General features: G+C 50.7%; 120 protein-coding genes and 1 tRNA gene (2 of these 121 only partly in view). 79 read left to right on the top strand and 42 right to left on the bottom strand.

The genetic code is table 11. The features are described from left to right. The 22 genes from rpsC to rplQ form a co-directional block, all read left to right on the top strand. Positions 1-271, top strand: partial view of a 30S ribosomal protein S3 gene (gene rpsC / locus ACIDF8_RS01110; RefSeq protein ID WP_412008795.1) — the 3' end only. 446 nt of this gene lie to the left of the window's left edge; only the last 271 of its 717 coding nucleotides appear in the window; its start codon lies beyond the left edge, outside the window; it ends in the stop codon at positions 269-271. Further along, positions 255-671 carry a 50S ribosomal protein L16 gene (rplP, locus tag ACIDF8_RS01115; protein ID WP_018986272.1) on the top strand — a complete coding sequence of 139 codons (417 nt, stop codon included), beginning with the start codon at positions 255-257 and terminating at the stop codon, positions 669-671. The genes rpsC and rplP overlap by 17 nt, the downstream gene beginning before the upstream one ends. Before the next feature lie 10 nt (positions 672-681). After that, complete coding sequence (gene rpmC / locus ACIDF8_RS01120) at positions 682-876, top strand: 50S ribosomal protein L29 (RefSeq protein ID WP_412008796.1); 195 nt, start codon at positions 682-684, stop codon at positions 874-876. Then, complete coding sequence (rpsQ, locus tag ACIDF8_RS01125) at positions 873-1130, top strand: 30S ribosomal protein S17 (RefSeq protein ID WP_412008797.1); 258 nt, start codon at positions 873-875, stop codon at positions 1128-1130. Before rpmC ends, rpsQ begins: the two co-directional genes overlap by 4 nt. A 210-nt stretch (positions 1131-1340) precedes the next feature. Further along, a complete protein-coding gene (rplN, locus tag ACIDF8_RS01130) occupies positions 1341-1709 on the top strand; it encodes a 50S ribosomal protein L14 (protein ID WP_018986269.1) in 369 nt (122 codons plus the stop codon). A gap of 17 nt (positions 1710-1726) precedes the next feature. Continuing rightward, complete coding sequence (rplX, locus tag ACIDF8_RS01135; protein ID WP_194748728.1) at positions 1727-2044, top strand: 50S ribosomal protein L24; 318 nt, start codon at positions 1727-1729, stop codon at positions 2042-2044. An 8-nt stretch (positions 2045-2052) separates the two neighbouring features. Next, entirely contained in the window at positions 2053-2592 is a 540-nt protein-coding gene (gene rplE, locus ACIDF8_RS01140) for a 50S ribosomal protein L5 (RefSeq protein ID WP_412008798.1), read from the top strand. A gap of 3 nt (positions 2593-2595) precedes the next feature. Then, positions 2596-2901: a 30S ribosomal protein S14 gene (gene rpsN, locus ACIDF8_RS01145; RefSeq protein ID WP_412008799.1), complete on the top strand. Its 306-nt coding sequence runs from the start codon at positions 2596-2598 to the stop codon at positions 2899-2901. A 14-nt stretch (positions 2902-2915) separates the two neighbouring features. Further along, entirely contained in the window at positions 2916-3311 is a 396-nt protein-coding gene (gene rpsH, locus ACIDF8_RS01150; RefSeq protein ID WP_412008800.1) for a 30S ribosomal protein S8, read from the top strand. 11 nt (positions 3312-3322) lie between these two features. Continuing rightward, positions 3323-3856 (top strand): 50S ribosomal protein L6, encoded by a 534-nt coding sequence (gene rplF, locus ACIDF8_RS01155; protein ID WP_412008801.1) that lies wholly within the window; start codon positions 3323-3325, stop codon positions 3854-3856. A gap of 58 nt (positions 3857-3914) precedes the next feature. Then, positions 3915-4268 (top strand): 50S ribosomal protein L18, encoded by a 354-nt coding sequence (gene rplR / locus ACIDF8_RS01160; RefSeq protein ID WP_194748723.1) that lies wholly within the window; start codon positions 3915-3917, stop codon positions 4266-4268. Between the two features lie 14 nt (positions 4269-4282). Next, a complete protein-coding gene (gene rpsE / locus ACIDF8_RS01165) occupies positions 4283-4792 on the top strand; it encodes a 30S ribosomal protein S5 (protein WP_018986262.1) in 510 nt (169 codons plus the stop codon). A 2-nt stretch (positions 4793-4794) separates the two neighbouring features. Continuing rightward, positions 4795-4989 (top strand): 50S ribosomal protein L30, encoded by a 195-nt coding sequence (rpmD, locus tag ACIDF8_RS01170; protein ID WP_019881237.1) that lies wholly within the window; start codon positions 4795-4797, stop codon positions 4987-4989. A 2-nt stretch (positions 4990-4991) separates the two neighbouring features. Further along, positions 4992-5429: a 50S ribosomal protein L15 gene (rplO, locus tag ACIDF8_RS01175; protein ID WP_412008802.1), complete on the top strand. Its 438-nt coding sequence runs from the start codon at positions 4992-4994 to the stop codon at positions 5427-5429. A 24-nt stretch (positions 5430-5453) separates the two neighbouring features. Next, positions 5454-6767, top strand: a complete 1314-nt coding sequence (gene secY / locus ACIDF8_RS01180) for a preprotein translocase subunit SecY (RefSeq protein WP_018986259.1) — start codon at positions 5454-5456, stop codon at positions 6765-6767. A gap of 3 nt (positions 6768-6770) precedes the next feature. After that, positions 6771-6989, top strand: a complete 219-nt coding sequence (gene infA, locus ACIDF8_RS01185; RefSeq protein ID WP_018986258.1) for a translation initiation factor IF-1 — start codon at positions 6771-6773, stop codon at positions 6987-6989. 24 nt (positions 6990-7013) lie between these two features. Beyond that, entirely contained in the window at positions 7014-7127 is a 114-nt protein-coding gene (gene rpmJ / locus ACIDF8_RS01190) for a 50S ribosomal protein L36 (RefSeq protein ID WP_412008803.1), read from the top strand. 108 nt (positions 7128-7235) lie between these two features. Next, on the top strand, positions 7236-7598 hold the full coding sequence (gene rpsM / locus ACIDF8_RS01195) for a 30S ribosomal protein S13 (RefSeq protein WP_018986257.1): 363 nt from the start codon (positions 7236-7238) through the stop codon (positions 7596-7598). Positions 7599-7637: 39 nt separating this feature from the next. Then, a complete protein-coding gene (gene rpsK, locus ACIDF8_RS01200) occupies positions 7638-8027 on the top strand; it encodes a 30S ribosomal protein S11 (protein ID WP_018986256.1) in 390 nt (129 codons plus the stop codon). A 47-nt stretch (positions 8028-8074) separates the two neighbouring features. Next, the gene (rpsD, locus tag ACIDF8_RS01205) at positions 8075-8704 is read left to right on the top strand and encodes a 30S ribosomal protein S4 (RefSeq protein ID WP_412008804.1); all 630 of its coding nucleotides are present in this window, start codon (positions 8075-8077) and stop codon (positions 8702-8704) included. Positions 8705-8760: 56 nt separating this feature from the next. Further along, positions 8761-9747 (top strand): DNA-directed RNA polymerase subunit alpha, encoded by a 987-nt coding sequence (locus ACIDF8_RS01210; RefSeq protein WP_412008805.1) that lies wholly within the window; start codon positions 8761-8763, stop codon positions 9745-9747. A 33-nt stretch (positions 9748-9780) separates the two neighbouring features. Then, positions 9781-10167, top strand: a complete 387-nt coding sequence (rplQ, locus tag ACIDF8_RS01215) for a 50S ribosomal protein L17 (protein WP_412008806.1) — start codon at positions 9781-9783, stop codon at positions 10165-10167. Positions 10168-10212: 45 nt separating this feature from the next. On the opposite strand, the gene ACIDF8_RS01220 is transcribed toward rplQ, so the two are convergent. After that, complete coding sequence (locus ACIDF8_RS01220) at positions 10213-10395, bottom strand: hypothetical protein (protein WP_412008807.1); 183 nt, start codon at positions 10393-10395, stop codon at positions 10213-10215. Between the two features lie 144 nt (positions 10396-10539). Here ACIDF8_RS01220 and mgtE point away from each other — a divergent pair, with 144 nt between their 5' ends. Beyond that, a complete protein-coding gene (mgtE, locus tag ACIDF8_RS01225; RefSeq protein ID WP_412008808.1) occupies positions 10540-11997 on the top strand; it encodes a magnesium transporter in 1458 nt (485 codons plus the stop codon). Between the two features lie 10 nt (positions 11998-12007). Next, the gene (locus ACIDF8_RS01230; RefSeq protein WP_412008809.1) at positions 12008-13300 is read left to right on the top strand and encodes a mechanosensitive ion channel family protein; all 1293 of its coding nucleotides are present in this window, start codon (positions 12008-12010) and stop codon (positions 13298-13300) included. Between the two features lie 64 nt (positions 13301-13364). On the opposite strand, the gene rpmG is transcribed toward ACIDF8_RS01230, so the two are convergent. The 5 genes from rpmG to coaBC all read right to left on the bottom strand — a co-directional run bounded on the left by rpmG (position 13365) and on the right by coaBC (position 17829). Next, positions 13365-13520: a 50S ribosomal protein L33 gene (gene rpmG / locus ACIDF8_RS01235; RefSeq protein WP_013441158.1), complete on the bottom strand. Its 156-nt coding sequence runs from the start codon at positions 13518-13520 to the stop codon at positions 13365-13367. A 31-nt stretch (positions 13521-13551) separates the two neighbouring features. Then, positions 13552-13788: a 50S ribosomal protein L28 gene (gene rpmB, locus ACIDF8_RS01240; RefSeq protein ID WP_018986249.1), complete on the bottom strand. Its 237-nt coding sequence runs from the start codon at positions 13786-13788 to the stop codon at positions 13552-13554. A 95-nt stretch (positions 13789-13883) separates the two neighbouring features. Continuing rightward, entirely contained in the window at positions 13884-14336 is a 453-nt protein-coding gene (gene dut / locus ACIDF8_RS01245) for a dUTP diphosphatase (RefSeq protein WP_412008810.1), read from the bottom strand. A 123-nt stretch (positions 14337-14459) separates the two neighbouring features. After that, positions 14460-16532: a TonB-dependent receptor family protein gene (locus ACIDF8_RS01250; RefSeq protein WP_412008811.1), complete on the bottom strand. Its 2073-nt coding sequence runs from the start codon at positions 16530-16532 to the stop codon at positions 14460-14462. Between the two features lie 100 nt (positions 16533-16632). After that, a complete protein-coding gene (gene coaBC / locus ACIDF8_RS01255; RefSeq protein ID WP_412009629.1) occupies positions 16633-17829 on the bottom strand; it encodes a bifunctional phosphopantothenoylcysteine decarboxylase/phosphopantothenate--cysteine ligase CoaBC in 1197 nt (398 codons plus the stop codon). 100 nt (positions 17830-17929) lie between these two features. Between coaBC and ACIDF8_RS01260 the strand changes: the two genes are divergently transcribed. Both ACIDF8_RS01260 and radC read left to right on the top strand, forming a co-directional pair. After that, positions 17930-18697 (top strand): hypothetical protein, encoded by a 768-nt coding sequence (locus ACIDF8_RS01260; RefSeq protein WP_412008812.1) that lies wholly within the window; start codon positions 17930-17932, stop codon positions 18695-18697. A gap of 40 nt (positions 18698-18737) precedes the next feature. Continuing rightward, positions 18738-19412: a RadC family protein gene (gene radC / locus ACIDF8_RS01265; RefSeq protein ID WP_412008813.1), complete on the top strand. Its 675-nt coding sequence runs from the start codon at positions 18738-18740 to the stop codon at positions 19410-19412. Between the two features lie 20 nt (positions 19413-19432). Here radC and ACIDF8_RS01270 read toward each other — a convergent pair. Continuing rightward, positions 19433-19508: transfer RNA gene (locus ACIDF8_RS01270), tRNA-Val, on the bottom strand. A 147-nt stretch (positions 19509-19655) separates the two neighbouring features. Then, positions 19656-19856: an ANTAR domain-containing protein gene (locus tag ACIDF8_RS01275; RefSeq protein ID WP_412008814.1), complete on the bottom strand. Its 201-nt coding sequence runs from the start codon at positions 19854-19856 to the stop codon at positions 19656-19658. A 285-nt stretch (positions 19857-20141) separates the two neighbouring features. Between ACIDF8_RS01275 and ACIDF8_RS01280 the strand changes: the two genes are divergently transcribed. From ACIDF8_RS01280 to ACIDF8_RS01305, 6 genes are all read left to right on the top strand, one after another. Then, positions 20142-22196, top strand: coding sequence for a carbon starvation CstA family protein (locus ACIDF8_RS01280; RefSeq protein WP_412008815.1), 2055 nt, complete (start codon positions 20142-20144; stop codon positions 22194-22196). Positions 22197-22223: 27 nt separating this feature from the next. Next, on the top strand, positions 22224-22412 hold the full coding sequence (locus ACIDF8_RS01285; protein ID WP_412008816.1) for a YbdD/YjiX family protein: 189 nt from the start codon (positions 22224-22226) through the stop codon (positions 22410-22412). Continuing rightward, complete coding sequence (locus tag ACIDF8_RS01290) at positions 22403-22669, top strand: TIGR03643 family protein (RefSeq protein WP_412008817.1); 267 nt, start codon at positions 22403-22405, stop codon at positions 22667-22669. The genes ACIDF8_RS01285 and ACIDF8_RS01290 overlap by 10 nt, the downstream gene beginning before the upstream one ends. A 103-nt stretch (positions 22670-22772) precedes the next feature. Then, positions 22773-24629 (top strand): dihydroxy-acid dehydratase, encoded by a 1857-nt coding sequence (ilvD, locus tag ACIDF8_RS01295; protein ID WP_412008818.1) that lies wholly within the window; start codon positions 22773-22775, stop codon positions 24627-24629. Continuing rightward, the gene (locus ACIDF8_RS01300) at positions 24629-25564 is read left to right on the top strand and encodes a D-hexose-6-phosphate mutarotase (protein WP_412008819.1); all 936 of its coding nucleotides are present in this window, start codon (positions 24629-24631) and stop codon (positions 25562-25564) included. The genes ilvD and ACIDF8_RS01300 overlap by 1 nt, the downstream gene beginning before the upstream one ends. A 204-nt stretch (positions 25565-25768) precedes the next feature. Next, the gene (locus tag ACIDF8_RS01305) at positions 25769-26092 is read left to right on the top strand and encodes a c-type cytochrome (protein ID WP_194748704.1); all 324 of its coding nucleotides are present in this window, start codon (positions 25769-25771) and stop codon (positions 26090-26092) included. Positions 26093-26173: 81 nt separating this feature from the next. Here the strand turns inward: ACIDF8_RS01305 and ACIDF8_RS01310 are convergent, their stop codons facing one another. The 8 genes from ACIDF8_RS01310 to ACIDF8_RS01345 form a co-directional block, all read right to left on the bottom strand. Continuing rightward, positions 26174-27568: an amino acid permease gene (locus ACIDF8_RS01310; protein WP_412008820.1), complete on the bottom strand. Its 1395-nt coding sequence runs from the start codon at positions 27566-27568 to the stop codon at positions 26174-26176. Positions 27569-27636: 68 nt separating this feature from the next. After that, positions 27637-28941, bottom strand: coding sequence for a M18 family aminopeptidase (locus ACIDF8_RS01315; protein WP_412008821.1), 1305 nt, complete (start codon positions 28939-28941; stop codon positions 27637-27639). A gap of 1 nt (position 28942) precedes the next feature. Continuing rightward, positions 28943-29857 (bottom strand): oxygen-dependent coproporphyrinogen oxidase, encoded by a 915-nt coding sequence (hemF, locus tag ACIDF8_RS01320; RefSeq protein ID WP_412008822.1) that lies wholly within the window; start codon positions 29855-29857, stop codon positions 28943-28945. Positions 29858-29863: 6 nt separating this feature from the next. Beyond that, positions 29864-31132 carry a phosphoribosylamine--glycine ligase gene (gene purD / locus ACIDF8_RS01325; protein WP_412008823.1) on the bottom strand — a complete coding sequence of 423 codons (1269 nt, stop codon included), beginning with the start codon at positions 31130-31132 and terminating at the stop codon, positions 29864-29866. 98 nt (positions 31133-31230) lie between these two features. Continuing rightward, positions 31231-32835: a bifunctional phosphoribosylaminoimidazolecarboxamide formyltransferase/IMP cyclohydrolase gene (purH, locus tag ACIDF8_RS01330; protein WP_412008824.1), complete on the bottom strand. Its 1605-nt coding sequence runs from the start codon at positions 32833-32835 to the stop codon at positions 31231-31233. Between the two features lie 90 nt (positions 32836-32925). Then, positions 32926-33162, bottom strand: a complete 237-nt coding sequence (locus ACIDF8_RS01335) for a helix-turn-helix domain-containing protein (protein WP_412008825.1) — start codon at positions 33160-33162, stop codon at positions 32926-32928. Next, positions 33162-34202, bottom strand: coding sequence for a tRNA dihydrouridine synthase DusB (gene dusB, locus ACIDF8_RS01340; protein ID WP_412008826.1), 1041 nt, complete (start codon positions 34200-34202; stop codon positions 33162-33164). Before dusB ends, ACIDF8_RS01335 begins: the two co-directional genes overlap by 1 nt. 78 nt (positions 34203-34280) lie before the next feature. Continuing rightward, complete coding sequence (locus ACIDF8_RS01345; RefSeq protein WP_412008827.1) at positions 34281-34907, bottom strand: TetR family transcriptional regulator; 627 nt, start codon at positions 34905-34907, stop codon at positions 34281-34283. A gap of 199 nt (positions 34908-35106) precedes the next feature. On the opposite strand from ACIDF8_RS01345, the gene ACIDF8_RS01350 reads away from it, so the two are divergent. The 5 genes from ACIDF8_RS01350 (at position 35107) to lgt (ending at position 43212) form a co-directional block, all read left to right on the top strand. Continuing rightward, positions 35107-36285, top strand: coding sequence for an efflux RND transporter periplasmic adaptor subunit (locus ACIDF8_RS01350; protein WP_412008828.1), 1179 nt, complete (start codon positions 35107-35109; stop codon positions 36283-36285). Positions 36286-36366: 81 nt separating this feature from the next. Continuing rightward, entirely contained in the window at positions 36367-39504 is a 3138-nt protein-coding gene (locus tag ACIDF8_RS01355) for an efflux RND transporter permease subunit (RefSeq protein WP_412008829.1), read from the top strand. Beyond that, positions 39501-40958 carry an efflux transporter outer membrane subunit gene (locus tag ACIDF8_RS01360; RefSeq protein WP_412008830.1) on the top strand — a complete coding sequence of 486 codons (1458 nt, stop codon included), beginning with the start codon at positions 39501-39503 and terminating at the stop codon, positions 40956-40958. The genes ACIDF8_RS01355 and ACIDF8_RS01360 overlap by 4 nt, the downstream gene beginning before the upstream one ends. 109 nt (positions 40959-41067) lie before the next feature. Then, positions 41068-42312, top strand: coding sequence for an MFS transporter (locus ACIDF8_RS01365; RefSeq protein WP_412008831.1), 1245 nt, complete (start codon positions 41068-41070; stop codon positions 42310-42312). Positions 42313-42420: 108 nt separating this feature from the next. After that, a complete protein-coding gene (gene lgt / locus ACIDF8_RS01370) occupies positions 42421-43212 on the top strand; it encodes a prolipoprotein diacylglyceryl transferase (protein WP_412008832.1) in 792 nt (263 codons plus the stop codon). Here the strand turns inward: lgt and ACIDF8_RS01375 are convergent. Both ACIDF8_RS01375 and ACIDF8_RS01380 read right to left on the bottom strand, forming a co-directional pair. Further along, a complete protein-coding gene (locus ACIDF8_RS01375) occupies positions 43184-43498 on the bottom strand; it encodes a YkgJ family cysteine cluster protein (RefSeq protein ID WP_412008833.1) in 315 nt (104 codons plus the stop codon). The genes lgt and ACIDF8_RS01375 overlap by 29 nt on opposite strands. A gap of 6 nt (positions 43499-43504) precedes the next feature. Next, positions 43505-44245, bottom strand: a complete 741-nt coding sequence (locus ACIDF8_RS01380; RefSeq protein WP_412008834.1) for a competence/damage-inducible protein A — start codon at positions 44243-44245, stop codon at positions 43505-43507. Positions 44246-44441: 196 nt separating this feature from the next. Here ACIDF8_RS01380 and ACIDF8_RS01385 point away from each other — a divergent pair, with 196 nt between their 5' ends. Beyond that, entirely contained in the window at positions 44442-46115 is a 1674-nt protein-coding gene (locus ACIDF8_RS01385) for a diguanylate cyclase domain-containing protein (RefSeq protein ID WP_412008835.1), read from the top strand. A gap of 48 nt (positions 46116-46163) precedes the next feature. On the opposite strand, the gene ACIDF8_RS01390 is transcribed toward ACIDF8_RS01385, so the two are convergent. From ACIDF8_RS01390 to polA, 5 genes are all read right to left on the bottom strand, one after another. Next, a complete protein-coding gene (locus tag ACIDF8_RS01390) occupies positions 46164-46403 on the bottom strand; it encodes a GlsB/YeaQ/YmgE family stress response membrane protein (protein WP_412008836.1) in 240 nt (79 codons plus the stop codon). Between the two features lie 151 nt (positions 46404-46554). After that, on the bottom strand, positions 46555-46773 hold the full coding sequence (locus ACIDF8_RS01395; protein WP_412008837.1) for a hypothetical protein: 219 nt from the start codon (positions 46771-46773) through the stop codon (positions 46555-46557). 257 nt (positions 46774-47030) lie between these two features. After that, the gene (locus ACIDF8_RS01400) at positions 47031-47318 is read right to left on the bottom strand and encodes a GIY-YIG nuclease family protein (protein WP_412008838.1); all 288 of its coding nucleotides are present in this window, start codon (positions 47316-47318) and stop codon (positions 47031-47033) included. Positions 47319-47558: 240 nt separating this feature from the next. After that, entirely contained in the window at positions 47559-48479 is a 921-nt protein-coding gene (locus ACIDF8_RS01405; RefSeq protein WP_412008839.1) for a hypothetical protein, read from the bottom strand. Further along, positions 48461-51226 (bottom strand): DNA polymerase I, encoded by a 2766-nt coding sequence (gene polA, locus ACIDF8_RS01410; RefSeq protein WP_412008840.1) that lies wholly within the window; start codon positions 51224-51226, stop codon positions 48461-48463. Before polA ends, ACIDF8_RS01405 begins: the two co-directional genes overlap by 19 nt. A gap of 96 nt (positions 51227-51322) precedes the next feature. Between polA and ACIDF8_RS01415 the strand changes: the two genes are divergently transcribed. The 4 genes from ACIDF8_RS01415 (at position 51323) to ACIDF8_RS01430 (ending at position 54315) form a co-directional block, all read left to right on the top strand. After that, positions 51323-52048, top strand: coding sequence for a TIGR00730 family Rossman fold protein (locus ACIDF8_RS01415; RefSeq protein WP_412009630.1), 726 nt, complete (start codon positions 51323-51325; stop codon positions 52046-52048). Between the two features lie 123 nt (positions 52049-52171). Then, positions 52172-52516, top strand: a complete 345-nt coding sequence (locus tag ACIDF8_RS01420) for a DUF2782 domain-containing protein (RefSeq protein ID WP_412008841.1) — start codon at positions 52172-52174, stop codon at positions 52514-52516. Between the two features lie 40 nt (positions 52517-52556). Continuing rightward, positions 52557-53483: a homoserine kinase gene (locus ACIDF8_RS01425; RefSeq protein ID WP_412008842.1), complete on the top strand. Its 927-nt coding sequence runs from the start codon at positions 52557-52559 to the stop codon at positions 53481-53483. 34 nt (positions 53484-53517) lie between these two features. Further along, complete coding sequence (locus ACIDF8_RS01430; RefSeq protein WP_412008843.1) at positions 53518-54315, top strand: BPSS1780 family membrane protein; 798 nt, start codon at positions 53518-53520, stop codon at positions 54313-54315. 57 nt (positions 54316-54372) lie between these two features. Here the strand turns inward: ACIDF8_RS01430 and ACIDF8_RS01435 are convergent, their stop codons facing one another. The 3 genes from ACIDF8_RS01435 to trmL all read right to left on the bottom strand — a co-directional run bounded on the left by ACIDF8_RS01435 (position 54373) and on the right by trmL (position 59260). Continuing rightward, complete coding sequence (locus ACIDF8_RS01435) at positions 54373-56172, bottom strand: GGDEF domain-containing protein (RefSeq protein WP_412008844.1); 1800 nt, start codon at positions 56170-56172, stop codon at positions 54373-54375. Positions 56173-56372: 200 nt separating this feature from the next. After that, on the bottom strand, positions 56373-58553 hold the full coding sequence (uvrD, locus tag ACIDF8_RS01440; RefSeq protein WP_412008845.1) for a DNA helicase II: 2181 nt from the start codon (positions 58551-58553) through the stop codon (positions 56373-56375). A 242-nt stretch (positions 58554-58795) separates the two neighbouring features. Then, a complete protein-coding gene (gene trmL / locus ACIDF8_RS01445) occupies positions 58796-59260 on the bottom strand; it encodes a tRNA (uridine(34)/cytosine(34)/5-carboxymethylaminomethyluridine(34)-2'-O)-methyltransferase TrmL (RefSeq protein WP_412008846.1) in 465 nt (154 codons plus the stop codon). A gap of 141 nt (positions 59261-59401) precedes the next feature. Here trmL and ACIDF8_RS01450 point away from each other — a divergent pair, with 141 nt between their 5' ends. The 15 genes from ACIDF8_RS01450 (at position 59402) to ACIDF8_RS01520 (ending at position 75428) form a co-directional block, all read left to right on the top strand. Then, a complete protein-coding gene (locus ACIDF8_RS01450; protein ID WP_412008847.1) occupies positions 59402-61054 on the top strand; it encodes a GspE/PulE family protein in 1653 nt (550 codons plus the stop codon). A 5-nt stretch (positions 61055-61059) separates the two neighbouring features. After that, on the top strand, positions 61060-62274 hold the full coding sequence (locus ACIDF8_RS01455) for a type II secretion system F family protein (protein WP_412008848.1): 1215 nt from the start codon (positions 61060-61062) through the stop codon (positions 62272-62274). A gap of 134 nt (positions 62275-62408) precedes the next feature. Continuing rightward, positions 62409-62825 carry a type II secretion system protein gene (locus tag ACIDF8_RS01460; protein ID WP_412008849.1) on the top strand — a complete coding sequence of 139 codons (417 nt, stop codon included), beginning with the start codon at positions 62409-62411 and terminating at the stop codon, positions 62823-62825. Then, a complete protein-coding gene (locus ACIDF8_RS01465; RefSeq protein WP_412008850.1) occupies positions 62819-63295 on the top strand; it encodes a pilus assembly FimT family protein in 477 nt (158 codons plus the stop codon). Before ACIDF8_RS01460 ends, ACIDF8_RS01465 begins: the two co-directional genes overlap by 7 nt. Before the next feature lie 35 nt (positions 63296-63330). Next, positions 63331-63954 (top strand): type IV pilus modification PilV family protein, encoded by a 624-nt coding sequence (locus tag ACIDF8_RS01470; RefSeq protein ID WP_412008851.1) that lies wholly within the window; start codon positions 63331-63333, stop codon positions 63952-63954. Next, positions 63938-64729: a prepilin-type N-terminal cleavage/methylation domain-containing protein gene (locus ACIDF8_RS01475; protein WP_412008852.1), complete on the top strand. Its 792-nt coding sequence runs from the start codon at positions 63938-63940 to the stop codon at positions 64727-64729. The genes ACIDF8_RS01470 and ACIDF8_RS01475 overlap by 17 nt, the downstream gene beginning before the upstream one ends. A gap of 29 nt (positions 64730-64758) precedes the next feature. Continuing rightward, positions 64759-65175 carry a hypothetical protein gene (locus ACIDF8_RS01480; protein WP_412008853.1) on the top strand — a complete coding sequence of 139 codons (417 nt, stop codon included), beginning with the start codon at positions 64759-64761 and terminating at the stop codon, positions 65173-65175. A gap of 6 nt (positions 65176-65181) precedes the next feature. After that, entirely contained in the window at positions 65182-68232 is a 3051-nt protein-coding gene (locus tag ACIDF8_RS01485; protein ID WP_412008854.1) for a DUF6701 domain-containing protein, read from the top strand. A 295-nt stretch (positions 68233-68527) separates the two neighbouring features. Next, positions 68528-69466 (top strand): hypothetical protein, encoded by a 939-nt coding sequence (locus tag ACIDF8_RS01490; RefSeq protein ID WP_412008855.1) that lies wholly within the window; start codon positions 68528-68530, stop codon positions 69464-69466. Next, entirely contained in the window at positions 69463-70344 is an 882-nt protein-coding gene (locus ACIDF8_RS01495; protein WP_412008856.1) for a PilN domain-containing protein, read from the top strand. Before ACIDF8_RS01490 ends, ACIDF8_RS01495 begins: the two co-directional genes overlap by 4 nt. Positions 70345-70347: 3 nt before the next feature. Then, positions 70348-71061, top strand: a complete 714-nt coding sequence (gspM, locus tag ACIDF8_RS01500) for a type II secretion system protein GspM (protein ID WP_412008857.1) — start codon at positions 70348-70350, stop codon at positions 71059-71061. Between the two features lies 1 nt (position 71062). Continuing rightward, on the top strand, positions 71063-71449 hold the full coding sequence (locus ACIDF8_RS01505; protein ID WP_412008858.1) for a hypothetical protein: 387 nt from the start codon (positions 71063-71065) through the stop codon (positions 71447-71449). A 60-nt stretch (positions 71450-71509) separates the two neighbouring features. Continuing rightward, on the top strand, positions 71510-73282 hold the full coding sequence (gene mshL, locus ACIDF8_RS01510) for a pilus (MSHA type) biogenesis protein MshL (RefSeq protein ID WP_412008859.1): 1773 nt from the start codon (positions 71510-71512) through the stop codon (positions 73280-73282). An 8-nt stretch (positions 73283-73290) separates the two neighbouring features. Beyond that, a complete protein-coding gene (locus tag ACIDF8_RS01515; RefSeq protein ID WP_412008860.1) occupies positions 73291-74181 on the top strand; it encodes an ExeA family protein in 891 nt (296 codons plus the stop codon). A gap of 20 nt (positions 74182-74201) precedes the next feature. Next, entirely contained in the window at positions 74202-75428 is a 1227-nt protein-coding gene (locus tag ACIDF8_RS01520; RefSeq protein WP_412008861.1) for a tetratricopeptide repeat protein, read from the top strand. Here the strand turns inward: ACIDF8_RS01520 and ACIDF8_RS01525 are convergent. Then, complete coding sequence (locus tag ACIDF8_RS01525) at positions 75425-75946, bottom strand: ComF family protein (protein ID WP_412008862.1); 522 nt, start codon at positions 75944-75946, stop codon at positions 75425-75427. The two genes, ACIDF8_RS01520 and ACIDF8_RS01525, sit on opposite strands and share 4 nt — an antisense overlap. A gap of 307 nt (positions 75947-76253) precedes the next feature. On the opposite strand from ACIDF8_RS01525, the gene bioB reads away from it, so the two are divergent. From bioB to ACIDF8_RS01555, 6 genes are read left to right on the top strand one after another with little or no spacing between them, the layout of a single operon-like run. Then, on the top strand, positions 76254-77282 hold the full coding sequence (gene bioB, locus ACIDF8_RS01530; protein ID WP_412008863.1) for a biotin synthase BioB: 1029 nt from the start codon (positions 76254-76256) through the stop codon (positions 77280-77282). Next, a complete protein-coding gene (bioF, locus tag ACIDF8_RS01535) occupies positions 77283-78467 on the top strand; it encodes an 8-amino-7-oxononanoate synthase (RefSeq protein WP_412008864.1) in 1185 nt (394 codons plus the stop codon). Continuing rightward, entirely contained in the window at positions 78464-79255 is a 792-nt protein-coding gene (bioH, locus tag ACIDF8_RS01540; protein ID WP_412008865.1) for a pimeloyl-ACP methyl ester esterase BioH, read from the top strand. The genes bioF and bioH overlap by 4 nt, the downstream gene beginning before the upstream one ends. After that, positions 79255-80133 (top strand): malonyl-ACP O-methyltransferase BioC, encoded by an 879-nt coding sequence (gene bioC, locus ACIDF8_RS01545; RefSeq protein WP_412008866.1) that lies wholly within the window; start codon positions 79255-79257, stop codon positions 80131-80133. Before bioH ends, bioC begins: the two co-directional genes overlap by 1 nt. Continuing rightward, positions 80133-80777, top strand: coding sequence for a dethiobiotin synthase (bioD, locus tag ACIDF8_RS01550; protein WP_412009631.1), 645 nt, complete (start codon positions 80133-80135; stop codon positions 80775-80777). The genes bioC and bioD overlap by 1 nt, the downstream gene beginning before the upstream one ends. Beyond that, positions 80778-81830, top strand: a complete 1053-nt coding sequence (locus ACIDF8_RS01555) for a rhomboid family intramembrane serine protease (protein WP_412008867.1) — start codon at positions 80778-80780, stop codon at positions 81828-81830. 32 nt (positions 81831-81862) lie between these two features. Here ACIDF8_RS01555 and ACIDF8_RS01560 read toward each other — a convergent pair whose 3' ends face one another. Then, a complete protein-coding gene (locus tag ACIDF8_RS01560; RefSeq protein WP_412008868.1) occupies positions 81863-82990 on the bottom strand; it encodes a glycosyltransferase family 4 protein in 1128 nt (375 codons plus the stop codon). Between the two features lie 30 nt (positions 82991-83020). On the opposite strand from ACIDF8_RS01560, the gene waaC reads away from it, so the two are divergent. From waaC to ACIDF8_RS01585, 5 genes are all read left to right on the top strand, one after another. Continuing rightward, positions 83021-83989 (top strand): lipopolysaccharide heptosyltransferase I, encoded by a 969-nt coding sequence (waaC, locus tag ACIDF8_RS01565; RefSeq protein WP_412008869.1) that lies wholly within the window; start codon positions 83021-83023, stop codon positions 83987-83989. A 146-nt stretch (positions 83990-84135) separates the two neighbouring features. Further along, a complete protein-coding gene (grpE, locus tag ACIDF8_RS01570) occupies positions 84136-84672 on the top strand; it encodes a nucleotide exchange factor GrpE (protein ID WP_412008870.1) in 537 nt (178 codons plus the stop codon). A 100-nt stretch (positions 84673-84772) separates the two neighbouring features. After that, the gene (gene dnaK / locus ACIDF8_RS01575; protein ID WP_412008871.1) at positions 84773-86689 is read left to right on the top strand and encodes a molecular chaperone DnaK; all 1917 of its coding nucleotides are present in this window, start codon (positions 84773-84775) and stop codon (positions 86687-86689) included. 93 nt (positions 86690-86782) lie between these two features. Continuing rightward, entirely contained in the window at positions 86783-87913 is a 1131-nt protein-coding gene (gene dnaJ / locus ACIDF8_RS01580) for a molecular chaperone DnaJ (RefSeq protein ID WP_412008872.1), read from the top strand. 515 nt (positions 87914-88428) lie between these two features. After that, positions 88429-89223 carry a ParA family protein gene (locus ACIDF8_RS01585; RefSeq protein WP_412008873.1) on the top strand — a complete coding sequence of 265 codons (795 nt, stop codon included), beginning with the start codon at positions 88429-88431 and terminating at the stop codon, positions 89221-89223. Between the two features lie 5 nt (positions 89224-89228). Here ACIDF8_RS01585 and corA read toward each other — a convergent pair whose 3' ends face one another. Beyond that, on the bottom strand, positions 89229-90320 hold the full coding sequence (gene corA, locus ACIDF8_RS01590; protein ID WP_412008874.1) for a magnesium/cobalt transporter CorA: 1092 nt from the start codon (positions 90318-90320) through the stop codon (positions 89229-89231). A 119-nt stretch (positions 90321-90439) separates the two neighbouring features. Here corA and aroC point away from each other — a divergent pair, with 119 nt between their 5' ends. Together aroC and ACIDF8_RS01600 are read left to right on the top strand one after the other, a co-directional pair. After that, positions 90440-91531 carry a chorismate synthase gene (aroC, locus tag ACIDF8_RS01595; protein ID WP_412008875.1) on the top strand — a complete coding sequence of 364 codons (1092 nt, stop codon included), beginning with the start codon at positions 90440-90442 and terminating at the stop codon, positions 91529-91531. 54 nt (positions 91532-91585) lie between these two features. Further along, a complete protein-coding gene (locus ACIDF8_RS01600) occupies positions 91586-92758 on the top strand; it encodes an MFS transporter (RefSeq protein ID WP_412008876.1) in 1173 nt (390 codons plus the stop codon). A gap of 169 nt (positions 92759-92927) precedes the next feature. Here ACIDF8_RS01600 and folE2 read toward each other — a convergent pair whose 3' ends face one another. The 9 genes from folE2 to ACIDF8_RS01645 form a co-directional block, all read right to left on the bottom strand. Continuing rightward, the gene (gene folE2 / locus ACIDF8_RS01605; protein WP_412008877.1) at positions 92928-93734 is read right to left on the bottom strand and encodes a GTP cyclohydrolase FolE2; all 807 of its coding nucleotides are present in this window, start codon (positions 93732-93734) and stop codon (positions 92928-92930) included. Between the two features lie 49 nt (positions 93735-93783). Beyond that, entirely contained in the window at positions 93784-95628 is a 1845-nt protein-coding gene (gene dxs / locus ACIDF8_RS01610; RefSeq protein WP_412008878.1) for a 1-deoxy-D-xylulose-5-phosphate synthase, read from the bottom strand. 2 nt (positions 95629-95630) lie between these two features. Then, the gene (locus ACIDF8_RS01615) at positions 95631-96521 is read right to left on the bottom strand and encodes a polyprenyl synthetase family protein (RefSeq protein ID WP_412008879.1); all 891 of its coding nucleotides are present in this window, start codon (positions 96519-96521) and stop codon (positions 95631-95633) included. A 26-nt stretch (positions 96522-96547) separates the two neighbouring features. Next, positions 96548-96793, bottom strand: a complete 246-nt coding sequence (gene xseB, locus ACIDF8_RS01620; RefSeq protein ID WP_412008880.1) for an exodeoxyribonuclease VII small subunit — start codon at positions 96791-96793, stop codon at positions 96548-96550. 73 nt (positions 96794-96866) lie between these two features. Continuing rightward, positions 96867-97526, bottom strand: a complete 660-nt coding sequence (locus tag ACIDF8_RS01625; protein WP_412008881.1) for an alpha/beta hydrolase — start codon at positions 97524-97526, stop codon at positions 96867-96869. Between the two features lie 243 nt (positions 97527-97769). Next, the gene (locus ACIDF8_RS01630; protein WP_412008882.1) at positions 97770-98123 is read right to left on the bottom strand and encodes a pilin; all 354 of its coding nucleotides are present in this window, start codon (positions 98121-98123) and stop codon (positions 97770-97772) included. 41 nt (positions 98124-98164) lie between these two features. After that, positions 98165-98401 carry a hypothetical protein gene (locus ACIDF8_RS01635; RefSeq protein WP_412008883.1) on the bottom strand — a complete coding sequence of 79 codons (237 nt, stop codon included), beginning with the start codon at positions 98399-98401 and terminating at the stop codon, positions 98165-98167. Positions 98402-98569: 168 nt separating this feature from the next. After that, on the bottom strand, positions 98570-99115 hold the full coding sequence (locus tag ACIDF8_RS01640; protein ID WP_412008884.1) for an SRPBCC family protein: 546 nt from the start codon (positions 99113-99115) through the stop codon (positions 98570-98572). 212 nt (positions 99116-99327) lie between these two features. Continuing rightward, positions 99328-100278: a beta-propeller fold lactonase family protein gene (locus ACIDF8_RS01645; RefSeq protein WP_412009632.1), complete on the bottom strand. Its 951-nt coding sequence runs from the start codon at positions 100276-100278 to the stop codon at positions 99328-99330. 259 nt (positions 100279-100537) lie between these two features. Here ACIDF8_RS01645 and ACIDF8_RS01650 point away from each other — a divergent pair, with 259 nt between their 5' ends. Both ACIDF8_RS01650 and ACIDF8_RS01655 read left to right on the top strand, forming a co-directional pair. Next, entirely contained in the window at positions 100538-101266 is a 729-nt protein-coding gene (locus ACIDF8_RS01650; RefSeq protein ID WP_412008885.1) for a hypothetical protein, read from the top strand. 168 nt (positions 101267-101434) lie between these two features. After that, positions 101435-101983, top strand: a complete 549-nt coding sequence (locus tag ACIDF8_RS01655; protein ID WP_412008886.1) for an RNA pyrophosphohydrolase — start codon at positions 101435-101437, stop codon at positions 101981-101983. A gap of 14 nt (positions 101984-101997) precedes the next feature. Here the strand turns inward: ACIDF8_RS01655 and msrA are convergent, their stop codons facing one another. Then, a complete protein-coding gene (gene msrA / locus ACIDF8_RS01660) occupies positions 101998-102513 on the bottom strand; it encodes a peptide-methionine (S)-S-oxide reductase MsrA (protein ID WP_412009633.1) in 516 nt (171 codons plus the stop codon). Between the two features lie 162 nt (positions 102514-102675). Between msrA and gap (ACIDF8_RS01665) the strand changes: the two genes are divergently transcribed. Together gap (ACIDF8_RS01665) and ACIDF8_RS01670 are read left to right on the top strand one after the other, a co-directional pair. Continuing rightward, a complete protein-coding gene (gene gap, locus ACIDF8_RS01665; protein WP_412008887.1) occupies positions 102676-103677 on the top strand; it encodes a type I glyceraldehyde-3-phosphate dehydrogenase in 1002 nt (333 codons plus the stop codon). Positions 103678-103776: 99 nt separating this feature from the next. Then, positions 103777-104970, top strand: a complete 1194-nt coding sequence (locus ACIDF8_RS01670; RefSeq protein WP_412008888.1) for a phosphoglycerate kinase — start codon at positions 103777-103779, stop codon at positions 104968-104970. A gap of 46 nt (positions 104971-105016) precedes the next feature. Here ACIDF8_RS01670 and ACIDF8_RS01675 read toward each other — a convergent pair whose 3' ends face one another. After that, positions 105017-106009 carry a GGDEF domain-containing protein gene (locus ACIDF8_RS01675; RefSeq protein ID WP_412008889.1) on the bottom strand — a complete coding sequence of 331 codons (993 nt, stop codon included), beginning with the start codon at positions 106007-106009 and terminating at the stop codon, positions 105017-105019. Positions 106010-106155: 146 nt separating this feature from the next. Between ACIDF8_RS01675 and gap (ACIDF8_RS01680) the strand changes: the two genes are divergently transcribed. The 4 genes from gap (ACIDF8_RS01680) (at position 106156) to ppa (ending at position 109158) form a co-directional block, all read left to right on the top strand. Continuing rightward, the gene (gene gap / locus ACIDF8_RS01680) at positions 106156-107217 is read left to right on the top strand and encodes a type I glyceraldehyde-3-phosphate dehydrogenase (protein ID WP_412008890.1); all 1062 of its coding nucleotides are present in this window, start codon (positions 106156-106158) and stop codon (positions 107215-107217) included. Positions 107218-107320: 103 nt separating this feature from the next. After that, positions 107321-108220 (top strand): phosphoribosylaminoimidazolesuccinocarboxamide synthase, encoded by a 900-nt coding sequence (locus ACIDF8_RS01685; protein ID WP_412008891.1) that lies wholly within the window; start codon positions 107321-107323, stop codon positions 108218-108220. A gap of 21 nt (positions 108221-108241) precedes the next feature. After that, entirely contained in the window at positions 108242-108538 is a 297-nt protein-coding gene (locus ACIDF8_RS01690) for a YkvA family protein (protein ID WP_412008892.1), read from the top strand. Between the two features lie 71 nt (positions 108539-108609). After that, positions 108610-109158: an inorganic diphosphatase gene (gene ppa / locus ACIDF8_RS01695; RefSeq protein WP_412008893.1), complete on the top strand. Its 549-nt coding sequence runs from the start codon at positions 108610-108612 to the stop codon at positions 109156-109158. 62 nt (positions 109159-109220) lie between these two features. On the opposite strand, the gene ACIDF8_RS01700 is transcribed toward ppa, so the two are convergent. Together ACIDF8_RS01700 and ACIDF8_RS01705 are read right to left on the bottom strand one after the other, a co-directional pair. After that, a complete protein-coding gene (locus tag ACIDF8_RS01700) occupies positions 109221-111251 on the bottom strand; it encodes a sodium-translocating pyrophosphatase (protein ID WP_412008894.1) in 2031 nt (676 codons plus the stop codon). Between the two features lie 210 nt (positions 111252-111461). After that, positions 111462-111962 carry a DUF721 domain-containing protein gene (locus tag ACIDF8_RS01705; RefSeq protein ID WP_412008895.1) on the bottom strand — a complete coding sequence of 167 codons (501 nt, stop codon included), beginning with the start codon at positions 111960-111962 and terminating at the stop codon, positions 111462-111464. 42 nt (positions 111963-112004) lie between these two features. On the opposite strand from ACIDF8_RS01705, the gene ACIDF8_RS01710 reads away from it, so the two are divergent. After that, positions 112005-112278: the beginning of a M23 family metallopeptidase gene (locus tag ACIDF8_RS01710; RefSeq protein ID WP_412008896.1), read on the top strand. 629 nt of this gene lie beyond the right edge of the window; 274 of the gene's 903 nt are visible here — the first part of the coding sequence; it begins with the start codon at positions 112005-112007; its stop codon lies beyond the right edge, outside the window.

Consider the following 112278-nt stretch of genomic DNA (forward strand, 5'->3'; position numbering starts at 1 on the left):
CAAGATCATGAGTTCCGGTCGTTTGAACGGTATCGAAATTGCACGTACCGAATGGTACCGTGAAGGCCGTGTGCCTCTCCATACACTGCGTGCTGATATCGACTACGGTGTGGCTGAAGCTTCAACCACCTACGGTATCATCGGAATTAAAGTTTGGGTATTCAAAGGCGAGATCTTCGGTGACAACGCTGCTGCAAATGCTGCGGTTGCTGATGCTGAGCCAGAGAAAAAAGTAAGAAAGCCGAGGGCTAAAGATGCTGCAACCAGCTAGACAGAAATACCGTAAGATGCAAAAGGGTCGCAATAAAGGTATTGCGACTACTGGTAACAAGGTGAGCTTTGGTGAATTTGGTTTGAAAGCGATCGGCCGTGGTCGCTTGACAGCACGCCAGATTGAAGCTGCCCGTCGTGTGATGACTCGTCACATTAAACGGGGTGGCCGCGTTTGGATTCGTGTGTTCCCGGATCAACCGATTTCTAAGAAACCTGCTGAAGTACGTATGGGTAACGGTAAGGGTAGCGTGGACTACTACATCGCCCAGATTCAGCCAGGTAAGATGTTGTACGAGATGGATGGCGTGAGCGAAGAATTGGCTCGCGAAGCTTTCAGATTGGCTGCTGCTAAGTTGCCAGTTGAAACTACATTCATGACACGTCAAATTGGCAGTTAAGGAGTAGTAAATGAAAGCTTCTGAATTGAGAGCAAAGTCAGCAGATGAGCTCAACAACGAGTTGGTTGAGCTTCGTCGCGCGCAGTTTTCCCTGCGCATGCAGTTGGCCACCCAACAATTGAACAAGGTAGATCAGCTGGGTAAAGTACGCAAGGATATCGCTCGCGTGAACACCGTTTTGGCTGAGAAAGCGAAACAGGCATGATGACTGAAAAAGCGAAAGTAGTACGCAGTTTGACTGGTCGCGTGGTAAGCAACAAAATGGATAAAACCGTGACTGTGCTTGTCGAGCGTAAAGTGAAACACCCTCTGATTGGTAAAGTGGTTGTTAAATCGAACAAGTTTCATGCGCATGATGAAAACAATGCATGTAATGAAGGCGATCTGGTTACCATTACCGAATCACGCCCATACTCCAAGACCAAAACTTGGGTAGTAAGCAAAATCGAAGCTAAATAAGGCTTTCAAATATAAAACCGGAAAAACGCTTGTCATAAGCGTTTTTTTGGTTGTATAATGTTGGACTTTTCGGTGCCCGCCTTAGTTGGCATGTAGCTGGCACCCCAATACTGACCGTGGTCTATTGGCCTTAACGTGTTTTTTGGGCGTAAGTTCAAAAAGCAGGCGGCCGGTAGTGGTTATAACGGATTAAGTTGGAGATTATTTCTCATGATTCAAATGCAATCTCGGCTGGAAGTGGCCGACAACACTGGTGCGCGTTCCGTTCAGTGTATCAAGGTCTTGGGTGGTTCCAAGCGTCGTTACGCCAGCATTGGCGACATCATCAAGGTCAGCGTGAAAGATGCTGCGCCTCGTGGTCGCGTCAAGAAAGGTGAAATCTACAACGCTGTGGTTGTGCGCACTGCTAAAGGTGTTCGCCGTCCAGATGGTTCGTTAGTTAAATTTGATGCCAATGCTGCAGTGTTGTTGAACAACAAGCTGGAGCCGATTGGTACACGTATTTTTGGCCCTGTGACACGTGAACTGCGTAGTGAGCGCTTCATGAAGATTGTTTCACTGGCGCCTGAAGTGTTGTAAGGCTTGGAGACAATCAAATGAGCAAAATTCGCAAAGGTGACCAGGTCATTCTGAATACAGGTAAAGATGCAGGTAAAACAGGCACTGTTTTAAGCGTCTTGCCAAGCGGCCATGTAGTGGTTGAAGGTTTGAATGTAGTGAAAAAACACACTCGTCCTAACCCCATGCGTGGTATCACTGGTGGCATCATCAGCAAGGAAATGCCGGTTGACGGCTCCAATGTGGCGATTTACAACGCTGCAACACAAAAAGCTGATCGTGTTGGTTTTAAGGTACTGGAAGATGGTCGCAAGATTCGTGTATTCAAATCAAGCGGCGAGTCTATCGACGCATAGGAATAAATATGGCACGTTTAAAACAGTATTATAACGATACAGTAGTAGCCAAATTGACAGAACAATTTGGTTATACCTCACCAATGCAGGTGCCACGTATCGAAAAAATTACCCTGAACATGGGTGTGGGTGAAGCAGTCGCTGACAAGAAAGTCATGGAAAACGCTGTTTCTGATATGGAGAAGATTGCCGGTCAGAAGCCAATTGTGACTAAGGCGAAGAAATCCGTAGCGGCCTTTAAAATCCGTGATGATTATCCTGTAGGTTGCAAGGTAACCCTGCGCCGTGAGCGTATGTATGAATTCCTGGATCGTCTGATCACTGTGGCTATTCCACGTATCCGTGACTTCCGTGGTATTTCCGGCAAGTCTTTTGATGGCCGTGGTAACTACAACATGGGTGTGAAAGAGCAGATCATTTTCCCAGAAATCGAATACGACAAAATCGATGCGCTGCGTGGGATGAACATCACCATTACGACAACAGCAAAATCAGACGAAGAAGCGAAAGCTCTTTTGGCTGCGTTTAGTTTCCCTTTCAGAGGTTAAGTCATGGCAAAAGTATGTATGACAGAGCGCGAGCAAAAGCGTCGCGAAACCGTTAAAAAATTCGCAGCTAAACGTGCTGAGTTGGAGGCTGTCATCAACGATCAGTCTGCCAGCGTTGAAGATCGCATGGCTGCACGCTTGAAATTGCAAAGTTTGCCCCGTAACTCCAGTCCTGTTCGCACACGTAACCGTTGTGCTTTGACTGGCCGTCCACGTGGTGTGTTTAGTAAATTTGGTATCGCACGTAACGAGTTGCGTAAGTTGATGATGGCTGGTCACGTACCAGGCGTCACCAAGGCCAGCTGGTAACGGAGGAATAAAACATGAGTATGAGTGATCCGATTGCCGATATGTTGACCCGTATTCGTAACGCGCAGCGTACGAATAAAACAACTGTTTCAATGCCTGCTTCCAAGTTGAAGGGTGCAATTGCAAATGTGTTGAAAGACGAAGGTTATATCGACGATTTCAACGTTCAAAACAATGACGGTAAGCCTGTTTTGAACATTAGCCTGAAATACTACGCCGGTCGTCCAGTGATTGAGAAGATTGAGCGCGTATCCAAGCCAGGTTTGCGTATCTATAAAGGCAGCCAAAACCTGCCTAAAGTAATGAACGGTTTGGGTGTGACGATTGTTTCGACATCCAAAGGCGTGATGACTGATCGTAAAGCACAAGCTGCCGGCATTGGTGGCGAAGTTCTGTGCATCGTGGCCTAAGGAGAATCAATATGTCACGTGTTGCTAAAAATCCGATTGCAATTCCTGCGAAAGTGGAAGTTGTAATCTCTGCCTCAGAAGTCGCTGTGAGCGGTCCTTTGGGTAAATTGACTCAAGCGTTGTCTGCTGATATTTCAGTAGTTCGCGAAGGTGAGCAGTTGTTGGTAAAAACCAATGGCGAAACACAGCATGCAAGAGCGATGTCTGGTACAACCCGCGCATTGCTGGCTAATATGGTGCAAGGTGTTTCTGCTGGCTTTACCCGTAAGCTGTCACTGATTGGTGTGGGTTACAAAGCAAATGCTCAAGGTTCTACATTGAACCTGGAGCTCGGCTACTCACACCCGATCAATCACAAAATGCCTGAAGGCGTTACTGTACAGACACCTACTCCAACTGAAGTAGTGTTGACAGGCGCTAACAAGCAAGTGGTTGGTCAAGTGGCTGCTCAAATTCGCGCTTACCGTGCCCCTGAACCTTACAAAGGTAAAGGTGTTCGTTATGCTGACGAAGTGGTGGTCATTAAAGAGACCAAGAAAAAATAAGTAAGGCACTTGTAGGTTAAATAACCTGAACAGTGATTCAACATTAAAGGTAAATTCAATGAAAAACGTAAATAACCGCTTGCGCAGAGCACGTAAAACCCGTGCCAAAATCGCCGAGTTGAAAGTGACACGTTTGAGTGTACATCGCACCAATACCAATATCTACGCACAGATCATTGCTGAAACTGGCGATCGCGTATTGGCGAGTGCATCCACCGTTGAGGCTGAAGTGCGTCAACAACTGAAAAATGGCGGCAACATCGAAGCTGCAACCCTGATTGGTAAGCGTATTGCTGAAAAAGCGGCAAAAGCGGGCATTACCACTGTTGCATTTGATCGTTCAGGCTACAAGTATCACGGTCGTATCAAGGCTTTGGCTGACGCTGCCCGTGAATCTGGTCTCAAATTCTAAGGGTGAGATAAAGAATGGCTAAAGATATTGAACAACAGCAGCAAACCGACGGTTTGCGCGAAAAGATGATTACCGTTAACCGTGTAAGTAAAACGGTTAAAGGTGGTCGTATCATGAGCTTCGCTGCTTTGACCGTAGTTGGTGATGGTGATGGTGCCGTTGGTATGGGTAAAGGTAAAGCACGTGAAGTGCCTGTGGCTGTACAAAAAGCCATGGACGAAGCCCGTCGCAGCATGGTGAAAGTAAACCTGAATAACGGTACGTTGCACCACGCAGTGACTGGTGTTCACGGTGCAGCTAAAGTGCTGATTCAGCCAGCTTCTGAAGGTACCGGTATTATTGCTGGTGGCGCAATGCGTGCGATTTTCGAAGTGATGGGCGTGACTAACGTGGTTGCAAAAAGTATTGGTTCTACCAATCCTTACAACCTGGTTCGTGCGACCTTGAATGGTCTGGCATCCATGAATACACCGGCTGAAATTGCCGCTAAACGTGGTAAGACCGTAGAAGAAATCAGAGGTTAATCATGGCTAAAGCAAAAAAAGAAAGCGCTACTTTAAAAGTAACGCTGGTTAGAAGTTTGATTGGTCGTATTGAAGCACACAAAGCCACAGTTCGTGGTTTGGGTCTGCGTCGTATGCACCATACTGTAGAAGTGCAGGACACTCCTGAAATTCGCGGCATGATTAACGCTGTGAGTTATCTTTTGAAGGTTGAATAATCATGCAATTAAACACGATTAAGCCTGCTGCAGGCGCAAAAAAAGCCCCTCGTCGTTTAGGTCGTGGTATTGGTTCTGGCTTAGGTAAAACTGGTGGCCGTGGTCACAAAGGTCAGAAATCCCGTGCTGGTGGTTTCCACAAGGTTGGTTTCGAAGGTGGTCAAATGCCTTTGCAACGTCGTTTGCCAAAACGCGGTTTTAACTCATTGACACAAGCTGACACCGCGCGTATCCGTACCAGCGAGCTGAGCTTGGTTGATGCGGAAGTGGTTGATATTTTGGCCTTGAAAGCAGCTAAATTGGTGCCAGCGACTGCTAAAGCAGTGAAAGTGTACCTGTCTGGTGACGTATCTGCCAAAGTGCAAGTGCAAGGGTTGTTGTTGACCAAAGGTGCTAAAGCAGCCATCGAATCCGCTGGCGGCAAAGTGCTGGAAGTATAAACGTAGTCAAAAGAGAGTATCAGCTTGGCACAGGATAATATCTTAAGTTCCGTTGGCAAACTTGGTGAATTAAAAAGCCGTTTGTGGTTCTTGTTGGGTGCGTTGGTGGTTTACCGCCTGGGCGCACATATTCCAGTGCCAGGCATTGATCCTACCGTGTTGAAGCAGTTGTTCGACACGCAGAAGGACGGCATTTTGGGCATGTTTAACATGTTCTCCGGTGGGGCGTTGTCACGCTTTACCGTGTTTGCCTTAGGCATCATGCCGTACATTTCTGCCTCGATTATTATGCAGTTGCTGACTGTGGTGTCACCGCAGTTGGAGCAGCTTAAAAAAGAAGGTGAAGCTGGTCGACGCCAGATTACCAAGTATACCCGTTATGGAACGGTGTTACTTGCCACATTCCAGGCATTAGGCATTGCCATCGCACTGGAAGGACAGGCTGGTTTGGTATTGGATCCAGGCTTCGCTTTTCGTATTACTGCGGTAACCACATTGGTTGCCGGTACGATGTTTTTGATGTGGTTGGGCGAGCAGATTACCGAGCGTGGGATTGGGAATGGGATATCAATTATCATTTTTGCCGGGATTGTCGCTGGTCTGCCGCACGCAATTGGCAGTACGCTGGATCTGGCAAAAACCGGTGCGTTCTCCATTCCATTAGTGATGTTCTTGTTTGTCGCTGTGATTTTGGTAACCGCATTAGTTGTGTTTGTTGAGCGTGGTCAACGCAAGATTACGGTGAACTACGCGAAGCGTCAGGTGGGTAACCGCATTTATGGTGGTCAATCTACCCACTTGCCATTGAAGTTGAATATGTCTGGCGTGATTCCGCCGATTTTCGCTTCAAGTATTATTTTGTTCCCTGCCACCTTGGCTGGCTGGTTTGGGAGTAGCGAGCATATGTATTGGTTGAAGGATGTGAGTGCGAAACTCTCTCCTGGTCAGCCGTTGTATATCTTGTTGTTTGCAGCAGCGATTTTGTTCTTTGCTTTTTTCTATACGGCATTGGTATTCAATCCAAAAGAAACAGCAGATAACTTGAAGAAAAGTGGTGCGTTTGTCCCTGGGATTCGTCCAGGTGAGCAAACGGCTAAATATATTGACCGCATCATGGGCCGTTTGACATTGATTGGTGCGTTATACATTACGCTGGTTTGTTTGTTGCCAGAGTTTTTAGTGTTGAAATTTAATACCCCGTTCTACTTTGGTGGTACTTCATTGTTGATTATCGTTGTCGTGACGATGGATTTTATGACGCAGGTGCAATCCCATCTGATGTCGCAACAGTATGAAGGCTTGCTGAAAAAGGCAAACTTTAAGGGAACGGGTAAGTAAAAGATGGCAAAAGAGGATCGCATTGAGATGCAGGGTGAGATTCTTGAGAATCTTCCGAATGCAACTTTTAAAGTGAAACTAGAAAACGGTCATACAGTACTTGGTTACATTTCAGGCAAGATGCGCATGCATTACATCCGTATTTTGCCAGGTGACAAAGTCACTGTGGAGATGACCCCTTATGATTTAACCCGTGCGCGAATTACATTCCGCGCAAAGTAAGTGAATTAACTAAAGGAAAGTAAGATGAGAGTTCGCGCATCAGTTAAAACATTATGCCGTAACTGTAAAGTCGTAAGACGTCGCGGTGTTGTTCGCATTATTTGTTCTGACCCACGTCATAAACAACGTCAAGGTTAATGGTAAACAATTGCTTGTGAGGGTGTAGGGAAGCTGATATAATATGCGGCTTTTCTTTTCTACGCACAAGTTTGATCGTGAAAAACGATTGATTATTGGAGTTTAAGTATGGCTCGTATTGCCGGGGTAAATATCCCAAACCACAAACATGCAGAAATTGCTCTGACCTCTATCTACGGTATTGGTCGCAATACTGCGCAGAAAATCTGTGCTGCCGCTGGTGTTTTGACCACTGTAAAGGTTAAAGACTTGAGCGATGCAGAAGTAGAAAAGCTGCGTGACGAAGTGGCTAAATACACTGTTGAAGGTGACTTGCGTCGTGAAGTGACCATGAACATCAAACGTTTGATGGACTTGGGTTGCTACCGCGGTATTCGCCATCGTCGTGGCTTGCCAGTACGCGGTCAGCGTACCAAAACCAATGCGCGTACACGCAAAGGCCCGGTTAAAGCCATCAAACAAGCTAAATAATCTTTATTGAACAAAAGTAAATATTAAGGACAGTACAACATGGCAAAAGCTAATGTACGCGTTAGAAAAAAAGTTAAAAAGAATATTGCCGAGGGTATTGCCCACGTGCACGCTTCTTTTAACAACACGATTATCACGATTACCGATCGTCAGGGCAATGCGTTGTCATGGGCTACGTCCGGTGGTCAAGGTTTTAAAGGTTCACGTAAGAGTACCCCATTTGCTGCACAGGTAGCTTCTGAAGTCGCTGGTAAAGCAGCTCAGGAATCTGGTGTTAAGAATCTGGAAGTACGTATTAAAGGTCCAGGTCCAGGTCGTGAATCTGCTGTGCGTGCGTTGAATGCTGCTGGTTTCAAAATCACTAGCATTACTGATGTGACTCCGGTGCCTCATAACGGCTGCCGTCCACCGAAGAAACGCAGAATTTAATTCATTTCGCTGTCACAGATTAGCGAATCGATTACTGGAGAACTATTTTGGCTAGAAATTTAGACCCTAAATGCCGTCAATGCCGTCGTGAAGGTGAAAAGCTGTTTCTGAAAGCAGAAAAATGCTTTACAGACAAATGCGCAATTGAAAAGCGCAACTTCGCACCAGGTCAGCATGGTCAACGCCGTAACTCACGTCTGTCAGACTATGGCGTGCAATTGCGTGAGAAACAAAAAGTGCGTCGTATTTACGGCGTATTGGAAGGTCAGTTCCGTACTTACTATGCTGAAGCTGACCGTCAAAAAGGCATTACAGGTGAGAGCCTGTTGCAGTTGCTGGAATCCCGTCTGGACAACGTTGCATACCGCATGGGTTTGGCTGGTTCCCGTTCTGAAGCACGTCAAGTTGTCCGTCATAACGCGATTTTGGTTAACGGCAAGCGCGTAAACATTCCTTCCTATCAAGTGAAGGCTGGTGACGTGGTGTCTGTGGCTGATAAAGCGAAAACACAATTGCGTATTAAAGCAGCTGTTGAAGCAGCTGAGCAGCGTGGTTTCCCTGAGTGGTTGGAAGTCGACGTCAAAGCATTGTCTGGTAAGTTCAAGGCTAAACCTCAGCGTGATGAGTTGCCTGCTACCATCAATGAATCATTGATCGTTGAATTGTATTCTAAGTAATCGCTTAGTCTAGGCTAAGGTTTATTTTTTAATACCCAATTACTTCAAGGAATTGTATGCAAAGTAACCCTACAGATTATTTGAAGCCACGTGTTGTGGACGTTGAAGTGATTACTCCACTCCGCGCACGTGTGACTTTGGAGCCAATGGAACGTGGCTTTGGCTATACCTTGGGTAATGCGTTAAGAAGAGTATTGCTCTCTTCCATTCCGGGTTTTGCCATTACTGAAGTAAAAATCGATGGAGTTGTGCATGAGTACTCCACCATCGAAGGTGTGCAGGAAGATGTCGTTGATATCTTGCTGAACCTTAAAGGTGTTGCTTTAAAGCTGCACAACAAAACCGAAACCATTTTGGTCTTAAACAAAAGCGGTGAAGGTGTTGTGACTGCTGGTGATTTTGAAGTTGGTCATGATGCTGAGATTGTAAATCCAAACCACGTCATTGCTCACATCACTAAAGGTGGTAAGTTGAACCTGGAAGTGAAAGTGGAAATGGGCCGCGGTTATCAGCCTGTACCAGCGCGCCAGAAGGCCAATGACGAAGATCGTGTACTTGGCTTTATGATGGTGGATGCTTCTTTCAGCCCTATCAACAAGGTTAGTTACCATGTTGAGAGTGCGCGTGTTGAGCAACGTACCGACCTCGACAAGCTGATTATGGATGTAGAAACAAACGGCATTATCGAACCTGAACAGGCTATTCGTGATGCAGCGCGTATTCTGATTGGTCAGTTGTCTGTGTTTGCGAACTTGGAAGGTGCTTCCGCTGATGTTGAAGTGAAAGCCGCTCCACAGGTAGATCCTATCCTGTTGCGTCCAGTAGATGATCTGGAATTGACAGTACGTTCTGCCAACTGCCTCAAAGCAGAAAATATTTTCTACATTGGTGATTTGATTCAGCGTACTGAAAACGAATTGCTGAAGGCGCCAAACCTGGGTAGAAAATCATTAAATGAAATTAAAGATGTGTTGGCCTCTAAAGGTTTAACACTGGGAATGAAGCTGGAAAACTGGCCACCTGTTGGCTTGGAAAAAGCTTAATTTCTAATAAGATAAATACTTAAGGAAATTACTATGCGTCACGGTAATAGCAATCGTAAATTGAACAGAACCAGCAGCCACCGTGCTGCCATGTTCCGCAACATGGTGACCTCTTTGCTGCGTCACGAAGTGATCAAAACAACTTTGCCAAAAGCAAAAGAGCTGCGTAAATACGCTGAGCCTCTGATCACTTTGGGTAAAACACCTACCCTGGCAAACCGTCGTCTGGCGTTCAGCCGTCTGCGCGATCGTGATATCGTTGGCAAACTGTTCGGTGAACTGGGCCCACGTTACAATGCACGCAATGGTGGTTATCTGCGTATTTTGAAATGTGGTTTCCGTAACGGAGACAATGCGCCTATGGCATTTGTTGAGTTGGTTGACCGTCCAGAAGTCACAGAAGCACCAGCTGCAGAGTAATAAACTCTGACGCATCCATAAAAAAGCCAGCATACGCTGGCTTTTTTATTTTGTATGGCTGGCTTGCCACCATTCACCCACTTCTAGCATGGTAAATGGCCAGAACAAGGTTGTCTGCCCCTCATTGCCAGTGTCTTGTAAGATGGGAATGCTAGTTTGATAGCGTTCCAGCAATTTTTCATCGTCAATAATGTCAATGTATTGGTAAGGTAATTTTAACGCCTGCAAGATGCGCTCAGCATCATCACAAAGGTGGCATCCGCGGGTGCCAAATAATATCAATCCCTTTTGCATAAAAGTCTAGGTAGTGTCATCAACGCTTTGTACAATAATACCTGCAAAAAATAACACCTGCTCAACATTGGATAATGCATGACAGAAACTCACGAACAAGATGAAAAAGTAATTGAGGGCAAAGAGAGTCTCGGTGAGACCTTGCAGCAGGTGATCCATTTATTGGGTAAGCACAAGCTCGTAGAGCATGTGGTGCACAGGCAGGATATGCCGAATCATAACCTGGTTGAGAATCTTGTGCATAAGCAGAATCTCAGCATTCTGCAACATAAACTAGATCAGTTACACCCGGCGGACGTCGCTTATATTCTAGAGTCATTGCCATTAGACGACCGTTTGATGGTTTGGGATTTGGTCAAGGCAGAACGCGATGGCGAAATTCTGCTGGAAGTGTCGGATGCTGTCCGTCAAACATTGATTGCGGACATGGACAGCGAAGAGTTGCTGGCAGCCGCCGAACAACTTGATACCGATGAACTGGCTGATCTGGCACCAGACCTGCCTAAAGATGTTTTACAGGACTTGTTATATAGCCTGGATACACAACATCGGGAGCGCTTGCAGTCAGCGCTGTCCTATCCAGATGATACAGTGGGATCGATTATGGATTTTGATATCGTCACCATCCGTGACGATATCACCCTGGAAGTGGTCTTGCGCTATCTGCGCAGGCTTCCCAAATTTCCTGACCATACCGATAAGCTATTCGTCATTAACCGTGATGACATCCTTCAAGGGGTGTTGCCTCTCAAACGCATTATCCTCAATGATCCTGAGACCAAGGTCGGCGATATCATGTCTAGCGATGCCGTGGTCTTTCATCCTGAAGACATGGCAGACCAGGCGGCGATGGCGTTTGAACGTTATGACCTGGTGACCGCACCTGTTGTTGATAATAATCGCAAGCTGGTTGGCAGGATTACCGTGGATACGGTGATGGATATCATCCGTGAAGAAGCTGAGGCGGATATGTTGTCCCTCGCCGGCTTGCGCGAAGAGGAAGACTTTTTTGCGTCTATCTGGAAGTCTGTGCAAAACCGTTGGGCGTGGCTGGCAATTAACCTGGTGACTGCTTTGGTGGCCTCCCGCGTGATTGGTCTATTTGAGGGCAGTATTGAGCGGATTGTCGCTTTGGCCGCGCTGATGCCGATTGTAGCCGGCATAGGGGGTAACTCTGGCAATCAAACCACTACCATGATTGTTCGTGGCTTGGCTTTGGGGCAAATATCCGGTTACCACATGAAGTCTTTGCTGCAGAAGGAAATGGGCGTTGCGCTGCTGAATGGTGTGATTTGGGGCAGTGTGCTCGGTTTGGTTGCTTTCTGGCTCTATCATAGCGCTGCGTTAGGCTTGGTCATGATGGCTGCCATGACGCTCAATTTATTATTGGCTGCGATTATAGGCGTCACCATCCCATTGGTAATGAATAAACTGGACCGGGACCCCGCGGTGGGTTCCAGCGTCTTAATTACCGCAATTACCGACAGTGGTGGCTTTATGATTTTCCTCGGCCTCGCCACCATCTTCTTGTTATAAGCGCTCGTACATGGATAACGATATTAATATTCTCTGGAAAGAAATTGCGCACGACCTGAGTTCAGTGTCTGCGTTGTGGCAATTATTCATTATTGGTGCCGTCCTGGCGGTGAGTGGTTTATTAAACCTACATTTGCGCAAGCAAATTGAAGCTGGACGGGTCAATATCGTTTACAAAATGCTGCTGGGTGGCATCGAGCGGCTATTTTTCCCTTTGGTCGCATTTTTAATGCTGCTGGTGGCACGGCTTAGCTTGGAACACTGGATGCATGTTGGCTTAATTAAGTTATCCGTGCGGATGCTGCTGGCCATGGTTGTGATCCGTAGCTTTGTTTATGTGCTGCGTTATGTGTTTTCACCAGGGGCCTGGTTGCATTCGTTTGAACGCGTCATTGCATGGAGTGTATGGGTCATTGTCGCGTTACATATCAGCGGCTTCCTCGATCCTGCACTGCAGATTCTCGAAGACGTGAAATTCAGCGTAGGTAAGCAAAAGCTTAATCTGCTGTTGCTCTTGCAGGGAAGTCTAACGATAGTCATCACCATGCTGGTAGCGTTGTGGCTGAGTCGCATGATTGAACTCAGGCTCATGGCCGCTACTAACATTAATGGCAACTGGCGTGTAATCATGGTTAAGTTGGTGCGCATGGTCGCGATTGTGATTGCTTTACTGATGTCGATGGCTGCGGTGGGGATAGATGTCACAATGCTGTCAGTATTTGGCGGAGCGCTTGGCGTAGGCCTGGGTTTTGGCTTGCAAAAGATCGCCAGTAACTACGTGAGCGGTTTTATCATTTTGATGGACAAGTCCTTACACATGGGCGATTTGATTACCATTGGTGATCATCATGGTATCGTGCAAGAGTTGCGTTCCCGCTACATGATCCTGCAGAAACCTGATTCGACAGAAATTATCATTCCTAACGAAAAGATGATAACCGATGTAGTAATTAATCATACCTCCGCAGCACATACAGCCAAGGTGCCTATCCCTATCCAGATCTCCTATGAAAGTGATCTTGATCTGGCGATACAGATATTAAAAGAAATCGGTAGAACACACGAGCGAACCATTCAGGACGATGCAGCGGTAGATGTCACCATCAAGTCATTTGGCCAGAATGGTATTGATTTAGTGCTAGCGGTTTGGGTTCCAAACCCAGAGGAAGGTACAGCCAAATTGCAAAGTGACATTTATTATGAGATCTGGCGGCGTTTCAAAGAGAATAATATTCGGATTCCATATCCTCAGCAGGAGGTGCGTATTATTTCCTCTTCAAAGACTGTAAATAGCGACACATAAACGTTCAAGACCAATAAAAAAGCCTGCATATGCAGGCTTTTTTATTAAAACATGAAACTAAAAATTATTTCAGTTTCGTTTCTTTGTACATCACGTGCTTGCGAGCAACGGGATCAAATTTTTTGATCTCCATTTTTTCTGGCATAGTACGTTTGTTTTTAGTAGTGGTATAGAAATGACCTGTACCAGCACTGGATTCCAATTTGATTTTTTCACGCATGATATTGTCCTTTGCTCACTAGTGCTGCGAGTTAGATTTTTTCGCCAGCAGCGCGCAAATCAGCCAATACTGCATCGATACCATTTTTGTCGATGGTACGCAAAGCGGCGTTAGTAATGCGCAGGCTTACCCAGCGGTTTTCGCTCTCAACCCAAAACTTACGGTTTTGCAAGTTAGGCAAGAAACGACGTCTTGTTTTGTTTTGTGCGTGGGAAACGTTGTTGCCCACCATAGGTTTTTTACCGGTTACCTGACATACACGTGCCATGGTTATCTCCAAATACTTTTATCTTTTCAGAAAGAGCGAGATTATAGATTGAAATCTAAGATCAAATCAAGCAATTATTGCAATTTTTCAAATAATTAGTGCTTGCCAGTGCTACCAAAGCCACCTTCACCGCGCTCACTGCTGGTAAATTCATCCACGATATGAAAATCTGCCTGCACTACCGGCACAATCACCATCTGCGCAATACGTTCCATCGGGTTCAAGATGAAGGGCTCTTTACTACGGTTCCAGCAAGAAACCAGCAACTGTCCCTGATAGTCCGAGTCAATCAGTCCGACCAGATTACCCAAAACGATGCCGTGTTTATGTCCTAGGCCAGAACGCGGCAGGATCATGGCAGCATAGTAAGTGTTGTCGATGTGAATCGCCATGCCGGTTGGGATCATAATGGTTTCTCCCGGCTGTATGGTTTGCGTATGTTCAATGCATGCCCTTAAATCCAACCCTGCTGACCCAGGTGTGGCGTAATTTGGCATCATGTGATGCAGGCGGGGGTCAAGGATTTTAAGGTCTACGGTAATTGACATGCGGAAAGCTCCAGAAACTGATTGCGCTATTAAACACGAAATAAAGCTGAAAATCACTAAGTGCGATCAGTCCAGCTAACAAAAAAGCCAGCATAGGCTGGCTCTTTAATATGAGATTGTTATTTAAAACTTGTATTGTGCATTTATTCCAACTAGGTAATTGCGACCTGCAGCAGACTCATAAAAGCGTGCGTTTGTGTCATTAACACGAACGGCGCCTATGTACTCGCGATCAAACATGTTTTCTAATCTAATATATTCTTTAAAATTCCAATGACTGAGATTTTGTTCGAGGCCTGCGCGCAGGTTAAAAATCGTATAAGAAGGTGCGCTTTGCGAGTTAATATCATCAACATAAACCTTGCTGTTATATCTTCCTTCTAATGCTGTATAAAATCCCAAAGGTTGATATTTCCAGGCCACTTCACCGTAAAGTTGATTTCGATACGTACCAGGGATGTAATTACCCGATTCAATCAGTCCGTTATTTCCAACATAGGACGAGCTATATTTCGCATTGAGAAATGAGTATGAAAAGTAAGTGGTGATATTGTTTTCATAACGGGTATCAAGGGATATCTCAGTACCATAACGTTTAGTATTGTTTGCATTCGCGTAAACTGATCGCCCATTACTGTTTGCAGAAACAACGAGTTCATCTTGGGTGTTAATCCTGAATGCAGTTAGTGTGAGTAAGGAGGAATCCGTAATATATGCTTTGGCACCTACTTCATAATTGTTACTTTGACTCGGTTTGAGCGTTAAATTTGGTGTCGCAGAGGCGGCCGTACTATTGTAAGCAGCTTCAATAAAAGTGGGTGTCTCAAATCCTTTGCCAAAATTTGCATAAAGATTGAGCGCAGGTGTAACTTTCCAGGTGGCTCCCAAAACAGGGTTAGTCTTTTGGTAGTCAACTGAGCCACTATTATCAGGTGGAGTTAACTGGTCATTTACTTTTAGAGTGACTTTTGTATGACGAACACCAGCATGCACGTCAAAATTATCGGTTAACGCAAGTTTTCCTTGAAGATATTGGTCGAAGTTATCGACAATATTATCTTCGATTCTATTAGGACCTAAACCTGTTCCCTGAATGTTGGTGTCTTTGCGCGCATCAGTCGATTTTCCATAATTCAGTCCAAGGCTGATATTGTATTGTTTTCCTGCTACCTCACCTCTATTGTCCCAGCGTAAGTCTGAACCATAGAACTCTCTGGAAATTTGACTTGATCTAGCATTCGAGCCTGTCGCATTTGTTGCCAAAATCTGATTGTTTTCGCGCGTGCCAACATAGGTAATCAAATTGATTGTATTGTTGGGATTGATTGTATGTTCAAAATTAAATCCAACTTGCGTGTGGCTGCGAGATACTCTTGTGTTCGCGTTCAAAGTAGCTGGAACGACCCCTTTTCGATCACTTGCAACATCAGCTTTCGTCAATCCACCAGGATCTTGGGCATCTTGATCAAACCAGTTAATTAAAGTGGTGATTTTGGTATCTTCTGTCAGGTTGAATTTGAATTTGGCAGTCGCCATTTGCTTGTTGCTTCTACTATGTTCACGGTAACCATCAGATTCAAAGTTTGAAACATTCAGCATATATTCCATGCCTTCAAGCTGGCCAGCGGCTTCAAGGACATTGCGTTTGGTGTCATAGCTGCCGAACATGGAAGTTGCACCTATCGTAGGCGTGGCTGGTGCGTCCTGGGTGAACATTTGGATCACCCCGCCTGATGAGTTGCCATAAAGTGACGAAAATGGCCCGCGCATCACTTCAATGCTTTTGATTGCAGACAAGTCGACCACGCCGGGTTGGCCTTGGCCATCTGGCATAGTCAGCGGGATGCCATCTACGTAAATACGAATGCCGCGCACCCCAAACGATGAACGTGCACCAAAACCACGGCTGGAAATCTGTGGATCTTGTGCTTGTTGGGTCCGGTTTTGCGCGGTGATGCCGGGCACGCGAATCAGGCTTTCAGACAGATTGATCTGTAGCTGACCATCTTTGATGTTTTTTTGCTCGACGACGTCAATCGCGACCGGCAGGTCAAAACTGTTTTGTGCTTGACGGGTGGCAGTGACCACAATCGGTGACAGGGTAACCGTGTTTCCCTCATCGGCCAAGCCATTGAGCGGGGTGGTGAAAACGGTTGCAATGGCAATCGTTAAGGGGCTGAGGCGGAATGTACGCATTTTAATTCTCTACTTAAAATCAAACTGCGCGATTGTAAGCTGTGCGTAAGCTTTCTCGGCTCAGTATTTTCATGAAAATACTGGCGAAACAGGATGCCGTTTAATCTAGATCAAGCTGCGTATACAGATGGGAGAGAATCTCGAAAGCGATGTTGATTTTTTCGTCCATCTGCAGCGTGGTTTCTCCTTGCGCATCAATAATGGTGACGGCATTCTGGTCACTGCCCATGGCGCTGTTGGCGTGGTTGGCGATGATCATGGGAATCCGTTTTGCCAGCCGTTTTTGGCGAGCGTAATCAAGTACTCGATCAGATTCTGCCGCAAATCCAACACAATAGGGCGCGTTAGGTAAGGAGGCGACATCGGCAAGAATGTCTTTATTTTTTATCAACTCTATCGAGAGTGTTTGCTCACTTTTCTTGATTTTTTGCGATGAAGTCGTGCTTGGCCGGTAATCGGCCACCGCCGCAACGGCGATAAATATTTGCTGGTGGGCGATATGTTGCATCACGGTCTGGTACATCTCATTTGCGCTACCAGCAAAATAAGCTTGGCTGACTTCTGGACGCGCAACCTGGCTGTGACCATAGACCAGGGTGACCGTAGCCCCCATGCGGGTGGCTACCTGAGCCAAGGCAAATCCCATTTTGCCACTACTCAGGTTAGTGATGCCCCGTACCGGATCCAGCATTTCCATTGTAGCGCCTGCTGTAATCAGGATGTTTTTGCCGGCTAATCGTTTGGGGGTGAAGAAGCGATAGAGTCCTTCTACGAGGTCTTCTGGTTCCAGCATTCTGCCTTGGCCAACCTCGCCACATGCTTGCTCACCACTGGTGGGCCCAAGGATGGTGATGTGATCTTGCAAAAGCTGCTGTATATTGCGCTGGGTGGCAGGGTTTTCCCACATTTGCCGGTTCATGGCTGGTGCAACAAGAAGTGGGCACTCACGTGCGAGGCATAGGGTGGATAGTAAGTCGTTCGCAAAGCCATGCGCCAGTTTAGCCAAAAGATCGGCACTGGCCGGTGCCACCAAAATGGCATCTGCCTGGCGGCTAAGTTCAATATGCGGCATGCCATTGGCGATGCGCTGATCCCAGCTATCGATAAATACCGGTTGACCAGAGAGTGCTTGCAAAGTGGTGGGCGTAATGAAGTGTGTGGCTGCCTCTGTCATCACCACTTGTACACGGTGTCCTTGCTTGACGAGTAATCGCACCAATTCTGCCGTTTTATAAGCGGCAATCCCACCGGTCACTCCAAGCAATATATTGAATGTTTTTGCAGGCCTTGCGTTCATGATGTGCATTTTAACTGCAAATGCAGGTTGTGCAGTATTTTTGAAATCCACGATGAATCTTTAAACATGTTAACATCTGGTCATCCCTTGGGTGGCATCTATGATAAAGACTGTCCGAATTTTCTTCTGGGTGCTTGTGATCAGCGCCGTGCTAGTGCAACTCTGGCAAGAGTATGACGCCCTGCAGTGGCGGCATCCGCTCAAAGTAGCGTTATATCCGATCAATGCCGATCAATCGGAGACTTCTGCTAGTTATATTGCCAGCTTGCGTGCCGAGGATTTTGAGCCTTTGGCGACCTTTTTTTCGCGGGAGGCCGCCAAGTATCAATTGCCCTTGCGGCGGCCGATCACGTTTTATCTTGGTCCCGAAATTCAAGCCGTCCCTCCGCCACCACCTGCCGTGCAGGCACCGTTGTACGAGATTATTGTATGGAGTCTGCAATTCCGCTGGTTTGCCTGGCGACATCAGCCAGCGGTTGGCATGCCGGTAGATATCAAGTTGTATTTGCTCTATCACGATCCGGCGCGCCATCGGCATTTACGGCACTCAACCGCCTTGCACAAAGGCCGCATTGGCCGGGTCAACTTGTTCGCCGAAAATAGTCAGCATCCCGTCAATGCCATCATCGTGGCACATGAGCTCCTGCATACGCTCAGCGCAACAGATAAATACGATCTGAATACCCACCAGCCACTGTTTCCGCAAGGCTATGCCGAGCCTTATGCACAACCACTCTATCCGCAATCGATGGCTGAGGTCATGGCGGGGCAGGTGCCGCAGTCGGCCCAAATATCCAGAATGGCAAAGGGGTTGGATCAGGTGGTGATCGGGCGGCCTACCGCACGCGAGATCGGGTGGTTGCGCTAAAAAAATACAAACGAGTAAAAATACAAAAGGGAGGGGTGTGATGGCAATTACAGACTGGCCGGAACAAGAGCGGCCCAGGGAGAAACTGTTGCGTACGGGGGCTGCCTCATTGTCCGATGCGGAATTACTCGCCATTTTTTTGCGGGTCGGCATTGCCGGTAAAACGGCTGTTGATTTGGCAAGGGACTTGCTGCAGCACTTTAAGAGCCTTAACGTTGTATTTTCAGCAGATATCAAACAAATGTCCCTGGTACCCGGCATGGGAGTGAGTAAATATTGCCAATTGCAGGCAGTCCTGGAGATGAGCAAGCGGGCGTTAGGGGAAACCTTGCAACAGAACGACAGTTTTCGTTCGCCAAGTCAGGTAAAAGCCTACCTGCAATTGCAGCTATCTTCATTGCAGCGTGAGGTGTTTGGGCTGCTGTTTCTTGATGCACAAAATCGGCTGATTGCTTATGAAACTTTGTTTGAGGGCAGCCTGATGCAGACGAATGTTTACCCGCGTGAAGTGGTGAAGCGCGCGCTGGCGCTGAATGCCGCCGCTGTGATCCTGAGTCACAATCATCCCGGCGGCGTCGCGAGTCCAAGTCGGGCAGATGAGCAGTTAACGCAGAGCTTGAGGGAAGCGCTGAGGCTGGTAGAAGTAAAGGTGCTTGATCACATTATCGTGGCCAGGCAGGAAACGTTTTCTTTTAGCGAGCAGGGATTGATTTGAAACAGAATGCAGGCTGGGAGTGGTGGGTGCTAACGGGGTCGAACCGCTGACATTCGCCTTGTAAGGGCGACGCTCTACCAACTGAGCTAAGCACCCATGCCTTGCAACGAAGGGCGCATTATACCGAAACTCTTTTTTAGTGCAAGCACATCGCCGCAATAAATGCTGTGTTGGGCGGATGGCGAGAAAATGGGAGATGGTAAAACATACAGCGAAACTGCTGTGCCATTGAAGCGAGTTGCGTTAAGTGGTGAGCCGTTTGGTGATGTTGACAAGTTGTAGCGAAATATCGGCAATCCCGGTTTTACGTTTGTAAGCCATTTCAGCTAACAGTGAATAAGCCTGGTCCTCGCTGAGGCCGCGCTGGTGCATCAGGATGTCGCGGGCGCTATCTACCAGCTTCTGATCTTCAAGACTCAGAATGTCGCTTGGGGTAGGAGGCATGCCAGTAGCCATAACAGAATTGGGTAGTCTCATTGATCATTTACTCATCGTTTGCGATAGAGTTTTAGCAAACTGCATGCCAGCCCCAATTTCTTTGATAACAATATGATTTTATAGGGGAAATAAATGTATGGGTATGTTGAAGCTTCTTTTAGCAGTGCCAAGGTGTTGCACCACCTCAGTGCGGTTGCACCAGTACGCAAGAATTGTTGGGAAGGTGTGAATTTTGCGCTGAAGAATGCTTTTTGTTACAGTGCGAAAGATTAGAAAAAAGGAAGAAACAGCATGTTAAAAGGGTTGTTGGGGCGTGTTTTGTGGGGCTTGCTAGCGGTGTTGGGGGCGGTTGCTTTTGCACAAATCGCCTGGTGGCGTGGTGAAACGCTCAACGCACTCTGGCTGATCACAGCGGCAGTGTGTGTGTATCTGATTGCCTATCGTTTTTATGCGGCCTGGATTGCGGCCAAAGTCCTGAGTATTGATGCCACCCGGGCGACGCCTGCGGAGCGGTTGAGTAATGGGCGTGATTACGTGTTGACTAACCGCTGGGTGGTATTTGGCCACCATTTTGCTGCCATTGCCGGACCTGGACCCTTGGTTGGCCCTACCTTGGCTGCGCAATTTGGTTTTTTGCCAGGCACCTTGTGGATATTGATTGGTGCAGTATTGGGTGGGGCGGTTCAAGATATGGTGACGCTGTTTTTATCTACCCGACGAGAGGGTCGCAGTCTAGGGCAGATGGCGCGCGATGAAATCGGTGCCATTGGTGGGACGGCAGCACAGATTGCCACCCTCGTGATCATGATTATCTTGATTGCAGTGCTGGGGCTGGTGGTGGTGAATGCCATGAAGCACAGCCCGTGGGGGACCGCTACGGTTGCCGCGACCATTCCAATTGCGATGATTGTTGGCGTTTACATGCGCTATCTGCGTCCTGGTCATGTGCTGGAGGCGTCGTTGTTGGGGGTTATTTTATTACTGGCCTCAGTGGTGTTTGGTGGCTGGGTGGATCATCATCCTACCCTGGCTGCGCTGTTTGATCATGAAGGGTTGCCCTTGGCCTTTAGTGTGATTGCCTATGGTTTTGCTGCCGCTGTATTGCCCGTGTGGTTGCTGCTGGCGCCACGCGATTACTTATCCACTTTTATGAAACTCGGCACAGTGATGATGCTGGCCGTGGCGATTTTATGGTTGCGGCCTGAGATCCATATGCCGGCAATCACGCCGTTTATTGATGGCACTGGGCCCATTTTTGGCGGTAAGTTATTTCCGTTTGTGTTTATCACCATTGCCTGTGGCGCAATTTCTGGTTTCCATGCCTTGATTGCCAGTGGCACTACGCCCAAGTTAATTTCCAGTGAGGGCGATATCCGCATGATCGGTTATGGCGCCATGTTGTTGGAGAGCTTTGTTGCCATCATGGCGATGATTGCAGCAACCGTACTTGAGCCAGGGGTGTATTTTGCGATCAATAGCCCGGCAGGGGTGGTGGGTAAAGAAGCACTGGATGCGGTGAATACCATCAGTAGTTGGGGTTACCAGGTGACAGTTGAGCAGATGCAGCATCTTTCCGCCGCCATGGGTGAAAGCACCTTGTTCGCCCGCACTGGCGGCGCGCCTAGCCTGGCGGTGGGGATGGCCAGCATACTGGGGACGGTGTTTGGGGAACATCTGCTGGCATTGTGGTATCACTTTGCCATCATGTTCGAGGCTATTTTCATTCTCACCACCTTGGATGCAGGTACGCGGGTGGGGCGTTTCATGCTACAAGACATGTTGGGTAACTTGCATCCTAAGTTAGGGGAAACCTCTTACACGCCGTCAGTGGTATTCACCAGTGCGTTAATTGTTGCTGGCTGGGGCTATTTCTTGTATATCGGGGTGATAGACCCGAATGGTGGCGTCAATATTTTATGGCCGCTGTTTGGCATTGCCAACCAGATGCTCGCTGCGATTGCCCTGTCGGTTGCCACCGGGATCTTGATCAAGTCTGGTCGCGCGAGCAAAGCTTGGATCACTGCGCTACCCTTGGTCTGGTTATTGGTGGTCACCACCTGTGCGGCGTACGAAAAGATTTTTAGCCAGGATGTCCGGGTGGGGTTTTTTGCTGCAGCGAATGATTTGGCGCAAAAGTTGTCTACTGGCGTATTGCCGCCAGAAAAGGCGGCTGTGGCCCCGCAACTGATTTTTAACCAACAGCTAGATGCCTGGCTCACCTTGTTTTTTGTCAGCATGCTATGGGTGGTGGTGCTGGACATGGTGAGGATGAGTTGGCGTAGCCTGACAGGCTTGCCAGTCAACCCAGAGAGTGAAGCGGCTTATGTGGCCACAAAATTGGGCTAACGATCAAAAATATACAAGGGATTCAACATGCAAGTGCTAAAGCAGCTTTGGCGAAGAGTGCGGCAGCTCTCTGGTGACGATGCCTACGAACGTTATTTAGCGCATTATGCCGAGCATCATGCGCATTTGCCTGACGCGCCGCCTCCGCTGGGGCGTGCGGCTTTTTTCAAGCAATGGCAGGATCAGAAATGGACAGGCGTTAAACGGTGTTGCTAACTGAGATTAATACAGGCGATATTCCGCGCATTATTGAGATGGCGTGGGAAGACCGGACGCCTTTTGAGGCGATTGCCAGCCAGTTTGGGCTCAGGCAGGCAGACGTGATTGTCCTCATGCGTCAGCAATTGAGTCCAGCATCGTTTATTGCTTGGCGCAAACGGACGCGGGGCCAGCATACCAAGCATCAGGCATTACGCAGTCAAGCCGTCACTCGGCATTGCTCACACTATCAACACAAGCAATACCGCCCTTAGCATTTTTTATCGTCCGGCCTGAATGTAACAAAGCTGTTTCAGCCGCGCATGCCGCTAAGGATTCGGTTAAAATAGGATTTTAACGTCAATCCTAGTGTTTCTCATGCCTAAATACCGTTCTCACACGACCACGCAAGGTCGTAACATGGCTGGTGCTCGCGCTTTGTGGCGTGCCACTGGTATGAAAGATGAAGATTTTTCTAAGCCGATTATCGCAGTGGCAAACTCCTTTACGCAGTTTGTCCCCGGCCATGTCCATTTAAAAGATCTTGGCCAGCTGGTTGCCCGCGAAATTGAAAAAGCCGGAGGGGTTGCCAAGGAATTTAATACGATTGCTGTCGATGATGGCATCGCCATGGGGCATGGTGGCATGCTTTACAGCTTGCCTAGCCGCGATCTGATTGCAGACAGTGTGGAATATATGGTGAATGCGCACTGTGCGGATGCGCTGGTGTGTATCTCTAACTGCGACAAAATCACGCCTGGCATGTTGATGGCTGCTTTGCGGCTGAATATCCCCGTGGTATTTGTGTCTGGCGGCCCAATGGAGGCCGGTAAAGTCAATTGGCAAGGCAATATTCGCAAGCTGGATCTGGTTGACGCCATGGTAGAAGCGGCTGATAGCCATGTCAGTGATGAAGAGGTGGCAGAGGTTGAACGATCGGCATGCCCCACCTGCGGCTCCTGTTCCGGCATGTTTACGGCCAACTCGATGAACTGCCTGACTGAAGCCTTGGGCCTGAGCTTGCCTGGTAACGGTTCTACGCTCGCTACCCACGCTGCACGCAAGCAATTGTTCCTGCAAGCGGGCCGCTTGATTGTTGACTTGGCCAAACGTCACTATGAGCAGGACGATTACAGCGTGCTGCCACGCAGCATTGCGACCATGCAGGCGTTTGAAAACGCGATGAGCCTGGATGTGGCGATGGGCGGCTCTACCAATACCGTGTTGCATTTGCTGGCAGCCGCGCATGAAGCGGGCGTGGATTTCACCATGAAAGACATTGACCGTATTTCACGTCAGGTGCCTTGTGTTTCCAAGGTGGCGCCAGCGACCAGCAAGTACCACATGGAAGATGTGCATCGTGCGGGTGGTGTTATGGGGATCTTGGCTGAATTGAATCGTGCCGGTGTCATCCATACAGCGGTGCCAACCGTTCATAGTCCAAGTATGGGCGAAGCGCTCGCCAAGTGGGACATCATGACCACGCAGGATGAGGAAGTGAAGAAGTTTTACCGTGCAGCGCCTGGCGGGATTGCAACAACCATCGCCTTTAGCCAAAGCATGCTGTGGCCAGAGCTGGATAATGACCGCCAAAACGGCTGTATCCGTGACAAGGCGCATGCTTACTCGCAGGATGGTGGCTTGGCAGTGCTGTATGGCAATATCGCCTTGGATGGCTGTATTGTGAAAACAGCAGGCGTTGATGACAGTATTCTCAAGTTTACTGGCCGCGCCCGCGTGTTTGAAAGCCAGGATTCTGCCGTTGAGGCAATATTGGCCGATAAGATTGTTGCTGGCGATGTGGTGGTGATTCGTTACGAAGGACCTCGCGGTGGACCTGGGATGCAAGAGATGTTGTATCCGACCTCATACCTGAAGTCCAAAGGCCTTGGTAAAGCATGTGCCCTGTTGACAGACGGCCGCTTTTCTGGCGGCACTTCGGGTTTGAGTATTGGCCATGCCTCACCAGAGGCCGCTGAGGGTGGCGCGATTGGTTTGGTGCAAGAAGGTGACACGATTGAGATTGATATTCCGAATCGCACGATCCACCTGGCTGTGACCGATGAAGAAATGGCGCACCGACGTGCCAACATGGAAGCCAAGGGTGCCCAGGCTTGGAAACCTTTGAGCCGTGAGCGCCTGGTTTCGCCTGCCTTGCGCGCTTATGCGGCCATGAGCACCAGTGCTGCCAAAGGCGCTGTGCGCGATGTGACCCAGATTGAAAGGGGAAGATAATGAATGACGAATGTAGCATCCTCGCCAAAAGCATGGAAATGACCAAGCGCATGAAATTGCATGCGCATGTCAATCAATGGCAAGACGAAAACGGCTTGCAATACCTCGAAATTGATAACCCGCTGGCAACTGGCAAGATCGCCTTGCAGGGCGCGCATGTCATGCATTGGCAACCTAAGTTCCTTTCGCATCCCGTCTTGTGGTTATCCAGCAATGCGCGCTATGTCAAAGGCCGTTCTATCCGCGGTGGTGTGCCTATTTGCTGGCCATGGTTTGGTGCCCATCCCACAGACAGCACGCTCTGTCCGCATGGTTTTGCGCGCGTGATCCCCTGGCGGGTGATGGATATTGATGCCACGCCGACCGGCGCTACCCGCATTATCCTAGAAATGCAGCAAACGCCCGAAGCCCAGCGCCAGTTGTCTTATCCTTATGAGTTGACCTTGACCATCACCATTGGCCGCCGCCTGCGTATTGACTTGGCGACGACCAACCTGGCTGAACATCCGTTTGTGATCGGCGAGGCATTCCACACCTACTTTAATGTCAGTGACTTATCCAATATCAAGATCACAGGCATGCAAGACCTGGTGTATCTGGATAAGCTGCTTAAATATGAACGCAACGTTGAGCACAATCCCCTGACATTTAATGGTCACGAGTATGACCGTGTCTATGTCGATCACAGTTCAGATTGCTCTATTCATGATAGCGGCTATAACCGCATCATCCATGTCTCCAAGTCTGGCAGTGATACCACTGTAGTGTGGAACCCAGGTGCCGATAAAGCGGCAACCATGGGCGATATGGGGGTAGGCGAGGAGTGGCGTAGAACGATTTGTGTGGAAACCACCAACGCCCTGGATAATATGGTGGTGATTAATCCAGGCCGCAAACATGTCTTGAGCGCAGAGTATTCGATCGAGACCTTGTAACGTTGTTGTGACACGTGTCAACCATCTTGTTTCACGTGCGTTTTTAGGCTGTTGGCAAAACGCCAAACTGGTTCAAATTATCAATATGGCCACGTATTTTAGCGGTTTTACTATTGTAGATTTTAGCTGGTCAGGTAAGATGCCACATGCACGAAAATTGCATTTCGGGGTTCTATTTATTTAGAGGATATTCAAGGAGATCGCATGAAAGTTTTATTATCCGCAATCGCAGCAGCGACCATGTTGATGGCTGGTTCTGCGCACGCTGTTGACGCTGCCGCTGCGAAAGCATTGGCGCAAAAAAGTGGCTGTTTGGCTTGCCATAGCGTGGATGCTAAAGTATTGGGCCCAGCTTACAAAGACGTTGCTGCTAAATACAAAGGCGACAAAGGTGCTGAAGCTAAATTGATCGCTAAAGTTAAAGCGGGTGGTAGTGGTGTTTGGGGCAATATCCCAATGCCAGCAAACAGCCCACAAGTGAAAGACGAAGACATCAAAACCATCGTTGAGTGGGTATTGTCTCTGTAATTCCCAGCGCTGCTGAGAAACAAAAAAGCCGACTGAATAGTCGGCTTTTTTATTCCCATCAAAACACACTCTGTGTATGAATTAGCGCAAGCGGCTGTGTTTAAGGGAGTAGACAAAATAGAACACCACGCCAACGACGGCCCACAAGCCAAAGCGATGCCATGTCGAGGCAGGCAAGAATGACATCAGTGCGGCGCAGGTGATGACGCCACCTAACGGGATCAGGGGATTAAAAGGATTTTTAAACGGACGAGGTAAGTCTGGGTGGGTTTGACGCAGTCTGATGACACCGATGCAGACCATAATAAAGCTGGCCAAGGTCCCAATATTGACGGTTTCAGCCAACTCTCCCAACGGAATAAAACCAGCCACGATAGAAACGACGGTGCCGCAAAGCAAGATGATTTTGCTGGGAGTTTGGCGGTCAGGATTAACGGCTGAAAATACCGGTGAAATCAGGCCGTCACGGCTCATGGCAAATAAAATGCGGGTCAGGCCATAGAGGAGCACCAGCAGCACGGTAATCAAACCGGCTAGTACGCCAGTTGCAACGAGCGTGGAGGACCAGGTATAACCCAGCTTGGTTAGTGCATAAGCGACCGGTGAGGAGGTGTTGAGTTCGCTATATGGAATCACCCCGGTCAATGTACCAGAGACAATGATATAAATGATTGTACAAAAAGCCAGGGAAGCGATCAGCCCAATTGGCAAGTCACGCTGTGGCAGTTCGCATTCTTCGGCTGCAGTTGAAACCGCATCAAAGCCAAAATAAGCAAAAAAGACCAGCGAGGCGCCCGCCAGCACGCCAATGTTTTTACCGTTATCCAACGTTTCAAACCAGCCAAACGGCATAAAGGGCAGCCAGTTTTCCGTATGAATATGCCCCACTGACAAGGCGAGAAAAATTGCAATCGTCGACAGCTTGATGATAACCATGAGATTGTTCGCCCGCGCACTTTCCTTGACGCCAACCATGAGCAGCAAGGTGAGTATCCAAATGATGGCAAAGGCAGGTAAATTAATGGTTCCGCCTAACACCGGCGCCTTGGTCAGGTGTTCGGGCAGGTGCAGGCCGAGGTTACTCAAGGTATTTACAAAGTAGCCTGCCCAGCCATTGGCAACGGCTGCCGCGCCAACGCCGTATTCCAGCAATAGCATCCAGCCCATCATCCAGGCGGCAAACTCGCCGAAGGCAACGTAACTGTAACCATAGGCACTGCCAGACCCGCCAAGGGAGGAAGAGAGTTCTGCATAAGAGAGTGCGGCAAAGCCTGCCGCAATGGCTGCGATAATAAATGAAAGGACGACGGCTGGGCCGGATTGCGTTGCAGCAGCGATGCCGGTCAAGACAAAGATGCCAGTGCCGATGGCGCCGCCTATGCCAAGTAAGGCTAGGTCAAAGGCGGTTAAACATTTTTTCAGGCCAGTGTGCGCATGTGGTTGAATAGGTTTTTTGCGCAATAATTGTTCTAACATTGATTGATTCTCCCCAGGTCCGTCTAGGGTAAAGCAATCGTTATACCAGCGTCAATGCTGGGCGAGTGTTAGCTGGCGTAATGCTGGATGAGTGTGGCAATCATGTAGCTATGATCAAGCACGCCCGCGCTTTCACGCAGGCTGTGCATGGCCCACATCGGATTGCCGACATCGACGGTAGCAATCCCCAATTGCGCGGCCATGATAGGCCCTATGGTACTGCCACAGCCCAAGTCAGTGCGGTGTGCATATTGCTGGTGCGGCACTTTCGCCAGTGCGCACAGTTGCATAAAACGGGCTGCCGTGACTGCATTGGTGCTGTAGCGCTGATTGGCATTGGTTTTGATAACCGGCCCCTGGTTGATCTGGACATGATGGCAAGGTTCGTAACTGCCTGCATGGTTAGGATGAAACGCATGCGCCATATCTGCACTAATAAAAAAACTGTTGGCAAAACTGCGCAATTTGTCCTCTTGGCTCAGCCCAGAGGACAGGCACAGACGATTGATCACATCGATTAAAAAGCTGCCGCCTGCGCCGGTTGCGCTTTCTGAGCCGACCTCTTCATGGTCAAACAGTGCACATATCAACGTGGATTGTGGTTTTTCAACCTGGGTGATTGCCTCTAAGGCTGCATGGCAAGAGGCAAGATTGTCCAGTTGGCTGTTGGCAATGAATTCCTGCGCCATGCCCCAGAAGCTGCCGCGTTGGGTATCATAAAAGGCGAGATCCCAGCCGGTGATGGCTTCTGTTGGCACGGCCAGTTTACCCGCCAGGGTAGCTGTCAGTTGCTGTTTGGCTTCTGCGGTATTGGCTGCATGGCCAAAAATGAGCGGCAAACCGGTTTGCTTGTTGAGGACCAAGCCTTTTTCATTCACTTCGCGGTTCATGTGGATGGCCAGGTTGGGCAAGCGCGCAATGGATTGATCTAATCTGACCAGTCGCGTCTGAACCCCTTCCTCGCTATGCAATACCACGCGCCCGGCAAGACTCAGGTCGCGGTCGGTAAAAGTGGCGAGGATAGGGCCGCCATAGACTTCAACCCCGAGCTGCGCCAGGCCCTCTGTCGCATAAGCGGCTTGCGGTTTGAGGCGCAGGCCTGGTGAGTCGGTGTGTGCCCCCACAATGCGCAGGCCGCTTTCAACCAGGGGGCGCTGACCCAGCACAAAAGCAATGATGGAACCGCCATCGCGCACGACAAAATATTTACCGCCCGCTTTGAATTGCCAGGGTTCATTTTCACGCAAATTTTTGAACCCATGGGCTTTGAGCTGGTTGGCGGCAGTGTCCACTGCATGCCAAGGGCTGGGGCTTTGATCAATAAAATCCAGCAGGGCTTGCGCGTGTTGTCTGGCTTCTACTGAAACTTGCATATTAAACCCAGTCTTTCTCAATCAAAAAGTCAGTGTAGAGTTTTGCTTCTGCGCTATTGGCTTCCGGTTTCCAGTCATAGCGCCATTTGACGATCGGTGGCATAGAGAGCAAGATGGATTCCGTACGGCCGTTGGACTGTAAGCCAAAAATGGTGCCACGGTCAAAAATCAGGTTGAATTCGACATAACGGCCACGGCGGTATGCCTGGAAGTCACGCTCACGTTCGCCGTAAGGCGTCTCTTTACGCCGCTGCACAATTGGCAAATAGGCATTAATAAACGCATCGCCCACGGCACGTTGTAAGGCAAAGCTTTTGTCAAACCCCAGTTCACTAAAGTCATCAAAAAACACACCGCCGATCCCGCGGGGCTCCTTGCGATGCTTTAGGAAAAAGTAACTATCACATTCTTTTTTGAATTTAGGGTAATAGTCGGCCCCGAAGACGGCGAGCGCCTCTTTATTGACGCGGTGAAAATGAACGCAATCTTCCTCAAAGCCATAGTAGGGCGTGAGATCCATGCCGCCGCCAAACCACCAGATATCTTGCTCGCCAGCGTGTTGTGCCTTGGCGACAAAAAAGCGTACATTCATATGCACCGTCGGTACATAAGGGTTATGCGGGTGAAATACCAAAGACACGCCCATGGCCTCCCACGGCCGACCGGCTGCCTCAGGATGGGCGACACTGGCGGCTGGCGGCAGCTTGTTTCCAAGTACATGCGAGAAACCGACGCCAGCACGCTCAAACACATTGCCGCCTTCTAGCAGGCAAGAGTTGCCTCCGCCACCTTCAGGGCGTTGCCAGCTATCCTGTAAAAAGGTTTTACCGTCAACTAACTCAATGGCTTCGACAATGCGCACCTGCAAGCCTTGCAGGAAATCAAAGACGGCCTGGGGTTGGATGGGGTTTGTCATGAATGTTTAGTTTTTGATGGCGCGGTAACCGATATCTTTACGGTACTGAGCACCGTCAAACTGGATTTGTTCCAACACTTTGTAAGCTTGCTGCTGTGCAAACTTGACGGTTTCCCCCAACGCAGTCACGCATAAGACACGGCCGCCGCTGGTGACAACCTTGCCATCCTTAAGCGTTGTGCCGGCGTGGAATACGTGGCCATCTTGCACCTGTTTTGGCAGGCCCTGAATTTCATCACCTAATCGCGGTGTTTCCGGGTAATTGGCACTGGCCATCACAATGCCGAGCGCGAAGCGATGATCCCATTCCGCATTGGCCTCATCAAGAGAGCCATTCACTGCATGTTCAGCCAGTTCGACCAGGTCTGACTTCAAGCGCATCATAATCGGCTGCGTTTCAGGGTCGCCCATACGGCAGTTGAACTCCAGTGTTTTGACCTCACCGCTAGGTGTGATCATCAAGCCGGCATAGAGGAAACCAGTGTAAGGAATGCCGTCCTTGGCCATGCCTTCTACGGTAGGGATAATAATCTCGCGCATGGCTTTGGCGTGAATATCCGGGGTGACCACTGGCGCAGGGGAGTAAGCCCCCATGCCGCCAGTGTTAGGCCCCTGGTCAGCATCCAGCAGGCGTTTATGGTCTTGGCTGGTGGCGAGCGGCAGGATGTTTTTGCCATCAACCATGACCATGAAGCTGGCTTCTTCGCCCGTTAAAAATTCTTCAATCACCACCCGTGCGCCCGCATCGCCGAGTTTGTTGTCAGACAGCATCGCATCGACTGCGGCATGGGCCTCTTCCAGCGTCATGGCCACAACCACCCCTTTGCCCGCAGCCAAGCCGTCGGCTTTAATGACAATCGGAGCACCTTCGGTGTCGATATAGGCGTGTGCCTGCGTGGCATCACTAAAGGTTTGGTATTTTGCGGTTGGAATGTTGTGCCGCACCATAAATGCCTTGGCAAAGTCCTTGGAGCTTTCCAGTTGTGCGGCGGCTTTGGTGGGGCCGAAAATTTTGAGGTCAGAGGCGCGAAACGCATCGACTACCCCCTGGGAGAGTGGCGCTTCTGGCCCCACAATGGTCAGCGCAATTTGCTCGTCTTCGGCAAATTTAACCAGCTCGTCTATTTTGGTGATGGGTACGTTGACCATGTCAGGGTCAGTCGCGGTGCCCGCATTGCCAGGCGCAACATACACACGGCTTACTGCCTTGTTTTGCGCCACTTTCCAAGCCAGCGCGTGCTCACGTCCACCCGAACCAATGACTAAAATTTTCATTTTTTGTTACCTAATTGAGTTAGAGCCACAGCGGGCACAGAGACCACAGAGAAAACCATCATTTAAGCAGTTCTCTGTGCGCTCTGTGGCAAGTAGAATTAATGTCTAAAGTGACGAATGCCAGTCACCACCATGGCCAAACCACGCTCGTCGGCGGCGGCAATGACCTCCTCATCGCGCATGCTGCCACCTGGATGGATGACACAGCTGGCACCGGCATCGGCCAAGACATCGACGCCATCACGGAACGGGAAGAAGGCGTCAGAAGCGACGACTGACCCTTGCAAGCTCAAGCCGGCATTCTGTGCCTTGATAGCGGCGATTTTGGTGCTGTCGACACGACTCATCTGGCCTGCGCCCACGCCTAATGTCATGCCATTGCCACAGAACACAATCGCATTGGACTTGACGTATTTAGCCACATTCCAGGCAAACAACAGGTCTTGCATTTGTTGCGGTGTCGGTTGCAGTTTGGTGACAACTTTGAGGTCAGCCAATTGCATCTCATGGTTGTCAGCGGATTGCAGCAAAATGCCGGAACCGACACGCTTAGAATCCACGGCATTGCGGCCTTGCGCCCAAGGTGTGCTACCGCCTTGTGGCAGGGCGATTTTCAATACACGCACATTGGCTTTTGCAGTGAAAATAGCCAAGGCTTCTGGTGTAAAGTCTGGCGCAATCAGGACTTCTACAAATTGCTTGCTCACGGCTTCTGCTGCAGCGCCATCCAGGGTAGTGTTGAACGCGATGATGCCGCCAAACGCGGAAGTCGGGTCGGTTTTAAATGCCTTGCTATAGGCCTCCAGCGCGTTGATGCCGACAGCCACACCACATGGGTTCGCGTGTTTGACGATGACACAGGCTGGGCCTGTGAATGATTTCACTGCTTCCCATGCGGCATCCGCATCCGCAATATTGTTGTAGCTTAGCTCTTTGCCTTGCAGTTGCTGCGCAGTTGCCAGGCTGCCGGGAGCCGGGTACAGGTCACGGTAGAAGGCGGCTTGCTGGTGGCTGTTTTCGCCATAGCGCAGATCTTGTACTTTGACAAAGTTGCTGTTCATTTGGCCAGGGAACTGGCTTAAAACCGGTTTGCCTGCGGCTTCGGTTTCGCTAAAGTCGATGGCGGACAAGTAATTGCTGATAGCCGCATCGTATTGGGCAATGCGGTTAAATGCCGCGACAGACAACTTAAAGCGGGTGGCTTTAGAAACGCTGCCATGGTTGGCCTTCAGCTCACTGACAACCTCGGCATATTGTGCGGCGTCTGTCAGTACGGCCACGTCATTCCAGTTTTTGGCGGCGGATCGCACCATTGCCGGGCCACCGATATCAATGTTCTCAATGGCATCTTCAAGGGTACAGTTAGGCTTGGCCACGGTCGCTTCAAACGGGTAGAGGTTGACTGCCAACAAATCGATATTCTCAATACCATATTGCTGCATGGCGGCCACGTGCTCAGGTAAATCGCGGCGGCCTAACAAGCCACCATGGACTTTAGGATGCAGTGTTTTGACGCGGCCATCCAGCATTTCTGGAAAGCCGGTAAAGTCGCTGACTTCTTTCACTGGAATCTGGTGGTCACGGAACAGTTTGGCTGTGCCGCCCGTGGAAAGGATTTCTACACCCAGCTGGTGCAGGGATTGTGCCAGTTCAAGCACACCGGTTTTATCGGAAACACTGATAAGCGCGCGTTTAATCGTCATAATGAATTGAATGGGGTTGCAAAAATAAAAATGAAAAGGCCTAAAAATGGAAAAGGTCTGATGCTTGGGTGTCATCAGACCCGGATATTGCTACTCGAGGCCGTAGGCGGCCATTTTTTTTCTTAAGGTGTTGCGGTTAATGCCCAGCATGTCGGCGGCTTTGCTCTGGTTGCCGCCCACTTTATTCAGTACATATTCCAGCATGGGCTTTTCTACACAGCCCAGCACCATCTCGTAGATCGCGTGTGGAGGCTGCCCATCCAGATGCGTAAAATAATCGTCCAGAGACTCGCGTACAGCGAGACTTAATTTGCTATCGGTTTGCATTAGGCTGCGAGCTCCTGGGTCCCGGTTTCTTGATCCAGTTCATGCGCTTCGGCATAGACCAGGCGGTCATTTTTCGCGCGGAGCTCGGCAAAGAAGTCATTGATGGCTTGTAACTGTAATTCTATGGTTTGCAGCGTGTTCATGTTGTGGCGGAAGGCGGCAGAGCCGGACAAGCCTTTGGTGTACCAGGAAATGTGTTTGCGTGCCACGCGCATGCCAGTCAGGTCGCCATAAAACGCATACAAATCATGCAGATGTTCTAGCATGACCTGATGGATTTCATCGACAGTGGGTGGCAGCATGTGCTCGCCGGTGTTCAGAAAGTGCTCAGTTTCACGGAAAATCCAAGGGCGGCCTTGTGCAGCACGGCCGATCATAACCGCATCGGCTTTGGTGTAATCCAGCACAAACTTGGCTTTTTCCGGGGTGGTGATATCCCCATTGGCAATTAGTGGAATATTGATTTGCTGTTTGACGGCGGCAATGGTGTCGTACTCTGCATCGCCATGATAAAGGTCGTTACGGGTGCGGCCATGAATCGTCAGCGCCTGGATGCCGATGTCTTCAGCCATTCTGGCAATCTGGATGGCATTTTTATTTTGTCTATCCCAGCCGGTACGGATTTTCAGGGTGACTGGTACATCGACAGCATTGACCACCGCTTTGAGGATTTGGGATACCAGGGGTTCATCCCGCAAGAGCGCAGACCCAGCCATGACGTTACAGATCTTTTTGGCTGGGCAACCCATATTGATGTCGATAATTTGGGCGCCATTATCGACGTTGTGTTTGGCTGCCTCGGCCATCATCGCTGGCTCGGCACCGGCAATTTGTACCGAGATCGGGCTGACTTCACCTTCATGATTTGCGCGGCGTTTGGTTTTTTCACTGCCATATAATAAAGAGTTCGAGGTCACCATCTCGGACACCGCGAGCCCTGCACCCATTTTTTTGCACAACATGCGGAAAGGACGGTCAGTCACGCCCGCCATAGGGGCAACCACCAGGTTATTCTTGAGTTGATGCGGTCCGATTTGCATGGTTGGGTAAGTCAGTGAAAAGACTGACTATTTTAACTGCAAATCGCCGATGAGGGAATGTTTAACGGTGAATTTTGCTTATTTTTTACGCAGGTTGATGTGTGTGTGGATCAATTGCATGGCGCGGTCACGGAATAATGTTCCTTCGGTGTCTTTGACCCACATATGCAGCAAGCCTGAGAAAAACAGGTGGGTGTCCCACGCCAACTCGTGCGGGCTGAGCTGGGTGCCGACTTGGCCGATTTCCTGCGCTTTGGCATAAGCTTGTTCCATTTTATGCACGAGTCCGCTACAGTTACCTAAAATAGATTTCAGCACCTCGGCAAACTCATCGACATATTCGCATTTGGTCATCATGACTTCATAAGTCGCACGCGTGGTGGTGTCGTCGTTAAGAATCTGTACGGTGTTTTCCAGGTGTTTGCGAATGCGGCCCAGTGGATCAATATTGGAATCGTCTGCATTTCCCAGCAAAGTGTCATCCATGCGGTCTATCAAGGGTAAATAGACTTCTTCACGCATGGCGTGAAATAGCTCGGCCTTGTTCTGAAAGTGCCAATAGACCGCGCCGCGGGTAACGCTGGCATTGGAGGCGATTTGTTCAAGGCTGGTGCGGCTTACGCCCTTTTGCAGGAACATTTCGCGGGCAGCATCAATAATCCGTTGGCGGGTGATGGCGGCATCTTCTTTGGTTTTACGTACCATAAGTATTCATCGCTCTTTCAAAAGTTCATGAATGATTCATTTAAATGACGTATTTTATCAGGGGTCATTTGCTGATTGTGACAACTGAGTAACAGGCAGAATTTTTACAAAACCCATTTACATACATTCTTGTTTGTATATAATATACATCCAAGAGTGTATGTAATCAAGTCTATTTTAAAAACTTTAAGAGGATAACATGTTGATTTCACAGACTATCCAGCCTCGTCGCGCTTTGCTCGTGCTTGCATTAAGCTTGGGATTAAGTGCTTGCGGAAAATCTTCACAGCAGCAAAATCCAGCCGCAGGTGGTATGCCAGCGATGCCGGTCACTGTGCAAACGGTAACCGCTGAAACCATCCCGGTGCAGACCGAAGTGGTGGCCCAAACTGAAGGTGCCAAGCAGATTGAAGTGCGCCCCCGCGTTGGTGGCATTGTGCTTAAGCGCCTGTACCAAGAAGGGGATGCGGTCAAGGCCGGGCAGGATATGTTCTTGATTGATCCGGTGCCGTTCCAGTTGCAGGTGGATCAGGCCAAGGCCCTGATTGCACAGCAAAAGGCCAGAATTGAACAGACGGCACGTGAAGCCCAACGTCTCAAAGGCTTGCTGGATAGCCGCTCTATTAGTCAGCGTGAATATGACAATGCGGTTTCAGATAACTCTGTGGCCGCTGCGACCTTGCTGCAATATCAGGCCCAACTGAGAGAGGCGGAATTAAATCTGTCCTATACGCATGTCAAGGCGCCGGAAAGCGGAATTGCTGGTCGTTTCGTTTTATCTGAAGGGGCCTTGGTCAGTGCCAACACCACTTTGCTCAGTACCATTGTGCAACTGTCACCAATTTGGGTGCGTTTCAGTTTGTCTGAATCCGAACTCATGGCCTTGGGCGGACATCTGCGTCCAGGACGTGTGCAAGATGTACGTTTGATCCTGGCTGACAATTCTGAATACCGCCAATCCGGCAAAATCAACTTTTCTGCCAGCCAAATTGATCCGGCATTGGGGACGCAACAGCTCAGGGCAGAATTCCAGAATGCTGACAGTGCATTACTGCCAGGCCAGTTTGTGCGGGTACGTCTGACCACAGGCAAACGCGATGGCGTGTTCCTGATACCGCAGACCTCTGTATTGACCGGTCAACAAGGTAAGTTTGTATTTGTGGCTGAAAAAGATAAAGATGGCAAAACGGTTGCTGCGGTCAGGCCGATTGTGGCCGGTGGCTGGTTTGATAACCGCTGGACCGTACTGGAAGGCTTGAAGGCTGGTGATCAGGTGATTATTGATAATCTGATCAAAGTCAGGCCCGGTGCACCCGTTGCGCCGCACGCTCCAGAGGCTGCGCCTGCGCAAGGGGCTGCTGCGCCAGTCAAGTCCTGATGCACGCATCCTCTTTTTGAATAAGCCCATTATGTTACCAAGGGCCTGGGCTGTGACCAGGTCCGTCTCAGGGAAAACGATATGACCCGATTTTTTATCACGCGCCCGATCTTTGCCAGCGTGCTGTCTATCATCATCGTGTTGGCAGGCTTAGCTGCTGCATTTAAATTACCGATTGCCCAGTATCCGCAAATCGCGCCACCCACCGTGTTGATTACGGCAAGTTACCCTGGTGCAAGTGCCGAGACACTCTCTAAAACAGTGGCAGCGCCAATTGAAGAGCAATTGAGCGGCGTGGAAAACCTACTCTACTTTAACTCAAGCTCGGATAGTAGCGGAACGTTAACCATCACTGCTACGTTTGATATTGGCACCGATGTTAACCAGGCGACATTTAACGTCAGTAACCGCGTGAATATTGCGCTGCCTAGGTTGCCAGAGGACGTACGCCGGACGGGTGTGGTCGTGCAGAAACGCTCGAATGACATTCTGCTGGTGGTGATGCTCACCTCAAAAAACAAAGAACATAACCGTTTGTTCCTGAGCAACTATGCCACCTTAAATATGCTGGACGAGTTCAAACGCATCAAGGGTGTGGGCGATGTCACCATTTTTGGTGGCCAGGATTACTCCATGCGTGTGTGGCTACGCCCTGACCGCATGGCGCAACTCGGCGTCTCAACCAGTGATATTTCTGCCGCCATCAGTGCACAAAACGCGCAATATGCTGCTGGTAAAATCGGTGCTGAGCCCGCATTACCTGACCAGCAACTGGCATTTACCGTGACTGCCAAAGGGCGTCTGATTGACCCTGAACAGTTCGGAAACATTATTTTGCGTGCGCAAGGGCCGAGCGGGGTGCTCTACCTTAAGGATGTAGCCAGGATTGAGCTTGGGGCGCAAAACTACAACGTAGCTTCTGCCTTGGATGGTCAGGCCGGTGTGGCGATGCCGATCTTTTTGCAGACCGGTGCAAACGCGCTGGATACTGCCAATGCCATCAAGGCCAAGGTGGAGGAGTTAAAAGCCAAATTCCCAGAGGGTATGGAATACAACATTCCCTATGACACCAGTGACTTTGTGAAAGCCACCATCAAAGAGGTGTTCCATACCTTTGGTGAGGCACTGGTGCTGGTGGTGATTGTGGTGTTCCTGTTCCTGCAAAGCTGGCGCGCAACCCTGATCCCGATGATTGCCGTGCCAATTTCGATTGTGGGTACCTTCGCTGGTCTATATATCTTTGGCTTCTCGATTAACTTGTTGACCTTGTTCGCCATGATTCTCGCCATCGGTATTGTGGTGGATGATGCGATCGTGGTGCTTGAGAATACCGAGCGCCTGATGAAAGAGGAGGGCTTAAATCCTTTACATGCGGCGATTAAATCAATTGCTCAGGTGCAAGCCGCCGTGGTGGCGATTGTGCTGGTGCTTTGTGCAGTGTTCGTGCCGGTTGCTTTCCAGGGCGGGATTGCCGGTGAGTTATACCGCCAGTTTGCGGTAACCGTCGCGATCTCGGTCGTGATCTCAGGGGTGGTCGCATTGACGTTGACCCCAGCGCTGTGCGCGATGATTTTGAAAAGCGGTGGTCATCATGAGAATGCTTTTTTCAAGAAGTTTAACCAGGGTTTTGGCCGTCTGACCAATTTTTACACTGGTACCGTCCGTATGACCTTGCGCCACAAGATCATCGGTGCAGTCGTGTTCGGTGTCATGCTGGTGGTGATGATCTTCCTGTTCCGCACCGTGCCAGGCGGGTTTGTGCCGCCTGAAGATCAGGGCTATGTGATCAGTATTGTGGTCATGCCCGACGGCGCCACCTTGAAACGGACCTCGCAGACGACCGAAAATATCCGGGCCACAGTGGCCAAGGATCCTGCGACGGCGCATGAGTTTGCGGTGAATGGTTTTGAATTGCTCACTGGAGCGAACAAAACCAATGCGGCAACCATGTTTGTGCGTATGACAGATTGGGATGCGCGTACTACCAATGCGGATCAAATGGTGGGCAAGCTGATCGGTATTGGCATGAGCCAGCCGGATGGCATGGGTTTTGCCGTCAACCCGCCTGCGATTCGAGGGTTGGGGTCCGCCGGTGGTTTTGAAGTCTACGTACAGAGCCAGGGGGATACGGATCCCATCAAGTTGTCGCAGGTCATGAACAACTTTATGGATGCGATGCGTGCCAATCCACAACTGACTGGCATTAACAGTTTCTTCCGCCCCACCGTACCACAGTTGTACATTGAGGTAGATGAACCTAAGGCCTTGTCGCAGAATGTGAAAATCGCGGATATTTACGCGACCTTGCAGAGCACCATGGGCTCGCTCTACGTCAACGACTTTAACCGTAATGGCCGCACTTACCGCGTGCAATTACAAGCCGAGGCGGGTTACCGCATGAAGCCTGAGGACTTGGGTAAGGTGTATGTACGCAGCCAGCCTACGGATGATAATCCGAGTGGCAATATGGTGCCAATGTCTGCGTTGGCCAAAGTGAGCAACATCGTCGGTGCCGAGCAGTTGGAACGCTACAATGGCCTGCTGTCTGCCAAAGTGTTCGGTAGTGGCGCGCCTGGTGTGAGCTCTGGCGATGCGATTAAACTGGTGGAAAAAATTGCCAAGGAAAACTTGCCGGATGGCTACCAGATTGCCTGGACCGGGCAGGCCTACCAGGAAAAACGCACCGGCTCCGCTGCGCTTGTGGCATTTGGTTTCGCCACAATTATGGTGTTCCTGATCTTGGCGGCACAGTTTGAAACCTGGTCATTGCCATTGGCGGTGATTATGGCGATCCCGTTCGCGATGACTGGAGCATTGCTGGCCGTGCTGACACGTGGCATGAACAACGATATCTACTTCCAGATTGGCTTGATTACCCTGATTGGCCTGGCGGCTAAAAACGCCATCCTGATTGTGGAGTTTGCCTCGCAAAAAATGGAAGAAGGGATGCCGTTGGCTGAAGCAGCCCTCGAAGCAGCCCGCTTGCGCTTTAGACCGATTGTGATGACCTCTATGGCCTTTGTGCTGGGGATTATCCCACTGGTATTCGCCACCGGTGCAGGGGCTGCGGCTCGCCAGTCCATGGGGACAGGTGTGTTTGGCGGCATGTTGCTGGCAACCTTTATTGCTACGATCTTTATCCCATTGTTCTTTACCTGGCTGACCAACGAGAAAAAAGTGCGTCACCATGGTCATATTGAAGAAGAGGAAGCGGTATGAAACCGACAGTAAAACAACTGACGTGGGTACAACGCCCACTCATCGTCGCACTGGCAACCCTGTCGTTGGCAGGTTGCCAGTTGCTGGGGCCACTTTATAGCCGCCCCGAGAGTCCCTTGCCACAAAAGTTTGTTGAACCTGAAAGCACATCCACTGCAGTTCCTGCGGCGCAAATGCAGCAATGGTGGTCGCTGTTTAATGATCCGCTGTTAAACAAGCTGATTGATCAGGCACTAGCCAATAACAGTGATGTGCAGCTCGCTGTCGCCCGGATTGAACAATACGATGCCGTGGCGCGTGAAACTTCAGGCAATGTTTTGCCTACCATCACCTTGGACAACAGTAATACACGGACCAGAATCACAGGCGCAGGTCCTAACCCGGTCTTTGGCGTCAACCCGCGTAACGATAATAAACTGGCGTTAAACGGCAGTATTGAGCTGGATGTCTGGGGTAAGCTGAGAACCGCAAATGCCGCCGCAAGGGCGAATTTGCTGTCTACAGAATATGCACGTGAGGCAGTGCGTTGGTCGTTGGTCGGTCTTGTGGCCAATCAGTACCTGGCAATCCGTAGCCTGGATGGCCAGCTGGCCGTCAATGCCGAGAACATCAAAACGGCGCAGGAAAGCCTGGCGATGACCCAGCGGCAATTGGATGCAGGCGTGAATACTGCCCTGGATGTGAATCAGGCAGAACTGGTGGTCACCAATTTACGCGCGCAAGCGCTGGAATTGCAGCGCCAACGGTCAGTCAGCGAACACCAGCTAGGGGTGTTGACCGCCGATTTAAGTGTCAAAATCCCGGTCGGCGGTTTAATGTCTATGCCGATGCCACCAATGCCGCCCGCGGGCTTGCCTTCTACCTTGCTGGAATCGCGTCCTGATATCCGCCAGACTGAGCAGGATTTGATTGCAGCCCATGCGAATGTGAAGTTGGCAAAAGCAGCCTTGTATCCGACCTTGTCACTCACCGGCGCATATGGTGGTGAGAGTAAAATTCTGAGTGACCTGTTTACGGCACCTGCCAAAATCTGGACGCTGGGTTTTGCCGCAAGCTTGCCAATTTTTAACGGTGGTCGCTTGAACGCCAGGGTAGACCAGGCTTCTGCCTTACAGAAGCAGGCGGTCATTAATTATCAGGCTGCCCTGCGTACGGCGTTTAGCGAGGTGAATGATGCGCTGGTGAATACCCGGCAATATCGTGAGCAGGAAACTGTGGCTGAGTCCAAGCAAAAAACCACGGCTAATATCCTGCGGATTTCGCAGAACCGCTATCAGGCCGGCTACTCTAGCTATCTGGAGGTGCTGGATGCGCAACGTAACCACAACGAGGCCACACAAGCCCTGGTGCAGAGCCGGCAAAATACCCTGACTGCAACGGTGTCGTTGTTTAAGGCCTTGGGCGCAGGCTGGGATCCAGAGCCGTTAAAGAAAAAAGCTGATACTGCCAAGTAAGCTGAGATAACCATATGACGCCGGGAGGGTGACCTTCCGGTTTTTTTATTGCCGTTGTTGTTGTCAGTGTTGGCTTGGAAATTTCTGGTCTGCCAGCTAATATGCTGCGATGCCGCAGCCCTCTCTCAAACACATCGCTTTTGCCAGTTTTATTGGCACAGCCATCGAATTTTACGATTTTTATATCTATGCCATGGCAGCAGCCCTGGTCATAGGCCAGGTGTTTTTTCCTGCCAGTGCGCCAGCAGTGCAGTCGCTAAACGCCTTGCTTACCTTTGGGCTCGCTTTTATTGCGCGGCCATTAGGCGCATTGTTGTTCGGTCATTTTGGTGACCGGATTGGCCGCAAATCCACGCTGGCAGGGTCGTTGCTGGTCATGGGGAGCTCAACCTTTTTGATTGGCGTCTTGCCAGGCTATGACCAATGGGGGCTCTGGGCGCCTGTGTTGCTTTGTTTGTTGCGGTTTGGGCAAGGCCTAGGCTTGGGCGGTGAATGGGCAGGAGCGGCTTTGCTGGCCACCGAATATGCGCCTGCGCACCGCCGCAGCTGGTTTGGCATGTTTCCGCAACTTGGGCCGTCGATAGGATTTTTACTCGCCACGCTGACTTTTTTAGCCTTAAGCCTGGGGCTGACGGAGACGCAATTTGAGCAATGGGGGTGGCGTGTACCCTTTATTATCAGTGCAGTGCTGGTCATGGTCGGACTGTATGTCCGCTTCAAGCTGGCGGAAACGCCCGTATTTGCACAAGCACAATCGTCAAAACAATTGCATCGCTGGCCGCTCAAGCCGCTATTGTTACAGCATGGACGGGCCATCGTCCTCGGTGCGCTGGCGATGGGGGTCTGCTATCACCTGTTTTATACGGCAACCGTGTTTTGCCTGAGTTATGGCACACAAACCCTGCATATTCCGCGCCCCGTTTTTCTGGGCTTGCTGTGTATTGCGGTGCTTGGCATGGCGCTGGCGACGCCGCTGGCGGCCTGGTGTTCGGACAAGGTTGGTCAGCGGCCGGTACTGATGCTCGGACAAGGATTGGCTGTCTTGCTGGGATTTGCTCTGGCACCGCTCATAGGTAGTGCGGATAGCTGGCTCATCCTGCTCTTCCTGTTTGCTGCGCTGTTTTTAATGGGCGTCACCTTTGCGCCTATGGGCGCTTTTCTGCCACAGCAGTTTCCGGTAGCGGTGCGTTACAGCGGGGCAGGCCTCAGCTATCAATTGGGGGGTATCCTAGGGGCATCCTTCGCACCAGCCATTGCCCAGTATCTGGTCAGCCAGGGCGGTTTGGCTTGGGTAGGTGCTTATCTTTCTTGCATGGCCGTGATCAGTCTGTTTGCGGTCTGGCGCATGGCTTAGGTGATCATGCAGGCAACTGGCAGCGCTAATTGTGTCGCTTTTCGCAACAGTTTGCCTGAGCAGGCAAGGTCAGCAGTTATAATTCAATTTTTTTCACGGTGATACGGCATGTTTACCCATCCGGGCTTTAATCCAATCGCATTGCAAATTGGCAGTTTTGGCATCCACTGGTATGGCCTGATGTACCTGATCGGCTTCTTTGGCGGTTTATGGCTGGGTCAATATCAGGTCAAGCGTTTGCAAAAACTTGACCCCAACTCGCCCTGGCAAGCGCGCGATCCGGATGACATGCTGTTTTATATCGCACTCGGCGTCGTCTTTGGCGGACGTTTAGGCTATGTGGTGTTTTACCAGCCTGGTTATTTCCTGCAGCATCCCCTAGAGATTTTCGCCTTGTGGCAAGGCGGCATGTCGTTTCATGGTGGATTTATCGGCGTGATGGTGGCGATGGCTTTGTTTGCCCGCAAGCGTGGCGTGATTTGGCTGCAATTGATGGACTTTGTTGCGCCCTTGGTGCCGATTGGCCTGGGTGCAGGGCGGCTGGGAAATTTTATTAATGGCGAGTTATGGGGGCGACCAACCAATGCGGATTGGGGCATGGTGTTTCCAGCCGTGGATCAGGTGGCGCGCCATCCATCACAGTTATACGAGTTTACGCTCGAAGGCATTGCACTGTTCCTGATTCTCTGGTGGTTTGCTGGCAAAAAACGCCCCATCGGTGCGGTGTCAGCCATGTTCTTGCTCTGTTATGGCAGTTTCCGTTTTCTGGTTGAGTTTACGCGCGAGCCGGATAGTTTCTTGGGCCTGCTATCGCTGGGCTTGAGTATGGGGCAATGGCTCTGTCTCCCTATGATCCTGGCAGGGATCTGGCTCATGCGCCGGGCTTATCGTCAGCGTTAAATCCAGATTTTCCATTAGGCTTGCCTGGCTGAGTGGCACGCTCCAATGCACTCAGCCATTCAATCGCATATTGCCGCCCTTGTGCTTCTTCTCCGCACATTTCGAGGCTGGGACTTAAGCCGCCGCAAAACGCCGGCCGCTCCGGCTTACCAAACAATTTGCATCGCAACTGGTCATCAAGCTGTATGCAGGGTACCCCCGCTGGCTTGCCATTTGGCATGCCGGGAATCGGGCTGTTGATGGACGGGGCAATGCAGCAGGCTCCGCAGTGAGGGCGGCAGTCCATCCGGGCTTACACATCCACCCAGGGGTAGCCTAGGGCAGACACGCCAGCCTTCAACTCTAGCATGGCTTGAATTACATGCGCACTTTCGCCTTTGAGGCCGACTTCCGTAGTGCGGCGCTGGTTGGTACGCGGCAAGCTGAACAACTTGAGCATGGGATAACGGCTGAGCATGCTGTTCATCAAGTCAATCAAATCACTTTCACCTGCCTCAGTGACGACAATGGCTTGCTCCAGATAGTCCTGGCCATGAAACAGGTGGCTGTAATAAGTCTCTAGCACCCACTCCACCATCGGATGCGCCATTTCAGGGAAGCCCGGCACAAAATAATGCTCGTGAATACTGAATCCGGCCACGCGGTTGACCGGGTTGGGGATGAGCTCACACCCTTGCGGAAAATCAGCCATGAGAACCCGCTTGGGATAAGCGGCTTCCCCATATTGCGCTTCAATATTCGCGACGGCGCCCGCATGCCGTTCGATGGGGACGCCCGCTGCCGCGGCCGCGCATTGCCTGGTGTAGTCATCCGGGGTGGCGCCGATGCCACCAAAACTAAAGACCACATCGCCACGGGCCATACTGGCTTTGAGCAGGCTGGTGATCTGTTCGGGGATATCGCCGATAAAGTGCGCCCAGCTGAGTTGCAGGCCGCGGGCAGACAATAGTGAAATGACCTTGCTTAGATGCGCATCCTGGCGTTTCCCTGACAGGATCTCGTCCCCAATAATATAGATACCAAACTGGCGCATGTTATTTTGAGTAAATGGCGATTGAAAGTGATTTTTAACAGCAGCATAATACCAAGCAATTGCTAAAAATCACACGGCGGGATTGCCCCATTGTGAATAGGCGCTGGGCAGGCAGCAGGGGAGAAACGCTTGCGTGTGACCGCTACTGATGCGTTCAAGTTTTGCCCATGATCTGCAGAGGATCGAAGGAAACCCTTTGAACAGTTTTCTCTTTGATTTTGTAAGTCCAGCTGGCGCCATCATCTCATCGCGTTATGAACCGTTGATGGTCGGCTTGTCTTATCTGATTGCGCTCATCGCCTCTGTGATTGCCATGCATCTGGCCGAGGTATCCAGACAATTTCACCTCAAGCGGGACCGTCATCTCGCCATGCTCGGTGGCGCACTCGCCATGGGGGTGGCGGTGTGGGGCATGCATTTTTTGGGCATGTTGGCGTTCGAGCTGTGCACGACCGTTCAATACGAGCTGGTCATTACCTTACTCTCCATATTTCCTGCGTTTATTGCGTCCTGGGCAGCCATGCAATGGATGGCCCATGTCAGAAAACATACTTACGATTTATGGTTGAGTGGTACCTTGATCGGCGTCGGTATTGGGGTGATGCATTACACGGGCATGCTGGCGATGCAAACTTCGGCCGCGCTGGTATTTAACCCCTGGTTGGTGATGATGTCAGTGCTCGCTGCGCTGGGGTTGGCGATCATGGCGTTGTGGTTTCATCAATTTTGCACACGATCCCCTTCATTGAGGCCATGGCGCCATCTTTTGAGCGGGCTGGTGATGGCGTCTGCCATTACCAGTATGCATTATTTAGGCATGGCCGCGGCGCGTTTTATTGGCACCCCACAGTTTAGTGAACCCGTCCCCACGGTAGACCGATTGTATCTCTCATTGCTGGTAACCATGGGCGTTGTGACCTTGCTGGGTGGTGTCCTGGCACAAACGATGATCACCCGCCAACGTCAATTGGCCAGGGAGCTCCAGTTCAAGGAGCATCAGATGCGGGTCATTTTTCAGCATGCGATAGATGCCATTGTCATCACAGATGCCAAGGGGCATATCCAGATGGTGAACCGCGCTTTTGAAGCGATGTTTGGTGTGCAGTCGCAAGCCATGGCCGGCCGCCAGATTGCCAAGATGATTCCTGACTGGAAGCAGCTGAGCACTTTATCGCGCAAACGCAGGCAACATGACCAGGCACAAAAAGTCGTGGCGGAACGCAATGGGGTACACGCCGATGGCCGTGAAATCCCGTTACGGATCGCCTTGACACGCGTCATTGAAGAGGAGCTGGACTTTTGTATCAGCTTTTTGATGGATTTGACCGTGTTTCGCCAGCAACAATCGGCCTTAGAAAAGCTGCTCACTGAAGATCCTTTGACCGGTTTGTTCAACCGGCGCGGCATGTTGAGCATGATGCATGGCATGGTGAGCCAACTGCACGCGGCGCACGACCACCAAGGCGTTGTTTTATTGTTTGTGGACCTGGATGGATTCAAGGCCGTCAACGACACCTATGGGCATCCCGTGGGGGACGAGGTGTTGATGAGTATTGCACAGCGCTTGCCGAATGTCTTACGAGAAGCAGATATGGTCTGCCGTTACGGAGGAGATGAATTCGTGATTTTGCTCACGTTCTCAAGCCACCCGGAAGCACTTGCCAGCATGGTGGCAGAGAAGTTGATCGAAATCATCAAGCAGCCGATCAAGCTGCAATCTGGTCATCAGATCCATGTGGGGTGTAGCATAGGCATTGCCTATGGCAAGCCAAACACTGCTGAGGAAATAGAGGCCTTATTACAGAAGGCCGATAACGCAATGTATCAAGCCAAAAAAGGAGAAGCTGGAAAAGTAGTCTTTTCCAGCTGAGGTCTGCTACAAAAATATTAAGATATCAGGCAGTTTTAAAATTTGCCTTTAAGCTGACCTGAGTAGACGGGAAATAAATATCAGGAACACGGCGCCTATCGTTGCCACCACGATGCTCCCTATCATGCCGCCACTGGCACTCAAACCGAGCAGGCCAAACAGCCAGCCACCTACTACCGCACCGGCAATGCCAAGTACCAAATCCCAAATCAGGCCAAAGCCATCGCCTTTCATAATTAAGCCTGCCAACCAACCGGCAATAATCCCTACGACAATTGTCCAAAGCATGTGCATACTCCCTTGTTGTTGTGATGAAGCTGTATGCTAAGCGCAGGCGCATCTGCCATCTGTCAGCCCGTGTAGGAAAAACTTGTCAGATTAAACTGACTCGCAATACTTGCTAAGCGCTGGCAAGTATTGCGATCAAGGCAGTGCACGCTTATTTTTTGAGGCCAATGATCAATAAAGCCGCCCCGGCGGCAATCACAATCAGGCTCAGCGCTTGTGGAACCTCAACCTCTTTGGTGATCTCTGCATTGGCCTCTAAAGAACCAATTTTTGCCACAGTCTCTTTGCTCTCGTAACTGAAGCCTTTGAAAATGAGGCCTGCTGCACCGGCTGCGATAAGAAATATGCCAATAATGATGGTGGATTTCATGGTTGATAAGCCTTTTTAAGAGTTAATTAAAGTGTCTCTGAAATTCAGTTTTTAACACAGTACTACATTCGGTGTTTTTAATGAACAGGACGCGGCTGATAATAGGTAAGGTTGAAAAGTGCGCCAGGAGAAAATGTTGCTATTCGATGATGCACTTAGAATGCATCACTGTAATCACGTTTTAACATGCTTTAGTGTAAACATTTAAGCATGACTGACAGTCAGCATATTCATAGAGTGGATTTGTCTTATTTTCATTAAACTAGCTCGAAATATAAATCTCGCCATTGAGGGTTACTGTTTTCGATTAGCTCAAGTTTCCAGGCGCGGTTCCACTTTTTTAGCTGCTTTTCACGAGCAATGGCCGTTAGCATATCCTCGCATTGCTCATAATACACCAGATGATGCACGGCATATTGCTTGGTAAAGCCATCCACCAAGCCCTCCTTGTGCTGCCAAACACGCGCAATCAAATCGCTTGTAACGCCGATATACAGCGTTCCGCGCGGCGCACTGGCAAGGATATAAACGCAAGGCTTTTTCATTGGCGATGACTCAGTTTATTTAAAGTCAACATGGATTCCCGCGTTCGCGGGAATGACGAACTTGGTCCATCTGAAGCAAAATAGTCTGTTTGATGAATTTGTAAGGGTTTAAATGACTTTTTGTTCTCAGGTTATATTGTAGGCTTATACGCTTGCAAGGTCCGCCAAACTCCGTCATTCCCGTGAAAACGGGAATCCATTTTGGAATATTTCATAAAGCAAATAGCACAAGTTAATCATTTACAGTTTTTTGTCAAAACTAAAAGTACCCATGCACCACCAAGGAGAGCGGGTATATTGATTTTTATAGCCTGAGATTCCGGCAATGATGCGGGTATTTAATCTGGCCAGATGAAATGGAAGCTGATAAGCATTTGTATCAGAGGAGCCAAATCCAATAGTTGAATCTAACCAAACTGCCTCATGAACTAAATTATTTCTTACTTTATAGATTTGATCCACTAAGTCCTCATTGAAAACGCTATATGCATCGCACAAAATTCTGAAACGGTTTTTTTGATTTTTTGCAGTGACATGTGGTTGAAGTTCAAGATGAAGCTTGTAAAGTGAATCAAAGACCATGTATTGGTGCATGAAAATATCCCACTCCCACTCAAGACTTCTGGCGCGATTAAAGACATACAATATGTTTACAAATTTAACCCTCAAGGGCTCACTCAAATTTTTCCACCATGTGTAAACCTGCTCAAGGAAGTCAAAGGTGGTAGCTGTAGTGATGTAAATGTTATTGACTGATTCAATAGGCACTCGACCATCAAACTTCCAGTTGCTTGGCATTAATCTGGTACCGTACAAATATGCAAGCAAGAAAATAAGCAAAGTTGTATCAGTACCTTTATCACCGGATGTGCATATAGGGTTTTGAATTGATAGATGATGAGATGGTGGCATGAAAAACACGGATGCCGGTCTCTCTGATCTTTCGATTTTATCTTTTAGATCTTTTGAGAAAAAATCTACTTCATATAAAGCAGTTTGTGGTGGATAGTAAAAACCATCTCTGTGAGATACTTCTTTTAGCGCATCTAATATTTCACTATGATTTGGAAGAGGCGTAATTGATACATCTAGAAAGTCACCTTTGATAGGATTTGCTAGAAATCCAAAGTCGCATTCAACCACTAATGCGCCCCCTCCCAATTCCCCCCTACGCCCACTTCCGCCAACAACGGCACTGACAATTGTGCTACACCCTGCATGAGTTGCGGCAGTTTTTCTTTCACTAATGCCAGCTCTGCGTCCGGCACTTCAAGCACCAGTTCATCGTGTACCTGCATAATCAGTTTGGTCTGCAGTTTTTGCTCAGTCAGCCATTTGTCCACGGCAATCATCGCCAGTTTGATCAAGTCAGCCGCGGTACCTTGCATGGGCGCATTAATGGCGGCACGTTCGGCGCCGTTTCTTCTTTGTACGTTAGCGCTGTTGATTTCTGGCACCCACAAGCGTCTGCCGAAATAGGTTTCAACATAGCCTTGCTGTTTTGCCAGTGTGCGCGTGTTTTCCATATAGGCTTTCACGCCGGGATAACGGGCGAAATAACGCTCGATGTAGTTGGCTGCCGCACCGCGTTCGATATTGAGGTTTTGCGCCAGGCCAAACGCGCTCATGCCGTAGATGAGGCCAAAGTTGATGACTTTGGCATAGCGGCGTTGTTCGTTATCGACCGCAGTTTTGTCCACGCCAAAAATCTCGGCGGCGGTGGCGCGGTGGATATCTTCGTTATTGGCAAACGCAGTCAGCATCCCTGCATCTTGTGAGAGATGCGCCATAATGCGCAGCTCAATCTGCGAATAGTCCGCCGAGATGATCTGGCTACCGGGCGGGGCGATAAAAGCTTCGCGGATGCGTCGGCCTTCGGCGGTGCGCACCGGAATATTTTGCAGGTTGGGGTCTGAGCTGGCCAGGCGGCCCGTGATGGCGACGGCCTGATTGTAATTGGTGTGCACCCGCCCGGTTTGCGCGTTGATCATTTTTGGCAGTTTGTCGGTGTAGGTGGATTTAAGCTTGGCTAAACTGCGGTGCTCCAGAATTACCTTGGGCAGCGGGTAATCCAGTGCCAGCTCTTGCAATACATCTTCGTCGGTACTGGGGGCACCGGAAGGCGTTTTTTTCAAGGGCTTGATGCCGAGTTTGCCAAACAGGATTTCTTGCAATTGCTTGGGGGAGCCAAGGTTAAACGGTTGCCCGGCCAGTTCAAACGCCTGTTTTTCTATCTCCATCAACCGCAGGCCAATTTCATTGCTCTGGCGGTTGAGCATATGGCTGTCGATCAACACGCCGTTGCGTTCCATGCGTTGCAATACCTGCATGCTGGGCATTTCCACCTGCTCATAAATAAAGCGCAGTTTGTCTGACACCGTCACTTGCGGATAAAGGGCGTGATGCAATTGCAGGGTGATGTCGGCATCTTCAGCGGCATATTCGGCGGCGACCTCTACAGTCACCTGGCTGAATGGCACTTGTTTTGCGCCTTTGCCAGCCACGGTTTCGTAGCTGATGGGGGCGATGCCAAGGTGGCGCTCGCTCAGCTCATCCATGCCATGCCCTTTGTGACTCTCAAACACATAGGATTGCAATAGGGTGTCATGCGCGATGCCTTGCAGGTGAATGCCATGATTGGCCAGCACATGCATATCGTATTTGAGATTTTGGCCGACTTTTTGAATGTTTGGGTTTTCCAGAATGGGCTTGAGTTTGTCCAAGGTTGCGGCTAATCCCAGTTGCGCAGGTGCATCAAAGTAATCATGGGTGAGCGGGATATACGCTGCTTCACCAGGGGTCACGCTAAACGAGACACCGACAATTTTGGCCTGCATGGGGTCTAGAGAGGTGGTCTCGGTGTCAAAGCAAATCAAGCTGGCTTGTGCCAACTTGGCCAGCCAGGTCTCCAGTTCGCTGTCCGACAAAATGGTCTGGTACAGCCGTCGGGTATCTGGCGAGTAGTCGCTACTGGTTTGCCCGGCAACCTCCTCGGCGGTCGGTGCAGCCGGATTTTCAATCACTGGCGCGGTTGCACCGTCTGGCAATTTGTCTAATTCGCGCTTCCAACTTCTAAACTCAAAATGGTCAAACAGAGCCAGCAGTGCAGGCTTGTCCGGCGCTTTGGGGATCAGTTCATCAAAATGCTCACGGATACCGATGTCACAGCGGATGGTGATCAGCTCGCGTGCCGTCGGTAACCAGGGTAGGGCTTTGCGCAGGTTTTCACCGACCACGCCTTTAATGTTGTCGGCATTGGCAACAATGTTGTCGAGAGAACCGTATTCGGTGAGCCATTTAACGGCCGTTTTCGGCCCGACTTTTTCCACGCCAGGCACATTGTCTACACTATCCCCGACCAGTGTCAGGTAGTCGATCATTTTGCTGGGCGGGATGCCAAATTTATTTTCTACTCCGGCAATATCCAATACATCATCGGTTTTACGGAAGGCATCGCGCATGGTGTTGACCACCGTGATATGGTCATTCACCAGTTGCGTGATGTCTTTATCGCCAGTCGAGATGATGGTACGGATCCCCTCTTTTTCAGCCTGTTTGGCCAGTGCGCCAATCACATCGTCGGCCTCTACGCCTTCTTCAATAATCAGCGGCCAGCCCATGGCGCGGATGGTTTCATACAGCGGTTCAATTTGCACGCGCAAATCGTCTGGCATGCTGGCGCGGTTGGCCTTGTATTCTGGGTATAGGTCGTCGCGGAAGGTTTTGCCTTTGGCGTCGAACACACAGGCGCTGTAATCAGAGGGATAGTCCTTGTGCAGGCGCCGTAACATATTCAGCACGCCTTGAATCGCCCCGACCGGCTCGTTGGCTGAGTTGCGTAAATCCGGCATGGCGTGAAACGCGCGGTATAAATAACTGGAGCCATCGACCAGCAGCAGGGTTTTCATCGTGTGTTCTCAAGAGTCAAATCAATGGCGTATTTTACGCATTTCAAAGCCACTTCATGTACACTAATTTGGTTTTGATTGTTGAAGGACTGAATGATGACCACCCCCAAGCTGCCAACCATGGTCGAGCCTGAGTTGCTCAATGGCGATAGTGCCAGCCATGAATCCTGGCATGCCTTTGAAATCATGGCCGAGTTTGTCGGCGCGACCGAAAACCTGAAGGCGATTACACCGGCCGTCTCCATTTTTGGCAGTGCACGCACCAAGCCAGACCATCCCTATTACCAACGCACTGAAGAAATTGCACGCCTGTTATCCGATGCCGGTTTTAGCGTCATCTCTGGCGGCGGGCCTGGCATTATGGAAGCGGCCAATAAAGGCGCATTTCCTGGTCGCGGTGCCAGTGTCGGCCTCAACATCAAATTGCCGTTTGAACAGCATGGGAACCCCTATCAGGACATTGGCATCAGTTTTAAATACTTTTTTATGCGCAAGGTCATGTTCGTCAAATACGCCAGTGCGTTTGTCGTCATGCCGGGGGGCTTTGGTACGCTGGATGAGCTGATGGAAGCGATTACGCTGGTGCAAACCGGCAAAAGCCGCAAAATCCCGATTATTCTGGTGGGTAGCCAGTTCTGGGGTGGCTTGATAGACTGGTTGCGCAATACGCTGGTGGCGGAAGGCATGGCTTCACCGGCGGATATGGACCTGATCCAGGTGATTGATGAGCCACCGCAGATTGTCGAGGCGATTTTCAAACATTATGAAACCACGGGTTTTGAGCTGACGCCGGCCGAACGCAAGATGCAGCTGTACCTGTAAGTGTCACAGCTAAGTGTCACAGGCGCGCGCCCAACCACCATCTTTACAAGTTTATTCAGCGCCGGATATCCGCCACTGCATGGGTTTTTGCTAGAATAACAACCACTGACTAAGGAGTCTTCCATGCATAATCTTTCCCGTTTTGTGTTGGCTACACTGTGCCTCGCAAGTTTTTCAATGCTGGTGAGCGCGGCTGCCCCTAAAGATGCCGAATTGCTGGATGACATTCCATCCCCGCCCAAGGTGATTGAAGGGCAACCTATTGACCAGCCGACCATCTCCAAGCGTAAGGATGGCGAGAACGATGTTGAAGAGTACAGCCTCAATGGCGAGGTGTATATGGTGAAAGTGACGCCACCCAATGGCAAGTCGTATTACCTGCACCGTGAAGACCGCAACGGTGAGTGGGTGCATGATGGTCCTTCACGCCCCGTCTCCGTACCCAAATGGATTCTTTTCCGCTTCTAATGTTTTTTGAACTGCCTTTAACGGCAGGGTTGTCACCTACATGTCTGTTTTTACCACTCTGAGCCTGGATGAAGTGCGCCTATGGTTGGCGCCTTTTAATGTTGGCGAGCTGCAAACGTTGCGTGGCATCGCCGCCGGCATTACCAACACCAATTATTTTGTCGAAACCAGCCAGTCGCGCTTTGTGCTGACGGTATTCGAAAAAAACGATTTTGACGAATTGCCTTATTTTGTCCATTTAATGGCGCATTTATCGCAGCATGGCATTCAATGCCCCAGCCCGATTACGGATAGGGCTGGCGTGGCGTTGCACCGGATTCATGGCAAACCTGCCCTGATGGTGAGTTGCCTGCGTGGCAGTGATGTCAGCCAGCCTAACCTGGCCCAGATTGAGGCGGTCGCGCAAACTTTGGCACGCATGCATCTGGCCGGGATGGCGTTTCATGAGCAGTCACACAATCAGCGCGGCCAGGGCTGGCGCGTCATGACTGCCCAGCAAGTCATGCCCAAGCTAGCGCCGGTGCAGCAACATTTACTCCAAGAAGAGTTGGAGTTCCAGCATGGCCTGGATTTGTCCGGCCTGCCGCACGGCGTGATTCACGGCGATTTGTTCCGCGATAATGTGCTGTTTGACGGGAATGTACTGGGCGGGTTTATTGATTTTTACTATGCCTGCCACGATGTGTTGGCCTACGATGTCGCCATTGCCGTGAATGAGTGGTGCGTGGATGCCAATGGTGCCTTTGTTGACGATAAACTGGCTGTATTCATGAACGCGTATCATGCCGTCCGCCCGTTTACTGCAGAGGAAAAATCTTTCTGGCCGGCACTGTTGCGCCGCGCTGCCTTGCGCTTCTGGCTATCACGCCTGTATGATTTTTACTATCCTGTGGCAGGGGAGTTGACCCATGCCAAAGACCCGGCACATTTCGAGCGGGTATTGCTGAATCGTAAAGCGCTGACCTAATACCGCCTGGTCACGCCATAAAAAAGGGAGTCACATGACAGAAACAAAGAGCCAGCGCGGCATGCGCTGGGTGAAAGAAAGCCTGGCGTTATTTAAAACGCAGCCACACATATGGATGTTATGCTCACTGGCGTACATCGTGATTTTCATGGTGTTGCCATCCTTACCGTTGCTGGGCTTTCTGGGCATGGTGAGTGTGGTGATCTGGCCGGTCTGTATGGCCTGGATCGTGATGCTCTACCGCCAGGTGGATATGCACGGGGAGATGTCGCCCAGCGCGGCCTGGCAACAACTCAAACACAACATGAAGCCCTTGTTGTTACTCGGGGCCAGCTGCCTGATTTATGCCGTGCTGGCGACCTATCTGCTTAGCAGCGAACTTGCTTACCTGATCTCTCATGCGCCAACCAAAGCCGGCATGAGCGACTCACACATGACCAAGTTTCTTGAAAATACGCTGTCATTCATGGTTAAAGTGCTGTTGCTGTTACTGCCTTTGTTTATTGCGACCTGGTTTTCGCCGATGCTGATCGCCCTGAATGGCTACCCGCTGGTCAAAGCAATCAAATCCAGCATTGCTGGTATGCTGCAATATACCGTACCTATGGGCGTGTCCTGGTTGGTGATGACCCTGGGCATGCTGGTTGTCATGCTGGGCCTGGGCCTGGTGATTGGCATTTTAGGCGTGTTGATTCCCATGGTGTCGCAGTTACTCATGCCGCTGTTGGTTTTTATTGCCTTGCTGGTCATCAATGCCTTGATGTTTGCATTCCAATATATCAGCTATAAAGATGTGTTCCGCGCGGCGCCGCAAGTTAACCCATCATTCTAGTCAATCCATATTAAGGATGCGCGGAATTAAGTGTCTGCGCGAGCAATCCGTGAGTCTTTAAGCGCGTTTGCTCATCACCATCGATACAGCCTGTTTGCGTCGCTCTGTAAACAGGCTGTTGCCAGCAATCTTCTTGGCCTGTTTTTTGGCATGGCTCATGGCGCCAGCTACTTCGTGATGGCTGGCGAACAATTCTGCGCTGACCCTGACTGCACCGATGGATAAGCTGCCAAATGGGAAAAAATGTTCATTACCCAAGCGGTCTTCAATATGGATGCCGCCGGATTGCACATCCTTGAGGTCATAAAAATCCGGCATGACCTTGCCGACGGTATCCAGGATATCGCGGCAAACTCTTTCCCAGTCCTCGTTCTGAAACACAATCACAAAGTCATCTCCACCAATATGGCCGACAAAGTCATGTTCAGGATTTACCATGCCACTGAGCATGCGTCCGACAAACTGGATCACTTCATCGCCACGACGGTAACCATAAGCATCATTAAATGGCTTGAAATGATCCAGGTCGCAATAGCATGCGACAAAATCAATCCGCCGCTCCAGCAACTTGTCGATATGCGCATTAATCGGCACATTGCCCGGTAGCAGGGTGAGTGGGTTGGCATAGCGTGCGGCATGGATCTGCATATTGGTTACTTCGCGCAACAGAGCATGGCCGCTGCCCATGCCCACATAACGCTCGCCGTCGGCAATCATAAAACCGTTCAATAAATACTTGGGATCCGCTTGCAGGATCAACTCGCTCAAGGCCAGGATGTTCATGTCTTTTTGGACAATCAGGCACTGTGTGTCCATAAAGGTTGTGCAAGATTTTTTGCCATGCAACTCTTTTTGATAACGCCGCGCAAAGCGGTCTATGGTGTCATAACGGCTGATCAGCCCCAGCGGCTTGCCTTTATGGTCAGTGACTGGGATCGAGTTTAAGCTGCTATCGTGATGAAACCAGTCATAGACTTCTTCATTGGTCATTTCTGGCAAGGCCGCCACCTGATAGCTGGTTAACCCGGAAACGGTTGCCTGCTTGGAAACCATGGTTTGCTGGTCAGCAAACAAACGAATAATGTTTTTATTGAGCAGGTGACTGACTTCTTCAGTCAGCGTCGATTGGAATTTAGGGAACGGCCGACCCAGCAGGTAGCCTTGGGCAAAGTCTATCTTCAAGTCTTTGATGACGGCCAGTTCATCTTTGGTTTCTATGCCCTCGGCAATGGTTAGCGTATTCGATTCCGCCGCAATTTTTTGGATGCCCCGCACAAACTCCAGCTTGATCGGATCGTTGTGGATATTGGCAATAAAGTGCTTGTCGATTTTGACGTAATGCGGTGACAGTTCTGACCACAGCCGCAAGCTTGAGGTCCCTTCTCCCAGATCATCCAGCGCGATTTTAAACCCGAGCGCCTTGAGTTTGGTGACTGCTTCCTTGAGTTCGGCGTAGTCACGGATGGTCGAGCTCTCGGTGATTTCGATGACAATATCACTGGCCGCCAGCTGATATTTTTCTAGCTGTGCGAGGCCAAAACACCAATCGCCATCGCTAAGTAGCAATGCGTCCGGGCTAAAGTTCACAAACAGTGGCATCGCATGGCTGGCGCGGCGGTATTCTGCAAAAATCACATCGCGCGCCAGGGACTCCATCTCCATCTCGCGCCCACAGACACTGGCTGCATTCAATAATGCAATCGGTGAGTGTAGCTTGGACTCAAGTGGCCCGCGAATCAGGGCCTCATGGGCAAAGACCTGGGCTTGCTTGATGTCAATAATCGGTTGAAACAATGGCAACAAGTTTTTCTGTGCCAGGATGGCGTCAACTTCGGCATTGGGGGCAGCATAAATCATGCTAGCAGTATCGACGATCCCTGCAGATTCTTGACCAAGGAAATGTCAAGATTGGATGAAATATTTATGACGATGTGTTCTGGCTAGAGGCGGGAAGATGCCAGGGACCATCTGTGTATGGCCGCCCAGTCCATGGCACTAAACCTTGAAAACCGCTGGCTTTACCTGTGGGATTGCTTTGGTCAAGCGCAGATATTCCTTCAGATTTTTTCCAGCTTGGCGTATTCCAACATGAGCGTTTTCAGGCCGGCACTGCCAAAATTCACTTTGACGGCCAGATCACTGGCATTACCTTCATAGCTGACTACCACGCCTTCGCCAAACTTGCTGTGACGCACACTTTGACCAATCTTAAACGGATAATTGGCTTGCGCGCTGGCTGGTTGCGCGGCTGGCATGGCGTATTGACCGCCGGCAGCGTAAGGTTTGGCGACTGGTTTGCTATTCAAACGTTTGGTAAGGTCGGCCGGGATTTCATCGACAAAACGCGAGGGAATGCCATAACGGACTTGCCCATGCAGCATGCGGCTTTGGGCATAGGTCAGGTACAAGCGCTGGCGGGCGCGTGTGACGGCGACGTACATCAGCCGCCGCTCTTCTTCGAGGCCGCCATTTTCGTAGGCCGCCTGTTCGTGTGGGAACAGGCCTTCTTCAACACCGCTGATAAACACACTTTGAAACTCCAGGCCTTTGGCCGCATGCACGGTCATCAGTTGCAGCGCCTCATGGCCAACGTCGGCCTGGTGGTCACCGGCTTCGAGGCTGGCGTGGTTCAGGAACTGGGTCAGCAGGTCGGCATCTTCTTCCATATTGTGGTGGTTGCCTAAGTCCTGTTTGCTGAAGGCGACAGCAGCAGTTACCAGTTCTTGCAAGTTTTCAATGCGGTCTTCGCCCTCTTTGTCGGCTTGGTAATGCGCCATCAGGCCACTCAGGTTGATGACCATTTCTGCCATCTCACCCAGGGTGATGCCGTAGCCTTGGTCAACCATTTGCCGGATCAAGGCAACAAACCCATCCAGGCCTTTGCTACCGAGTTTGCCTTCACCGACTTTATTCGTTGCCGCTTGCCACAGGCTACATTCGTTCTGGCGGGCAGCTTCTTGCAATTGCTCCAGGCCGCGTGCGCCGATGCCGCGGGGCGGGAAGTTAATAATGCGCAGCAGGGCAGTGTCGTCATTGGCATTCGCAATCAAGCGCATGTAGGCCAAGGCATGTTTGACTTCCGCGCGTTCAAAAAAGCGCAGGCCGCCATAAACCCGATAGGGGATATTGGCTGAAAACAGTGTGTGTTCAAGAATGCGTGACTGCGCATTACTGCGGTAGAGCAGGGCCATCTCGCCCAAAGGCACCCCTTCTTTTTGCAGCATATTGACTTCATCGACAATGAATTGCGCTTCGTCAGTATCGTTATAAGCCTCATAAATACGAATCGGCTCGCCTTTGCCTGCCGAGGTCCACAGGTTCTTACCCAGACGGTTGCGGTTATTGGCAATGATGGCATTGGCGGCATCGAGAATATTGCTGTGCGAACGGTAGTTTTCCTCGAGCTTGACGATATTCTGCACGTTGAAGTCACGCTGGAAATCATTCATATTGCCAACGCGTGCGCCGCGGAAGGCGTAAATGCTCTGGTCGTCATCCCCAACAGCAAAAATACTGTTATGCGCGCCGCCTAACAGTTTTAACCACAAGTATTGCAGGCGATTGGTGTCCTGAAACTCATCGACCAGAATATATTGAAAGCGTTGCTGGTAATGTGCGCGGATATGCGGTTCTCGCTCTAGCAGCTCATAGCAGCGTAGCAACAACTCGGCAAAATCAGCCACGCCTTCGCGGTTGCATTGCTGGTCATAAGCCGCATAAATCTCGCGTAATTTCTGGCTATGCCCGTCGTAGGCATCCACGGTCTCTGCGCGCAAACCTTCTTCTTTGCAGCTGTTGATGTAGCCCATCACTTGCTTAGGTGGATACTTTTCATCATCCACATTCATCGCTTTCATCACGCGTTTGATGGCAGAAAGTTGGTCGGCGGTATCTAAAATCTGAAAGGTATTCGGCAAGCCTGCTTCACGGTAATGGGCGCGTAACATGCGGTTACACAAGCCGTGAAACGTGCCAGCCCACATGCCACGGGTATTAATCGGTAACATGCTGGTCAAGCGCGTCAGCATTTCCTTGGCAGCCTTGTTGGTAAAGGTCACCGCCATCAAGCCCATCGGAGAGGTTTGACCGGTTTGAATCAACCAGGCAATCCGGGTAGTTAGTACACGCGTTTTACCACTGCCGGCGCCCGCCAAAATCAGTGCAGAAACATGCGGCAGGGTGACCGCTTGCAGTTGTTTATCGTTAAGGCCTTGGAGCAAGTTGTTTTCAGAATACATAGCGTTATTATCGCATGATGCTGGGAGATGGCGCAGTCTAAGCATGCCATTCTGTGAGGTAAAAGGCGCCGTTCATATTTTGCTGGAACTTTTCAAAGCCGCGCATACTCATACAAGTACGATGATGATGAGTCATCTTTCCGCTTCTTTCCTCCCTGAGCGGAAGCCTTTACGATGAGGCCTGTTGCCCCGATTTACCCCTTAATCGGGGCTTTTTTTGTCTATTGGTTTTAGAGGCTGATTTACACGCCGCCGGTAAAGCCCACTTGCCGCCAGGCTTCATAAAGCAAAATTGCCGCCGAATTGGATAGATTGAGGCTGCGGCTATGTGGCAGCATTGGTAACCTCACTCTATGCTCAGCGGCAAATTGGGCGCGGATTTCTTCGGGTAAGCCGCGTGATTCTGGACCAAATACAAATACATCTTCATCTTTAAACTGCAAATCTGTATGGCGCGTACTGCCTTTGGTTGTTAAAGCAAACATCCGTTTGCCGTTTAAGGCCTGCAGGCATTCTGCCCAGTTTTCATAGACCGTGAGTTCTGCATACTCGTGATAATCCAAGCCGGCCCGTTTTAAGTGTTTGTCTGAAAGCTCAAAGCCCAGCGGTTTGACCAAATGCAGTTTGGCACCGGCATTGGCACATAAGCGGATGATATTGCCAGTGTTTGGCGGAATTTCTGGTTCGAAAAGCACGATATGAAACATGTTTGGCTGCTTGTTTGCTTGCGCAAGGGTAATGTGACGGTGATATGATAGTCGAGAAAGTCTATCAAGATAAATAATTACAACGCCATGGCTCGTCCCGAGAAAATTAGATTAGGTGAAATTCTGGTCAGACAGAATTTCATGACCCAAGCTGAGTTGGATCAGGCGCTGGAAGAACAGCGCAAGACTGGCCGCCGCCTGGGGCGTGTGATTGCTGAAAAAGGGTATGCCAACGAGCGGCAAATTGCCGAAGCTGTTGCTCATCAGCTCAATATCCCTTTTCTCGACCTTGGCCAGTATGAGCTGGATACCAAGCAGGTTCAAAAACTCCCCGAGGTTCAAGCACGCCGCTTTAGGGCTATTTTGCTCGAAGAACGTCCTGACAGTTTTCTGGTGGCGATGGTGGATCCCTCAGATGTTTATGCTTATGACGAGCTAATCAGGTTACTCCGCCGGGACATCGATATTGTCGTGGTGCAAGAGAGTCTGCTCATGCAGACCATAGACCGCTCCTATCGCCAAACCGAACAGATTTCTTCACTGGCGCTTGAGTTGCAAGAGGACCTGGCCGACAGCAATGCCGATATCTCAAGCATGATGGGCGTAGACCTGGGTGTAGATGATGCCCCTGTGGTCAAGCTGTTGCAGACGATCTTTGAAGATGCGGTGCAAGTGCGCGCTTCAGACGTGCACATCGAGCCACAAGATAACAAACTGTTGATCCGCTTCAGGATCGATGGTGTCATGCATTTTCAAACCCAGGCCGATATCAAGATTGCGACTGCACTGGTCATGCGGCTTAAGATCATGGCTGGCTTGGATATCTCTGAAAAACGGTTGCCACAAGATGGCCGTTTTGGCTTCTCGGTCAAAGGTAAAGCCGTTGATATGCGTATTTCCACCATGCCAACACAGTATGGTGAAACGGTGGTCATGCGTCTGCTGATTCAAAACACTGCGCACTTCCAGCTGGATAAATTGGGCATGCCGCCCGCTTTGCTCGCCCGTTTTAGAAAAATGATTAACCGCCCCAGTGGCATGGTGTTGGTCACCGGGCCTACCGGCAGTGGTAAAACAACCACCTTGTACTCAGCATTGAGTGAGCTTAATACTCCCGAGACCAAAGTCATTACGGTGGAAGACCCTGTCGAATACCGTCTGCCTGGGATTATTCAGACGCAGGTTAACGAAAAAATCGAGTTGGATTTTCCCAAGTTATTACGCGCGATTTTGCGGCAAGACCCCGACATTGTGCTGGTCGGCGAGATGCGGGATGAGGAAACTGCGCAAACCGGTCTGCGTGCTTCTATGACGGGTCACCTGGTGCTTTCTACCTTGCACACTAATGACGCGTCTACTGCGCCTGTAAGGTTGATTGACATGGGGGTGCCGCGCTTTATGGTGGCGATGTCTTTGCTGGGTGTGATGGCGCAGCGGCTGGTTAGGCTGGTTTGTCCGCATTGCGCTGTCGAGCACACGCCTACTGAGAATGAGTCGGTGTGGCTGAGTCAGGTATTGCCAGAAGGAAATGTGACGACCAATTTCCGCCATGGCAAAGGCTGCCAACACTGCAACCGTACGGGCTATCTGGGCCGTGTGGGCTTGTATGAATTTCTTGAGATGACGGATGAACTGGCAATGGCTGCCAACATGCCAGACACCAATATCTTTATCAAAAAAGCGCGTGAACGCCTCAAAGGTAAAACCCTGCGCGACCAATCCTTGCAACTGGCGGTTGAAGGTAAAACCACGCTTGAAGAAATCATGCGTGTCGATAACCAGTTTGAAGAATAACGTCTATGCCATTATTTGAATACAAGGGGCGTACCGAAGATGGCATGATGGTAACCGGCGTGCAGGAAGCCGCGGATGCTGATGCGTTGGGCGCTGCTTTAATTGGCACCAGAATTACCCCGGTTGAGATTAAGCCGAAAAAAGCAGGCGCGGTGGCGATTAACCTGTTTGAAGAAAAAATTACCAGTCTTGAGGTGATGATTTTCAGCAAACAAATGTATACGCTGCTTAAAGCTGGTATCCCAATTATGCGCGCCCTCTCTGGCATTCAAAGCTCAGTAGGCAACCCCAAGCTGGCGCAAGTGGTGGGTCAACTGCGCGTGGGCCTGGACTCAGGCCGTGAATTGTCAGTGGCGATGACTGAGCATCCAAAAGTCTTCGATAGTTTTTATATCAGTATGATTCGGGTCGGCGAGACGACGGGTAATTTGGATAATATTTTTCTGCGCCTGTCTGAGCATATCGAGTTTGACCGCTTTATGCGTGGGCAAATCAAATCGGCTTTGCAATATCCCATGTTTGTACTCACTGCAATGGCAATTGCGATTGTGGTGATTAACGTTATGGTGATCCCGCAGTTTGAAAAAGTGTTTGCCAGCATGCATGCCGATTTGCCATTTATCACCAAAATGCTGATTGCATTTTCAAACTTCATGCGCAATTACTGGTTTGTGCTGATCGGCATCATTGCCGCGGCAGGCTGGTCATTTAAAACGTATGTTAAAACGACAAGTGGCCGGTCAAACTGGGATCGGATCAAAATGCGTATCCCGATTGCCGGTAAGATTATTTTTAAAGGCACCATGGCGCGTTTTGCGCGTAGTTTTGCGTTGTCTACTCGCAGTGGTTTACCCATTCTGTCAGCGTTAAGGCTGGTGTCACAAACCGTCGAAAATGACTATATTTCAGCAAAAATTTTAAGCATGTCTGCCGGTATTGAGCGTGGTGAAACCATACTCAGAACAGCCACGCAAACTGGAGTTTTTAATTCACTTGTCTTACAAATGATTGCGGTGGGTGAGGAGTCTGGTTCATTAGATACGCTTATGCAAGAAGTTGCAGATATGTATCAGGCAGATGTTGAGTACGATGTGAAAACTCTGGGTGCGCAGATTGAACCTATTTTGATTGTATTTCTGGGTGTGCTTGTTCTGATACTTGCATTGGGGGTATTTTTACCTATTTGGGATATGAGTTCAGTAATGCTCAAAGGTGGGTGATTTGAGCTTCTCTGCAGTTTTCAAGAGAATGGACCAAAATTGTCTGGCATAGTATTTGCTAATAAAAATTTAACGCAGTGTTAACCTGCCACTGTGATAAGAACGGCAGGGCATTTTGATTAGGAGTTTGAGTGATGAAAAAACAAGCTGGTTTTACATTAGTTGAATTGGTGGTTGTGATCGCGGTTCTTGGTATTTTGGCAGCAACAGCATTGCCAAGATTTATCAATGTTCAAGCAAATGCGCAAAAGGCAGCAGCGCAAGGATTAGCTGGAGCGCTCTCATCAGCTGCAAGTTTGGCAAAGGCGGCTTGGATGGCAGGTGGCGCATCAGGTACAAGCGTACAAATGGATAGTTCTTCCGTCACAGTAAGTAATACCACAGGATGGCCAGTTTCTACCGCTGCTGGCATTGATGCTGCTATTCAAGATCGAGCAGGTTTTACATTTAATGCGGGAACTGGTGCTGATAACGCTACTTATACAAAAGGCACTTGTACAATCACTTACAACCCATCTACTGGTTTGGCGACTTTAGGTAATGCGTGTTAACAAGACTAGACTTTGGCATGAAGGGATTTACTATTGTCGAGCTAGTGGTTGTGATTTCAATTATGGGAATACTGGCGGCGGTAGCTGCACCCAGATTTGTCAATGGTGACATCTTCGAAACCCGCGGTGACGCGGGTTTACTTTCATCTACATTACGCTATGCGCAAAAAACGGCGATTGCCCAGCGTCGGAATGTGTATGTGATTCATAATAATGCGATACCAGATACGGTCAGCTTATGTTTTGATACCGCCTGCAATCAGGCAGTGATCAATCCTGAGACGACTGCTGCATACGTGTTCACAAGCAGTAAAAATGTGGATATCACTTCGGACAATGCCAGTCTTGGGTTTGATTCGCTTGGTCGTGCAGTCCCGAACTCAACGGTGAGTTATCAAGCGACCAATAGAAAAAACAATGTGCAGTCGGTGACCGTGACTGTCGAGGCAGATACTGGATATATACACTGATTAGTTCACCAGTACTTCCAGACTGGATAATAACAATGCATCACAACAAACATCACTCTTACAGACAACCAGGCAAACCGTGCATGCGCTTGCAAGCGGGTTTTTCATTGGTAGAGATGGTGGTGTTTATGGTGATTGTCACCACAGCCATCGCGGGTGTTATCGGTGCGCTGTCTTTTATGGGGCGACATTCTGCTGATCCGCTAGCGCGCAAGCAGGCAATCGCCATTGCTGAGTCGCTGATGCAAGAAGTCCAGCAGATGCCTTTTACATTCTGTGACCCGGATGACCCGAATGCCTCTACAGCAACGAGTTATGGCGATTGTACCAATCCACAAAATGCGACCTTAAATGGCCCCACACCCTCTACAGAGAGCCGTTACAGTGCCACCGATCCATTTGATAATGTGGCTGATTATGGCGGTTTTGCCATGCCTGGCAGTGGCTGTGCCGGGATTTGCCGCATTGGTAACGCGACGGCGTTACCGGGCTTAAATCCTTACGCGGCATCCGTTGCCATTACTCAGGCGGGTGGGAGCGGCGCTTTTGCTGCGCTGCCAGCAGATGCGGTGTTACAGATTGTGATTACGGTGACAGGCCCCGCCGATACTACCATCCGGCTGACTGGATACAGGGTTCGTTATGCGCCGAGAATTTAACCAGCCCAAATCTGCTGTCTCAGGCTTCACCTTGGTGGAGTTGGTCATTGTTATTGTGGTGATGGCAATTCTGGGTGGCATTTCTGTCACCTTTATCAAAAATTCCGTTTTAGCTTATGTGAATTCCGAGGCTTATTATGAGCTCGCCGATCGCGCCGATATCTCATTGCGCCGCATGTCACGCGATATCCGCAACGCTTTGCCCAATAGTGTCTGGGTGGCCGGGGATAATTCCTATGTAGAATTTGTGCCGATCAAAGCTGGTGGCCGCTACCAGCAGGATACGCTGGATTTTGTCAGTGCGAATGACACTTTTAACGTACTTGGCGACCCTGTGCCTTCAGTGGTTGCGGGTGACCAGTTAGTCATTTATAACCTTGGCATTCTAGCGGCGGATGTGTATGCAGGTGATACGATTCGCTCCCTAACCAGCACAGGCACTAATCTCAGCACGCTTACATTTAGCGGTTCCGCCTTTCCATTGCCTTCTCCAGGGAGCCGTTTTTATGTGGTGAACGGGGCCGTGTTCTATGTATGCGATTTAGCCAACCGCCGCCTATTGATGTATTCCAATTACGCGATTCCCTCTGCACATCCATCAAACTTTGCCGGACTCACCCCAAGTATCGTGGCGCAAGATGTCACCGGATGCAGTTTTACTTATACAGAAGGTGTCATGCAGCATAGCGGCGTGGTGACAGCACAGCTTGAGCTCACGAAAAATGGTGGCGTTGTGCACCTGGTTAACCTGATTAATGTGGTGAATTCGCCATGAAAAATACGCTTCATCGCATAAAAGGATTTATGCTGCCTGTGGCAATCTTCTTAATGGTGATATTGGCCTCGCTGGTAGGCTATTCCATGCGGCTGTCATTGTTGGCCAACCAAGGCACAATACAGGATGTGCAAGGGGCGCAAGCTTACCTGGCGGCCAAGGCTGGTGTGGAGTGGGCGGCTTATCAGGTGATTGCGCCGGGGACGACCACAATGAAATCTTGCCCCACGCCGCCTGATCCGTTTACGATTAATGGCTTTAACATTGCATTGACATGTAATCAAACAAACCCGATGCCGCAAGACCGGGCAGGGACACAGAATATCGGCATGTATACCATTACCGCGACCGCCTCAAAAGGGGTGGCTGGCGCGCTTGATTATATTGAGCGCAAAGTCACAGTGAGCTTGAGTCGTTGCCTGATGGGTACAGAAGAGTGTAGTTAGAGGAAAATGACCGTGTTTAGATGGAAGCATGCAACAGTGATATGGCTTTTGTGTCTGGTCAGCTTGTTTTCTGCTGAAGCGACAAAAGCGGCAACCGTTACTTTAAACGCCAACGGCGGTTCTGACTCTTCAAATGGGTTGAAAATCTTCATCAATGATAACTCCCAAATTCAAGTGCAAAGGCTCAATAGTAGCGGCCAGCTTTATCAACCTGATCGAACGCCAGCTAATAGTCGGTTAGATAACGGGATTTATATTCGTGGCAATAATACTATTTATGGCCCCGATCACTTTGCCTACAACGCGCCAGGAAGCTATACAGCGCAAGCAATGACAGCGGTGACGCCAGCTAACGCATCCGCTGGAAATGCGCAGACAACCCGTTCGCAGTTCACTGTTCCTGCGAACAATATCGGCGGCGGTCCACAAATCACTATCGATTGGAGTTATACCTATCCCTATGACTTTGTGACTGCAAAGGTCACGATTAATATTCCTTTGTTGTATCCAGTCAGCTCCAGTAATCCAGTGCGTTATTATCATGTGGTGGATACCTATTTGGGTGGCTCTGACTGTGGATGTGGTGTTCGTTACGTCGATACCAACGGCAAACAGGTCGCCGGGACTTATCCTTATGCAGGTAGCTGCTCTTCAGGAAGTGGAAATACGAATGTTCAGTGCCCTTCTAGTACAAGTTTGCCTGCCAACCTGGATGTGGTTGAGAGTTTCAGGGAGCGGGATGGGAAATTTGGCCGTTATTGTGTAGGCAATTACCAAACATTCTGGTCGAATGACAATTCCGTCGCCTGTGCGATCGCCAAAACAGGCCAATTGGGGAATACAGTCAATACCACTTTAACAGACACAGGCGCTGCGATTGAATACGACTTTACATCGCCTGGAACATACACATTCAGCTATGACTTTGTGGTTGGCTCAACCCTGGTGCCCGATTATGATCATCTGGAAATCCGCCACCCTGGCAGTTCCTCTTTATGTCCGGTCGATATTCAGGTCATGGCTTGTTTGGTTTCTACCATGCCTTGTCCGGATAACCAGTTAATCAATTCAGGTAGCCTTACGGGGACGCTGACCATTTCTCCCAGCTCTCCAACCGTCACGGTGACACCGGACGCCCAGTTCGACGTTGGGAGTGACCGCACCATTGACACCATTACCTTACAAGGTAGCGCTGCAGCTACTTATACCTTTGGAGCGACGGGCCTCAGCAAAGGGCCGATGAATGGCATCAAGTGCTGGAACACGGCAAATAATTCGCAAAGTTGTAGTTTTACCATGACGAACACGGCGTGTGTGAATACGTTTGAGTGTATGGAAAGTGCCCCCATTAAATATAACAACCTAAAAGCTGACTCATCTAAGCGTAACCCACTCTACACCAAGGTGCTTGGTCAGTCTTTTGATGTTGAGGTGGTTGCCGTACTTGCCAATGGTGAACAGTCCAACGGCTACAATTCGTCTGGTTTAAAAGTTGATTTGGTCACCGATAGTAATAACACCTGCAGTACGAACATCATCGCGACCAAGTCTGTTAGCTTCATGGCTTCGGATGGCGGGCATAAAACAGTGACATTCAACGCCTCAGATGTGAAGCAAGCATATACCAAGGTGCGTTGTCAGGTGAGTGACGCCGGTCAGAACAAATCGGGTTGTTCTTCTGATAACTTTGCCATTCGGCCGCAGTCCTTTACAGTTTCAACTACGAACACAAGCCTCTCGTCTACTACCCCCTCGCCGACCTATACTTACAAGCTTAAGGCAGGCACAGATAGTTTTAACTTAACAGCTGTGACTGGTGAAAGCGGCTATAACGGAACCCCTTCTATAGATACGTCAAAAGTCTATCAGCATGATGGTGTAGTGACGATGGGGCAGATTAGCTATGACCCTATAACTCCTAACAAATTTCCTGCGGCCAGTAGTGGCACCAGTAGCAGTGATAGTTTTAAGTACAGTGAGGTTGGCTTTTTTCAATTTGCAGCCCAAGGGGTCTATGACGATACTTTTACCGCTGTAGATAAAGCTAATGGAGATTGTGATAATGGCGGATTTGATAATACCGGCACGGGTACCCCCAAGAAATATGGCTGCAATTTTGGCAATACCGCTGCAAGTAGTTTTTTTGGCAGATTCATTCCGAATAAGTTTGTGATCACGACAGGGGGGAGCAAGCAAGCTTGTAGTACTTTTGTCTACTATAATCAGGATACCAGCACCAAAGCTGGTTTGGAGATACCATTTACCATTACTGCCCAGAATGGGTATGGGGCGACCACGACATATTACACAGGCACGGGACCCAGCAGTTATGCCAAGTTCAATAATCCAAGTGCTTGGGCAAACTTTAATTTCTCAACTAACCCTCCGCTGGTAGGTGGGACATTAAGTCAAAGTGTCCATAGTCCTGCGCTACAGGGGGGGTGGTCTGGCGGGAAAGCGGCGATGACCGCAAGATTTAACGTGACACGTCCTGCAAGCCCTATTGCAGAGCAAACCTTTTCGGTGACGACACGCGTACAGGATTCCGATGGCGTTGCAACCGATCCTGCCACGATTACTTTATCAAGTGCCACCTACCGTTATGGACGAGTTGCCATTACGCCTGCGCATGGCTCTGAGTTATTGCCGTTGATTGTTCCCGTTGAAGTGCAGTACTGGGGTGGCGGTGGGTATCGCCGCAGTTCAGACGATACGTGCACCAGCTTTCCACTGAATACCATCGCCATGAAAAACTACAGAGGCAATCTTAATGCCTGTGAAACCGTGTTGAGCGTGAACAGTGCCATGAATAATGGGGTTATGAGTTTGCGCTTGAGCGCTCCGGGCGTGTCGGGCACAACACCCAATACAGGGAGTGTAGATCTTGATCTCAATTTTGGTAGTGCCGACGGAGATCGTACTTGTACCAGTAGTGTTCAGTCTAACGCCGCTGACGGGACAGATGGTTTGGGGGGGTGGTTTGGCGCAGACCCTAGTGCGCGTGCCACCTTTGGTATTTATAAGGCACCTATCATATACATGCGCGAGAACTTTTAGTTGATATCAGTCCTCGCCTATACAAAACCACCTAAATCAGGTGGTTTTGTCGTCTTATTCCTGCATTTGATCTCCATTTTCAGGCACTAAAGTTGCTCGCATATATTGGGCGTAGCTGCAGGGTCTATTTTCTGACCATGGGGTGATGGATGATCACTTAAGTCATTTTGCGCATAAGAAGATGATTTGATACGTAACTTTTTTGTGTATACTAATTTGTGATGGTGCTTGAAGTAAGTGCTGTTGTGCTTTGATTTTAAATAATAAAGTGACTATAAAAGACTGGCAATTTTATATGCAATGGTTTAAACGACAAAAGAACAAGCAGCAGGTGGGGGTGAGTTTTACCGACATGCATGTGAGTACTGTTGCCTTGACGCCGCCTGCGGAAGGGGCCAAGCCCGTTGTTTCATTTGCGACAGTTGAGCAAATACCGATGGATGCCACGTCCACATTACGTCACTTTGTGACCAAAAATGACCTGAAGTCTTTACCGTGCAATCTGGTACTCAATGTGGACCAGTACAACATCGTGCAAATTGACAAGCCCAATTTGCCCGATGATGAAGTGAAACCAGCGTTGCGCTGGAAGCTCAAGGGGCTACTTGATTATGCGGTAGAACAAGCGGTGGTGGATGGAGTTGATCTGCCTTCGGATCCTTCTGTGGCTAACCGCCAAGCGCTGATGCTGGCGATTTGTGCCAAAAAAGCCACCGTGACCGGGGCGGGTAACCACTTGGTAAATGCCGGATTCAACTTGCGTTCAATAGATGTACACGCACTGGCACAGCGCAACATTGCCCATTTGCTGGAGCATGAAGACCGTGCGCTGGTGATGGTGAGTATCTTGCCACGCGGCTGCCTGATTACGTTTACAGCAAAAGGCGAGTTGTACCATACCCGGTTGATCGAGCTTGACCGCGACTTTTTGAACGACAGGGATGAAATATTCAGGACTAATTTTGATAAATTGGTGCTTGAGTTGCAACGCTCGCTGGATAGCTTTGACCGCCAGTTTCCTTTCTTGAGCTTGAACCGTATGGTGGTGGCACCCGTCGTGCACCGTGATTATCTGGTGAGTGGCTTGAGTTCCAGCCTCTATGTCCCCGTCAATGTATTTAACCTCGAAGATATTGTCGAGCTACCTGCCAACCAAGACTTTTCCAGCATGGAGAAACAGGCAATGCTCATGCCTGCTTTAGGCGCAGCCTTGCGTCAGGAGGCAGTCGTATGAGTCAGCAGATTAACCTGTATGAAGGCGGTGGCGTCAAAGCCAAGGAGTGGTTTAGTCTGCCGATGGTGGCTGCAGTCTATGTGCTGGCCGCGGTGGTAATGTATTACTTTTATACCGGGCTCGCTGCTGAAAACGAGCAATTGCAAGTGCAGCGTAACCAAGCCGTTGCGCAGTATGAAAACCTGCAGAAAAAAGTCGAGGAGTTTTCGCAAAAGGCGAAACCTATCGATAACAGCAAGCTTGAGGCGGAGTTAAAAACGCTCAAAGCACAACTCGAGATGCAGACCCAGATTCTGGCTATTTTCCAACAGTCCATTTCAGAACAATCGGCACAACTGGTCGATTACATGCGTGCCTTTACCGGGCAACAGCAACCTGGCGTCTGGTTAACTGGGTTTAAAGTTGAGCCTGCCGTCGAGCACTTGACGCTTGCCGGGCAAGCGTTACAGTCCGAAGATATTCCAGCCTATCTGGATTTGCTCTCTCATCAGGCTGTATTTGCCGGGACCGAGTTCTCCGGTATCCAGTTCAAACAACTCGAATTACACCCACCGCAGTCGCGTTCTGGCGGAAATGCTGCGGCCCCTCCAGCGGTTCCGATGCCTGCGCCAGCGGCAGAGGTTGCCACCGCCTCACCAGCAGGGAAAGACGGGGGAGCTGCACCAGTGACGCCAGCCTCAACCGCGCCTAATCAACAAAGCGCCACTGCCGCTTCGACTCAGGCGACACCGGCGTTGGCTGGACTCAAAGTGTATGCCTTTGAAGTCAAAGGCCGTGATACACAAATCATGAACAAACGCGTGAATGGCATGAGTTGGGACGAATTTGTGCGCCAGACGGTGCCATCACAGCCTGATAAACAGCGCGGGGGACAGTAAGGCATGCGATCTGAAAAACTACAGGCTATCAGTCACAAATGGCAAGCGCTCTCCATGCGTGAACGCTGGATGCTGTTTGGCACCGGCTTGTTTGCCGTGGTGGGCTTGATGGATACCTTTTTGCTGGAGCCGCAGCGGGTGCAACTGGCTAGTACCCAGCAAGAAATTCTCAAGATACAAAACGATACGACGACCCTGACCGAGCAGCTGACCAAGATCGCAGCCCAGGCAGTGCCGCAGCCAGCGACGCAGGCGTTTCAGCAGGAGATTGATGACACTAGGCAAAAAATGGCGAGTCAGGCAGATGAGTTACTTAAAGTTTCTGCCTTTATGGTCCCTCCGCAAGCCATGGTGGAGATGCTGAAAAAACTGTTGCAAAAGCATACCGATGTGCAAGTGATCGAAATGCAATCCTTGCCCGTGGTGGATTTTATTGAAACGCGCAGAAAGGCATTGCAATCGCAGGCCGCGCCAGGCACTGAGGCGTCCGCGACCTCGGAGGAAGCTTGGAAAAACATGCCGCATGTCTACCAGCATGCCGTGAAAGTCCACTTAAAAGGACATTATTTCGCATTGATGGCCTACAGTAAATCACTGAAAGCGATTGGCCGCCAGCTGGCGTGGGAAAATGCCGAGCTTAAAGGCGGCTATCCTGAAAGTGAATTGATTTTTCAAGTGTATACCCTGAGTGGTGAGAATGCATGGTTGGGGATATAGCATGCGCATCTTGATGACATGGATGGTGTTGGCGGGGCTTGCAATGAGCAGTTATGCCGCCGAACAAATAATAGACCCTACACAGCCACCAGCTGCCGTCATGCCTTATCTGCCAGAGGCACAGGCTGAGTCGGCGCAAGCCTGGCAAGTGACGGCGGTTCAGGATAACGGCAAGAGTGGTTTCGCCGTGGTGAATGCGCAATTGGTGCAATTGGGGGAAACCTATCAAGGCTTTAAGCTGATTTCAGTCAAGCACCAGCAAGCGGTATTTATCAATAAAAACGGTGAAAAAAAGACCTTGGGTCTGGGGCTGACCAGTTTTGTCGTGCAGGCGCAGCCACCTGCGCATGTGAAAAAAACCAAACAGGCAAAAACGATTAAAAAATAAAGTAAAACGCCTGTGCCAAGCTCAAAAGGCTGCCAGGTGAATATCAATAGAGAGACTGCTATGAAAACTTTTGCGAATACCTTGGGTGTCATGATGATAGGGGTCGGATTGGCTGGGTGTACCAGTAATCCGTTTGCGCCTACCAATCCATCAATTCAACCAAAAATCCAAAACGAATTGGCGACCTCAGCGGCCAAGGCGCAAGCACAAGTCACACCGCCACCTAAAGAAGTGACTGACGAATTATTTGAACCGCTCAAAATCGAGCCACCCAAAGCTTTGGCTAAAAAGGTAGAGCCGCGGTTTGACCTGGTGGTCAACAAGGCGCCCGCCAGCCAGGTGCTGATGGGCATTGTCTCTGGCAGTCCGTATAGCATTGCTTTGAGCCCTGAGCTTAGGGGCGACATTACGATTAACCTGCGTGATGTCACATTGTTTGAAGCGCTCAATGCCTTGCGTGACTTGTATGGCTATGAATACAAAATGAACGGCAAGCAGATTTTTGTTGAGCCACAAACCTTGCAAACCCGTGTTTTTCAGGTGAATTACATTACCGGCTCGCGTAGGGGGTCGTCTGCGACCCGTGTCACTTCGGGTACCGCCAGTGGTTCAGGGGCTGGTGGCGCGGCAGGTGTGGCGGGGCAAGCCGCGGCCATGAATGGTGCCATGGGGGTCGGTACCGGTTCGACCGGCACAGGCGCGCCGGGTACCTCTGGTGCATCCAACCTGCAAGTGTATGCTTCAGATGTGAGTATGCGCACCAATAATGATTTTTGGGATGAAATCGCAGGTTCATTGAGTAACCTGATTGGGGAAGAAAATGGCCGCAAAGTTGTGATCAACTCGCAGTCTGGTTTGATCATGGTGAAAGCCATGCCCAAGGAGATCCGCCAGGTGGAGAAATTCTTAAGCCTGATGCAGGTCACCGTGGATCGCCAGGTGATTCTTGAAGCCAAGATTATCAAGGTGCAATTGAATAGAAACTCACAACAAGGCATTAACTGGGCAGCGGTCAGAAACATCCGCGGCCGTGATTACACCTTTGGTAACGTCAACGGTAACACCACGCTTGGAGAAACCGGCACCCTGACCAATGGCACGCTGACCAGTACCGGCCCAGGTGCGCTAGCTAATAGTGACCCGGTGTCGATTGGCGGCTCGATGTTTGCGTTAGCGGTCCAAGGTAAAAACTTTTCAGCCTTGCTGAATTTTCTTGAAACCCAGGGCAATGTAGAGGTGCTGTCCAGTCCGCGGATTGCCACGATTAACAACCAGAAAGCGGTGCTGAAGGTGGGTAATGATGCGTTCTACGTGACCAATGTGCGCACCAATGTGACCACTACCACGGGCGGGGCCGTGGTGACGCCAGATATCCAGTTACAACCTTATTTTTCCGGGATTTCATTGGACGTGACCCCACAAATTGACAAGGATGACAACATTATTCTGCATGTGCATCCGTTTATCAGCGATGTGACCCAGGTCAACCGAACTGTGACTTTATCCAGTGCAAACGGCGGTACGTACACGATTCCGACGGCCTCTTCCAACATCAATGAAACCGATAGTATTGTGCGCACCCGCGATGGCAGCGTGATTGCGATTGGCGGTCTGATGTCGGAGTCTGTGGATAACACCAGAACAAAAGTGCCTGGTTTGGGCGACGTCAAGTTTTTGGGTAACCTGTTCCGCCAGAAAGATCAAAGCTCGACCAAAACCGAATTGGTGATTCTGCTTAAATCCACTGTGGTACGCAGCGGTGATAACTGGGCGCAGGATATGCTGGATAGCCAGGACCGGGTAGAGAAACTCAAGACAGACAGCGCATTTTAGGAGCGGGCATGTACCTGCAACATTTTGGCTTAAGGGAATTTCCATTTTCGATCACGCCGGACACGAGCTTTTATTACGCGACGCGTAGTTTGCAAGAGGCGCTGAATACGCTACTGATTGCGATCCAGTCCGGTGAGGGGTTTGTCAAAATCACCGGCGAAGTCGGCACGGGCAAAACGCTGCTCTGCCGACGGTTGCTTAAAGCCCTCGAACCCGCCTGCCAGATTGCCTATTTGCCCAACCCGTATCTTGACCCGCACGCCTTATTGATGACCCTGGCGACCGAGTTCGGTGTCGCTTTTAAGCCCGAATTTACCCACCATGACATGATTGATGCCCTCAATCGCAAACTGCTGACTTTTGCCGAAGAGGGCAAGCATGTGGTGGTGTGCCTGGATGAAGTGCAGGCGATGCCGCTAGAGACGTTGGAAGCGTTGCGCTTGCTGAGTAACCTCGAAACGGAAAAACGCAAGCTGTTGCAAGTGGTGATTTTTGGCCAGCCTGAGCTCGAAGAGCGCCTGAATCACCCTTCTATCCGTCAACTGCGCCAGCGAATTGGCTTTGAGTATCACCTCAAGGGCCTGCAATGGGAAGAATTAGGGTTTTATTTAAATCACCGCATGCATGTCGCTGGTTATCAGGGCGGCATGGTGTTTAGTCCGGCCAGCCTGCGTTTACTTTACCGCTATGCCAATGGGATCCCCCGCTTGTTGAATATCCTGGCCCATAAAGCGTTGTTATCTGCCTATGGGCGCGGTCAGCAAGGCGTGGCGACCGAGGATGTCAAGGCGGCGATTCTCGATACGCAAGCTAGCGTCAAAGCCCAGCACCGTTGGCTGGAGCATGGCTTTAAGTGGTGGCTGGCATGGCATGCCACCATGGCGAGTTTTGGTCGCTAGTCGGCGACAGAAGGATTGATATGAGCTTGATTAATCAGGTATTACAAAATGTTGAGGCCCGCCAGGGCAGTACCGCTGACGGCTGGGCTGGCCAGGTCAAACCTGTGCTGGCATCTCAGACAGTCAGTTCTGAACGTTGGGTAAACCGTGTTGTCGGCAGCGGTCTGGTGGTCGCTGCGGCCAGTTGGCTCTGGCTCAATGGCCCCATGTTGCTGGCTTACTTGTATCCGCAGCATGTGACTGCGATGACGACAGCCACTCGGTCCACGTCACCTACACAGCCCGCTGAACTGACGGGCAAGAAGACGACGAGCAATACGGGATCTATTGCGGCTGCGACGGCAACCGAGGACGGAGCGGATGCTGCTTGGGCTGCCCCGCAGCTGACTAAATCACTGTTTAGTGCCTGGCATGACCAACCGGTGAGTGCGAAAGTCACCGTACCGCCTATGGCGAATAAAATGAACCCTGTGGTCACTCCCGCAAATCCAGCGACCCCGCAAGTAGAGGGCGAGTTTAGTATGAAGGCGGCTGACCATGCCGCGGTCACGGTAGCCGCGATTGAGCCTGCCTCAGCTTTGCATGCGGGTGTGATGCAGAATAAAGCGGAGGATGAGAAATCTGCAGACAAGGGCGTGGTGAATAAACATGTCCGGCCCGAACAGGAGGTCAATGTGCTGATACAGCGAGCGGTTGACCATGAGCAAAAAGGCCGGTTGAACGAGGCTTTGCTCCTGCTGAGGCAAGCATTGGTGACCACCCCACAGTCAGAGGATGCGCGTCAGCTGTTAGCGGCTTATTTGTTTGAGTCCAGGCAAGATGTTGAGGCTGTGACGCTTTTGCAATCGGGCATTAAGCAATTCCCGGCGCAAGTTGGTTTGTCCAAGTCGTTGGCAAAATGGCAATTGGCGCATGGTCAGGCTGAGGCTGTATTACAAACACTCAAGCCAGCAGCCAATGCGCTGGTACAAGATGCCGAGTCGCAATGGATGTTGGCGATGGCTTACCAGCAGACTGGGCAGCATACAGCCGCATTACCGCATTTTGAGCGTGCGATTACCCTGCGGCCAGGCTATGCGCAATGGATGGTGGCGTATGCCATTTCATTGCAAGCTGCTGGCCAGAATGCGCAGGCCTTGCAACAACTGCAACAGGCGCAAAGCCTGCCACTCAGTGAGCGGCTGCTGGAATTTGTCACGCAACGTATCCGCCAGTTGGGCGGCAATGTGCAGGCCAGTACCGACTAATCCTGCTTGAGTGTGCGTGCCAGCACGAGCGCCGTGACTTGTGCGGCCCCGGCCTGTTTAAACACCTTCGCCAGTGCGTGCATGCTGGCGCCTGTCGTCATCACATCATCCACAATCATCACATGCTGGCCTTGCCAGCTGTGCTGAGTCGCAAATGCGCCGCGTAAATTGCGGGTTCTTGTTTTCATATCCATCCCGGCTTGGGCTGGGGTATCTATCAAGCGTTCGCAGCCATCTATCTTTAACGGGAGTTGCCATTGTCTTTGCAACTGCTTCGCTAACTCCAGTGCATGGTTAAACCCGCGTTGTTTAATCCGGTTGAGATGCATGGGCATCGCCACTAGCACGGCAGGTGGCTGGCTCGCAGGTAATGCCGGCATGCGGGATAGCCAGGCATCTGCCAATAAGGCGCCCCAGGCCAACTGCTGGTGATATTTAAATTGATGTAACAACCGATCCAGCGGGTAGGCATAGCGGAATACCGTCAACGTATGGTCAAAGGCGGGCGCGTGTTGCAAGCAAACACCACAAAGATCCCCGTGGAGGTTAGGCAACGCGCATTGCGGGCAACGGGCGGCGTCGTACCAGGGCAGGCTGGCCTCACAGTCAGCACAAAGGCCGCTGGGATGGTTGCTTTGTTTAGTCAGCAGCCCTGTTTGGCCGTAGCAAAGCGGGCAGGGCAGGCTGGCCGCCAGCCAGGAAGTGAGCCTCTGCTGCAGGTTGGTCTGCTTAAAATTTAATCTGTTGTAAAAATTTTTCACGTATGATTTTAAACAACATATAATTCGGCCGGATTATTCATATACTTTTGAATGCGTGGGACTTATGGAACAACACACCTCTGCTGCTGGCTGTAGCAATGAAATGCAAACCTCTGTGATTAACCTGGATGGCTTGAAACCGGCTTCTTGTCATCCTACTGTCGAGCGCTGGCGTGTCGATGACATCATGGCATTGTTCGAGCTGCCATTCAATGATTTGCTGCATAGAGCACACACGGTGCATCGTGAACACTTTGATCCTAACGCGGTGCAAGTGAGCACCTTGCTTTCGATTAAAACTGGAGGCTGTTCTGAGGACTGTGGTTATTGCCCGCAAGCCGCGCGCTATCATACCGAGGTTGAGAACGAGCCCTTGATGCAGTTGGACGAAGTGCTGGCTGCAGCCAAGGCTGCCAAGGAAAGTGGCGCCAGCCGGTTCTGCATGGGCGCAGCCTGGCGTGGCCCCAAACAGCGCGACCTTGAGCCCGTGCTGAAAATGATCTCTGAAGTCAAGGCCATGGGCCTGCAAACTTGTGCGACTCTGGGTATGCTTAAAGACGGCCAGGCCGAACAACTGAAAGAGGCGGGCTTGGATTATTACAACCACAACCTGGATACTGCGCCCGAATTTTATGGCGATGTGATTACCACGCGGACGTATCAGGACCGCCTGGACACCTTGGACCGCGTGCGCAGCATGAATATCAATGTGTGCAGTGGTGGCATCATCGGTATGGGTGAGACCCGTGTTCAGCGGGCCGGCCTCATTGCGCAGTTGGCCAACATGGAGCAACCACCAGAAAGCGTGCCGATTAACTTGCTGACCCAAGTGGAAGGGACGCCATTGCATGGCACCGATCCACTGGATCCGCTGGAGTTTGTGCGCACCATTGCCATTGCCCGTATCACCATGCCTACCAGCTTTGTCCGCTTGTCCGCAGGCCGCCAGAGCATGGGCGAAGCCGTGCAGGCCTTGTGCTTCCATGCCGGGGCCAACAGTATTTTCTATGGTGAAAAATTACTGACGACCGGCAACCCTGAGGTCGAGTCCGACAATGCCCTGTTTGCCAAATTAGGCTTGAAGAAAATCTAAATGAGCGATTTGCTGGAGTCCTTACGCGCCGATCTGGAAAAGCGGCAAACCCTGGGCCTGATGCGGCAACGCCGCTTGCTGGATTCGCCCCAGGCCGAGCATATCACCGCCAATGGCCAGCCGTTTTTGTCGTTTTGCAGCAATGATTACCTGGGCCTGGCCAATGATGCTGCGCTGGTGGCCGCCTTGCAGCAGGCCGTTGCCGAGGCTGGCGTGGGCAGCGGCGCCTCCAACCTGATTACCGGCCATCACCGGTATCACGATCAACTGGAGCAAGCGCTGGCGGCTTTCGTCGGCCAACCGGCAGCTTTGCTGTTTTCCACCGGCTATATGGCCAATATTGGCGTCGTCAGTGCCTTGATGGGGCGTGAGGATGCGGTGTTTTCAGATAAGCTCAACCATGCCTGCCTGAATGATGGCGCATTTTTGTCACGTGCCACGCATCATCGCTTTCCACACAATGACGTTGATGCCCTGGAGAAGCTATTACAAAGCAGCACGGCCCGTCACAAGCTGGTCACCGCGGATGCGGTGTTCAGTATGGATGGCGATATCGCGCCGCTGGCCCAATATCTTGCGCTCTGCGAACGCTATGATGCTTATCTGTATGTAGATGATGCCCACGGCTTTGGCGTGCTCGGCCCGCAAGGGCGTGGTTCGCTCAAGCACCTGGGTCTGCAATCCCCCCGATTGATCATGATGGGAACGCTGGGTAAAGCGGCAGGCGTAGCCGGTGCCTTTGTTGCAGGTGAAAAAATCGTGATTGAGTACCTGATTCAGCACGCCAACAGTTATATCTACACCACGCCTGCACCGCCGCCGTTGTCAGCCGCCTTGCTGGCCTCAGTGTATGAGATTGAGCACGGGGATGCGCGCAGAAAACAATTATTTGACATGATCGCGCTGCTCAAAAGTGAGCTCTCACTCACCCGCTGGCAGTTGCTCCCTTCTGAAACCGCCATCCAGCCGCTGGTGGTTGGGGATACCCACGAGGCGCTGGCACTGAGCCAGTTTTTGCAGGCACGTGGCATCCTGGTGCCTGCGATCCGGCCACCGACCGTGCCGGTGAATACATCGCGCCTGCGGATTTCGCTGTCTGCTGCTCACCGCGCATCGGATGTACGGGCATTGATCCAGGCCTTGCAAGAAGCTGAGCGTGCATTACCCGTCGGAGCGGCCGCATGAGTTGTTTTATCGAAATCATGGGACAAGGCAAACCGCTGGTATTGCTCCATGGTTGGGGCATGAACAGTGCGGTGTGGGAGCGCGTGACCAAGCGCCTGTCTGCCAATTTCCGTCTGTTTCTGGTGGATTTGCCAGGCATGGGCCAGAGCCGTCCGGTCTATCCTTATCATTTGCACAGCCTGGCTGAAGCCGTGGCTGAGGAAATTCCTGGCGTCTCTACCATTTTAGGCTGGTCTCTGGGTGGCTTGGTAGCCCAACAAATTGCCCTCAATCAGCCGGACCGGGTAGAAAAACTGATTCTGGTAGGGACTAACCCCTGTTTTGTGAGCAAGCCAGACTGGCCGCATGGCATTGCGGCCCGCCATTTTGAGCAATTCAACGAGCGGTTTGCACAAGACTTTAATGCCACCTTGCTTAATTTCTTGACCCTGCAATGCATGCATGCCAAAGATGCACGTAGCACGGTGCGCCAATTGCGCATTGCGTTTGGTGCCAAACCCATGCCTACCCAAGACAGCCTGAATCAGGCGTTGGATATTCTGTTGCAGACCGATTTACGCGAAGAGGTTGAGCGCTTGTTTCAGCCTGCCCTAATTATCCATGGGGATAGAGATACGATGGCGCCCGTCTCGGCAGCACACTGGCTGGCCATGCATTTGCAGCGCGCGCACTTGCGCGTGATCGCTGGCGCCGCACATGCGCCCTTTCTCTCGCATGCGGAAGCATTTTGCGAAGCGGTGGAAGCCTTTATGGCAGATGCGCCCGCGACGCGTGCCGTGGAGCATTAATGCAGGATGTTTACCAGATCGACAAGACGCGCATGCGCCAGTCGTTTCACCGTGCGGCCAAACAGTATGATGCTGCAGCTATTTTGCAGCGCCAGGTCCGTGAGGAAATGCTGAGCAGGTTAGAGGTGGTCAAACTGGCACCCGCGGTGATCCTGGATGCAGGGTGCGGCACCGGCCATGGCTTGCATGCCTTGCTCAACCATTTTAAACAGGCCAAAGGGGTTGCGCTGGACATTGCCGAGGGCATGCTCGCGCGCACGAAAACCCTGTTTCCCTGGTATCGTTTTTGGCAGGCCCAACCACAATTAGTGTGTGCCGATATTGAGGCCATGCCGTTGGCGACGGCCAGTGTTGATATGGTGTGGTCCAGCCTGGCCGTGCAGTGGTGTAATGACATGGACACCGTGTTGCAAGAGTTCAGGCGTGTGCTTAAACCCAACGGATTACTGATGTTTGCCACCTTGGGGCCGGATACCCTGAAGGAACTGCGCGCAGCGTCTGGCAATGGACATACCCATGTCAGCCGTTTTATCGACATGCATGATATCGGCGATGCACTCACACGCGCCGGGTTCAGCGCCCCTGTGCTGGATGTCATGCATTACACCCTGACCTACGATACGGTTGAATCCGTGATGCGCGACCTCAAAGCCATAGGTGCCCATAATGCAACCGCGGGGCGTGCCAAAGGCTTGAGTGGCAAGGGCTTTTTACAGCAATTGCGTCAAGGCTACGAGGCCTTCCGCCATCAGGGTAAATTACCCGCCACTTATGAGGTCGTCTTTGTGCATGCCTGGACCGGTAGCCAGCCTTACACGCCGCCCGGGACTAGCCCGGTGCAATTCATGGCGCGCAAAACGGCAACACAGGAGGCATGATGCAGCCGCTTCCTTCGCATTTTTTTGTGACCGGGACAGATACTGGCGTCGGTAAAACCACTGTCACCGTCCGTTTGATGCAGCAGTTGATTGCACAAGGGAAGACGGTGATTGGTATGAAGCCGGTGGCTTCCGGGTGTGAGTGGCTGGAAGGCCGCTGGCAAAATGAAGATGTGCGATTACTGACCGCGGCCTCTAACGTGACGGCGCCACCTGAGTTGATTAATCCCTACTGCTTTAACCCGGCCATTGCGCCGCATATCGCCGCCGCGCAGGCTGGGGTCGAGATTCAGCTGGAGGTGATTCATACTGCGTATACGCAATTAACTTCCATGGCTGATGTGGTCATTGTCGAAGGGGCTGGCGGCTTGTTGGTGCCATTGAACCGGACGCACAGCATCGCCGATTTGATTCAGGCGTTGCAGTTACCTGCGCTGATGGTGGTCGGCATGCGCCTGGGTTGTATCAATCATGCCCTGTTGACGGCACAGGTGCTCAAAGCGCGTCAGATTGATTGTTGCGGCTGGGTCGCGAACAGGATTGACCCACACATGTCTATGCCAGAAGAAAACCTGCAAACCTTAATTGACCGCTTGCAACAGCCGCCGTTGTTAAAGGTGCCTTTTCAGGAGTCCTTCAGTTAGATGCACGCTTCACCGACGCCACGCATTGAATTGCGCGCACCCGTGCCGCCGGTCACCCGGGGCCTGATTGCGCTCAATGTGCTGGTGTTTGTACTCATGTTATTTGGCGGCGCCGGTTTTTGGCACTCACCAAATACTGTACAGCTGACCTGGGGCGCTAATTTTGCCCCGGCCACGGCCGACGGCCAGTGGTGGCGGCTGGGCAGCGCCATGTTTTTGCACTTTGGTGCCGTGCATCTGGGCATGAATATGCTGGCGTTATGGGATGGCGGCAAGCTGGTCGAGCGCATGTTCGGCTCAGTCCGTTTCCTGGGGATTTATCTGGTCAGCGGCCTGGCAGGGAATGTGTTGTCACTGGTGGTTCAAGGCAACCAGGCGGTATCCGGCGGCGCCTCAGGGGCCATTTTTGGCATCTATGGCGCCTTGTTGGTTTATCTCTGGTTTGCCAGACATCAGATGCAGCAAGTGGAATTCCGCTGGTTGTTTTGGGGGGCGATGCTCTTCTCGGCCTTGACCATCCTCATGGGCTATGTGATCCCTGGCATCGATAATTCTGCCCATATCGGCGGTTTTATCACGGGGGGGATCATGGGGTTGCTCATGCTGCCTGCTTTTTTGCGCGGCGCGCCTGCGACAACAATCACGCAAGCCTTGGCTGGCCTGGCCTGGGCACTGGTTCTGCTGGGCTTGCTCACCCATTTACCGGCGCCAAAATACCGCTGGCGGCAAGAGGTGGCAATACAAAAACAGTTACAAAAACTTAACCAGATTGATCAGCGTGCGCAGCAACAATGGCGGCAGATCATGCTTGAAGGCCGCGAGGGCAGCGTCAGTTTTGATGAGATGGCAGCGCAGATTGATGCACAAGTGGCCACGCCCTACGAAGAAAGTTTTGAAAAGCTGTCCCGCTTGTCAGAAGATCCCAAGCTGCCTTCTGCAGCCTTGCTTGAGCAGGCCAAAGCTTATGCCTTAAAGCGCAGTGAAGCCAGCAAGGCAGCGGCAGACCAGCTACGGCATATGCCATTTACGCCTGGACGGCCCGCGGCACCTTAACAGATTAACAAGTAGATTAACAGCCTCATCACTTAAAGTGGCCTGCTGGAAGCGGCCTCAATGATGCGCGCTTCAGGCGCATGGACCTGTTTGGCGGCCAGTTGGGTGACGAAAGCGAGCGCCTGTTGGCCCCAGCGTTGTTGCGGCAAGCTGGTGAGCATTGTCTGCAAAGTGCGGTTCATCACCGCTTGCTCAAACGGTTCAGGCAGGACTTCCCCCGCGTGAGCGGCGGCAACATAGCCCGCATAGCCGCACACGCCACTCACCAGTTGCGGCAAGCCTGCCGTCATGGCTTCAATAATGACAATGCCCGCCAGTTCTGAGCGCGCAGCGTGGATGAGTAAATCACAGCCCAGCATCAGCGCTGGAATATCCGGGCGACCGCCGGCCTCAATGCAGCGTCCGGCCACGCCACGCTCGGCGGCATAGGCCCGCATATTGCTGCTAGACTCAAATTCTCCCACGGCAAGTAGCCAGCAACGCTGCTTGAGTGTGTCTGGCAGACTGCTCAAGGCGTCTATCGCACGGTCTACCCCTTTACGCAGAAAAGCCGAGCCGACGGTGAGTAACACCACGGCGTCTGCTGGTAAGTCAAAGGTTTTACGCACATAAGCGCGGTAATCTTGATCTGCTAAATCTGCAAACCTGTGCAGCGGAATATTTGGCGGGAGCAGGTGAAAACGTGACTGATCGGTGCCATACCAACGCTGGAACACTGCTTGGTCGTGCTGGTTGAGCAGCAAAATCTGTGTGCCTGCCTCGGGGCCAAACACGGCTTGTTCCATGGCAGAAAAAAAGCGGTAGCGGCCAGACAGTTTTTTATACCAGGGTTCGCGTGACATGCGTTCTGCATAGCAAGGGTCGGCGGCAAAATAGACATCCAGCCCTGGCATGCGGTTAAAGCCGACAATGCGGTCAAATTGGCCTTGCACAATCGCTTGCTGCATCTGGTTGATCAAGGACGTGTGCCGGTGATGATTGAGCCAGCCACTGGCCTTGAGCAGGCGGATGTGTATGCCTGCTGGGCGTTCACCCCGCCATTCGCCGGTAAAAATGGTGACCTCATGCCCCAACGCCACACAATCGCGGGCAATGCGCAGCATGTCGCGCTGCACCCCGCCATAGGGAAAGTATTTGAATATGAGAAACGCAAACTTCATGCGCTGGCATTGTATGCGAAAATAGCGGCCATGAAACGCATCTTGATCGTCAAAACCACCTCTATGGGAGATGTCATCCACGCTTTGCCGGTGGTGCAAGATCTCTTGCAGCACTCTCCCGACGCGCAGATTGACTGGCTGGTTGAAGAGAGTTTTGCCGACATTCCACGATTGCATCCGCAAGTAAAACAGGTGTTCACCGTCGCGGTACGGCGCTGGCGCAAACAGTGGTGGCGCGCGCAGACCTGGCGGGAAATTGCTGCCGTCAAGCATGCCGTCGGCGCCCAGCCGTATGATGCTGTGCTGGATTTACAGGGCTTGCTCAAAAGTGCGGTCATGGCCACTTGGGCAACAGGGCCGCGCCATGGCTATGATCAACATTCCATCCGTGAGCCGCTGGCCAGCCGTTTTTATCAGCACACTTATGCGATTCCTTACCGGCAGCATGCCGTCATCCGCATGCGGACGCTGGCAGCCATGGCGCTCGGTTATCCGGTGCCGAACGAGGCGCCGGCATATGGTTTATCAACCGCTGACCTTAAGGCGCATGCCGCATTTTTAGCATTACATGCGACCAGCCGGGACAGTAAATTATGGCCGGAAGCTTCATGGGTGGCTTTGGGCCAGCATTATGCGGCACAAGGGGTGGTCATGTGGTTGCCCTGGGCCAGCGAGCCAGAGCGCGCACGTGCAGAAGAAATCGCCAAGCAAGTCCCTCAGGCCAAGGTCTTGCCTAAGCTAAGCCTGCAACAGTTGGCGGCACTCATGCCGCAGGTGCGTTTTGCAGTAGGGGTTGATACCGGACTTTCCCACCTGGCAGCTGCCCTGGATGTCCCGGTTGTCGCCATTTACACCGATACCGAGCCTGCTTTTACTGGCGTAGCCGGCGGGCGTCTGGTGCCTGCGGTGAATTTAGGCGGTAAAGGACAAGTGCCTGCTGTTGCAGCCGTGATTGCACAATTGTCAGCCATCGTGTCGACAACCACCTTGCCTTCCTAGAAAAAATCTCACCTAATTTGACGGTTTACCCTTGAAATCAGTAGGGGCATGCCCAACATTGGAAAAATGTTGAGATAAAAAGTGTTTCTTTGAAACCTCTCAAACCACTGTATTGAATCAACAGTATTGAATTAAAGGGGAGCCCCATGCAAGAACCAAATACACCCTCAGAAAAGCCTGCACAAGAGGCAATAGAACAAGCAGCGCCAGCGCAGGAAGCGGCAAGCGTCAATCAGGATGCCCGGATTGCCGAGCTGGAAGCTGCCCTGGAAGAAGCCAAGGCACAAGTGCTGTATGTCAAAGCTGAAGGCGAGAATATTCGCCGCCGTGCCGCGGATGATATTGATAAAGCACGCAAGTTTGCACTTGAGAAGTTCAGTGGTGAGTTGCTGGCCGTGAAGGATAGCCTGGATGCTGCGCTGGCGGTAGAGAATGCCGATGTGGATAGCTATAAAAACGGCGTAGAACTGACTGCAAAACAATTATTGAGCGTGTTTGAAAAATTCAATATTGCTGAAATCAATCCGGTAGGGGAGAAGTTTGACCCGAACAAGCATCAGGCGATCAGCATGGTGCCAGCAGAGGGCGAGCCCAACACGGTATTAAGCGTCTTGCAAAAAGGCTACAGCCTGAATGAGCGTGTTTTGCGTCCGGCGCTGGTCACCGTGATACAAGCAAAATAACCCATATTAAGAACAGGGACTTGAAATCTGTATAGATGTCCCAATGTTCAGTGCATCAGAGATTGAGATTAACCAAATTTAAAGGATAAGGATAACGATTATGGCAAAGATTATCGGGATTGACTTGGGGACCACCAACTCCTGCGTAGCAGTGATGGAAGGCGGTAAACCCCGTGTGATTGAAAACGCAGAGGGTGCGCGTACCACCCCTTCTATCATCGCTTATCAGGAAGATGGCGAGATTCTGGTCGGTGCACCTGCTAAACGCCAAGCGGTGACTAACCCGAAAAACACTTTGTTTGCGGTAAAGCGTTTGATTGGCCGTCGCTTTGACGAAAAAGAAGTGCAAAAAGACATTGACCTCATGCCTTACACCATTGCTAAAGCAGACAACGGTGACGCATGGGTAGAAGTGCGTGGCAAAAAACAGGCGCCACCACAAATCTCCGCAGAAGTGCTGCGTAAGATGAAGAAAACCGCTGAAGACTACCTGGGCGAAGAAGTGACCGAGGCTGTGATTACCGTGCCCGCTTACTTTAACGATAGCCAGCGTCAGGCGACCAAAGATGCAGGCCGTATCGCTGGTCTGGAAGTAAAACGTATCATTAACGAACCGACTGCAGCGGCACTGGCATTTGGTTTGGATAAGCAGGAAGGCGACCGCAAGATCGCGGTGTATGACCTGGGTGGTGGTACGTTCGATATTTCCATTATCGAAATTACAGAGATTGATGGCGAACACCAGTTTGAAGTGTTGTCTACCAACGGTGACACTTTCCTCGGTGGTGAAGACTTCGATAACCGCATCATCGACTTCCTGGCGGACGAGTTCAAGAAAGAAAACGGCTTGGACCTGCGCAATGACTTGCTGGCCAAACAGCGTTTGAAAGAGGCGGCTGAAAAAGCCAAGATCGAATTGTCTGGTGCACAGCAGACTGAAGTAAACCTGCCATACATCACGGCAGACGCGACGGGTCCTAAGCACCTGGTGGTGAAAATCACCCGTGCCAAACTTGAGTCACTGGTTGAAGACTTGATTGAGCGTACTATGGCGCCGTGCAAAACCGCATTGAAAGATGCAGGCGTGTCTCCTTCTGACATCTCTGACGTCATTTTGGTGGGCGGCCAGAGCCGTATGCCTAAAGTGCAAGAGAAAGTAAAAGAGATTTTTGGCAAAGAGCCGCGTAAAGACGTGAACCCGGATGAAGCCGTGGCCGTCGGTGCTGCGATTCAAGGTGGCGTATTGAAAGGCGACGTGAAAGACGTGTTGCTGCTGGACGTGACGCCATTGTCCCTGGGCATTGAAACCCTGGGTAGCGTGATGACCAAGCTGATCAAGAAAAACACCACGATCCCGACTAAGGCATCACAAGTGTTCTCGACCGCTGAAGACAACCAGAATGCGGTGACGATTCATGTCTTGCAAGGTGAGCGCGAAATGGCTTCGGGCAACAAGAGCCTGGGTCAGTTTAACCTGAGTGACATTCCACCAGCACCACGTGGCATGCCGCAGATTGAAGTGACTTTTGATATCGATGCCAACGGTATTTTGCATGTGTCTGCCAAAGACAAAGCCACTGGCAAAGAAAACAAAATCACCATCAAGGCGAACTCTGGTTTGTCTGAAGAAGAAATTCAACGCATGGAAGAAGATGCGGCTAAATATGCTGACGAAGACAAAAAACTGCGTGAACTGGTCGACGCCCGTAACCAGGCGGACAGCGTCTTGCACAGTGTGAAAAAATCACTGGGTGAGCATGGCGACAAGATGGAAGCGGATGAAAAAGCCAAGATCGAAGACGCCATTAAAGCGCTGGAAGACGTGGCTAAAGGCGATGACAAAGCCGACATTGAAGCCAAAACCAATGCATTGATGGAAGCTTCGCAAAAACTGGGCGAGAAGGTATACGCTGAGCAACAGGCTCAAGCTAATACCGAAAGCGCACAGCCCCAAGGTGAAAAAACCGTGGAAGGCGATGTGGTCGATGCTGAGTTCGAAGAAGTGAAAAAGGACTAATTCGGCATGACAGGCGAACAGTCGTTAGTCCTCTTGCAGGCTAACGACTTTCGCATTTCTAGATGCTGTTAACTGGACAAAAAAAGGCAAGCAATGGCAGCTGCAAAAAAAGATTATTATGAAGTGCTCGGTGTGAACCGTGACGCCAGCGACGAGGAAATTAAAAAGGCCTTTAAAAAGCTGGCGATGAAGTTTCACCCGGACCGTAACCCGGATAACCCTAAAGCCGAAGAAAGCTTTAAGGAGGCCAAAGAGGCCTACGAAGTACTCAGCGACGAGCAGAAACGTGCGGCGTACGACCAATATGGTCACGCCGGTGTGGACCCCAGCATGGGGGGAGGTGCGGGCTTTGGCGGCTTTGGTGGCGGTGGATTCAGTGACGCCTTTGGCGATATTTTTGGCGATATTTTTGGTGGCGGGCGCAATCAGCGATCAAACGTCTATCGCGGCGCAGACCTGCGTTATAACCTCGAAATCTCGCTGGAAGAGGCTGCACGTGGTACCGAAACCAAAATCCGTATTCCGGTACAATCCACGTGCGAAACCTGCCATGGTTCTGGTGCGCGTCCAGGCACTTCTCCAGTCACTTGTACGACCTGTAACGGGCATGGCCAGGTGCGGATGCAACAGGGCTTTTTCTCTGTACAGCAAACCTGCCCTAAATGTCATGGCACAGGCAAGATGGTTAAAGAGCCTTGCCCAACGTGTCATGGCAATGGCCGTGTAAAGCAGAACAAGACGCTGAATGTCAAAATTCCGGCTGGGGTCGATGAAGGTGACCGTATCCGTTTGAGTGGTGAAGGCGAAGCTGGCGTGAATGGTGGGCCTACCGGTGACCTCTATGTTGTGGTCCACCTCAAGGAACACCCTATTTTCCAACGGGATGGTGCCAATCTGCACTGCGAGATGCCGATCAGCTTTAGCACCGCGGCGTTGGGTGGTGAGATTGAGGTGCCGACGTTGGATGGCGCTGCCAAGATGAAGATTCCAGCCGAAACCCAAACCGGCAGTGTGTTCCGCCTGCGCGGCAAAGGCATCAAGCCTCTGCGCTCTAGTGAGCATGGCGATCTCATGGTCCATGTGGTGGTTGAGACGCCAGTCAGGCTGACGGAAAAGCAAAAAGAACTGTTGCGCGAGTTTGAAAACAGTACCCAGGCAGATGCGGGCAAACACAGCCCAAAAAACAAAAGCTGGGTAGATAAAGCGCGCGACTTTTTCAGCTAACCTGAACTAGCTAATCCCTGGTGTCATTAAAGCCGTTAGTCTGATAGAGCGCAATCTGTTAGACTAACGGCGACAGGCGGCTACTCTTTTGGCTGCTATTCCTTTGGCCTGTTTATTTGAAACAGTTTTCAAACGATTCTTGCAAGTTGTTGTTTTTATTAAAGTTACAATTTAATAACAATTGAATTTTAGCTTTTACAATTCAGTTACAGCTTGGTCAAAATACTGCAATAACTCCTCCCTATACTGAACACATCTTTAAACGAAACACAAAATGTTTTGTTTGATGGCTAGGTTTAGTTGATTTTCAACGACTAGCATTGATTTCCTCCTGATCCAAACCCCCTTTTAACCCGCTTTTGCGGGTTTCTTTTTATCTACAGTTTGCCTGTGTGCCCCAGCTTTCTTGCCAGTGCAGGCGGTGTGGGGTGGTCTCTATGCTCAACATCGTTTATGATGATATGCATCATTATCTGAAATGATTTGCTCAAAGTTGACCTTGCATTCACACCCTCATGTTGAAAATTGCCATTCTTAATCAGAAAGCCGGAGTAGGGGCGACGACAACTGCACTGAATTTGGCCGCTGCTTTTCAGCGTAAGCAGCGCCCAACCTTGCTGCTGGATATGGATCCGCAAGCAAAACTGACTGAGATCTATAAACATACAGGCTTGAATACACAGTCCAGTCTGCTTGATCTTTATCAAAACGCTACCCCGGTTGCCAACTTGATTCAACCGCTACGCAACGGATTGCAACTGGTTGCGGCTAACCCTGCATTGAGCAAACTCGATTCACAATTTGGCCGTGGCCCTGCGACCTTGGGTAAGCTGAATGCAGGCTTGGCCACGTTGGCCCAACAGCAGTCCGCCTTGACTGTGGTGATGGATTGTTGCCCGTATATGGGGGTGATTGCCTTGAGCGCCGTGTTTGCCAGTGACATGGTTGTGGTCCCCGTGACTACAGATTATTTATCGATTCATTCGGCGGTCAGGATGGATAAGGCGCTAAACGCTTTACAACCCGTGCTCAAGCGCAAAATAGCGCGCCGCTACCTGCTGACACGCGCCGACTCGCGCAAGAGTATGACCACTGAAGTGGATCAGGAAATGCGTCGCCTGTTTGGACAAGAGCTGCTGATGACTAAAATTGGGGAGCATGCAGCCTTGAGTGAGAGTCTGCGTATGGGCCAGCATGTGTTTGAATATGATGCACAGAGTGCTGCCGCCCATGATTATCTGGCGCTTTATTTCGAGTTGCAGGATGTGGTGAGGTATTTAACACGGCAACCTGCGGCGGCGCTTGCCTGAGTGCCTTAAGATTCACGGCGGCTGCTAAGCCATTGCCGCCGCCAGAACACCAGCAGCATGGCCACGGCAATCCCCAGCATCATCCATATCGACCACCAAAAGCCGTCTGGCTCCTTCAGCCAGGGCATTTCATTGAAGTTCATGCCAAAAATGCCGGCAATCAAGGTGGCTGGCATAAACAGCATGGCAACCACCGTTAATGCCCGTACCTCCAGATTGACGCGCTGACTCAGGCTGGTCATGTAAATATCCATGAGTCCGCTCAAGGTGTCACGGATGGCTTCGAGTGACTCGGTAAAATGAACGGTGTGATCATAGAGGTCGCGCAAATAAGGCACGGTTTGCGGACTAAAGAATCCGTGTTCATTGCGGATCAGGCTATTGAGCACTTCACGCAGCGGCCAGACTGCGCGCCGGAGTTGGATGGTGACATGTTTGAGGCGGTGGATATTCTGCAGGTCTTCTGGCGTGGGTTGGTTAAGCAAATGACCTTCGAGTTGTTCAGCATCTTCATTGATGGCTTCCAGCACCTGAAAGTAACGCTCCATCAAGCTGTCGAGCAGCGTATAGCACAAATAATCAGGGCCGCTTTGGCGCAGCAGGGCCTGACCCTGGCGTAAACGCTCGCGCACCGGCTCAAAACTGCCCGATGGCCTCTCCTGAAAAGTCAGCAGCCACTCACGTCCCAAAGCCATGCTAATTTGTTCAGAGCTCACACTCATGTTTTCGGCGTCATAGTAAAACAGGCGGGTTTCCAGAAACAGGTAATCGGGATAGGTATCCAATTTGGGACGCTGTTCGGTGTTTAAAATATCGTCCAGTACCAGCGGGTGCAGTTTGAAGCGGCGGGCAACGGCTTGTAACAAGGGGATATCCAGCACGCCGTGCACGTTAATCCATGCGACATGCCCGGCAGGGGCTTGCCAGTCGACAATGTCGTGCATGGTCAGTTGCTGGGAGACGATCTCTTGCGCGTTGTAGCAAATTTTATGAATGCACGCGGCGGCGTTGGCGGCTGTTTCTGCTGAGTCGTCGATGCCGGTTTGCGGTTTGCCTAGCAGGCGATGTTTACGGTGCGGGTGCTTGCGTTTAGCCATGAGGGTCCCAGATCAATACGTCGTTTCAGCATAAGCGTTCAAAGCCTGGAAATCAACCCGTGGGCGGGGCTGCAGGCAGTCTATGATAAAATATACAAAATTATTCAGTGAGAGTTCACATGTCTGGCAATACCATCGGCACCTTGTTTACCCTGACCTCGTTTGGCGAATCGCATGGTCCGGCGATCGGCGGGATTGTGGATGGCTGCCCGCCAGGGCTGGAGTTGAGCGCTGCCGACCTGCAAGTGGATCTCGACCGCCGCAAGCCCGGGACATCGCGCCATGTGACGCAACGGGCAGAAGCCGATGAGGTGGAGATCTTGTCTGGTGTGTTTGAAGGCAAAACCACTGGCACACCGATTGGCTTGCTGATTCGCAATACCGATCAGCGTTCGCAGGATTACAGCAAAATCATGGATACTTTCCGTCCCGGCCATGCGGACTATACCTATGCACAGAAATACGGTATCCGGGATTACCGTGGCGGTGGCCGTTCCAGTGCGCGTGAGACGGCGGTGCGCGTCGCAGCAGGCGCCATTGCCAAAAAGTGGCTCAAGCAACAGTACGGCGTGCAGATTCGGGGCTATTTAAGCCAGCTGGGTGAAATCAAGGTGCCGTTTGTGAGTTGGGAGGCGCTGGCGCATGAAGGCAACGCTTTCTTTGCCCCCAATGTCGAGATGCTGCCACAACTCGAAGCCTATATGGACCAGATCCGCAGTGAGCGCGATTCTGTGGGCGCACAGATTACGGTGGTGGCTGAGCGTGTGCCCGTTGGCCTGGGCGAACCGATTTTTGACCGCCTGGATGCAGACATTGCCCATGCGATGATGGGCATTAATGCCGTTAAAGGCGTGGAAATCGGTGCCGGGTTTGATTCGATTGCCCAGCGCGGCAGTGAGCATTGCGATGAGTTGACGCCTGAGGGCTTTGCCACCAACCATGCTGGCGGCATTTTGGGTGGCATTTCCAGTGGTCAGGACATTGTCGTCAATGTGGCGTTCAAGCCGACTTCCAGCATCCCGCAAGCGCGTCGTTCAATTAACCAGGCGGGTGAAGCGATCATGATGCAAACCACCGGTCGCCATGACCCTTGTGTTGGCATTCGCGCTACGCCTATCGTGGAGGCGATGTTGGCCCTGGTGCTAATGGATCATGCCCTGCGTCACCGTGGGCAGAATGCAGACGTGCATTCAAACACACCTCGCCTGTGATCTATTACGCCCCAGGCTTGAGCCTGGGCGGTGACCATTAAGCGCACATTTGTCATGAGCCACGCCTTACACTTTAACCTGTCGCGCTTTTATTTCATCTACTATTTTTTTGTCGGTGCATTTGTCCCCTACTGGGGGCTTTACCTGACAGCTGAATCCTTCAGTCCCGCTGATATCGGCATTTTGATGTCGCTGTTTCAGTTAAGTCGCATTGTTGCGCCTAATCTGTGGGGTTGGCTGGCGGACCATACCCGGCAGCGAGTACGCTGGATACGCGTCACCGCTTTTCTTGGCTTGCTGGGTTTCGTCGCCATCTTTTGGGCGCATGATTTCAAGACTATGTTTATCGTCATGGTGGCCTTGAGTTTGTTTACCAGTTCCACCTTGCCGCTCTCAGAGTCTCTAGTGCTGGCGCATCTGGCCAGCACCAACGGCCATTACAGCAAAATCCGGTTGTGGGGCTCCTGGGGCTTTATTGTGGCCTCTGTTTTACTCGGTTACCTGACAGACTGGTTTGGTATTGGTAGCCTGCTCTGGTTTATTCTGGTTGTGCAATGTAGCTTGTTTGGCTTGACCTGGCTGTTACCCGAGGCGCATGTGCCGCCGCATGCGCATGATGATTTTTCGGTGTGGCAGATCCTCAAGCAGCCTGCGGTGATGTCGCTGCTGATTGGTTGTGCCATGATGGTGACTGCGCATGGCCTCATGTATAACTTTTACTCGATTTATCTGGCCGAACATGGCTACAGCAAAGGCATGATCGGCTGGTTGTGGTCACTCGGGGTCATTTGTGAGATTGGTATTTTCATGAAAATGCCCTGGATTATGGCACGCTTTAAACTCAAAACCATTTTGCTGGTGAGCCTGCTCATCGGTGTGGTGCGTTTTACCATGATGGGTCTGGTGCCAGATCAACTGTGGTTGTTGTTACTGGCGCAAACCCTGCATGCGTTTACCTTTGGCAGTTTTCATGCCGCCTCGGTAGAAGTCGTGACGCAATATTTTAATGGGCGCCACCAGGCCAGGGGGCAAGCCATTTATAACAGTGTGGCCTATGGCGTAGGGGGCGCGCTTGGCGGCTTGCTGGGTGGTTTTGCCTTGCAGTATTTGGGCGGCCAATTGACGTTTACGCTGGCAGCGCTGTTTCCGCTCCTTGGGGCCGTGATCGTGGCGGTGGGTCTGCATCTGAACCAACCTTATGCACGCAATGGCATGTTTAGTCATTAGTCACTGTGGAATGCAGTTTTAGCAGATATAAAAAAACGGCCTGTTAGGCCGTTTTTAATTGGATGCGAGTTTGATCTGTGGTTATGGATAGAATAAAAATTTTAGTTCTGGCCGCTTTGCTTAGCATCGAAATCGATGTTAGCTACACTAATACTTTGTCCAAGACGCTTTATTGAATGCGCTTGTCTCTCTCAATTAACGCATAAGCAGAGTGATTGTGGATAGACTCGAAATTTTCAGATTCCACAACGTATTTGATGATGCGTTTTTCATCATTGAGCTGTGCTGCGACGTCACGCACCATATCCTCAACAAATTTTGGATTGTCATAAGCGCGTTCGGTCACAAATTTTTCATCCGGGCGCTTGAGCAGGCCGTACAGCTGGCAAGAGGCTTGTTCTTCAATCAAGGTGACCAAGTCTTCGAGCCACATAAACTCGTTCAATAATGCGGTGACAGTCACATGTGAGCGCTGATTATGGGCGCCGTAGTCAGAAATTTTCTTGCTGCATGGACACAAGCTGGTGACCGGCACCATTACTTTGACCGTAATCTCGAATTGCCCGTTTTTGATTTCACCGATAAAAGTGACCTCATAATCAAGCAGGCTCTTCACGCCAGACACAGGCGCCGCTTTGTTGATAAAGTAAGGGAAACGCATTTCCACATAGCCAGATTCGGCTTCTAGGCGCTCCACCATCTGGCGCAAGATGGTTTCAAATGAATCAATCGAGATGGCACGCTCGTTCATATTCAAGATCTCGACAAAGCGAGACATATGCGTGCCTTTGAAATTGTGCGGCAAGTGCACAAACATATCAAACATCGCTACGGTATGTTGTTCACCGCCGGTTTTGTCTTTGACAATCACCGGGTGACGGATAGATTTGATGCCGACTTTGTTGATGTCCAGACGACGCACGTCAGGCGTATTTTGTACGTCTTCAATCGTTGTGGGGATCACGGGTTGATTCATTAGGGTTCCATAGCGGGGATGCCCGCCTGTTAGTTAATAGTTGAGTTTACTACTCGGAAATTAATTTCTCAATAGCCAAGCGTATGCCAGTTTCGTCTAGACCGCATTCCGCGAGCATAGTTTCATGTTTGCCATGATCAATAAAGTGATCCGGCAGCCCCAGGCAACGGATAGCTTTCACCACGCCATGTGCCTGCAAGCACTCCATCACGGCGGCGCCAGCGCCACCAAGCACCGTATTCTCTTCCACCGTCACCAGGTAATCATGCGTGCTCGCGATCTGCAAAACCATGTCTTCATCGAGTGGCTTGATAAAGCGCATATTGACCACGCTGGCATTCACGGCTTCTGCTGCTTGTAAAGCAGGTTGCAGCATGCTGCCAAAGGCCAGGATTGCCACTTTTTTACCGTGTCTTACTTGATGCGCTTTACCGATTTCCAGGGTTTCTAGATTTGGTGACACAGGGGCGCCGATACCGCTGCCACGTGGATAGCGAACAGCCGCAGTGCCAGGGTAATGGTAGCCGGTAGAAAGCATCTGCCGACATTCATTTTCATCGCTCGGCGCCATAATGACGATATCGGGAATGCAGCGTAAAAAGCTTAAATCAAAGCTTCCAGCATGGGTGGGGCCATCGGCGCCGACCAAGCCAGCGCGGTCAATCGCTAGCAACACATCCAGTTTTTGCAGCGCAATATCGTGAATTAACTGGTCGTAAGCACGCTGTAAAAAAGTCGAATAAATGGCCACCACCGGCTTGAGGCCATCGCACGCCATGCCAGCAGCAAAGGTCAATGCGTGTTGCTCCGCAATGCCGACATCAAAATAACGTGATGGATAAGTCTCTGCAAAGCGGTTGAGGCCGGAGCCATCGCACATGGCCGGTGTGATGCCGATCAGTTTGTCATCTGCTGCGGCCATGTCCACCAGCCAATCACCAAACACTTGTGTATAGGTCGGACGGTCGCTAGGCGTCGGACTGTGCCCATTTTCCGGGTCAAACTTGCTCACGCCGTGGTATTTGTTCGGGTTATCTTCGGCCGGGCTGTAGCCTTTGCCTTTTTGTGTCACCACATGCAAAAACTGCGGCCCTTGCAATTGGCGGATATTGCCCAGCGTATCCACCAGCGTGTCTATGTCGTGGCCATCAATCGGGCCGATATAGTTAAACCCAAATTCTTCAAACAGGGTACCGGGCGTGACCATGCCTTTGGCATGTTCTTCCGCGCGTTTGGCGAACTCTTTGACGGGCGGCATGATATCCAGCACTTTTTTACCGCTACGTCGTACGCTGTCATACAATTTGCCCGACATCAGGCGGGCCAGGTAATTGTTAAGGGCGCCGACATTGTTGGAAATGCTCATGTCGTTGTCATTCAGGATCACCAGGATATTGGTATCCATGTCGCCGGCATTGTTGAGCGCCTCAAACGCCATGCCTGCGGTCATGGCACCGTCCCCGATAATGGCAACGCTACGGCGATCCAGACCGTGTGCTTTGGCAGCCACCGCCATGCCTAGCGCCGCTGAAATAGAGGTGCTGGAATGGCCCGTGCCAAAAGTGTCGTACTCGCTCTCGTCGCGCTTGGGAAAACCGGCAATGCCACCAGCCTTGCGCAGATTCGCCATGGCTTCGCGTCGGCCCGTCAGGATTTTATGCGGATAGGTTTGATGGCCCACGTCCCACACCAATCGGTCATCTGGTGTGTTGTAAATGTAATGCAGCGCAATGGTCAGCTCGACCACGCCCAGGTTGGAGGCCAAATGTCCGCCCGTTTGCGACACACTATGAATCAGAAAGGCGCGTAGTTCGGCAGCTAGTACTTTTAATTGGCTGCGTTCTAGGGTGCGTAAATCTGTGGGCGATTGAATGCGGGACAGCAGTGAAGTCATGATTAAAAAGGACGCTCACAAATAAATTTGGCAATGCCGCGCAGCGGATCAGCCTCAGGGCCGTAGCCTTCTAGTAATGCCAGTGTTTCAGTCAGGAGTGCTTCTACCAGCGCTTTGGCTTCTTCCAGCCCCAGCAGGCTGACATAGGTGGATTTGTCTTGCAGCGCATCTTTGCCAGCGGTTTTGCCCAAGGTTTGGGTGTCTGCTGTGGCATCGAGAATGTCATCGACAACCTGAAATGCCAGCCCCATCTTTTGGCTGTATTGCTCCAAACACTGAATTAATGTGGGTGCGGTGTCTGGCGCCGCGTAAGCGCCAAGTAATGTCGCGGCCCGGATCAGCGCGCCAGTTTTGTATTGATGCATGGTTTCTAATTCATGACGCGTTAGCAGTTTGCCTGTGCTTTGCAAGTCTATGCTTTGGCCGCCACACATGCCACGTGAGCCCGTGGCTTGTGCCAGTACCTGCACTTGCTTAAGGGCCTGAGGCGCTTGCGTCTCAGCAATGCATTCAAACGCCAGACTTTGCAGCGCATCACCCACCAAGAGTGCCGTGGCATCGTCATACTGTTTGTGGCAGCTGGGTTTGCCACGACGCAAATCGTCGTCATCCATGCATGGCATATCGTCATGCACCAATGAAAACGCGTGAATCAGTTCTACTGCTGCCGCACTTGCATCAGCCGTCATTCTGGCGGTGCCTGCCAGTTCTGCTGCGGCATAACTCAATAAGGCGCGGACCCGTTTACCTCCACCCAGCACCGAATAACGCATCGCCTGGTGCAAGCGCTCAGGCAACACTTGGTCACTTGGCAAGATGCGCGCCAGCACCTGCTCCACATGTTGTTGATGTGCGCGTGCCCAATGATCAAAAACAAAAGCAGAAGTGGTCATGAATAAACGGGAAAGTGGCTGGCGGGTTAATTCGCTTCGAAGGGCGTTAGTTGATTTTGTTGGTTAAGCAGCATCACGGTTTGTTCTGCCTGCTCTAACGAAGTCTGGCAGGCTTGCAGGAGCTGCATGCCCTCTGTGTAGGCCGCCAGCGAGGCTTCCAGTGGCAGTTCACCTGACTCCATGCGCTTGACGATGGTTTCTAACGCCGCCAGACGTTCGGCAAAACTTGGTTGATCACTCACCGCAGACGGTGTTTTTTTGGGAGCACTCATGAAAATAGGCCTATGAAAACGCTGGCTATTTTAACAAAACTCCCCCTGCTTGCGGGATTATTCTCAAGCGGGGTTATTGCGCTGGTGGCAGCACCTTGAGCAAAAATTGGCGGATATCATTGAGCTCTTCGTCACACACACTGTGTGGCATATCGTATTCATGCCATTCCACCGCGTAGCCTGCAGCCTCTAGTGTTTGCCGCGACGCTTGCGCGGTTGCCATGGTAATTACGCTATCAAAACGGCCATGCGCCATCCAAATGGGGCACTGTTGGTTGGCTGGGTGTTTTTCTTGGGAGAGCTGACTCTTTAAGGGTAAGTATGTGGAAAGCGCCAGAACGCCTGCCAACGTTTGCGGAAAACGCGTTGCCGTATGTAAAGCCATCGCGCCGCCTTGTGAGAATCCTGCCAGTAAAATGCGGTGCGCCGGAATCCCCTGCGCAATTTCGGCTTCTATCATCGCATTTAATGCCGCTTGCATGCTTTTAATCCCGGATTCATCTTGCGGGCTGTCCGGCTGTAGCCCAAAAATGTCATACCAGGCACGCATCTCGTAGCCGTTATTCAGAGTAACTGGACGATAGGGGGCGTGGGGTAAGATAAATTTTATGTGGGGCAGGTTTAGCATCTGTACCACAGGCTCAAAGTCATGACCGTCGGCACCTAGGCCGTGTAGCCAGAAAATGCATGATTGTTTATTAGAGTTAGCATTTAGAGTGATGTTCTTGAGCATAACTTGCGCTTGAAATTGTAATTGGCCTAATCATAATTTATTTCTGAGGCAATCAATGATGGGCATTAGTCAGATTTTTTAAAATTTTGAGAATGTTTTTCTTAGGGCTATCTTTACTTTATCAAGATGGTAGGGGCGATTTCAGGTTAAGTGTTGATCATTTTGGTAGGGCGTGAGTTGAGTTGCTCTGCAACAAAAAACGAAAGCCCGATTAACGGGCTTTCGTTTATTCCCCCTAGAGAGTTAAGATGCTGCAGCTCTCGAGCATGTTGCACCTTGAGACATATCACATGTAATGACTCGGCCTGTACCTGCGTTATTAGCTGGTACAGGGTTGAATGTTGTGGTTGCAGCTGTTGGCGTTGCAATGAGAGTGCATGCTGATGGTCTATGTGCATTCACTGGACGATTAACTGTAAGAGCAGCTAGAGAGCTTTTCGCGTATGCACTTGCCTCTGCCAAGCATGCCGAGTCTGCTGCTTCACGGGTGTAATCCTGATAAGCCGGAATCGCCACAGAAGCCAAAATACCAATAATCGCTACCACGATCATCAATTCAATCAGGGTGAAACCTTGTTGTACGTGTTTTTTCATCATGTTTTCCTTCAAGTCAAGTTTAAAGTCAATTACTTCTTTGTTTAAGTCACTGCTTTTTCAACAGTGTTGGCTAACCCTAAAGCAACAGGCGTGCCAGCCTGTTTTTTTTGATTTGTAACTGATTGAAAAATATGAATTAAAGGGTTTTTATGCTTTATTTCTTCGAATTGAATTTTAAAAGTAAGGGCATCGGTGGGATTGGTCAAGCTGACAGAAAGTGACAGCCTTTGCCAATCTGTGGCAGGGGAGGTGATGTTTTTGGGCAGGTGGTTTGCCATAATGCAAAAAAGGGATTGTGTGGTACACAATCCCTTTACTTGGTGCCAGTCGCTTGCTTTTGGCCGTGACTGATTTGCAAAAACAGTGTTGTTTACAACGTAAGACTTACCAGAATTTCCACCAGGGTTTACTGTTGCCTTGCGATTTTTTTCCAGAACCCTGGCTAATTACTTTCCCGATTCGGCAACCTTTTTCAGGCTTTCGAGACCTGGGTCAAAAAAGTCGTCGAGCGCCTTGGTGGCTGCATCGTCGTTTTGCTCAGGTTTAGGGATGTTAGAAGAGTCGGCGCGGGTATAGCTGCCTTTGACTGACACGACAGTGTCATTGCCGTTGGCAGTCACTGTGATCATTGGGTAAAAGTTAGCAAACTGTAATGTACTTTTTTCGTAAACATATTCGTATTTAACGCGCATGCCAGCGTCGTCAATGAAACGCAGTTTTTCGTACATGACACCGCCGTTTTTCAGTTTGACGGTGCGGTAGGTGGCGTCGTCACCATTTTCATCTTTTTTCTGTTCTACGGAGGTAGACACAACGCCTGAATTCCAGGCTTGTTCGTTACCAAAATCTTTGACCAATGCCCATACTTTGGCCGCTGGCGCTTTGATGGTTACGCTTTTTTCAAAGCGTAAGGCTGCTGCACCGTGCGCACCAGCTGTGAGTGGGATCAACGGCAATAAAGAAACAGCAATCATGCCTAGAAATTTTTTCATTACATTTCTCCTGAAATTTACAGACTTCTAAAACGCTTTTAAAACTGAAAGCTCGATTAAAACTTGAGGGTGAATCGGTAAGCGGTCAAAGTGTTTTAAAAAACAATCCGTGACTTTACCCAAAAATAAACTTCTTTGCGACTAATTCATTGGCCATCCTGTGAAAAAATCAAAAAATTAGGTTGCTTAAGTGCGGCGTTCATATTCTCTTGCTATTTTGCTTCGAGGATAAATTGCCCGAACGAACGGCATAACTTGGGACTGCTGATCGTTTGCGTTACGGTATTGGTGAGTGCGTCTATGATGGAAACGTTATCTGTGCCCCAGTTGACCACCACTACCTGATTGCTTGCTTTATCGTATTCGATGCCCTCGGGATATTCGCCCACGGCGATGGTCTTGATCGTGTTGCCGTTGGTTAAATCAATCACCGATACGCTCTCGGCGTGATTGTTGCTCACGTAGGCGCGACGGCCATCTGGACTGATCGCCACGCCATAAGGATGCTGGCCGGTTTTAACGGTGCTGGCTTGATAGGTCTCAACATTAAGCAGGGTTAGCGAGTTGCTGACCACGTTGACGACAAATACGGTTCTACCATCCGGGCTCAAGCTGAGCGCAAAAGGATGCAAGCCAACCGGCACTTGCGCGATGGTTTTTAACGTTTTGGTATCGACTACGGTGACGTCGTTACTGTCCCGGTTGGCGATAAACAGTTTTTTGTTATCTGCACTGACCAGCAAGCCCGAGGGGGTCTTGCCCGCTTTAAATGTTCGCTGTTTTTCAGGATGCGCAGTATCCACTGCAATCACTTGCTCACCGCCCCAATCGGCCACGTACAAGGTTTTCTCGTCGCGGCTTAAAGCAATGCCAACGGCTTGGGCGTTGACCGGAATTTCTTGCACTGTTTGTTGCGTGGCGCTATTAATCACTGACACGGTTTGGCTATTAGCGTTGCTGATATACACACGCTGTTTTTTAGGCGCAATGGCGACCCCAACCGGCGCTTTCCCCACCGCAATGGTATGCGTGACTTGCTTGGTGGTGATATTCAGCACGGATACGCTGTCACTACCTTGATTTGTTATATATGCAAGATTTTCAGCGAAAATTGTTTGGCAAAAAGTGATGAGCAGGATGATTGCAAGCGATTTTTCGATCAACGCCATATGTTGTCTGAAGAATCGAAAAAAATAGGTTAAGTTTTTGAGTGACGTTCGCATAATAATGAAACGAAGTATTCTTTGATTTGGTTGACATCAATCTTTTTAGAGAAACCTTAAAGTCAATACTGTGGTTTTTAAGTGATTAAATTCATTAAAAAAAGTATTTTTTTCTTCTACCCAAATGGGCTATGTTAATTTTCAATTTTTATAGGGTAATATCCGTAAGAGGGAATAATTTAAACTTTGAGGAGACACTATGAAACACATGTATTTAGCCGGTTTAAAGTTGTTGCTGTCAATATCAATGCTATCGCTTGCAAACTCTGCTTTCGCGATAACTACTACGACGGGAACGGTAGTCGGTTCTGATTTTGTTAACGGTCAGTCTACATACGCTACCACTTTTTCAGACGGTACCATTGCAACATTTACAGGTAGCAGCGCGTTTAAGAAGAAAAGCCAAGATGGTATTACTGGTGTAGGGATTGCCGGCGGTAGAACAGACGGCGAAATTGATATCGGTGAAAGCCTAACGGGTTCTTTTTCTAAAGAGGTTATTGTGACCTCACTGAATTTGGCATTGTTGTTCGATGGTCCTGAGTACGGTGATGTTAAAGAGGTTGCCAAATTGCTGGTGAATTTTGCAGATGGCGGTACAGCTGCATATTACCTAACTGCGACAGGCGTGCACACGGCAGCGTGGACTGGTGAAGGTAGTGTTTTGTCAATTGGTAGCGGTGCTGTAAACGGTGGAACTGGCGCTTGGCAAATCAATAATCCATTTGGTTTCCGTTCTGTTGACAGCATCTCATTCACAGCGGTAAAAGGTTACCCTAAATCAACTTGCCCTAGTTGCGATAATCAATCAGATTATACCTTTGTGGGAATGGTAGTAACGCCAGTGCCAGAAGCTCAAAGTTCTGCAATGATGTTAGCCGGATTACTTTTTATGGCTGGTTTGTACATTCGTCGTATCAAAGCTTAAAGCTGACACTTCATCAGGTATAAAAAGTTACTAGTTCAAAAAAGCTCACGATAAGTGGGCTTTTTTGTTGCTTAAAGCGAGCTGTTTGTAAACGCTCTGTCATCGGATGTCCTTTCATTAAAGTCTAAAGTGTGAAAAAATTGCAGCAAATATTGAAGGCAGTTTTTTATGTTAGATCGTGATGGATACCGTCCAAACGTCGGAATTGTGCTTTGCAATACGCACAATCAGGTGTTCTGGGGCAAGCGTATCAGGGAACATGCATGGCAGTTTCCGCAAGGCGGCATCAAGTATGGTGAAACGCCTGAGCAAGCCATGTATCGTGAATTGATGGAAGAGGTTGGCCTCAAGCCTGAGCACGTTAAAATTCTGGGCCGTACCCGCGACTGGCTGCGCTATGACGTGCCTACCAGTTGGGTCAAGCGCGAGTGGCGCGGCAGCTATAAAGGGCAAAAACAAATCTGGTTTTTGCTGCGCCTGATTGGCCGCGACAGTGATGTTTCTTTGCGGGCAACCGAGCATCCGGAGTTTGATGCCTGGCGCTGGAGTGAGTACTGGGTGCCGCTCGAGGATGTCATCGAATTTAAGCGTGAGGTCTATCAATTGGCCTTGAACGAATTGGCGACCTTTTTGCATCATCCAGCCAGACGTCATCATGCCAAACCGCGTAAACCAGCAGCTGCAAGCAAGCAGCCACCGGCAGTCACTCCTGAGTAACCTTTAAGCCCGATTCATAACCAGCTTGCAGTGGCTCGGTCTTGCGGTAATATCCATTGCGGCCTGAGGCCATGGCAGGTGTAGCCGTTGGGATAACGCAGTAAATAATCCTGGTGTTCGGGCTCTGCCAGCCAGAAGTCTGCCGCTGGTGTAAGTTCGGTGACCACTTTGCCGGGCCAGATGCCTGAGGCGTTCATTTCAGAGATCAATTGCTCGGCAACGGCCTTCTGTTCAGCGTTGGCATAAAAAATTGCCGACCGGTAAGAGGGACCCAAATCATTGCCTTGCCGGTTGAGGGTGGTTGGGTCATGAATCTGAAAGAAAAACACCAGCAATTGCCGCAGGCTGATTTTTGCGGGATCAAATGTAATCTCAATCGCTTCGGCATGGTTGCCATGATTTTTATAAGTGGCATTCGCAACTTCGCCGCCGGTATAGCCCACCCGTGTGCTGATCACACCGGGTAGTCTCCTGATTAAATCTTGCATGCCCCAAAAGCAGCCGCCTGCCAGAATAATGTTGTCTTGCATCATCTTCCTCTTTCACCGCAAGCCTCCCCGTGGTTCAAGATCACCAGGTTTAAAATAAGGGAATGCTTGAGTCGTGTATCAAATCAAACACTTACTGTCTGTCCAGTATAGTGGGTTTAGGTTAAAATACTTCATTTTAGTTCTAACAATGTTGGGGAGCATATGTCAGTTAAGGTAGGCATTAACGGATTTGGACGGATTGGTCGCATGGCGTTACGTGCGGCGATTGAGCAGCCAGAATTCAGCAATATTGAAGTGGTCGCGATCAACAGCTCATACGATGTTGAGTACATGATGTATTTACTCAAGTATGACTCAGTCCATGGCCGGTTTAATGCCAAAGTTGAAGCTGACAATGGGGCCTTGGTCGTGAATGGCAAGCGTATCCATTTAACCGCAGAGCGTGACCCAAATAACATTGACTGGCGCAAAGGTGGCGCGGAGATCGTCGTTGAGTCAACCGGCGCATTCTTGACTCAGGAAACCTGTCAGCCGCATATTCAAGGCGGTGCCAAAAAAGTGGTGCAGTCCGCGCCGGGTAAAGACGATACCCCCATGTTTGTATTTGGCGTGAATCACAATGAGTATGCTGGTCAGGCCATTATTTCAGCCGCTTCATGTACCACCAACGGCTTGGCTCCTTTGGCAAAAGTCTTGCACGATACCTTTGGGATCAAGCGTGGCCTGATGACCACCATTCATGCCGCCACTGCATCACAACTTACGGTTGATGGCACCTCCAAAAAAGACTGGCGCGGTGGCCGTAGCGTGTTTGAAAACATTATTCCTTCGAGTACAGGCGCGGCCAAGGCGGTTGGCAAGGTGATCCCTTCGCTCAACAAAAAACTGACTGGCATGTCCATGCGTGTGCCTTCTGCCGATGTGTCTGTGGTAGATCTGACGGTGGAGCTGAATAGCGAAACGACTTATGAGGCCATTTGTGCAGCCATGCAACAAGCCGCTGACGGTGCGCTGAAAGGCGTACTGGAATACACTAACGAGAAGGTGGTTTCCAGTGACTTCCGTAGCAGCCCAGCCGCCAGCGTGTTTGACGCCGACGCGGGGATCATGCTGGACCCGACCTTTGTCAAAGTGGTCGGCTGGTATGACAACGAATACGGTTATACCTGTAACCTGTTGCGTTTGGTTCAACATATTGCTTAATGATGCGCGGGGCTTTATGCCCCGTTTGCTTTTGCCCAACACCTTTTTATCCTTACCAGTTTATATTCAAGCGGCGGCGACCGCTCAAGGGAGACCTTCATGAAATTCATCAAAATGACTGACCTCGATTTGCGTGGCAAGCGTGTGTTTATCCGCGCTGATCTTAATGTGCCGGTGAAAGATGGCGTGGTGACCAGTGATGCCAGAATTGTGGCCAGTATGCCAACGATAGAATATGCATTGAAAGCCGGTGCAAAAGTGATGGTGACCTCGCACCTGGGCCGTCCGGAAGAGGGTGTGTACACAGAAGAAAACTCCCTCAAGCCCGTGGCTGATGTGATGAGTAAACTGTTGGGTCAGCCGGTGCGCCTGGTGAAAAACTGGCTGGCACCGAATGCGCCGGAAGATAGTTTGACTACCGAGAACGGCCAGCTGATTTTGCTTGAAAACTGCCGCTTTAATGTGGGCGAGAAGAAAAACAATGACGAATTGGCCAAAAAATATGCTGCACTCTGCGATGTATTTGTCATGGATGCATTTGGGACCGCGCATCGTGCAGAAGCTTCTACCCACGGCATTGCCAAGTTTGCGCCTGTGGCTTGCGCCGGTATTTTGCTGACCGAGGAACTGGATGCATTAAGCAAAGCTTTGCTGGCCCCAGCTCGTCCGCTGGTGGCGATTGTGGGAGGGTCTAAAGTATCGACCAAGCTCACCGTGCTGGAAAGCTTGTCTGATAAGGTGGATCAGTTAGTGGTGGGTGGCGGTATTGCCAATACTTTCCTCAAGGCCGCTGGCAATGAAGTGGGCAAATCACTGTGCGAAGAGGACCTGGTGGAAACGGCCAAAGGCCTGATGGGTAAGATGGCAGCACGTGGCGCCTGCGTGCCGATTGCTAAAGATGTGGTGGTGGGCAAGCAGTTTGATGCGAATGAGTCTGCCGTGAAAAAAGCCGCAACTGAGGTGGCTGCGGATGAAATGATTTTTGATATCGGCGCGCAATCTGCGGCCGAGTTGGTGGATATCATCATGAAAGCTGGTACCGTGGTCTGGAATGGTCCGGTGGGGGTATTTGAGTTTGACCAGTTTGGTGAAGGCACCAAAACCATTGCCAAGGCGATCGCAGAAACCAAGGCGTTTACGCTGGCGGGTGGCGGTGACACCATTGCCGCCATCCAAAAATATGGCATTTACGACAAAGTCTCTTACATCTCAACTGCCGGCGGGGCATTTCTAGAGTTTTTGGAAGGTAAAACCTTACCTGCGGTGGCCATGCTGGAAGAGCGCGCTGCCTAGCTTCTGTTAATGACGGTAGCTGCTCGCTGATTTGGCCTCTTACAGGTTACACCGAGAGCGGCACCGTCAACCTGTGATGTTTGTCATACACTTCAACGCGGTTGCGGCCCTGTTTTTTTGCCACATACAGGGCCTTGTCAGCCTGCTCTAGCAGCAAATTCCCGTCTTCACTAAAGTTGAGCCACTGGTTGCGTGCATGTTCTTCCTTCTGGGATTGTGCATGATGGATGCCCAGTGAGGCAATGCCTATACTCACGGTCATCAAACGGTGGCCAGCAAAACGGATATCCAGCGCCATGACTTTTTGCCGGATGCGCTCTGCAATTTTGACGGCCTCGTGCTGGGTGGTTTGGCCTAGCACCAACACAAACTCTTCGCCCCCGTAGCGGGCTGCCAGATCACCAGGCCGGTTACTAAAGCCTTGCAAAATGGTGGCCAGTTGCCGCAAACAATCATCGCCCGCTGCGTGCCCCATGCTGTCATTGAGTTGCTTGAAGTGATCGGCATCGACCATCATTACGCTCAAGCTGGATTGATGGCGGATAGCACGTGACCACTCATCCCGCATGAATTGCTCCAGGCGGCGGCGGTTGGCAAGGCCGGTGAGTGGGTCGGTGAGGGTGAGGGCCGAGATGCGATCCTCCACCTGTTTGTGGTGCGTGATATTGGTTAATGTCAGTAAAAAAAGCTGGCCCTGCTGCGCCAATGCACTTTGCATCGGCTGTAAATTTAAGGTCAACCAGGTGGGCTCTTGAGTGGGGGTGTGGCAAAGGTAATCGATACTGAAATGATCGCGCATGCCACTGAGTACCTGCTGTACGCCTTCCAGTAAGGCGGGTTGGTTAGTGTCTTCACTGGCCTGGCAAATATCCAGATAAGAGATGCCAAACCAGTCGGTTTGAAGTTGAAGGCCAAAATGCAGGCCGAAATTACGCCAGGCCTGATTCACATAAAGAATGCTGCTTGCTTCATCAATCACTGCGACTTGCAATGATAATGTGTCCAGAATACCACTCAGTAATTGCTCTGCAACGTTCACAAAATATCCGATGGGCGGGGGCTTTAATGATTTAAAGTTTTCAACTCTATTCTATTCAAGGCCGCGATGGCTGTCTAACGCTAAAGCTTAAATTGAGCATCAAAATTGCTTGTTTTAGGATATCCACGACAAAAGGAGTCCAAAAAATGACTGTTCGGATCGGTATCAACGGGTTTGGAAGAATTGGGCGTATGGTGCTCAGGGCGGCTTTAAATCAGGCAGAGTTCAAGGATATGGAAGTGGTGGCGATCAACGGGATCGAGGAGCCAGAGCATATGTTGTATATGCTCAAGTATGACTCGGTGCACGGTAGGCTCGCATACGATGCACAGTTAGAGGGCGGATCACTGGTCGTTAATGGTAAAAAAATACGGCTCACGTCACATAAAGATCCAGCGCAGATTGACTGGGCCAGCGCAAATGTCGATGTGGTCGTTGAATGCACGGGTGTTTTTTTGACCAAGGAAACCTGTGCGGCGCACATTCAAGGCGGTGCCCGCATTGTTGTGCAGTCGGCACCCGGTAAGGACGACACACCGATGTATGTCTACGGCGTCAATCATTATCACTACCACGGGGAAGAAATTGTTTCTGCGGCTTCTTGTACCACCAATGGCTTGGCGCCGCTTGCCAAGGTGTTGCATGACCATTTTGGCATCAAGCGTGGCCTCATGACCACCATTCATGCGGCCACGGCGACGCAAAAAACGGTGGATGGCACTTCGAACAAGGACTGGCGCGGTGGGCGAGGGGTCTTTGATAACATTATTCCTTCGAGTACCGGCGCGGCCAAGGCAGTAGGTAAAGTGATTCCAGCCCTCAATAAAAAATTAACCGGTATGTCTATGCGGATTCCTTCGGCGGATGTGTCCGTGGTTGACCTGACGGTTGAGTTGCAGCAAAAAACCACTTACGAGGATATTTGTGCGGTCATGAAGTATGCCGCGGAGCGCGATTTGAAAGGAGTGTTGGGGTATACCGACGAAGCAGTGGTTTCCAGTGATTTCCGGGGGTATCCCGCTGCCAGCGTGTTTGATGCCTCGGCGGGCATTATGCTGGATCCTTCTTTTGTAAAACTGGTGGCCTGGTACGACAATGAATATGGCTACACCTGCAATTTGCTGCGCCTGACGCGCTATGTCGGTTATGCCAAACTATGCATGACAAACTTGCCTGATCCGGTGGATATTGAAGAGGTGGCCGCCTAGTAAACCAACTTGTGATTGCCAATAATGCTTGGATAGGGCAATTTATTCGCCTGCGAGGCCGTGGCGCATTTATAATGCGGTTTTTACTTATGTGATCACGATTATGTCAGCGCCATTGCTCGAAACGTCTATCAAGAGTCTGAAGAAACTGCACCAGGGGAAGGTGCGTGATATTTATGATATCGACGCGCATACCATGTTACTGGTGAGCACGGATCGCCTGAGTGCTTTTGATGTGATTTTGCCCACCGGTATTGAGCACAAAGGCGCGATGTTGACGCAAATGGCCAATTTCTGGTTTGAGCAGTTGCAGAGTGTGGTGCCCAACCATTTGACTGGTATCGCGCCAGAGTCAGTGGTCGCGCCGGATGAAGTCGCGCAGGTCAAAGGTCGCGCCGTGGTGGTCAAAAAACTCAAAGCCTTGCCATTAGAGGCCATTGTGCGCGGTTATCTGGTCGGGAGTGGCTGGAAAGAATATCAGGCCAAAGGCACCGTATGTGATATTCCGTTGCCTGCTGGCCTGCAACTGGCACAGCAGTTACCACAGCCCTTGTTTACCCCGTCCAGCAAAGCAGCGGTAGGGGAGCACGATGAGAACATCAGTATCGCCCAGGTAGAGGCTTTGATTGGCAAAGCGCTGACGGCACAGGTCGAGCAGGCGGCGATTGCCTTGTATACGCGTGCGGCAGAATATGCACGCACCAAAGGCATTATTATTGCCGATACCAAATTTGAATTTGGTGTCGATGAGCACGGCGTATTACATGTGATGGATGAGGTATTAACGCCGGACTCTTCACGCTTTTGGCCTGCAGATCAATACCAGGTGGGCAGCAACCCACCCAGTTATGACAAGCAATATGTCCGAGATTGGCTTGAAAGCTGCGGTTGGGACAAAACACCACCAGGACCGGAATTGCCTGCCGATGTGGCGCAACGCACCTCTGACAAGTACATGGAGGCCTTTGCCAAACTGACCGGACGCACCCTGCAAGTGGACTAATGCCTGAACGGGTGAATGAGGATGGGGTTGCGTGCACAACTCGTGACGCTGGGGCAACGCTTTAAACAGGAAGTCTTGTTTTATCGCGCCTTGCATTCACATCCGCAAACGCCTTGGTTAGCCAAAGCTCTATTATGGTTAGCTTTGGCTTATCTGGTGTTGCCTTTTGACCTGATCCCCGACTTTATTCCCGTGATCGGCCAGTTGGATGAGTTGGTGATTATTCCGCTATTGTTGTATTTGGCACTCAGACTGATTCCAGTGGCTATCAGGCAACAATGCCGTGATGAATTCACACCTGCGCAAGATCAAAAATAGTGTTGTTTGCCAGCAAATGTTCATATTAATCGCCTATAATGGCGATTTTTTATAGGGATAGGTTTAAGAACATGTCTTTGAATTTGGTGCCTAGCGGCAAAGATTTGCCTCACGACTTTAACGTCATTATTGAGATCCCAGCCAATGGTGATCCAGTAAAGTATGAAGTGGATAAAGAAAGCGGTGCATTGTTCGTTGATCGCTTTATGGGCACCTCCATGCAGTATCCATGTAACTATGGCTATATTCCACATACCCTCGGCGATGATGGAGACCCGGTGGATGTGCTGGTGATTACGCCTGTGCCATTGTTACCTGGCGTCGTGGTGCGTTGCCGTGCATTGGGTATGTTGAAAATGACCGACGAAGCGGGTGGTGATGCCAAGGTGTTGGCTGTGCCGATTGCTAAAGTCTGTGGCCTGTATGCTTACCAGAAAACATTGACGGATGTTTCCCCTTGGCGCCTGGATATGATTGCGCACTTCTTTGAGCACTACAAAGACCTCGATAAAGGTAAATGGGTGAAAATTGAAGGCTGGGTCGGGATTGAAGACGCACACAAGGAAATCGTTGACGGTGTTGTCCGCTACAATGAAGCTGAAGTGAAGCCAGCATTTTAATTAGCTGCCACACATAAAAAAGCCGGGTCGTCAGCCCGGCTTTTTGCTTTTTGAACACGGGGCTAATGTAGCAAAGGCACAATCAATAGCGCGACAATATTGATGATTTTAATCAGCGGATTCACGGCGGGACCGGCGGTATCTTTGTAAGGATCCCCAACGGTATCACCGGTGACTGCTGCCTTGTGCGCATCGGAGCCTTTGCCGCCATGATGTCCATCCTCAATATATTTCTTGGCATTATCCCAAGCACCGCCACCGGTACACATTGAGATCGCCACAAACAGTCCGGTGACGATTGTGCCCATCAATAAACCGCCTAACGCGACCGGCCCCAGAAACAGCCCGACCAGAATGGGGGCGGCGACTGGCAAGAGGGAAGGCAGCATCATTTCCTTGATGGCCGCACTGGTGAGCATATCCACGGCTTTCCCATATTCCGGCTTGGCAGTGCCTTCCATAATGCCTTTGATTTCACGGAATTGCCGGCGGACCTCTTCAACCACACTGCCTGCGGCCCGGCCTACTGCTTCCATTGCCATGGCGGCAAACAAAAACGGAATCAAACCGCCGACAAACAGGCCAATAATGACTTTTGGGTCGCTTAAATCAAAACTGGCCGTAATGCCCGCGCCTTCTAGCTTGTGAGTGTAGTCTGCAAACAGCACTAACGACGCCAAGCCAGCCGAACCAATCGCATAGCCTTTGGTGACGGCTTTGGTGGTGTTGCCTACGGCATCCAGCGGATCGGTCACATCGCGCACACTGCTGGGGAGTTCAGACATTTCGGCAATGCCGCCTGCGTTGTCTGTGATCGGGCCATAAGCGTCGAGTGCAACCACAATCCCGGCCATGCTGAGCATGGACATGGCGGCGATCGCTACCCCATACAGACCTGCCAGATGAAAGGCGACATAAATCGCGATACAGACCGATAGCACAGGGAGGGCGGTGGACTTCATGGAGACGCCTATGCCGGCGATGATATTGGTGGCATGGCCGGTGGTAGAGGCTTGCGCCACGTGTTTGACCGGCGCGTAATCAGTGCCCGTGTAGTATTCAGTAATCCACACTAATGCCGCTGTGAGTACCAGCCCCACTGCACAGGCGCCAAATAGGGCCTGGCTGGAGATCGTGACCTCGCCGTGACTGTAGCCTTGCGGGAAGACATATTGCGTGACAAAGTAAAACGCAATCAGTGACAAAATGCCCGCTACTGCCAAGCCTTTGTACAAGGCAGGCATCACATTCTTCATGCCAGGGGAGGCTTTGACAAAAAAACAGCCGATAATTGAGGCGACGATAGAGACGGCGCCGAGCAGCAGTGGGTAAATAACGCCATTGGCGCCTGCTTCTGCGGCCATCAGGCCCCCAAGTACCATGGTGGCAATTAAGGTCACCGCATAGGTTTCAAACAGGTCGGCGGCCATGCCAGCACAGTCGCCCACGTTATCCCCCACATTATCTGCAATCACTGCCGGATTGCGCGGATCATCTTCCGGGATGCCTGCCTCCACCTTGCCCACCAGGTCGGCACCCACATCTGCGCCTTTGGTGAAAATGCCTCCACCCAGCCGGGCAAAGATAGAAATCAACGAAGAGCCAAACGCCAGCCCAATCAGCGGATTGAGGTCAGTCGCCTGCTCTGCACCGAGGTAGGTATAAAATCCTGCCACACCAAGCAAGCCTAGTCCCACCACAAGCATGCCGGTGATGGCACCCCCTTTAAAAGCCACATCCAAGGCGGCAGCAATGCCCTGTGTGGCCGCCTGCGCAGTGCGGACGTTTGCCTTCACCGAGACGTTCATGCCAATAAAGCCGCAAGCGCCAGACAACACTGCACCAATGACAAAGCCGATAGCTGTTTGTGGACTTAAAAAAATGCCGATCAAGATGGCGAGGATGATTCCGACCAAGGCAATGGTTTTGTATTGTCGGGAGAGGTAGGCCGCGGCTCCTTGTTGAATCGCCCCGGCAATTTCCTGCATGCGGGCATTGCCTGCGGGTAAGCCTGAAATCCATTGACTCATTACTACGCCATACACCACCGCCAAAACGGCAGCCCCAAGCGCTAACATTAGTGCGACTGACATGACTTCTCCTGTTCCTGATGAAACTACGTTGAAGATAATGACTGCTCACCACCCTGTTGCTGTATTTGTTAATAAAATGTAACAGGTTGGGGCATTATTGCACTATTAAAGTGCGTCTTCAATAGCAGTCACTGCGCGAGGGTGGCTACGATCAGCTGGCTACAGAATCAGGGCGGGGTTGGCAGCCTGTCCGCGGGAGATTGCGGCTGCTTAATCTTGACGTTGATGATCAACGAAATCCATCAGGACTGCTTCCAGGGCCGGGTTGTCAATTTGTTGGGCGCAACGTTCTAATGCCGTTAACGCTTGGTTGGAAGGTGCTTTGATGCGTTTGGTTTTGGCGGGAGGGCGAGATTTCACTTGCACTTTGACCTTAATTGCGTTAAGGTTTAAGCCTTTGATTTTCTGGGAATTTTGGCAAAAATCCCGGATTTTTCGCAAGAGTTGGGTTTCCATGAGCCTGATTCTGCTGGCCACAGCGCCGGATTGCACCGCAATCGTCAGCGCCCCCTCTTGTAGGGCCAGCACATGCGAGAGCCTGGAAAATTCCGGGGCAACTGTAGTCCAGCATTGTTGTAATTGTTGGCGGTGATCCGCCTCTTGCAGCAGCGGTTTGAGCGCTTGGTGATGTTTGAAAATCTGGTTGATTTTGAACATGACGGGTTGTCCACAGAATGCTTGAATATTGTACACCACATCGATGGCATGCATGGGTAACCAGCAGGCGGCGGGTGCATCGCGAGAGTTCGTAGCATGATTAATATCATTATTGTTTCAGAAAAAATGGCCAAGCCGAAAACGCTGGGCCTGTTTGAAAGTATTGGCCTGGTGTTGGCACTCATTCTGGTGCCTGTCGTCTTAACCTTGCTATTTATCACGCCCCAACAGGTGATTAAGTCCCAAGGTGTTAAGGCGATGCTGCCGCCTCATCTGCGTGGCGCCATGCTGTCTACGCAAAACCATCTGGATGCCTATGCCAAGCAAATTGGCGAATTACAGGCACGTATTTTACGTCTGGACGCACAAA

Source organism: Methylophilus sp. 3sh_L (genome assembly GCF_046766015.1).
In the GTDB taxonomy this organism is placed as follows: domain Bacteria; phylum Pseudomonadota; class Gammaproteobacteria; order Burkholderiales; family Methylophilaceae; genus Methylophilus.

What these genes read in the sequence shown, in the direction of transcription:
- rplP (WP_018986272.1), top strand. Translation starts at nt 255, where the DNA reads ATGCTGCAACCAGCTAGACAGAAATACCGTAAGATGCAAAAGGGTCGC.
- rpmC (WP_412008796.1), top strand. Translation starts at nt 682, where the DNA reads ATGAAAGCTTCTGAATTGAGAGCAAAGTCAGCAGATGAGCTCAACAAC.
- rpsQ (WP_412008797.1), top strand. Translation starts at nt 873, where the DNA reads ATGATGACTGAAAAAGCGAAAGTAGTACGCAGTTTGACTGGTCGCGTG.
- rplN (WP_018986269.1), top strand. Translation starts at nt 1,341, where the DNA reads ATGATTCAAATGCAATCTCGGCTGGAAGTGGCCGACAACACTGGTGCG.
- rplX (WP_194748728.1), top strand. Translation starts at nt 1,727, where the DNA reads ATGAGCAAAATTCGCAAAGGTGACCAGGTCATTCTGAATACAGGTAAA.
- rplE (WP_412008798.1), top strand. Translation starts at nt 2,053, where the DNA reads ATGGCACGTTTAAAACAGTATTATAACGATACAGTAGTAGCCAAATTG.
- rpsN (WP_412008799.1), top strand. Translation starts at nt 2,596, where the DNA reads ATGGCAAAAGTATGTATGACAGAGCGCGAGCAAAAGCGTCGCGAAACC.
- rpsH (WP_412008800.1), top strand. Translation starts at nt 2,916, where the DNA reads ATGAGTATGAGTGATCCGATTGCCGATATGTTGACCCGTATTCGTAAC.
- rplF (WP_412008801.1), top strand. Translation starts at nt 3,323, where the DNA reads ATGTCACGTGTTGCTAAAAATCCGATTGCAATTCCTGCGAAAGTGGAA.
- rplR (WP_194748723.1), top strand. Translation starts at nt 3,915, where the DNA reads ATGAAAAACGTAAATAACCGCTTGCGCAGAGCACGTAAAACCCGTGCC.
- rpsE (WP_018986262.1), top strand. Translation starts at nt 4,283, where the DNA reads ATGGCTAAAGATATTGAACAACAGCAGCAAACCGACGGTTTGCGCGAA.
- rpmD (WP_019881237.1), top strand. Translation starts at nt 4,795, where the DNA reads ATGGCTAAAGCAAAAAAAGAAAGCGCTACTTTAAAAGTAACGCTGGTT.
- rplO (WP_412008802.1), top strand. Translation starts at nt 4,992, where the DNA reads ATGCAATTAAACACGATTAAGCCTGCTGCAGGCGCAAAAAAAGCCCCT.
- infA (WP_018986258.1), top strand. Translation starts at nt 6,771, where the DNA reads ATGGCAAAAGAGGATCGCATTGAGATGCAGGGTGAGATTCTTGAGAAT.
- rpmJ (WP_412008803.1), top strand. Translation starts at nt 7,014, where the DNA reads ATGAGAGTTCGCGCATCAGTTAAAACATTATGCCGTAACTGTAAAGTC.
- rpsM (WP_018986257.1), top strand. Translation starts at nt 7,236, where the DNA reads ATGGCTCGTATTGCCGGGGTAAATATCCCAAACCACAAACATGCAGAA.
- rpsK (WP_018986256.1), top strand. Translation starts at nt 7,638, where the DNA reads ATGGCAAAAGCTAATGTACGCGTTAGAAAAAAAGTTAAAAAGAATATT.
- ACIDF8_RS01210 (WP_412008805.1), top strand. Translation starts at nt 8,761, where the DNA reads ATGCAAAGTAACCCTACAGATTATTTGAAGCCACGTGTTGTGGACGTT.
- rplQ (WP_412008806.1), top strand. Translation starts at nt 9,781, where the DNA reads ATGCGTCACGGTAATAGCAATCGTAAATTGAACAGAACCAGCAGCCAC.
- mgtE (WP_412008808.1), top strand. Translation starts at nt 10,540, where the DNA reads ATGACAGAAACTCACGAACAAGATGAAAAAGTAATTGAGGGCAAAGAG.
- ACIDF8_RS01230 (WP_412008809.1), top strand. Translation starts at nt 12,008, where the DNA reads ATGGATAACGATATTAATATTCTCTGGAAAGAAATTGCGCACGACCTG.
- rpmG (WP_013441158.1), bottom strand. Translation starts at nt 13,520, where the DNA reads ATGCGTGAAAAAATCAAATTGGAATCCAGTGCTGGTACAGGTCATTTC.
- rpmB (WP_018986249.1), bottom strand. Translation starts at nt 13,788, where the DNA reads ATGGCACGTGTATGTCAGGTAACCGGTAAAAAACCTATGGTGGGCAAC.
- dut (WP_412008810.1), bottom strand. Translation starts at nt 14,336, where the DNA reads ATGTCAATTACCGTAGACCTTAAAATCCTTGACCCCCGCCTGCATCAC.
- ACIDF8_RS01250 (WP_412008811.1), bottom strand. Translation starts at nt 16,532, where the DNA reads ATGCGTACATTCCGCCTCAGCCCCTTAACGATTGCCATTGCAACCGTT.
- coaBC (WP_412009629.1), bottom strand. Translation starts at nt 17,829, where the DNA reads ATGAACGCAAGGCCTGCAAAAACATTCAATATATTGCTTGGAGTGACC.
- ACIDF8_RS01260 (WP_412008812.1), top strand. Translation starts at nt 17,930, where the DNA reads ATGATAAAGACTGTCCGAATTTTCTTCTGGGTGCTTGTGATCAGCGCC.
- radC (WP_412008813.1), top strand. Translation starts at nt 18,738, where the DNA reads ATGGCAATTACAGACTGGCCGGAACAAGAGCGGCCCAGGGAGAAACTG.
- ACIDF8_RS01275 (WP_412008814.1), bottom strand. Translation starts at nt 19,856, where the DNA reads ATGCCTCCTACCCCAAGCGACATTCTGAGTCTTGAAGATCAGAAGCTG.
- ACIDF8_RS01280 (WP_412008815.1), top strand. Translation starts at nt 20,142, where the DNA reads ATGTTAAAAGGGTTGTTGGGGCGTGTTTTGTGGGGCTTGCTAGCGGTG.
- ACIDF8_RS01285 (WP_412008816.1), top strand. Translation starts at nt 22,224, where the DNA reads ATGCAAGTGCTAAAGCAGCTTTGGCGAAGAGTGCGGCAGCTCTCTGGT.
- ilvD (WP_412008818.1), top strand. Translation starts at nt 22,773, where the DNA reads ATGCCTAAATACCGTTCTCACACGACCACGCAAGGTCGTAACATGGCT.
- ACIDF8_RS01300 (WP_412008819.1), top strand. Translation starts at nt 24,629, where the DNA reads ATGAATGACGAATGTAGCATCCTCGCCAAAAGCATGGAAATGACCAAG.
- ACIDF8_RS01305 (WP_194748704.1), top strand. Translation starts at nt 25,769, where the DNA reads ATGAAAGTTTTATTATCCGCAATCGCAGCAGCGACCATGTTGATGGCT.
- ACIDF8_RS01310 (WP_412008820.1), bottom strand. Translation starts at nt 27,568, where the DNA reads ATGTTAGAACAATTATTGCGCAAAAAACCTATTCAACCACATGCGCAC.
- ACIDF8_RS01315 (WP_412008821.1), bottom strand. Translation starts at nt 28,941, where the DNA reads ATGCAAGTTTCAGTAGAAGCCAGACAACACGCGCAAGCCCTGCTGGAT.
- hemF (WP_412008822.1), bottom strand. Translation starts at nt 29,857, where the DNA reads ATGACAAACCCCATCCAACCCCAGGCCGTCTTTGATTTCCTGCAAGGC.
- purD (WP_412008823.1), bottom strand. Translation starts at nt 31,132, where the DNA reads ATGAAAATTTTAGTCATTGGTTCGGGTGGACGTGAGCACGCGCTGGCT.
- purH (WP_412008824.1), bottom strand. Translation starts at nt 32,835, where the DNA reads ATGACGATTAAACGCGCGCTTATCAGTGTTTCCGATAAAACCGGTGTG.
- ACIDF8_RS01335 (WP_412008825.1), bottom strand. Translation starts at nt 33,162, where the DNA reads ATGCAAACCGATAGCAAATTAAGTCTCGCTGTACGCGAGTCTCTGGAC.
- dusB (WP_412008826.1), bottom strand. Translation starts at nt 34,202, where the DNA reads ATGCAAATCGGACCGCATCAACTCAAGAATAACCTGGTGGTTGCCCCT.
- ACIDF8_RS01345 (WP_412008827.1), bottom strand. Translation starts at nt 34,907, where the DNA reads ATGGTACGTAAAACCAAAGAAGATGCCGCCATCACCCGCCAACGGATT.
- ACIDF8_RS01350 (WP_412008828.1), top strand. Translation starts at nt 35,107, where the DNA reads ATGTTGATTTCACAGACTATCCAGCCTCGTCGCGCTTTGCTCGTGCTT.
- ACIDF8_RS01355 (WP_412008829.1), top strand. Translation starts at nt 36,367, where the DNA reads ATGACCCGATTTTTTATCACGCGCCCGATCTTTGCCAGCGTGCTGTCT.
- ACIDF8_RS01360 (WP_412008830.1), top strand. Translation starts at nt 39,501, where the DNA reads ATGAAACCGACAGTAAAACAACTGACGTGGGTACAACGCCCACTCATC.
- ACIDF8_RS01365 (WP_412008831.1), top strand. Translation starts at nt 41,068, where the DNA reads ATGCCGCAGCCCTCTCTCAAACACATCGCTTTTGCCAGTTTTATTGGC.
- lgt (WP_412008832.1), top strand. Translation starts at nt 42,421, where the DNA reads ATGTTTACCCATCCGGGCTTTAATCCAATCGCATTGCAAATTGGCAGT.
- ACIDF8_RS01375 (WP_412008833.1), bottom strand. Translation starts at nt 43,498, where the DNA reads ATGGACTGCCGCCCTCACTGCGGAGCCTGCTGCATTGCCCCGTCCATC.
- ACIDF8_RS01380 (WP_412008834.1), bottom strand. Translation starts at nt 44,245, where the DNA reads ATGCGCCAGTTTGGTATCTATATTATTGGGGACGAGATCCTGTCAGGG.
- ACIDF8_RS01390 (WP_412008836.1), bottom strand. Translation starts at nt 46,403, where the DNA reads ATGCTTTGGACAATTGTCGTAGGGATTATTGCCGGTTGGTTGGCAGGC.
- ACIDF8_RS01395 (WP_412008837.1), bottom strand. Translation starts at nt 46,773, where the DNA reads ATGAAATCCACCATCATTATTGGCATATTTCTTATCGCAGCCGGTGCA.
- ACIDF8_RS01400 (WP_412008838.1), bottom strand. Translation starts at nt 47,318, where the DNA reads ATGAAAAAGCCTTGCGTTTATATCCTTGCCAGTGCGCCGCGCGGAACG.
- polA (WP_412008840.1), bottom strand. Translation starts at nt 51,226, where the DNA reads ATGAAAACCCTGCTGCTGGTCGATGGCTCCAGTTATTTATACCGCGCG.
- ACIDF8_RS01415 (WP_412009630.1), top strand. Translation starts at nt 51,323, where the DNA reads ATGACCACCCCCAAGCTGCCAACCATGGTCGAGCCTGAGTTGCTCAAT.
- ACIDF8_RS01420 (WP_412008841.1), top strand. Translation starts at nt 52,172, where the DNA reads ATGCATAATCTTTCCCGTTTTGTGTTGGCTACACTGTGCCTCGCAAGT.
- ACIDF8_RS01425 (WP_412008842.1), top strand. Translation starts at nt 52,557, where the DNA reads ATGTCTGTTTTTACCACTCTGAGCCTGGATGAAGTGCGCCTATGGTTG.
- ACIDF8_RS01430 (WP_412008843.1), top strand. Translation starts at nt 53,518, where the DNA reads ATGACAGAAACAAAGAGCCAGCGCGGCATGCGCTGGGTGAAAGAAAGC.
- ACIDF8_RS01435 (WP_412008844.1), bottom strand. Translation starts at nt 56,172, where the DNA reads ATGATTTATGCTGCCCCCAATGCCGAAGTTGACGCCATCCTGGCACAG.
- uvrD (WP_412008845.1), bottom strand. Translation starts at nt 58,553, where the DNA reads ATGTATTCTGAAAACAACTTGCTCCAAGGCCTTAACGATAAACAACTG.
- trmL (WP_412008846.1), bottom strand. Translation starts at nt 59,260, where the DNA reads ATGTTTCATATCGTGCTTTTCGAACCAGAAATTCCGCCAAACACTGGC.
- ACIDF8_RS01450 (WP_412008847.1), top strand. Translation starts at nt 59,402, where the DNA reads ATGACCCAAGCTGAGTTGGATCAGGCGCTGGAAGAACAGCGCAAGACT.
- ACIDF8_RS01455 (WP_412008848.1), top strand. Translation starts at nt 61,060, where the DNA reads ATGCCATTATTTGAATACAAGGGGCGTACCGAAGATGGCATGATGGTA.
- ACIDF8_RS01460 (WP_412008849.1), top strand. Translation starts at nt 62,409, where the DNA reads ATGAAAAAACAAGCTGGTTTTACATTAGTTGAATTGGTGGTTGTGATC.
- ACIDF8_RS01470 (WP_412008851.1), top strand. Translation starts at nt 63,331, where the DNA reads ATGCATCACAACAAACATCACTCTTACAGACAACCAGGCAAACCGTGC.
- ACIDF8_RS01475 (WP_412008852.1), top strand. Translation starts at nt 63,938, where the DNA reads ATGCGCCGAGAATTTAACCAGCCCAAATCTGCTGTCTCAGGCTTCACC.
- ACIDF8_RS01480 (WP_412008853.1), top strand. Translation starts at nt 64,759, where the DNA reads ATGCTGCCTGTGGCAATCTTCTTAATGGTGATATTGGCCTCGCTGGTA.
- ACIDF8_RS01485 (WP_412008854.1), top strand. Translation starts at nt 65,182, where the DNA reads ATGACCGTGTTTAGATGGAAGCATGCAACAGTGATATGGCTTTTGTGT.
- ACIDF8_RS01490 (WP_412008855.1), top strand. Translation starts at nt 68,528, where the DNA reads ATGCAATGGTTTAAACGACAAAAGAACAAGCAGCAGGTGGGGGTGAGT.
- ACIDF8_RS01495 (WP_412008856.1), top strand. Translation starts at nt 69,463, where the DNA reads ATGAGTCAGCAGATTAACCTGTATGAAGGCGGTGGCGTCAAAGCCAAG.
- gspM (WP_412008857.1), top strand. Translation starts at nt 70,348, where the DNA reads ATGCGATCTGAAAAACTACAGGCTATCAGTCACAAATGGCAAGCGCTC.
- ACIDF8_RS01505 (WP_412008858.1), top strand. Translation starts at nt 71,063, where the DNA reads ATGCGCATCTTGATGACATGGATGGTGTTGGCGGGGCTTGCAATGAGC.
- mshL (WP_412008859.1), top strand. Translation starts at nt 71,510, where the DNA reads ATGAAAACTTTTGCGAATACCTTGGGTGTCATGATGATAGGGGTCGGA.
- ACIDF8_RS01515 (WP_412008860.1), top strand. Translation starts at nt 73,291, where the DNA reads ATGTACCTGCAACATTTTGGCTTAAGGGAATTTCCATTTTCGATCACG.
- ACIDF8_RS01520 (WP_412008861.1), top strand. Translation starts at nt 74,202, where the DNA reads ATGAGCTTGATTAATCAGGTATTACAAAATGTTGAGGCCCGCCAGGGC.
- bioB (WP_412008863.1), top strand. Translation starts at nt 76,254, where the DNA reads ATGGAACAACACACCTCTGCTGCTGGCTGTAGCAATGAAATGCAAACC.
- bioF (WP_412008864.1), top strand. Translation starts at nt 77,283, where the DNA reads ATGAGCGATTTGCTGGAGTCCTTACGCGCCGATCTGGAAAAGCGGCAA.
- bioH (WP_412008865.1), top strand. Translation starts at nt 78,464, where the DNA reads ATGAGTTGTTTTATCGAAATCATGGGACAAGGCAAACCGCTGGTATTG.
- bioC (WP_412008866.1), top strand. Translation starts at nt 79,255, where the DNA reads ATGCAGGATGTTTACCAGATCGACAAGACGCGCATGCGCCAGTCGTTT.
- bioD (WP_412009631.1), top strand. Translation starts at nt 80,133, where the DNA reads ATGCAGCCGCTTCCTTCGCATTTTTTTGTGACCGGGACAGATACTGGC.
- ACIDF8_RS01555 (WP_412008867.1), top strand. Translation starts at nt 80,778, where the DNA reads ATGCACGCTTCACCGACGCCACGCATTGAATTGCGCGCACCCGTGCCG.
- ACIDF8_RS01560 (WP_412008868.1), bottom strand. Translation starts at nt 82,990, where the DNA reads ATGAAGTTTGCGTTTCTCATATTCAAATACTTTCCCTATGGCGGGGTG.
- waaC (WP_412008869.1), top strand. Translation starts at nt 83,021, where the DNA reads ATGAAACGCATCTTGATCGTCAAAACCACCTCTATGGGAGATGTCATC.
- grpE (WP_412008870.1), top strand. Translation starts at nt 84,136, where the DNA reads ATGCAAGAACCAAATACACCCTCAGAAAAGCCTGCACAAGAGGCAATA.
- dnaK (WP_412008871.1), top strand. Translation starts at nt 84,773, where the DNA reads ATGGCAAAGATTATCGGGATTGACTTGGGGACCACCAACTCCTGCGTA.
- dnaJ (WP_412008872.1), top strand. Translation starts at nt 86,783, where the DNA reads ATGGCAGCTGCAAAAAAAGATTATTATGAAGTGCTCGGTGTGAACCGT.
- ACIDF8_RS01585 (WP_412008873.1), top strand. Translation starts at nt 88,429, where the DNA reads ATGTTGAAAATTGCCATTCTTAATCAGAAAGCCGGAGTAGGGGCGACG.
- corA (WP_412008874.1), bottom strand. Translation starts at nt 90,320, where the DNA reads ATGGCTAAACGCAAGCACCCGCACCGTAAACATCGCCTGCTAGGCAAA.
- aroC (WP_412008875.1), top strand. Translation starts at nt 90,440, where the DNA reads ATGTCTGGCAATACCATCGGCACCTTGTTTACCCTGACCTCGTTTGGC.
- ACIDF8_RS01600 (WP_412008876.1), top strand. Translation starts at nt 91,586, where the DNA reads ATGAGCCACGCCTTACACTTTAACCTGTCGCGCTTTTATTTCATCTAC.
- folE2 (WP_412008877.1), bottom strand. Translation starts at nt 93,734, where the DNA reads ATGAATCAACCCGTGATCCCCACAACGATTGAAGACGTACAAAATACG.
- dxs (WP_412008878.1), bottom strand. Translation starts at nt 95,628, where the DNA reads ATGACTTCACTGCTGTCCCGCATTCAATCGCCCACAGATTTACGCACC.
- ACIDF8_RS01615 (WP_412008879.1), bottom strand. Translation starts at nt 96,521, where the DNA reads ATGACCACTTCTGCTTTTGTTTTTGATCATTGGGCACGCGCACATCAA.
- xseB (WP_412008880.1), bottom strand. Translation starts at nt 96,793, where the DNA reads ATGAGTGCTCCCAAAAAAACACCGTCTGCGGTGAGTGATCAACCAAGT.
- ACIDF8_RS01625 (WP_412008881.1), bottom strand. Translation starts at nt 97,526, where the DNA reads ATGCTCAAGAACATCACTCTAAATGCTAACTCTAATAAACAATCATGC.
- ACIDF8_RS01630 (WP_412008882.1), bottom strand. Translation starts at nt 98,123, where the DNA reads ATGATGAAAAAACACGTACAACAAGGTTTCACCCTGATTGAATTGATG.
- ACIDF8_RS01635 (WP_412008883.1), bottom strand. Translation starts at nt 98,401, where the DNA reads ATGGCAAACCACCTGCCCAAAAACATCACCTCCCCTGCCACAGATTGG.
- ACIDF8_RS01640 (WP_412008884.1), bottom strand. Translation starts at nt 99,115, where the DNA reads ATGAAAAAATTTCTAGGCATGATTGCTGTTTCTTTATTGCCGTTGATC.
- ACIDF8_RS01650 (WP_412008885.1), top strand. Translation starts at nt 100,538, where the DNA reads ATGAAACACATGTATTTAGCCGGTTTAAAGTTGTTGCTGTCAATATCA.
- ACIDF8_RS01655 (WP_412008886.1), top strand. Translation starts at nt 101,435, where the DNA reads ATGTTAGATCGTGATGGATACCGTCCAAACGTCGGAATTGTGCTTTGC.
- msrA (WP_412009633.1), bottom strand. Translation starts at nt 102,513, where the DNA reads ATGCAAGACAACATTATTCTGGCAGGCGGCTGCTTTTGGGGCATGCAA.
- gap (WP_412008887.1), top strand. Translation starts at nt 102,676, where the DNA reads ATGTCAGTTAAGGTAGGCATTAACGGATTTGGACGGATTGGTCGCATG.
- ACIDF8_RS01670 (WP_412008888.1), top strand. Translation starts at nt 103,777, where the DNA reads ATGAAATTCATCAAAATGACTGACCTCGATTTGCGTGGCAAGCGTGTG.
- gap (WP_412008890.1), top strand. Translation starts at nt 106,156, where the DNA reads ATGACTGTTCGGATCGGTATCAACGGGTTTGGAAGAATTGGGCGTATG.
- ACIDF8_RS01685 (WP_412008891.1), top strand. Translation starts at nt 107,321, where the DNA reads ATGTCAGCGCCATTGCTCGAAACGTCTATCAAGAGTCTGAAGAAACTG.
- ACIDF8_RS01690 (WP_412008892.1), top strand. Translation starts at nt 108,242, where the DNA reads ATGGGGTTGCGTGCACAACTCGTGACGCTGGGGCAACGCTTTAAACAG.
- ppa (WP_412008893.1), top strand. Translation starts at nt 108,610, where the DNA reads ATGTCTTTGAATTTGGTGCCTAGCGGCAAAGATTTGCCTCACGACTTT.
- ACIDF8_RS01700 (WP_412008894.1), bottom strand. Translation starts at nt 111,251, where the DNA reads ATGTCAGTCGCACTAATGTTAGCGCTTGGGGCTGCCGTTTTGGCGGTG.
- ACIDF8_RS01705 (WP_412008895.1), bottom strand. Translation starts at nt 111,962, where the DNA reads ATGCATGCCATCGATGTGGTGTACAATATTCAAGCATTCTGTGGACAA.